This window comes from Fervidobacterium sp., from assembly GCF_059913585.1.
In genome coordinates, this window is the sequence record NZ_DBOLZL010000022.1 from 57,672 (window position 1) to 173,014 (window position 115,343).

Here is a 115,343-nt window from a genome sequence, read left to right on the forward strand (position 1 = left end):
CGCTATTGTCTATCTTGAGTAATGAGCAAAAGCTTCAAGGAAAAAGGGTAGGTATACTTATCACAAACGGTGGTGGAAGTATAAAAAGGTGTGTGAAACAGGTCAAAAAAGTTCTACCAAAAAATGAGTTCTTAGAACTTCTATACTTTGTTAATCCATCAAAAGAGAATAAAGATGAAATCCTTAAAAAGATACGCGGGTGGGTCCAGTCTGTAGACTTAGGGTAAAGTTTTTAGTTAACTATTTTACCTAATTGTATTCCCATTACAATCTATGGCTACAATTAATGGGAAATCTTTTACGGTGATTTCATAAATTGCTTCTGGTCCAAGTTCTTCAAATGCAACGATTTTCCAATCCAAAATTTTTTCCGATAAATATGCAGCACAACCACTCGGCGCAACTAAATATGGTGCTTTGTATTTTTTTATAGCCTCTATTGCTTCTTGCGTTCTTTCACCTTTACCGATAGTTGCAATTACACCCTTTGAAAGGGTGTACTCTAAAAATTTATCCATCCTTTTTGACGTCGTTGGACCTATTACCATCCTACCATTCGAAAATGTAGGACCTGCGTAGAAGATAATCCTTCCATGTAGAGATATTGGCAATCTGCCTGTTTCTTTTTCTTTTTCGATAATCCTTTTGTGTGCTGCATCACGCATTACTAAAAGAGTCCCAGAATAGTAAAATGATTCTCCTGCCTTCAAATTGCAAAGAGCAATTTTATCCATTTTATTCATTTATAACCACTCTCCCTGTGCGTGAGAGGTAACAGTCGACACTGATTGCGATGGGAAGTGTTGCTATGTGAGTAGGATAAGCATATATCTTAACACTTTGACAAGTGGGTCCAAAGCCCAGTGCCTGAACACCTATGTGGAGTTTGTTTATGAGCAAATATAGCTTTTTTGCTAAATCATCGTAGCTTTCAAGATAAGACAATTTGGGAAAATATTCATCCGTAAATAAGGCAAGCCTTGAGATAAGTATCGCCATATCAGCTGTCCCACCGATACCTATACCAACGTTGATTGGAGGACAAGCATTTGGTCCGTTCTTTAAAATATGCTGGACGACGATGTTGATTACATCGTCCTCAGTGGCTGATGGTGGCATCATGTAAAGTGCAGATAAGTTTTCGCTTCCTCCACCTTTGGCTATTATCCAAATCTCTAATCCATCAAAAGTTTCAATTTCAAATTCATGGATTATCGCCGGTAGATTGTCCATTTTATTAATTCTTGAATAAAGCGGGTCCAGAACGGTGCTTTTTCTATAGCCGTTCTTTTCGTAGGTATCTCTGACAGCTCTATACAAAGTCCTATGTATTGGTTCTTCGAGTGATAGGTCATAAGGTTTAAAGACAAAGAACTCAACAATTCCGGTGTCTTGACAGAGTGGTAATTTCTTTTCCTTTGCAATCTTTATATTTTCTCTGATTTCATTTGCAAAAGGTCCAGTGTAATTTTCAAAAAGCTTTTGGGTCTTTGAGTTGAGATTTGTGTTGATTTCTTCTAGTTTTTCCTGAACTTTTTCGTATATATTTTGACTTTTGATAATTTTCATATATTCCTTCCTCCTGAAACTGGATGTCATAGGTGTTCTTCATGAACCTCAGGAATCGTCAACTTAACGTTTTCTATTGTGACATTCTTTATCCACTTTTCACTTTTGATTCTGAAAAGAACAATAATGGCTTTAACAATTTCATCTGACAAAGTTAGGAAATAAACCCATGGAAGAGACAGTTTTAATACAAACGCACCGAATAAGGTAAGTGGTATGCCAATAGCCCACAGTGTAAGTGTTTCGAGAACGAATGCAAATTTCGCATCACCACCAGCTCGTAATATACCAACAACACCAGCACCGTTGAAGGATTTTATAGGTGCCCCGACAACCATAACCCACATGGTAGCCGTAAGCATTCTTTTTGTCACAGGGTCTATTTTAAAGGTTGGAAGTAGTAAATAGTATACCCCAATAATTACAAGTGCAGATGCGAAACCCATCACAGAATTAATAATTAGCATCTTTTTGCTGAACTTGTGAACCTTATCATATTCCATCCTTCCAATCATTTTTCCAACCATCACAGATGCTGCTATGACCAAACCAAATGTGATTGTCCAGACGTAGTTTTCAAAGGAAGAGAGAATGTTTCTTGCAGCATAGACACGAACTCCCATACGTCCAAAGATAATCCCATATGTGGTCATACCCAAAGACCAGGATATTTCGTTCAAGGTTGTAGGTGTTGCAAACTGAAAAAATTTCTTTACAAAGTTTCTGTCAATATGCGAAAATGAAAAGCTATAGGGAACTCTCAAAAGGGTTGCGCGTATCATCTGGTAGATTGGAATAAAAAACCTTGCAACGGTTGTTGCAACCGCTATGCCCAGTAATCCAAGTTTTGGAAAACCAAGCAAACCATTAATAAGCGTATAGGCAAGGAAAATTTGTAACGCTGTGCCAAAGACATAGGATTCCATAGGTATAAATGCGAGTTCGATTCCTCGAAGAAGCGTTCTGAATGCAGTCTCTAGAGCTAAACCAAAATACGACAGAGAAATAATTCTAAGAAACGCGACAGAGTTTTCTATGACAAACCTATCCTTTGTGAAGATAGCTGAAAAGAATTCAGGAAAGAAAAAGGTAAAAACGAAGAATGCGAGTGCTATTATTAGAGATGAGTAAATCATAAGTGTTGAAGCTCGTCTTATACCTTCTTTATCCTTTTTGCCCCAGTATTGTGAGACAAAAATCGCTCCTCCTGTGTTCAAGCCGAATAGAAAAAGTATGACAAGAAAAGAACCTTGATTTGCAATTCCGTTTATGGTAACTTGGTTCTCACCCATTTGGGATAAGAAGATAGTAAGGATAAAAGTGCCTGTGTTTGCAATAAGATTTTCCACAGATACCGGGACGGCTATTTTAAGAATGTCCTTAACGATGTTACTCATATACAGTTTTTTCACCTCTCGAACTATAAATCTTTCGTGGCTTGACTCTTCTCCCATTTTGTTCGAAAACCGAAGTTATCACTTCCTATTCTACCACATAGAGTGTATAATTCAATGTGAGGAGGTGAGCTTGGAATGACAAAAAGATACGACCTTGGAGTATATCGATGGGCACTTGTTACAGGCGCTTCCTCTGGAATAGGCAGAGAATTCGCTTTTCAACTTGCCAAAAGAGGACTTAACTTAATACTTATCGGAAGAAATTTGACAGCACTAACAGAAGTGGCAGATGAGATTCACAAAATCTCGGATTCGAGTGTTGTTATTTTACAAGCAGACCTTACGAAGGATTTGGATATGGTTATTGATAACACTTCACGATTCAACATTGATTTGCTTGTCAATAATGCTGGATTTGGACTTTACGGTGATTTTTTCAACAATAGTCTGGATGATTATGTCCAAATGATTGATTTAAACATCTCTGCGTTAACAAAATTAACTTATTACTACGGAAGTGAGATGGCGAAAAGAGAAAGCGGTGGGATAATAAACATCGCATCTGTTGCGGGTTTCTTCCCAATCCCTCATCTGGCAGTCTATGGTGCAACAAAGGCTTACGTCTACAACCTTTCAATGAGCTTGTGGGCTGAGTTGAAATCCAAAAATGTTCACGTTTTGTGTGTTGCTCCTGGACCCACCGAAACGAAGTTTTTTGAAAGGGCAAAGATGGAAACAAAGGGTAGGTTGATGACTCCTGAGCAGGTAGTTGCTGGCGCACTAAAAGCATTCGAAAGTGGTAAGCCCCTATACATCCCAGGCTTTGGTAACAAAACGACTTACTATTTTGTCAGGAAGTTTTTTGGTGATAAGTTTATAGCAGAGTTCTTGGCTAAGTATTTTTAACGTAAAAATACTTAAATCTCGAAGGTGTGAGAAATGGTAATCTCAAGCAAAGATGTGAAAACTATATATTTTTGCCCAAGAAAGGCAAAGTTTGAAATAAGATATAGGGAAAAAAACAAAAAGATTCTATTGTCTGTTGCTAATTATCAAACAGACGCTTTTGGTTGCACACTTGTCGCGCAAGTTGACGAAATCGTTTCTGAAAACCCACTTGTTGTGAAGATATTGAAAACTGGGAAAAAGCTTTCTGAATATCATATGCTGGAAAGTGCGTTCGTTGGATATGTCATTGAGAGCACTGGAAAAGAGTTGGACACAATAATAATTGAGAGCCCCTATTATAGTGTTTCTGTTAACTGGAAACCATACGTCAGCAAAATGCTTTCTATGATAGGAAGCTTCTGTGAAACAGATGAATTCAGGGTAATGAAGACTCACTTATGTCGGACGTGCCCATTTTCTTCAGAATGTTTCAAAGAAATTGTCAGTTCAGAAAGTCTAACATTTTTACACGGTGTAAAAGGAAAAACCTTAGAGAAGTTGAATTCGTATGGCATTAACACGCTAAAAGATGTAATAAATATGAGCCCAATAGTTGAGCAACTACTTGGGAAAGAAAAGGGAAAACGGCTTGTCGTCCAAGCACAAAGTATCTTAGAAAATAGACCTATACTTATCAGACCTCTTCCGAAGATTTCTGAAGGCTTATATCTTGATATTGAAAGCTATACTCCAATAAACTTTGATTATCTTTTCGGAATCCTGGATGACGGTGTGTATATTCCATTTTTGGCTTCAGCCCCAAGTTCAGAGTCAAATGTCTTTAAAGAAGTCGTTAACTACATCTCCAAAACAAACAAACCGGTTTATCATTTTCATAACTACGAGATAAACAGGTTTAAAAAACTGGCTCGGAGATACAATGTTGAACTATCAAAAAACTTTTTCAATCGATTTATCGATGTATACAAGCTGTATATTGACCACGTAGCCCTCCCAGTTCCCTCTTACTCACTCAAAAGTATAGCAAGGTACTTCGGTTTTAATTGGCGCACACAGCTAAACGGTCAGCTTGTGGTCCTCTCTTACGCTGAATATTTAGCAACTGGAGACGAGAGGATACTCCAAGATATACTTACCTACAACGAGGACGACGTAAGAGCTACGGAATTTATCTTGAAAAAACTGATAGAAATTACTGCATGATTACAAAAAGACGGTTTGCCTTTACCCAAGCCTTGGATAAACAGGCAAACCGTCTTTTATTAATTTTACGTAGATATCTTTGTTTTAAGAAGTACTAACAGTGTTCGAAATTCAGTTAAATGAGGTATCAGAAAGAAAGCCCAAGAGCGATGTAGAAATACTGAGGTGAGAAGTTGAATTGGAATTCCGGATCCCCGAATAGATAAAAGAGTCTTACTCCAGCTTCAGCCGTTAAGAACAAAATATTAAGACCTGCTCCCAATCTACCGAAGATACCGAGTGTTCCGTTTTCGGAAAAGTTCATCACGTTACCGACGGTCGTATAAGCAGCACCACGCAGATAGATAAGTCCAAGTGGCAGCTTCAGGTTCAAACCAAACATCAGTTCGTTTACATCGAATTCCGATACCATACTAAATTCCTGAGTCTCAAAATCATAGGAGCCAACAGGATACATCAGAGTGAGTATCCCTGCATCAAATCTTCCGTACAGAGCATAAACCTGGTCTTGTAGATTTTCAGCCTGAACACCTATGAACGAAAATCCTGCCGCTGCCATCACTAAAACAGCTACCATTAACAACTTTCTCATCTTGTTTCCCTCCCCTTGGTAATTTGGAAAAACACAACTGTTTGAAACCTATTATACGTGCCCAATAATTTTGACCTTTTCACTATCAAAATCGTTCACAAAATTTTTATGAAAATTATGTTACCGTATCTGTGAGGTGCTTTATAACCTCTTCCGGAGCCTCTATAACCGGACTATGACCAATATCTTTCAGCACTATCAACTTACCTTGTGGAAAGGCTTCCGCTGTTTTCTTCATGCTTTCATAATCAAGTATAACATCTTTATCACCGTAAATTACTACAACAGGCACTTCTACCAATACCGCTTTATCTGTGTAGTTATAATCTGCAAGGGCTTTTGCATTACCTATGAATGCTTTCTTTGCCATTCTTAGAGCATCTGATGTTATTTTTTCGAAGAACTTTTCATCATCGTAATTTGGAGCGTTCATCATTAAGGCACGTTTAATCATATCAGGGTTCTTCCTGTAGACATCTATGATTTTGTAAGCCGATTCATCGTAACGTGGCATGCCAAATACAGGCGCTGGGTCAACTAGTATCAATTTAGCTAAGTTTTTGGGATGCCTTACAGCGTATCCCATAGCGACAGCTCCACCTAAGGAATGACCAAGCAATATGAAGTTCTTTATTCCAAGGGTATCAACAAACTTTTCCAAAGCATCAACGTATTTTTCGATACTTACATCCCCAGGTAGTTCATCTGAGAAACCAAAGTTCGGCAGGTCCAGTGCGTAAACTGTGAATTGCTCTTCTGGAATCTTTTGTATGAACGGCTCAAAGAATCTGGAAGAAGCGAAATTGCCATGGACTAATACAACTGGGATATTTCCGTTTCCATGTTTAATATAGTGTATTCGTCCAACGGGGGTTTGAACAAACATTCCAAAAGGTTTTCTAGATTTTTTTAGATATGCTATAAAAGCGTTGAGGTAATTCATTCTGAACATCTTTACGTAGAAACTTATTCCTAAAGGCATGAACAGAACCACAAAAATCAGTAAAGCACCGAAAATAATAGTAAGTGAAAAGTTTGACCTGCTGAACAAAAATGGTATGGCAACATAAATAAGCGCCCCATAGAAAGGACCATCTACTGACGCCATACCACCTATAACAGATATAGCTAGTAAGTCGAGAGATTTTGCTATTCCAAAATCACTCGGTGCTATGTAACCAATGACATGTGCATAAAGTGCACCAGCTATACCAGCGAACATGGAACCAATTGCAAAAGCAAGGACTTTGTACCATGCAATGTTTACACCCATCACAGATGCCGCAATTTCGTTTTCTCTAAGCGACATCCAAGCACGTCCGGTTTTGGAGTTTATTAGCCTATCAGCAACGATGAAAGCAATGAACAAGAAAGCTAAAACCAACAAATACTTTTCTACATCGGAATTCCATAAGAAAGGAAAAGGTATGTTCCTTACCCCTGCGTGCCCACCTGTGATGTGTTCAAAGTAACTAAAAAGTTGTTCAATTGCCACAACGAACCCCATTGTTGCGATGGCAAGATAAAAGCCTGACAATCTGAGTGCGGGAAAGCCTATTAAGATTCCAAAAATGAAAGCTGTTATTCCACCCAATAGTATTCCAAAAACAATAGGAATGTCGTAGTGCATAACAAGTAAAGTGGAAGTGTAAGCTCCTATGCTCATAAAGGCTGCGTGACCTATCGATATTTGACCTGAATATCCCATAATCAAATTTAAACCTAATGTGGCGAGCGTGTAAATTCCTACAAGGCTAAGTATGGTAATTATAAAAGCACTTTTTAGTAGCAAAAATGGCAACAACGCTAGTATCAACCAGATCCAAAGCATCAAGCTCGCCTCCTTACTCTTCTTCCAAACAAGCCCTTCGGAAAAAAGACCAAAACTATTACTATGATAACTAACGAGATGGAAGCCTTAAAACCTTCAGAAATGTAATTACCCACGATTTTCTCTATGACACCCAACAACAAGCCACCGAAAACCGCCCCAGCAAATGTCTCAAATCCGCCCAACACGGCAGCTGTAAAACCTTGTATTTGATAGAATGTAAGCATTGTTGGTGAAACAAAGACTTTAGGTGCAGCAATCACTCCGACCAGTGCAGCCATAGCTGTTCCAAAAGCCCAAGAAAACGCTAGAACAGACCCCACATTTATACCCATATAGCCTGCAACTTCCTCATTTTCTGAAACTGCACGAACGGCAATACCAAACTTGGTAAACTTAGTAAACAAAGCGATGGCAATCGAAATCGCCGCAAGAATTGAAAAGACGAGTATATCTTGCCTACGAATAACCATTATTCCAAAATTTCCTCTTATCACATATGGAGCACCAGTTATAAGTTCAGGGAACGATTTGTATTCGGTTCCCCAGAGCTGGACAGCCAACCCCTCCAAAATCATGAGTATTCCAAATGTAACGATAAGCATTGAACCGTGAGAAAGATGTCTTATAGGTCTCAAGCCGTAGCGTTCTACCAAGATACCCATAAATGCAGCAAATATTATGCCTAATGCTATGGAGACAAATATATTGAGTCCTATAGAAGAACTCAACCACCAAATTACGTAAGTCATGAACATTCCCATATTTCCGTAAGCGAAATTCATAACACCGCTTACTTTATACATCATGACAAGTCCTATCGCAACTAATGAATACATAGCACCCGTTGAAAGGCCAAGCAGTATTTGGTTTATCACTTTTTAACACCCCCAAGATATTTCTCGCGAACAACCGGGTTATCTTTAAGCTCTTTTGCATTGCCAGAAAGTGCCACTCTTCCATTTTCTAAAACATAACCATAATGTGCAATGCTGAGGGCTACGGATGTGTTTTGTTCTACAAGGATAACTGTAATTTTCAAAGACTCGTTGACATGTTTTATTACTTCAACAATTTTCTCAATAATTATAGGAGCTAATCCAAGTGAAGGCTCATCGAGCAGCAAGTATTTAGGATTTGCCATCAAAGCTCTTGCAATTGCTAACATTTGTTGTTCTCCACCTGACAAAGTACCTGCTATTTGGTTGAGCCGTTCTTTTAAAAATGGAAAGATATCAAAAACGAAGTCGAAGTTTGGAGTCTTATTTGTATAAGCTCCTGCCAGTAGGTTTTCTTTTACGGTCATTTGGTAAAATATCCCTCTACCCTCCGGGCACAACACAATTCCCTTCTTTACTCTCTCATGAACTGCTAGAGCATCTATGGATTCATTTCCGAGAATTATTGTTCCACTGTATTTAACACTTCCAACAATAGCCTTTAGTGTTGAACTTTTCCCCGCTCCATTAGCACCAAGGATGGCAGTTACTCTACCAGATGGAATGTTTAGATCTATACCCTTTACTGCATGAACAGGTCCATACCAGACATTAAGTCCCTTTATTAGAATGTCCTTAGTGTCTGTTGGTTGAAAAAATTTCATCGTTTTCACCTCTCTAAAACATTATTGGGCGGTTGCCGTACTCGAACCAAGATATGCTTTTATAACCTCTTCGTTATTGATAACCTCATGGGCGGAACCTTCTGCAATCTTTTTTCCAAAATTAATTACGGTTATTCTATCCGATATATCAAGCACCATCCGCATATCGTGTTCAATGAGAAAAACAGTAATCCCTATATCTTTAATCTTAATGATTTTCTCTTTGAGAATATCTGATTCCTTCTCAGTCAATCCTGCGGCCGGTTCGTCGAGAAGGAGTATTTTTGGCTCAGTCATAAGTGCTCTTCCAACATCAATGAGTTTTTGGAAACCGTACGGAAGTGTTCCAGCGTAAACTCCCAATATGCTCTTTATACCAAGCAAATCGGCTACTTCAATAGCTCGTAACCTTGCCTTACGTTCCTCCAGTGAAAATCTACTCGTAAACATAACCTCGTCGAGATGATTGTAATTCAACCTCGAGTGATACCCAAGCATTAGGTTCTGTAGTACGGTCATATATTTGAAGATAATGATGTTCTGGAAACTTCTTCCAAGACCATGGTAAACTCTTTTATGTACTGGTAGATGAGTAATATCCTTGCCATGAAGAATAATCTTACCATCGTGTTTAACCAATCCAGATATGGCGTTAAAGACAGTGGTTTTCCCAGCACCGTTAGGTCCTATCAAGGAATGTATGGTCTTTCCCTTGACTTCCATCGAAAGGTTGTCAACTGCAACAAGTCCAGTGAACCTCACCGTTATATTCTCAAGCTTCAACATCACTTCTCAACTCCCGTTTTTATCGTTTCCGTTGTTTATCCTTCATTCTCGTTTTTACTTACAAAAGCCGCGGGCTTTTATTGGGAGAGTTTTTATTTCACCTTAACTGTCGCCCGCGGCACACGAGTTTTCAGCAATCAAAATACTTTGCGATTAACACCTGAAATATTCCTTTTCAAAAAACCGTTCAAATTTGTCATGGTCTAATTAGGTCGGTAAGAGGCACAAATTGACCGTTCTTAACAACCATGAAATACATCGAGGACTTACCACGTCTGAGGTTTGGACCCCATGTAATATCTTTCGCAAGTATACCGTTCCAGTTTTTGAAACTTTCAAGAGCTTTCACAAGACCTTCCCTTGTCAAGTTCTTTCCAGCCCTAATCAATCCTTCTGTGAACACCTCTGCTGCAATAAATCCAGCAACCGCATACGAGGACATTATTTCTTTCGGATATGTTTGTTGATAAATAGATATAGCTCTTTGATAATCTCTCACAAACTCTGGCCTATCAGGAGTTGCAAGTGGAACCCATCCTGTGAAAATAACACCCTCAGCATATTTACCCGCTAATTTTATGAAGGAGGGGTCGGCATTTGGATAGATGGTGATTATCTTACTGCCAAGCCCGTAGTCACGAATTGTTTTGATCCATCTTATGGTGTCCGTAATAAGTCCGTAGATAACAATAACGTCTGAGTTCTTTTCAATGAGCTTTATAACAAGTCCACTGTAATCTGTATCAGCCGGGTTGTAGGAAATCTCAACAACTGGTTTCATTTTGTAGTCTTCAAGCTTAGCTTTAAATGCAACGTAGCCTTCTAAACCGATATCGTTGTTCATGTAAACGATTGCCGGATTTTTGAATTTTGCAATCTCTCCTACGTATTTACCAATGAGTGTTCCCTCGAGAGTGTAGTCTGGTTGGACACCGAATATGTATTTCTTTGGAGGAATAACGAGTTTTGATGTTCCCGCACCTTGATACACAAATGGAACTTTGTTCTGTTCGAGGTAATCCATAACTGCCAAACAACCATAAGTTCCGAGTCCGCCGACAATTGCGAAGACCTTGTCTTGCTCAACTAACCTCTTGACCTCAACAACTGTCTTTGCTGGGTTGAGTTGGTCATCAGCGATTATTAGTTCTATTTTTCTTCCGTGGATACCGCCTCTGCTGTTAATCCAGTTGAAGTACGCTTTCATCCCTTTGCTCATCTCTTGCCCGATAATTGCATAAGGACCAGATAGCGCTTGGAATGTTCCAATAACGACTTTGTCGTTGTAGACACCAACTTCAGCAAACAAGCTCACCAAAAAAACAAGCACAAGAATAACACTTAACAACTTTTTCATACAACCCACCTCCTATGATGGAATAAAATGGAACCAAAAATAGCTCTACACACTTAGATTAATCCCAGTTTTTGAGCTTCTTTTGTTAAGTAATCACGAAAATCCGGATGCGCTATTGATATTAACGCAAGTGCACGTTTCCTTGTTGGTAATCCTCTAAGTCTTACCGCACCCCATTCAGTCACAACGAAATCCAATTCTTGCCGTGGAACAGTGATAGGTGACCCTTGTGGAAGTAGCGGAACTATCGTGGACACCTGACCATCTTTCGCAGTAGACCTCATTGCTATAATGCCCTTGCCTCCCTTGCTCTTTACCGCACCCCTATGAGTGTCCAGTTGACCACCCGTGCCACTGTAATGACTTGTTCCAATTGCTTCGGAGCAAACATTTCCTGTCAAATCAACCATGAGTGCAGTGTTTATACTGACCATTTTGTCGTTTTGGGCTATAATGTATGGGTCGTTCACATACTTGCCTCTCAAAAACAGCACAGAAGGATTGTCGTCAATGAACTTATACATTCTCTGGCTACCATAAGCAAACGTACATACAAACTTTCCGTTCCAAAGAGTTTTTTTCTTATTCGTGATAACTCCTGCCTCAAAGAGGTCTATCATGCTCTCTGTAAACATCTCTGTGTGTATGCCCAAATCCTTTTTCCCAACCAAGAACTTTGCAACAGCATTTGGGATTCCGCCAATGCCCAGCTGAATAGTTGAACCATCTTCTATAAGTTCTACAATATGTTCCGCTATCTTTTTCTCAACTTCAGCTGGTTCGAGAAGTTCCGCTTGCGGCAAAGGATAGTCAACCTCTATTACGTAATCAACTTCGGAAATGTGAACGTGAGTATCACCATGAGTTCTCGGAGCGTTTGGATTAACTTCGAGAACAACTATATCTGCATTCTCAAGCACATCTTTCTCATAAACAACACTTGCCGCCAATGTGAAGAAACCTTTTTCATCCATAGGTGAGGCTACTCCAACAAAAACGTTTATTTTTGTAGATTGGATAAGGTTCATACCAGCTTGGTGTAGGTTGTTTGGAACATAATATGTGTTTTTTGAAACCTTTCGGTTGTAAGGTCCAAAGAACCAAGAATAATTGTAAAATCTATCGAAATATTCTTCTTTTGAACAAAATTCATAAGGTTCAGTGTTTAAACAGGTGTAGATTTCAAGGCCACTGGCCTGCGTTCGATGTAAGTTTCTAAGGAAAACTTTCGGCTCCATGGGAGTCATTCCAACAACGATTGTCCAGTTATCTTGAAGGATTGATAGCACTTTGTCAATATCAGTGAGCTTTTTTTGGTATTCTTCTCTTAGATTCACATTGCCACCCCCAAGCCTTCGGAGAGGTAAATGTAGATATCTTCCAGAAAACGTTCCAAGCTTTCCATATCAGAAACTTTACCTGCGAGAATGTATCGTTCACCCAAATAATGACCAATTCCCATTAACAACATGGCAATGTATTGCAGAATGCTTTTTGTGCGTGTAGCCTCAAATATTTCCAAGTTTGGTTCAAGTTTCCCTTCTTTAACTGAGTTTTCTAAAGCTTTGCAGTAAGAAATCAGTATCGATGTGTAATACTCTTTCGCAATCTCTAAGTCTAGTGACTGGCTTTCTCTGACGATTTTGTACATATTCGCGTGACTTTTGAAAAACTGGACAAAGGCGTATAACCCAGCTATTTCCTGAACTAACCTTGGATAGTGTTTAACATTTTCCATGGCTTTTCTAACGTTGTATCTTAGCCCCTTATTTATCCATCGTACTAATTCCCGTAAAATTTCCTTTTTATTTTCAAAGTAAAGATACACTGTCCCAACTCCGATTCCCGATGCCCTTGCGATATCATATATTTGTGTTTTTTGGTAACCGTAAGTTCCAAACAAGGTTTCTGCATTTGCAAGTATTAACTCTCGTTTTTCATCTACTTCGAGAACATGTTTTTCGGGTGTAAATGCAAATATCTCTTTTGGAAGATTTTGAAAAGTCTTTTTTTCTTTCTGGATTCCGTTCATAATGAGCGAGAGAAAAACTTTGGGTTCTACTTCCACGCCCAACAGGTTCCCAAAGTTAATTGCAAACCTTATCGGTGACCAGAAGTAGAAGAATCCAACATCAGTTAATCCATGTTTTTCTGACATGGAATGTATTACATCTTCAAATTCGTTCCTCAACCATTCGAAATGATATTCATTGAGATGTATGGCTTGAATTAGCTTCTTATTTCTGTTGCAGTATTCAAAATACTTTAGTGCAACATCTGTTATGGACTTTCCTTCCAATGACTGTTTGAGGTCTCTTATGAAATCATCAACAATCTCTCGAAACAATTCATCCTTGTTAATGTAGTACTGATAAAAGGCAGCCGTGCTTAAGCCCGCATGCTTAGTAATTTGGGAAATGGACACATCGGCAAAATTGTTTTTGCTAAAGAGTTCTATAGCAGCCATTTTCAGTTTATTCTTGGATTCTATACCATCAGCACGTTGAGGTATCCTTTTTGCTTTTTTATTTCTCGTAACTGTTATGTCTTTCTGAAACATTTCTCTCTTCTTCACTCTCTATTACCTCCACACCTTCCCAGGGTGATTTGAAAAAAGCAAGAAATAATCACCAAAGTTTTACATTTCACATTCTAAAAGCAGTAGCAACTTGCTGATATCCAACACCTGATGTCAAGAAAATAACTACCTTGCCTTTTAGTTGCTCTATTTTTCCTTCGTCAAATGCGTCATCGTAGGCCATGTACACACATGCGGAACCAGTGTAACCGTACTTATGCATAATCATATGTGCTCTTTCTATGGGCAGCCCAAGTGTTTCCATAACCTTTTCGATTGTCTTTTTCCTCACTTGTGTAAAGAATATCATACCTATTTCTTCTTTCGTGATGTTGTATTTTTCCATAAGTTTATTAATCAACATGGGCCATCCCTCTTCGTTGACTGTAGATGGATAAGCTGCTCTGAGGTCTAGTTTGTGAAGCCCTCTTTCAAAACCTGCCAAATTCATGGTGCCTGCTCCCATGTATATTCCCCAGTTTTGCCACCAGCTACCATCTGCGCGTGCCACACTACCTATAAACCCAGGTTCGTCTGAAGCCGTAAGTATAAGTGCACCTGCACCATCACTGAAAAGAGCTTCCCATGAGTATTTCCAACTTAAGAACTTGGTCATCGCATATGTGCCTATAACGAGGACATTCTTGTAATCCCCCATGGCTATATACCTTGCTGCGATATCAAGCATCAGTGCCCCGTTTGCACATGATGCGTTTACGTTGAACGCGAGTGGTTCTGCTTTGTGGGCACCTATGAGATACTGAACCCTTGGAGCATCTGGTGGGGATACTGCTTCCGGGGTATCTGTACCAACGATAATCAAATCAATTTCTTCCGGTTTCATACCAATTCGCGCAAGTGCCTTCTTTGCAGCTTCTGCAGCCATGTAAGTAGGAGTTTCCCAATCTTCTGAGATATGTCTGTGATTAATACCAATCACATCTGAGAAATACGGGTCAATAGTAAACATCGTTAACTTCTCAAACTCAGCGTTAGTCATTACTTTCTTGGGAACATACATACCAGAGGAAATAATCTTTGCGTACTTCATCTTACTAAACCTCCCTTTATATTCAGAGTGAGTTTTAACTACGCTTAGTTGAAAGATGAATCATATATTATATTTTATATGAATCACCTTTCAGATTATAGCACTTACAACGTCATGAAAGATATATGAAAATTCTGAGATATCCCTACGATTGTCCTGGGAAATCAGTAATATTTGAAATATTTTCTCAATATTGCACATTTTCTTAAATATTTTGGCTTTTACAACTTGGAATAAAAATCCCACCCGTTGCCGGGTGGGATTTTGTAAACTTTGAATAGTTTTTAGTCATCGGATGTTAAGGTAGTTTTTTATATTACTATCTTTATCTAGAACGGGCACTATATTTCCTTCTTTTGATGTCATTATTATCACCATACCGGGACCGTGTCCTGTTTTGTAGCAGTTTGAATGAACGACAACACCTATCGAAACGGCACCTTCTTTGTAACCTCCAGCTCCGTAACCATTGTAATGGTCTGATATTGCAACCAAATCACCTATCCTTACTTTATCAAGTTTAAACTTTTTAATTTCTTCTTTATCCAAGGTATTCATATCATAATCAGTAGCTGCTGGATTACCCGCCCCAATTCCAGAGCCTGTTAGATGTGCAGGCACAATTGCAGTGACTGGGACATGTAATTTACCGTTCTTAATTCTTATTGGTATCTTTTCAAACAAATCAGGGTCAATATTCATGACCTTTATTTCAGGATAATTAACTATTTCAAGCCCTTGTCCCCAAGCTTTAATTTGTATCTTATCTCCAACTGTCAACTTTTCTTTTTCTGGGAACCAGATTAATATATGGTCTATTCCACCATGCTTTCCTATTACGTATCCTTTCATCCCTTTCGAATCTCCAGATATTACTGTTGCTTCGTTTCCAATACACGCAAGAGCCATACAAGTGGGATTTAAGTCCTTGTCTTTGTTTTTGGTGCTAACATCAGGCTCTATATGGTCACCGTGCATCTTGAATGCATTGTCACCAAGTCCGAAGTTGTATGTGATACCTCCAACTCCGGGAATGTAAAACGAAGTACCATTACCATCAACAACAGGCATACGGACAACCGGGTGTGCTACTTCTACCAATATCGAAAGTTGAACAACATGGTCTTTGTTCGTTTTGACAGGATTGTTTTCTTTCTTTTTGTTAACTTCTTTCATAGTTCTTTCCCCCTCATCACATTAGGATGCAATAAAAGAATCTACCATTTTTCGAGGTGAATTTTGTTATTATCAACTTCTTTTAAAGCATGCGCATCTTTTTCTTCGGCTGGATATCCAATTCCTATAACGCAAAGTATCCTGTAACCATCTGGAATACCAACAATCTCTTTAATCTTTCCTTCGACTGACACGCCATCTTGGAAGCGGTCATGTGCATGCCCCCAGCAACTTCCGAGACCGTAATCAACACACAGAAGCTGTATATACGTTGCCACAATAGAGGCATCAGAAATCCATGTTGAACTGGTTTCATCTGCAGTGACAACTATACATGCGGGTGCGGTTTTTAAGAATGAAAACGCACCTTCTCTTGCTTTCATTATGCGTTCGATTTTGTCTTTTTCGGTCAAAATAACCAAATCAACTGGTTTTGAGTTCCTCCCACTTGGAGCCAGTAAAGCATACTTTGCAATTTCTGAAAGAATTTCGGGTGAGACTTCTTTTTCTTTGAACTTTCTTATACTTCTCCGCTTTAGAATGACATCTTTCAACTCCATCTTCTCACCTCCGGCTCTTTAACATGCCAATTGTTATGCATTATTGTTCGTATTACAAACTTTCCTGATATAATTATACACCCACACGGGTTAGTTTCAAATACCGGTGCAACTTTTGTGGAGATAATACAAAATAAAAACCCGGAAGACAACGTCCCCCGGGCGTGTAAATCTGGGTTCAGTTAGATACTAACAAGTTGGTTTATCTTTTCGAAAAGTTCTGAAAGTTAGACCAATCCTTCCAGAGCTTTCAATGCGACAGTGTTCAAGAAGTTCCAAGGCTTGTTGAAATATGGCTGGAAGAAGAAATCAGCAAATGCCAGATCTTTGACTGTCATCTTATTTTGTATAACGATTGATAACGTGTTCGCACTTTCTGTAACATCCGCTTTCGACATAACTTGTCCACCTATTATTGTGTGGTCATCTTTTCTGTAAAGTAACTTAACATAAACAGGTTCATACTCTGGCATAAATTCTGGTCTGTTGTTTTCTACACCGTAAATCGTTCCATAGTTTATACCCTTTTCTTGTGCAAGCAATTCGTTTAAGCCGGAAGTGGCAACGTTGTAAGAAAACACCTTCACACCCGATGTCCCTTGAGTCCCAGAGTATTTAAGTCTGTCTTCAAATATATTGTATGCAGCTATAGTTCCCATTCTTACAGCATTTGTAGCGAGCGGGATATATTCGTAACTGTTAGTGGGAGTATACCAAACCGCCGCACTATCACCTGCAGCAAAAACATCAGGGTGAGACGTGTGCAGATAAGAGTCAACAATCAATGCACCGTTGGACAACATTTCCAATTTGCCTTTGAATAGGTCCGTATTTGGTCTGAAACCTGTAGCTAACACAACCATGTCAGTATCAAAGGTGTCCTTGTCTGTTATCACTTTCTTCACAAAACCATTTTCTCCTTCAAATTTCACAACTTTTTGCCCCAGCGCCAATCTGATTCCATTTATGGTAAGCTCATTCTCGAGTATATCGGTAAATTCCTTGTCCAGATACTTGGCTAATATTCTATCTGCTATATCTATCAAGACCACTTCTTTATTGTTACGTCTAAAAGCCTCTGCAAGTTCAACACCTATGTAACCAGCTCCGACTATAGTTATTTTATTGGCAGTTTTTGAATGTTTTACAATGTCCTGTGCATGGTAAAAATTCTTTGAAAGCATTATACCTTTCAACTCAACACCTGGAACATTTGGAATTATGGGCCAAGAACCAGTAGTTATCACAAGTTTGTCAAAGTTATCTTTGAAAGTTTCACCATTTTCGAGGTTTCTAACGAGAACAGATTTTTCTTCGATGTTAATATCAATTACTTCGTGCCTCATCATCATTTTTGCTCCCAAATCTGAGAGAAATTTAGGTGAGGCATAAAAGAGTTTCATAGGGTCTTTTACTACTCCACCGACATGTAGAGCAATCCCACAAGAGAGAAATGAAACCGTATCGTTTCTTTCATACGCCGTTATTTGGACCTTGTCACCATAGAGTCTTTTTGCTGTTGTAATGAAAGCCGTTCCTGCATGTGTGCAACCAATAACTACTACCTTCACAGCTTTTCCTCCTTTCATTTTGAAGAAATTCTTATTTTGTGGTTTAAACTGTCTTTTGTGATAAAGTTAACTTAAATACAATTAGATTATACTAAGTCTATGCTTATTTGTCAACTAACGTCTTACAATGTTTGGTCAATAAATCTTAGTTTTCCATGGAAATTAAGGATTTTTTCTAAATCTAATTATCAAAACGTTGTATTATTTTTTTCATTCTGTACTTGACGTGATTATATGGAAGTGATATATTGTATGTGAAAAAATTCAATAGCCCAGAGGGGAGCTCCATACTGCGGGGCTGAGAGGAAGGGGGCAACCCTTCGACCCTTTGAACCTGATCCGGGTAATACCGGCGGAGGGACATGGGCAATGCAAAGCTACAAATCTAATAAACTGCTTTTAACTAAAAAGTCCCTCCGAAAATTCGGAGGGACTTTGCTTTTTAAAAAAAGGTTGCATGGAGGTGTAAAACGATGAAGAAAGATTTGATTATCTCCAGGTTGATAGTTGAAAGTTTTTTTGAAAAGCTGAACAAAGCTTTGGAGGTAGACGTAGCTATTGCAGGTTGTGGTCCCAGTGCTCTTGCACTTTCTCTTGAGCTTTCGAAAAAAGGTTACAAGGTTGCAATTTTTGAAGCGAAGAACGAACCCGGCGGTGGTATTTGGGGTGGAGGAATGATGTTCAATGAGTTAGTGCTTGAAAGAGAATTGAAGGGCTATGTGGAAGAGCTTGGTATCAAATGCAAAGAATTTGGAGAATTTTTAGTTGTTGATTCTGTGCACTTTGCGTCTGCATTATTGTACCATACTACAAAAGCTGGAACGTTAGTATTTAACAATGTATTTGTCGAAGACCTTGTGATGTACGACAAGAGGGTTTCCGGAGTTGTAATAAATTGGATGCCAACAATTAGAGAAAGATTGCACGTTGACCCGATAAGTGTTATTGCAAAGTTTACAGTCGACGGGACAGGACATCCGGCTAATCTCGTAAGATTGCTTTCTAAGCGCGGAATTCTAGTTTCCGTTTCAGGTTCCACGGAAAATCTCTGTAGCTGCGGAACTGTTGAATATGAATTCCCAATGGATGCGGAAAATGGTGAGAAATTTGTTGTTGAAGGAACAAGAGAAATTTATCCTGGACTGTATGTGATGGGGATGGCCGCGGTAAGCGTTGGTGGAGGTCCAAGAATGGGACCTATCTTTGGTGGAATGATTTTGTCAGGTCTTAAAGCGGCGGAGCTAATAGAAGAGAGTTTGAGAAGAGAAGCAGTAAAAATTGATAAGGAGATGAAAATATGACGCAGCTTGAATCAGCACGTGCAGGGCTTATCACAAAGGAAATGAAGTATTGTGCTGAGTTCGAGGGTATCGAGTTCGAAAAACTCAGAGCACTGGTCGCCGAGGGAAAAGTCGTTATACCAAGGAATAAATTACACAATGTGAAAAGACCTATCGCGATAGGCGAACAAATGACAGTAAAGGTAAACGCCAATATAGGCACATCCGTAGGATATTCCTCACTAGAAGAAGAGTTAGAAAAATTAGAAGCAGCTTTAAATACAGGTGCCGATGCTGTAATGGTCTTATCTACCTGGGGTAATTTAACAGAAATGCGCAAGGAAATTGTTAAGAGAAGTCCTGTCCCGGTTGGTTCTGTTCCTATTTACGATTCAGCTGTGAAGGCTTATGCAGAAAAGAGGAACGTGGTGGATTTTTCTGAAAAGGATTTTATCAACATGGTTCTTCAGCATGCTGAAGACGGTATTGATTTTATGACAATTCATGTTGGGATAACAAAGCGAGTGTTGGAAAAACTGAAAAACTCAAAGAGAGTTTTGAAGATTGTCAGCCGTGGGGGTTCTATTATTGCTGGTTGGATGATTAAAAACAATAAGGAAAACCCATTTTACGAATACTTTGATGACATTTTACAAATTGCAAGGGAGTATGACATTACACTAAGCTTAGGTGATGGGATGAGACCAGGTGCTATTGTGGATTCTACGGATCCCCAGCAACTTGAAGAACTCTTTTTTATGCAAGAACTAGTTTTGAAAGCTTACGACGCTGGTGTACAAGTTATGTTGGAAGGTCCAGGACATGTTCCTTTGAATGAAATCGAACTGAATGTAAGGCTTATGAAAAAGATAGGATTGGGACGACCCATATTTCTTCTAGGACCACTCCCAACAGATAGAGGTGTTGGTTATGACCATATTGTTAGTGCAATTGGCGGGGCGTTAGCTGGTTATTATGGCTGTGATTTTCTATGCTATGTAACCCCTGCAGAACATGTAGGGTTACCGGATGCTGAGGAAGTAAAGGAAGGAGTGATTGCGGCAAAAATCGCAGCAGTTGTTGCAGATGTTGCACGCGGCAATAGAAAAGCAATGAAATTGGAAGAAGAAATGGCGAAAGCAAGAAGGGATTTTGACTGGAATAAGATGTTCAAACTTGCCATACATGCAGAAAGGGCTCAAAGAAAATTTGAGAAGATGAAATATACAGATGACGGTTGTTCTATGTGTGGACCTTTCTGTGCCATAAAAATAACTAAAGATTTTGCGGAGGAAAAATAGACAAATGAGGGGTTATCGCTGCAAAAAGAGGAAAGGGATTTCCACAAGCACTATTCGAGCAAATATACTAAAGATACACGAACTTCCTTTAATGGAATTGTATGAATTAACGTTTTTTCAAAAGCAAGACCTGGATATTTTGAAAGAATTTCTTGAGAAACGTGGTAAATCCTTCGGTATCCATTTACCTTTTGTTTTCAGATATGCATCAGTTCATCCAAATCCAACTTCATTAGATAAGAATTTGAGAAACGACACTTACGTAGTTAACATTGAGGGTGCAAGATTCGCCAAAAGTTTTGGTGCAGAATACGTTGTTGTTCACTTTCCAAATGCGAAACAAAAGGAAGCTTGGAAAGACGTTTACGGTATCGTTATGGAAAGCCTCGAACATTTCTATGAATTAAACAAAATTATTGAAACTCGGATAGAAAACGTTTATATGAACGATTATTTTCATTCAGCAGATGATTATTTATTTGTTCTTAAGGAGACTGGTTGCACAATGTGTTTAGACATCGGGCATTTATTAATTGACTCCGAAGTTTACAATTTTGACCCAGTTTCTTTTATTGAGAAATTGGCGGATTTAATAACTGAATTTCACATTTACTATGCTGATCCAAGAACCTATGAGGAATGCCACCATGCGCCGTGGGGGGATTCTTTCAACTTTAATAGAGTTTTAGATGTAATAAAGGAATTTGATGGTGTGGACTTTGTCGCAGAACCTTCTAACGACTGCCCTAAGTTGTTATTTAAACTTATGGAATTCTTGGAGGTGATGCTTTGATGAATGATATATCTGAAAAAAGAGTGATGGTAATTTCAGGGTTTGACCCATCGGCTGGTGCGGGGATTTTACAAGATATTAAGTCCTTAGCTCTATTGGGAATCAGTGCGCTTGGGGTTGTTAGTGCCTACACTATTCAAAATACCCACAAGGTTTTTCTTGCAAGATTCCGAAAATGGGAAGAAATAGATCAAGAATTATCTGTGCTCCCAGAACCGGATGTTGTAAAAGTAGGTTTGATATCTCCGGAGCTGCTTAGACTCATAAGAGAAAAATATCCATCAGCAGTCATCGTTTGGAACATAGTCTTACGTTCAAGTTCTGGCTATGATTTCGAACCACCTGAAATTGTCAAGGAGAACTTGGCTAACGCTGATTTCGTAATTCTGAACAATGAAGAGGCAGGTATATTAGGGTTAGAACCTTCAGATAGAGTTATCGTAACAGGAGGTCATGGAAAAGAACCTGGAAAAGTGATTGTAAAGTTTGATCGTCTTGCTTTTGAAACCACGCGATTACCAGGAAGATACCACGGAACGGGATGTGCATTTTCTAGCCTCTTTGCTGGTCATCTGTCTTTTGGTTATTCACCAGAAGAAGCGATAATGGCTTCCTTAGAACTGTTGCATAAAGTCTTAGAAAAAAGCAACGAGCAAGTGCAACCGGAAATGCTTGCAAGAGATTGGATGAAGTTTGACGTGTTGGATTCTTTAAATGGTGTAAAGGAAATGCTCTTGGCTGTTGGAGAAAAAACTGTTCCAGAGGTCGGACAAAACGTCTCGTATGCTTTGCCATGGTCGAAAGATGAATTTGAAGTTGCTAAATTTCCAGGAAGGATCCGACTAAAAGAAGGAAAACCTGTTTTCGTTTCAGACGCGTCATTTGCTGATCATTCACACACAGCAAGAATGGCACTTGTTGCAAAATCCTTTTCGCCCCATATAAGATGTGTCACAAATGTTAGGTATTGTCCTGAGTATATTGATAATGCTATCAAATCCGGCTTAACAGTTTTCAAATATGATAGAAATTCTGAACCGGAACATATCAAAAATGTTGATGGAAAATCAATGGAATGGATGATTCAACAAGCATTCAGAGCTTTTGGAAAGATACCTGATGTAATATATGATGAAGGATTCTGGGGAAAGGAAGCGATGATTAGGGTCTTTGGAAGAAACCCAAAGGAGGTAATGGAAAAGATAAAAAAGATTGTAGGAATTCTCTGAAACAACTTACTATATTTTATACAAAGTGCCCCGTTACGGGGCACTTTGCTTTTTAACTTTATTTACTTTATTCCTGGAATTCTATCAATCCGTATTTCCCGTTCTTTCTGTAAATCATATTTATCTCGCCGGTATCAACGTTCCTAAATACAAAGAACTGATGTCCCATAACATCCATCTGAGCAATTGCTTCTTCCAGTGTTGCTTGCATCAGGTAAACCCTCTTAACTGTATCTATTTTGTCTTCTTCTTCCTCGATTTCATATTTTGGAGCAAGTTCTTCAGCCATAGCTTCGGTTAGTCCCTTGACACTGGATTTATGATATGATTTGTGCAGTTCCCTTTCTCGCTTGATTGATTTTTCAAAAGCATCGCATGCAACGTCAATAACACCATAAATATCATTTGCTTTTTCCTGAACAACAATGTCTTTACCATTGAGGTGTGTCATCAACCTTAGGGTATAGTATGGTCCATCTTTGTCAAAACGCGCTTCGATGTTCACATCATCACGTGAAACAAAAGTTCCTAATGCTCTTTTGACTTTCTCTAACCTTTCGTTAAGATAAATTTCGATAGCTTCTGATAGTTCAAAGCCGCGAGCGAATGTCTTGATGTCCATAGAATCACCTCCGTATGATTTGTTCGTTCAGCTCAGTCACAAGCTCCATCGTGTAGAAAGACAAAGTGATAAGGAAATAAGAGACCAATTTACCAACAAACAATTGCTCTTCTCCAAGAATAAACTTCTTTGCAGTCATAATCAAAGCAATGATAAGTGCTGCAGTTACTAAGAAAAGAAACGGAACAAAGTAGGACATAAAAGCAAAGACTAATGTGAACGTAAGGTATAGATTTGCAAGAGCATAGAGCTTTTCATCGGTATTTTTGAACCATTTTGAAATAACCACACTAATACCCACAACACCAATAAAGAAAACCGTATTCGCAATCCCGATAAAGACTTTCACTACTGGATGGTTAATGAAAAAGAACGCATTAGAAATTATCGATAGGACGAAACCTAACGAAAAAATCACAGACGAAAAAACTATAAAGTCTTTTGAAGACTTTTCCTCGATAACGCTGTTTAAATAATCTTTAATCATCAACTAAAACCCCCTTCCAACTACTAGTCCAAATACCTCTGGCCCAACATGTGCAGCAATTGCTGGTCCTATTCGTGCTATCGAGTGAACATTGAACCCTTCCAAGAGTTTGTCGAGATGTTCTTTCACGTAGGAAACTCCGTATCCGCCAATTACAATAGGATTTTCAATTTTTGCCATAAATTCTTTAGTAAGTTCTCTCATCCGTCTTATAAGTCCATCATGTGTTCTTTCCATTCCTAACGAAGCAGTATAACCATCTTCTGTTGTTGTAAGAATAGGTTTAATCCTTAAAAGTTTCCCAAGAAGTGCCTTCGCGTGTCCTATCCTTCCCCCACGTTCGAGATATTCAAGTGATGAGACTGAAAAAACCAATAAACTATCTTTCACAAATGTATCGACAAGTTCCTGCGTAACTTTCAAACCATTTTCCGCAGCTTTAATAACCCGATACAAAACATAAGTCGTTTTTACACTTCCACTTTTGGAATCTAAAACTGTTACATTTTTCAGATTTTCTTCCTTAACGATAGATGAAACAGTATCATACGTTCCACTTAGTTTCTGAGATATTGTAACTACGTATACGTTTTCATACTCTTTTGAGTTTTTTGTCAGTTTTTCTCTCATCATTTCAGGTTTCGGTTGTGATGTTGAGACCTTTGCTCCGGAGAGACATAAGTTATAAAACTGCTCATCAGTTATCGTTACCTTATCGATGTATTCCGTATTATCTACATACACGCGCAGTGGAAACATATCAGTCGGAACTCCAAATTCGAGACCAGGTTGATAATCTACAGAACTGTCGAAAAGGTATATATTCTTCATAAGCTCCCCCTTCCTCAGGGCACAACAGTGATAGCATAAATCAGAAATCTAAGCCCAGGAGTATTCCGAAACCTTCTTTACCAACATGAGTTGTAACAGCGGGTCCAATGTCAACAAAGTAAGGTTTTACATCATATAGTTGTGCCACTTCATAGATAAAGTCTTTGTAATCTTCTTTACCAACTGCCGCGTAAATCCTAATTCCTTTTTCTATTTTTCGTGCTTTTTCAACGAATTCTTCTGCTTTTTCTTTGATTACCTCTTTTACTTTCTTGATGCCTATAGACTTTTGTACCAACTGGACCTCACCGTCTCGAGCTATAGTGAGAATAGGTTTTACATGGAGCATTTTACCCAATAGCGAAGTAATCTTCCCAATTCTCCCACTTTTTTGAAGCTGTGTTACATCGAAAACGGCTATTAAAAAGAGCGAGTCATCTCTATATGATATTATATCATCTTCCTCTATTTTTTTACCAAGCTCTATATCTTTTAACATCCTCTCTAAAACGTAAGTATTCTGTATACTAACACTTTTTGAATCAAAAACAAAAACATTCTCGTATTTGTTTGCTATTGTGTAGAAAAGATTGTATGTTCCGCTAAGGATTGATGAGATTGACAAAACGTAAACAACATCATATTTTTTGTGCAGTTCATGAAAAGTCTTTTCAACTACATCAACGCGCGGTAAGGAGGTTTCCACTTTTTCACCCTTCTCAATTGCCTCAAGTATCTTGTCTGTTATATCATCTGAATCGTCGAGTTCCTCGTCATTTATAAACACCCGAACAGGTATGGTGTATATCTCAATATCTGTGTGGAAATCTTTCCTCAATTTCGTTGTACTATCTATAACAACAGCACTTTTCAGACTTCTTCACCTCTTCGTTAAAGATATTAGAAATTGACCAAAATATTCACCTGAATTAGTTGAACTAACAATCTTAAGTTGACTTTATTCTTCCTTATTCTTCCTTTCGAAACCTGTGTGGATCAAATTCTTCAGGTTTTCCAACTTCTTCAGTAAGTATCACTACGTTACTATTACCATCGCAGTGGAGGAATCCATCAATTACCTTTAGCTTTTCTTCGCCTTCTTCGGTTTGAATACGAACATCTGAAATCGATAGCTTTGTAATAATGGGTGCTCTCTTATCGAGAACACCCATTTCACCTTCGACAGTTTTAAAAACTATCAATTTTGCATTATTAAACTCGACAATTTTGTATGGAGTAACTATCTTTATTTTCATCGAGCTCAACTCCTAATCAAGCTTTTTTCACAGGTAAATGTTCAATTTGACTTGGTGATTCTATGTCATATAACCGCTGATTTCATTAGTTTCTTAGCCTTTTCCACTGCTTCATCTATTGTCCCGACCATGTAGAAGGCAGCTTCTGGAAGGTCATCGTATCTACCTTCCAGTATTTCTTTGAAACCTCTAATTGTTTCTTTAATCGGAACGTAAACTCCTGGTATTCCAGAGAATCTCTCAGCAACGTGTGTTGGTTGAGTTAGAAACCTTTGGATTTTTCTTGCCCTTTGAACTATCAATTTATCTTCTTCAGAGAGTTCTTCCATACCAAGTATAGCAATTATATCTTGCAGGTCTTTATACCTTTGTAGCACTTCTTGGACACCACGGGCAACTTCGTAGTGTTCTTTACCAACGATGTTTGGATCAAGTATCTTTGATGTAGAATCAAGTGGGTCAACAGCTGGATAAAGACCAAGTGCTGCAAGTTGCCTTGAAAGAACTATTGTAGCATCCAAATGTGTGAAAGTTGTTGCTGGAGCAGGGTCTGTAATATCATCAGCAGGAACGTATATAGCCTGAACAGATGTGATTGAACCTTTCTTTGTTGATGTTATTCTTTCTTGCAATTCACCCATATCGGTTGATAGTGTCGGCTGATATCCAACGGCTGATGGCATCCTTCCAAGCAAAGCAGAAACTTCACTACCGGCCTGGACAAACCTGAAGATATTGTCAATGAAAAGCAACACATCTCTACCTTCAACATCCCTGAAGTATTCGGCTATCGTCAACGCTGTAAGAGCAACTCTAAACCTTGCTCCCGGTGGTTCGTTCATCTGACCGAAGACAAGAACAGTGTTGCTTAGAACTCCTGCTTCTGACATTTCAAGGTAGAGGTCATTTCCTTCCCTAGTTCGTTCACCAACACCAGCAAATATGGAAAAGCCATGGTGCTCAATCGCTATGTTTCGAATCATTTCCATAACAAGCACCGTTTTTCCAACACCTGCACCACCGAAGAAACCTATCTTACCACCTTTCGGGAATGGAGCAAGCAAATCAATGACCTTCAAACCCGTTTCGAGGATTTCTATCTCTGTCTTTTGCTCTGTTATACTTGGAGCAGGTCTGTGGATGGGCCAGAATTCTACATCTTTTAGTTCACCCTGCTCATCTATTGGTTCACCAATTACATTGACCATTCTTCCCAAAACTCCACGTCCAACGGGTGCTTTTATCGGCTCGCCGGTATTTTCTACTTCTAACCCTCGGACCAAACCATCAGTGCTGTCCATAGCAACAGTTCTAACAGTATTATCACCAATGAGCTGTTCTACTTCAAGAATAAGTTTTCTACCGGTTTGTGGATTTATTACTACAAGTGCATCGTATATGTCTGGTAGTTCACCTTCTTGGAACTTTACATCTACTACCGGTCCTATTACCCTTACAATTTTACCTACAGACTTTTTGGACACGCTTACCACGCTCCTTTTTTGTTAACACCTCGAGAGTTACTATTTGCTATTGTTTATTCTTCCTTCAACGCATCTGCACCAGTCACTATTTCTATGAGTTCTTGGGTTATAGATGCTTGGCGTGCTTTGTTGTATTCGATAGTTAACAGCCTAACAACCTCTTCTGCGTTTTCTGTGGCGTTTCTCATCGCATTCTGACGTGCGTAGAGTTCGCTTATTTTTGTTTCAAAAGCCAATGCGTATAAGACACTTGAGGCATAGAACTCTACTAGTGAGTTCTGGAAGTTTTCTTCCGCTGGTTCAAATTCGTATCTATCACCTTTTTCAGAAGGTTCCTCTTTGGAACTTTCTTCTACCTTTATTGGCGTTAAAACGTAAACATCTGGAATTTGTGCTAGCTTGTTTTTAAACTTTCCATATACGACCTTTACTGTCCCAACACCGTTTGACAGTAAATCATTAATCAAAGTCTTTGTGAAATCGAAAGTTGGAGTTTCGTAAACATGTTCGTATATTCGAACAACCTTTGGATTGCTTCTAAAGATAGGTGCAATCTTCGCTCCGACGATGTAAAGTTGGTCAAAGTTCTCTTTTTTATCAAGATATATCGCTTTCTTTGCGATTTCCGTTGGGAATGACCCGCATAAACCCATATCTGTCCCTATAACAACGAGTGCCTTTTTACCTTCCCCTGTCACAAACGGATGTTTTACTTCAAAATGAACACGGGCTGCTATCTTCTTTGTTTCATTCAAAAATTCCCGCGCCATTTGCAATCTCTTTTCAACCTTTTTAATACGCGCAGTTGAAACCATCTCCATTGCTTTTGTTATCTTCTTCAACGACTGGGTAGCGTTAATTTTTCTTTTAATCTGGAGTAATTTACCTCGACTCATTCAACATCACTTCCCATAAACTTTTACAAACTCTTCTTTGAACTCCTTGATTATCTTGTGTAGTCTTTCCTCAAGTTCTTTTGATGTTTGCTTGGTCGTTCTTATTTCATCAAGGACATCTTTGTACTTTTCTTTCACAAACTTTAAGAATCCATCTTCGAACGGTCGAACTGCTGAGACTGGTAAATCATCGAGGTAGCCATTAACTCCGGCAAAGAGTACAACTACCTGTTCTTCAACTTCCATAGGACTGTATTGAGGCTGTTTCATAAGTTCCATTAACCTCTGACCTCTTGTTATTTGTGCTTGAGTTGCTGGGTCGAGCTCTGTAGCAAACTGTGCAAATGTTTCAAGTTCACGATACTGTGCTAAATCAAGTTTAAGTGAGCCAGCGACTTGTTTCATAGCCTTTATTTGTGCCGCTCCACCAACACGTGAAACGGAAAGACCTATGTTAACAGCGGGTCTTTGTCCTGCATAGAAGAGGTTCGGTTCAAGGTATATTTGACCATCGGTAATCGAAATAACGTTTGTTGGGATATATGCAGAGATATCGTTTGCTTGCGTTTCAATTATCGGAAGAGCTGTAAGAGAACCTCCTCCGTATTTTTCATTAAGACGCGCTGCACGTTCTAATAACCTTGAATGCAGATAGAAAACATCTCCGGGATAAGCTTCCCTTCCTGGTGGCCTTCTAAGTAACAGCGAAATTTGCCTATAAGCAACAGCATGTTTGGATAAGTCGTCGTAAACTACGAGCGCGTCCTTGCCGTTAAACATGAAGTATTCTCCCATTGCACAACCAGCATATGGTGCAAGGTATTGTAGTGTTGCAGGATCTGAGGATGATGCAACAACAACAATTGTGTATTCCATTGCACCTGTTTGCCTGAGTTTTTCAACTATTCGGGCAACGGCTGACGCTTTCTGTCCTATCGCCACGTAAATGCAGTAAACACCTTTCCCTTTTTGGTTGATAATGGTGTCTATAGCTATTGCTGTCTTTCCAGTCTGTCTGTCTCCAATTATTAATTCCCTTTGCCCTCTTCCAATTGGTATCAAAGAGTCTATAACCTTAAGTCCTGTCTGGAGTGGCGTATCAACAGGTTTTCTGTAAATAACACCTGGTGCTTTAAATTCAACAGGACGTGTCTGACTGTATTCAATGGGTCCAAGCCCGTCAAGTGGTTCTCCAAGAGGATTTACAACGCGTCCCAGAAGCCCCTCGCCAACAGGAACTTCCATGATTCTATTTAGTCTTCTGACCGTATGACCTTCTTTTATCTCTTTGTAATCACCAAGGATTATGATACCAACGTTATCCTCTTCTAAGTTGAAAGCCAAACCTTTAGTTCCGGTTTCTACGAACTCGACCATTTCGTTTGCCATCACGTTATTCAATCCATAAACTCTTGCGATACCATCTCCAACTTGAATTACCTTTCCAACATCTTCAAGCTTTATTTCTTCTTGATACTCTGCTATTTTACTTTCCAAAACTCTTACAATCTCTCCAGGGTTTAATCTCAAGGTATCACCCCTCTCTTCTTAGCACGTTACGGGCTAAATTCTCAAGTCTGCCTTTGATACTTGCATCGAACCTTTTTCCGGCAAATTCCATAACGACACCTGCTATTAAATTCTCATCTACGGTAACATGGAACACAGGTTCTCTTCCTGTGTGTTTCTTAACAAATTCCGATAACAGTTTTTCTTCTTCAGTACTCAATTCCTTTGCTGTAGTTAAGTCAACAGGTATCAACCCTTTATCTTCAAGGACAGTGTAATCAAAGAACGTAAGTATTTGTTTGATGTACTTCAGTCTTTTGTTACTTATCAATAGATAAACAAAACGACTAAAAGGCTGGTCTGCAGGAAAACCTAATTCGCTCATTAATTGACAAACAACCTGAGCACGCTTTTCAGGCTTTATTGCCTGGTTGTTTAAAAAGACAGACATATAGTCGTATATCTGCACCAACACTTTGAGCCTGTCTTTGTATTCTTCTGTCTTGTTATTAACTTTTGATACATTGTACAAAGCCATTGCGTATTTACTAGCTATAGCTGAATACATCATTTTTCATACTCCCTTATGATTTTCATAAGGTATTCTCTTTTTGCTTTTTCATCCACAACATCCTTTAAAACCTTCATTGCAAGGCTAATTGCAAGTTCAGTTGCAATAGATTGAACTTGGGAAATGGCTTCCTGTCTTTGCCTTTCAATTTCTGATTGAGCATTGATAATTATTTTTTCAGCTTCTTTTTGAGCTCTTTGTTTTGCATCCTCGATTATTTTTTCAGCTTCTCTCTCTGCCGCAGCGATGACCTGCTCTGCTTTTTGACGAGCAGCCTTAAGTTCCTCTTCGGCTTGTTTTTTCATAGCATCCGCACTCTTACGAAGTTGCTCAGCTTCGGCTAAATCGCTTTCTATTTTCTCTCTTCTCTTATCCATCATCGAGAAGAAGGGTTTATAAAGAAGCTTGTTCAGCATCCATAGCAAAAATAAAAAGCTAAGGAGCTGAACAACAGCTGTCAAATTAATTTCAAAAAGATCCATAAGGATCGCCTCACAATGCGAAGAGTATCAAAAACGCGATAACAAGAGAATAAATACCAGTTGTTTCGGCAATAGCGTCGGCAAGAATCATACGTGTTGTTATTACGTTTGTTAACTCCGGTTGTCTTGCGATAGCATCCATAGCATGTGCACCAACGTTACCTTCACCGATACCAGGACCGATAGCACCAATACCCATAGCAAGTCCTGCACCTATAGCCTTCCCCGCAACTGCAATAGCTTTTGTAAGTTCACTGATAACTTCAGGTGTGAGTTGTTCCATAAATACTCCCTCCTCATAGTAAGTTTTTGAACTTAATCACCCTTCGATTTGTGAAGACATATAAGCAATTGCCAATGTTGAAAATACGAATGCTTGAATTAAACCTGAGAATATTCCGAAGTAAGCCCATAGGAAAGGTGGTAAGAACATGTACTTGACTAAATAACTAATGACCAAAACAAGTATACCACCACCTGTTACATTACCAAAAAGACGCATTGCATGTGACAAAGGTTTAGCAAGCTCTCCAACGATGTTCATTGGTAGCATAAATGCAACAGGCTCAAGAAATGCTTTTAACCATCCTTTCACGCCTTTTGTCTTTATCGCAAAATACTGGCTGATTACGAATACCATAACTGCATATGTAAGGTTCGTATTTAAATCACCTGTGGGTGGGAACCATGTATCGCTGAAAAGAACAAATTTAACAGTCCGTGCACCATTCTCAGCTATAGAAACATCTGCAGATATTCCTGGAATGAAACCACCAATAAGGTTCGAAACTGCAATGTATATGAACAAAGTCATAGAGATTTTGAAAACACTTCTTGCATATTTCTCATTTGGAACACTACTTTCAACAATCTCGTATAAGAAATCCATTAAAGATTCGGCAAAAGCTTGTTTTCTACTGGGTATGAGAGAAAATTCTTTATGAACTGACCTTGCAAAAGCGAGTATTACGATAATTACAACAAAAGACATAACTACCGTCATAGGGTTGATACGGTAATACCACGCGTTTGTTGGACCAAACTGCACAATCCAACGATTAGCTATGTTCTTAAGAGCCTCTGAAGGAGGAGCAGTCAAAAGCTTCGCATTTAAAAGTCCGACTGTTATGTAAATTATGAGAAAAACAGTTAGTTGTATTTTTGCTTTCGTACTCATTTTCTTTTTGCTCAAGGTTTCCACCTCCAGGCAAAGAGAAATACCACTATTTTCAAACTCATCAGTCCTGCAAAAACCCCCAGTATGCCTTCTGCCGGATTTTTCAAAATAAATGATGCTAACAAGAATAACGATGCATAAAGAGCATATCTTAAAAAGTATCCAGTCCTAAGGTATCCTTTCCCAAATTTGATAAATCGGTCCTTTGTTGTAACGCTTGATATTAATCCAATTATAACACCAACCTCGCCAATTAATACACCTAAAGCAAAGCTAAAACGCCTCAATAACACACCTAAAAGAAGAATTACGAAAGAAACCAGTAAAGAATAGATTATTATCCTTACCACAAATCGCAGAACATCATAACTTGGAGAGTTACTCATCTTTTTCATCTTCCCTGTGCTTATGCTCGCGGTTCTTCAAGTCAGTTGCTCTGTCGTTTCCACTATCAACATTATCTATTTTATCATATCTTTCCAGCTCTTTAACCAGGTACTTTATACCGTTATAAACCCCTGATAAAGTTCCAAGAACTATGAAGATTATTTTAAAAACTCTTGCTGTCGAGAACAAATTATCTAAAAACGCACCAAGAACAAAACCAACTAAGATATTTGCTATAATCGTGAATCCTAAACTGGATATAAGATTCAGTTTTGATAATTCTTTACCGATGCCTTTGCCTTGGTGTGGTTCTTTTACACCTTTGCTATGTTCGCCAAACACAATTTTCATTCCCTTAGATGATTATCAATTCTCTTGTTAGAGTTGTTAAGACCTCACAGCCATTCTCTCTCACAACGACATCTTCTTCAATTCTAATACCGAATTCACCTTCGAGGTATATACCAGGCTCGACAGTAACAACCTGCCCTGGTTGTAGAGGTTTATCCCATCTGAAACTGAGACTTGGATTTTCGTGGACTTCAAGTCCCAACCCGTGACCTAAGCCATGGCCAAAGTATTCCCCATATCCAGCTTCTTGAATATAGTTTCTCGCTATAGCATCTATCTCTCTTCCGGTAACGCCAGCTTTTATAGCTTCCAAAGCTTTTTGCTGGGCTTCAAAGACTATCCTGTGCACTTCTTTAACTTTTGAGTTTGGTTCACCGATACAAAACACACGCGTTAGGTCACTATTGTAACCCTTATATCTTGCACCCCAATCAACGACCACAGGTTCACCTTTCTCAATAGTTTTGTCAGAAGCACGCCCGTGTGGAAGCGCTCCCCTGTAACCGGAAGCAATAATAGTATCAAATGCTATATCATCTGCTCCCAACAGTTTCATCTGATACTCGAGATATGCCGCAAGTTCTCTTTCTTTTATTCCCGGTTTGACAATTTCCAGCATCTTTTTGAAAGCTTCTTGTGCGATTTCAACAGCAATTTTCATTGTTTCAATTTCATCCTCATCCTTAACAGACCTCACATCAACAACCAACGAAGATATATCCTCAAATTCACAATCTGGGAGCTTTTCTTTGAGTGTATCGTAAATACTTGAAGAGATGCGCTCTTTTTCTAAAGCCAACTTTCTCAAGTCGAGATTTCTAATCAGCTCAACAATGGTATCCAAAAAGCTTCTTGGTGGAACATACTTAACAAGTTCAAAAGTGCTTTCTTCTTTAACTTGTACCCAATACCTAGAATCTGTTATTATTATGTGCCTTCTTGGAGTAATCAAAAGTGCGGAAAAACTTCCCGTAAACCCAGATAAGTATCGCGTGGTAACACTGTTGGAATTTTCAATGTTTATGACAAGAATGGCATCTACATCCTTTTCGAAAACACGCGCTTTTACCTTCTCGAGTTTTGAATTTGTAGGTTTCATAAAGTTGCCTCCTTCTATCTTAAGCGTTATTTTGTATCGAAATTGTTGGCGTGCTCGGCGGGACTTGAACCCGCAATCTTCGGATCCGGAGTCCGACGCTCTATCCAATTGAGCTACGAGCACGCACTAACACAGCTTATTTTACCACAACTTTGAAAAAAAGGACTATTTCCTGCGAATTTTTAATATCTAATTCCGATATAACCTGTCTATTTTCTATGTTCATTATAACGTACTCTGGAGCTTTTTCAAGATTTACCACAGCTTCTCGAAAGTCTCGCCAAATCCTATAAACGAAAACTCCGTGTTTAAAAAGGGTATAAGCAATGTATGGGTCTTTTGAAAATCCAATACCTTCTTTTACAGAAAATGATTCATCGTAAGGGACCTCTACAAACACTGCAAAATTACAAGAAACTGGTTGCGCTTCTATCACTTTGTGTTCTTTCAATTCAATAGCTCTATCTGGATTTTGAATGTACTCAAAGAGCAGTTGTTCTGCACTGAATCTATCGTCGTCTCTTTTCTCGAAAGACTTTGCCATCTTTGTGGTTACTCTCTCGTCAAGCAACAAAACCTTTTTTCCTGAATTTTTGATTTTCAGAGCAAACTTGATTACTTCAAATGTTTGTGTCGAGTAGTTTCCGCTCATGGAAAGAGGTAAACCGAACAAAACTGTGTCAAATCTCTCGATTTTCTTTACCAAATCTGCGGTTTTTATCGTTCCACTCTCAGCTACAAAGACACTACCTATTGCATATCCACACTTACTCTTTCCGTAATCAATTGCTATCAATGCCATTTTTTCAACTGCTCCTATATTGAAGACTTAGACAATCAGTTCTGCATCGTAAAGATACCTTTCATCGATAAGCTTAAACATTTCTTTGACGTTGAGTGACTCTATTTGCAAGGTGTAGCGTTCAAAATATCCTAACTCTATGTCCCGTTCCTTAAGTCTTGTTATTTTTTCAGGCTCAAAGTCAACAGCACAAACAAGGTTTTCCTTGATACCAGCAAGGTCCTTGTAAACACTTTTGATAACACCCTTTGGCACATTGTAATTAGTAAGGAATTGTTCAAATTCCTCTAATTTCATTGGTAGGTATACGTTGAGTTCTTCCACAATTCTCTCCAATTCTTCTTTCGTTGGGAAAAGTTTCCTGAGCGAATCACGTTTCCTAGATACGTCTTGAGTCGAGTAGTTCAGTTGCAAGAGTATGTTTCCCTCGCCGCTCACAGTGTCTATTATCTCACTCAAAGTATACGGGAAGTCAAAAAGCCTTACTTCGACCTTTCCAAAAAGCGAAGGTAATGAATCATTGTTGGTAGAAGAAATAAGTTTTTTTACCTTTCTTTTCCTCACTAAATGCGAAATTATCAGTCTCTGGAATGGCTCGAGTTGAGACGAGTAAAAAACAGTATCTCTGCTCGATACACGCTTTATGTAATTATTGAAGAACACTTCTACTGAATTGTGTGTTGAAAATAGATAAACCAATGCAGAATTAGAATTGTTTAATGATTTCGGTTGATTTCTTTTATCTTCAATTGAAAAATCGCTCTTCCCGTTAACTTCATAACTTGGGAGATTAGTTTCAAATGTATATAGCGTTGTGAAAAACGCAGTTTTTCCAAACCTTCTTAAAACCTTTTCATAAAGATTCGGGTCAAAGTTCCTCAAAAAATGAATTTCGTTAAGCACAATGAAATCGAAATCATAAAGGTTATCTACAAATTTTTCTGCGTAAACAGCATTAGTTACCAAATGTCTGCCTATTATACGATTGATAGAATTTGCAAGGGTCAGTCCAGGAATGTTGTGTCTTTGCAGGCTTTCGTAGACATGCATCGCCTCCGTGCTTGAAGGATTAATAATGAGGGTTCTTCCCTTTCTCATCAAATGGAAGAAAAAGGCATTTCTATACGGTATATCGAAACGTATCAATGCAGGCCTCTTAATTTCAACAAGTTCAGCAATGCGCGGCAGTCTTTGGTATATGTCATCTTCTATCCGTTGATGGTCGTAATCTTCTTCTCTTTGCTGTCGCCAGTTCGATATAAACGAATGTATAAATGTCCTGTCTGCTAAGTCCTCATCGTTAACATGTGTCACTTTTAAGTCTATTAAATTCAGTTGCAAACCGCTTTCTCCCATTCTCAGATTGCCAACGACATCCATTCTAAGAAATTGTGGTTGCAATCCATACAATTCAGATGGTTGAATTTTCAACCCAAAACCGACACCTTCTATGCTTTTGTTATTACCCTTTAACGTTACTCGAACATTGTACCCAGTTTCCCCGAAGATTTTGAATCTTTCAACAGCACTGTTTTGAATTAGAAACACTGGTTCCGGGTTACCGTGCCCATATGGTTCGAGCAATTCAATAGCCCTTATTATACCATCATTAATCTCATCGATTGTTATCTTCTCGTCTATCATAACAACAGGCTCAACTTTTACATCGTCTTCCGTTATATGCGTTTTGATAGCCTCTATTAGTTCTGGTATTTTCTCTTCTTTCAGGCTAAATCCCAGTGCCATTGTATGACCACCAAAATCTTCAAAAATATCTCTAAACCTTTCGAGAAGTTCTATAATATTTACTCCCTGAACGCTCCTTGCAGAACCTCTTGCAACACCACCTTCTTCAATAGAAATAACCATAACAGGTTTATTATACAGATGAACAAGCCTTGTAGCAACTATTCCGATAACACCTAAGTGCCACCCGTGACCGTATGCAACAACTATTGGAAGCGAACTGAGACCATTTTCTTCAACCATTTGGACTGCTTCGTTGTATATCTTTGCTTCAATGCTTTGTCTTGTCACATTGTAACCTAATAAAAGCTCGGCAAGTTCGGTAGCACTTGCTTCGTCCTTTGTTATGATTAGCTTGAAGGCATCATCCGGGGAATCAAGCCTTCCAGCAGCGTTGAGTTTTGGGGCTATCCTATAGCCGATATCACGTGAACTTATCATAGATATTCCAAGTTTTTGTACCAAACGAACAATACCAAGCTTTGCAGTATTGTTTAGTCTTTTAAGACCTTCCTTAACTATATAACGGTTTTCGTCAAGCAACTCCACCATGTCAGCAACGGTTCCCAACGCCACCAGGTCAAGCAATTCATCAACAACTGCTGGATGAATGTTAAGCTTTTCAGCCAGCGCAGATACTAATTTATAAGCAACTCCAACGCCTGCGAACTCTTTGAATGGATATTCCTCGTCGTGACGTTTGGGGTTAACAATAGCATCCGCATTTGGGAAGGTTTCTTTGGGTTGGTGGTGGTCAGTAATCACAACTTTCATTCCCAATTCTTTCGCTTTATCAACAGCTTCAAATGCTGTAATTCCACAGTCTACAGTTAAGAGAACCCTTGCGCCATTTTTATAAGCATCTTCTACAAACTGCGACTGGATTCCATAACCATCATCCGCACGCTTAGGAATGAAATAATCTACATCCCAACCATTTTCCGAAAGGAAGGTGTATAATACGGCGGTTCCGGTTATACCGTCAACATCGTAATCTCCGTGAACAACAACTTTCTCATGGTTATCCCTTGCTTTTAGCAAAATCTCCGTAGCTTTGTCCATGTCTTTCATTAGGAACGGTGAACGCAATATCTTCCTTGTCGGATACAAGAAATTCTTAGCTTCTTCAGCTGTTTTTATACCTCGAAGCACCAACAATTTTGCCACCAAACGATCAATTTCCAGCTCCCTAGCGAGCTGGTCAACAAGTGCCTCATTAACTTCTCTTATTTCCCATCTCATCAGCCCCTCAACCTTTCTTTGTTAGATTATTTTAATTCTACTTTGAATTTTACCACAAAATCAGAAGTTTTGGACATGTAACAAGGTTAAATTTCAGAAAAATCTGGAATTCTTAGTTCGCTTTACGAATTATATGTGCTATAATCATTTTGAAGACCGCATATTACAAGATAGCTTGGAGGTGAAAGAGGTATGAAAAAACTGATAAAGGGAGGAACTCTTGTAACAATAACATCTGGAACTTTTGTTGGAGATATTCTTATAGAAAACGGAAAGATAACAAAGATAGCAAAATCCATAAATCTGAAAGAAAAGAACGTTGAAATCATTGATGCAGCAGGAAAATATGTCTTACCGGGCTTTATTGATGCTCACTCGCACATAGGGCTTTTCGAAGAAGGCATAGGTTTTGTGCAGGATGGTAATGAGATGACTGACCCTGTAACCCCGGACGTTCGAGCAATAGATGCGTTCAATCCGTACGATGTTGCAATTAAGCGGGCACTCAATGGCGGCTTCACAACTGTGATGATTGTCCCTGGAAGTGCGAATGTCATTGGTGGTCAAGGGGCAATCATAAAGTTCAAATCGCACATTGTCGATTACTGTATCGTAAAATCACCAGCTGGTTTGAAAATGGCAACAGGCGAAAATCCAAAGCGTGTTTACGGAGAAATGAAGAAGATGCCTTCCACCAGAATGGGGATAGCCGCAGTTATGAGGAATTACTTTATGAAAGTCCAAGATTACATGGAAAAGAAGAAAAGGGCATTAGAGAAAGACGGTGTCTTCCTTGATAGAGACCCAAAACTCGAAGTTGGAGAGCTCGTACTTAAGGGAGAAATCCCAGCAAGGGTGCACGCACACAGAGCACAGGATATAGTAACAGCGATGCGCATAGCTAAAGAATTCGGGTTTAAAATCGTAATAGAACACGCAACAGAAGCATATAAGGTTGTTGATTATCTCGTTGAGCACAATGTTCCTGTTGTAGTTGGTCCCCATGATTTTAGAAGCAAAATAGAGCTCAAGGACTTGACGTATGAAAATGTAAGAATTCTCAACGAAAAAGGAGTTTTGACAGCAATAATGGTTGACCATCCTGTGATACATCAGGAATTTGCAAATGTTCACGCTGCTCTTGCTATGAAGTATGGAGCAAAGAAAGAAGATTTATTAAAGATGCTGACTATAAATCCGGCTAAGATATTGGGAATAGAAGACAGAGTTGGTTCTCTCGAAGTCGGAAAAGATGCGGATATCGTTATTTGGGACAACGACCCATTTTTACCTCAGTCACGTGTTGAAAAAGTGTTCATAGAAGGACAAGAAATAAAATGGTGGGGTGAGTAAAGAACAATGAGTATGACCAAAGCAAAGGTATTCGTAACATACGCAATTCCGGATAAAGGTATAAACATGCTAAAAGAAAAATTCGATGTTGATGTATACGACGGGGAAGAGTTCTTAACAAAAGAGCAGATGTTAGAAAGAGCAAGAAATGCCGATGCCATAATTACACAACTTCGAGACCCTATAGACAAAGAGTTTATAGAGTCACTCGAGAGTGTAAAGATTATAGCCAACTATGCGGTTGGTTACAACAATATAGACGTAGAAACAGCAACACGAAAAGGCATTTACGTAACGCATACACCTGGTGTTCTGACAGAAGCAACTGCAGACATTGCTTTTGCACTTATCTTAGCTGTTGCAAGAAGAATAGTGGAGGCTGACAAATTTGTCAGAGAAGGAAAGTTCGTTGGTTGGAAACCCAAACTTTTCCTTGGATATGACTTGTATGGGAAAACATTGGGAATTATTGGTATGGGAAGGATAGGTCAAGCTGTTGCAAGAAGAGCTCTCGGATTTGGAATGAAGATTATCTATTACAACAGACGTAGACTACCCGAAGATATTGAAAAACAATATAACGCACAATATGTAGATTTAGACGCGCTCATAGAAACTGCTGATTATATATCAATCCACACACCACTTACAAAGGAAACCTACCATTTAATAAGTGCTGAAAGGATAGCAAGGATGAAACCAAACGCTATACTAATCAACACCGCCAGAGGACCTGTTGTTGATGAAAAAGCGTTGTACGAAGCTTTGAAAGAAAGGAAAATAGCCGGTGCTGGTTTTGATGTCTATGAAAACGAACCTCAACTCACTCCGGGGTTGGAAAAGTTAGATAACGTGGTCCTTTTACCACATATCGGCTCTGCAACATACGAAACAAGAGATAAGATGTCGGAAATGGTTGCAATCAACGTTATTCATGCTTTAGAAGGAAGGATTCCACCAAACTTAGTTCCAGAACAAAAGACTATATTTCAAGGAAAATAGTAATTTAATCAGTTCTTTGGACACTGGAACGTAAAAAAACCTCCGGTTTAACCGGAGGTTTTGTATTGCTTTATTTTTTGAGTTTTAACCTTCCTTAACAGCTTTTGCCATGTCAATGGCAAGTTTTCTCAAACGTTCGAAGTCTTCTTCTTTCGGAGAGAATTGAACCTCAACAGGTTCTCCGACGAGTTGCCATTTGTTCTTTTGGATGTATTCAACGATACCTTTTACTCCACCACCGCTCCAGCCATATGTTCCAAATACTCCGAAAACTCTGTTAGGAAGGCCTTTGTGTGAAAGGTTTATAATTAAGTTCTCCATAGGCGGGAAAATCCAGTTATTGTAGGTGCATGTTCCGAGAATCACACCCTTGAACCTCCAAATCTCGTTAATTATGAATGATTCGTGGGTTGTTGAAGTGTTCATAACCCTAATATTTTTAACGCCTTCTTCTGCTAACACTCTTGCAACGTAGTCTGCCATCTTTTCAGTATTTCCATACATTGTTCCATAAGCTATAACTACTCCTTCTTCGTACTCATACTTACTCCATCGGTCATATGCACTGACGATATGCATTGGATTTGTCCTCCACACTGGTCCATGCGTTGAACAAACAATTTTTATATCCAAACCAGAAAGTTTTTGCAAAGCTTTTTGAACCATAGGTCCGAATTTTCCAACGATATTGGAGTAATATCTTCTAATCTCGTTTTCAAAGTAACCGATGTCTACTTCATCATCGAAAATCCCACCATCAAGTGAACCAAACCCACCAAACGCATCACCAGAGAAAAGAATTTTGTCTTTCGTATCGTAAGTCATCATTGTCTCAGGCCAGTGGACCATCGGGGTCATGTAGAATTTAAGAGTCCTGCTTCCAAGGTTTATTTCGTCCCCGTCTTTTACTTCGTGGAAATTCCCCTCAAGATGGTACATCGCCTTTATAAATTCAAACGTCTTTTTGTTTCCCACTATCTTTACATTAGGAAACGCATGGACTATCGATGATATGGCACCAGAATGGTCGGGCTCCATGTGGTTGATAATAAGGTAATCTAGGGGTTTTCCATCTAGAATCTGTGTAATTTTTTCGATGTATTCTTTCATTTTGTTCACTTTTACGGTATCTATAAGTGCCGTCTTCTCGTCAACAATAAGGTAAGAATTGTATGAAACACCTTTTGTTAATGGCCAGATGTTTTCAAATAGGTGCGTATCTCTGTCGTTCACTCCAACGTAATATACACCATCGACAATTTTCGCAACAATTTCCATATTGATACCTCCCCATCTATTATGTTTTGTAATTAATCATACCTGTTTAGATTTTATCAGAAGGATTAAATTGAATCAAGTCTAAATTTTTCGTTTATTTAGTTAATAGAACTAACAAGGGGCTTTATTTTTCCTTCATTTTTTTCTTTCTTTCATACATAAGAAGATCAGCCTTACTGATCAATCTGTCTATGTCAATATTATCTTCAGTATTGACCTCTAAAATGCCATATGCTACCGAAATTATTCCAAACCTTTTTCGAAGTTTCTCGTTAATTCTTTCCATAACTTTCTCAGCCTCCTCCTTTCCAGAACCTACAAGAAGAAGTAAAAATTCATCCCCGCCAAACCTAAAGACATAATCAACATGTTCTCTAGTATTTTCCAGTATAATTTTTGAAAAATCAATTAATAACTTATCGCCATATTCGTGACCAAAAGTATCATTAAAAATTTTGAAGTTATTAATATCCATGAATACAATGGAGAGCCTTATCCCAAATCTTTTAGCTTTAGAGTATTCCCTAATCAAAATATCTTTAAAAGAACGCCTATTGAGCAACCCTGTTAGAGGGTCTGTGAGTGCTAACTCTTCGAGTTTTCTATTTGCTTCTTCAAGTTCCAAAGTCCTTTTGACAAGCTCTCTTTGAACATTTGCAAGCTCGTTGTTGAGCTTAGTTAATTCTTCCATAAGTGCTATGAAATTCTTTTCGTTCTCTTGAATGACTTTTTTATCTTTGGAGTATTTCTTTATTATTTCCCGAACATAATTTGTCTGTTCGTTGTTTATCTTCAAAAACTCGTCGTGCATTTCATGAAGCTCCACAAACGTTTGTGCGAATATTAGAAGATAGTTCTCTCCGCTTAATTCAATTCCGGTCAGGGTCAACTCTAAAATCTCACTATCAACAAGAAAATTAACCTCCCAATTCGCTTCGATCTTGTTTTTCTTTAAATCCGATAGGAATTTGATAAACCTCGTGAGAGAATTAGGTTCGACAATAGAAATTAATTTATTGTCTCTTACAAAACGTAATAGTCTTAGTTCATCGTAAATGACATCCAATATGTTTGTATCTATGTCTATGATAAAAGCGCTCTTAGATTTAGCATTCATAACATATCCTCCAAAAAAAGAATTAACATAATAAGAGATTTTTTAACTCCGAAACATCTGAAGCTGTTGCATCCGCGCCAACAGTTTTATAAAGTTCCTTGTCGATAGTAAAAGGTCTTCCGCCAACAATTATCTTAACATCTTTCATTCTCGGATCACTTCTGATTTCTTCAATCATTTCCTTAAGTTTTTCAAGGTGAAATGTAATTGTAGCTGAGAGCAAAATTGCTTTCGCGTTCTTTTCGTATGCATATTCAATAATCCCACTTGCTGGTGTATTTGCTCCCAAATAATGTGTGTCAAAACCTTCCAATTCGAGTAAATCACAGACCATTCTCAAACCTATTTCGTGAAGTTCTCCACTAACACATGCTCCGACAACAACAATTCCATTTCTTGGTACAGCTTTTGAAAAGATATAAGGATACAGCTGAGACATGATTAGTTGTGTGGAAGCTGTGAAAAAATGTTCATGAACGACTGTAATCTTACCAAATTGCCATAGAAGTCCGACTTTATAGAGAGCTTCACGAAAGATGAAGTTATATATATCTCTTATCTCAGTACCACTAGAGATAAGATTCAGTATCATTTTGAAAGCTTCATTGCGTTTGCCAGAAAAGATAAGGTTAATGTATTCTTCAAGGTAATTCTTTAAAGGATTGAAATAAGTTTCCTGCGATTCACTTGCTTTTTTTAATTCTTTGATACCAAGTTCTACGTACCTTTCAGCAACTTTTCCTACTTCTCCTCCAATGATTTCTTGTGTTGCTTTGACTATCAAATTAAAACTTTCCACAACGCTTTCTATAGGAATTCCTAAACTCAAAGACAACTCTCTAAACCATTTGCAATAATCAAGAAAAAGTGCCTCTGAATTAAGCGAAATTGAGCTTAGTAAAAAAAGTGTATGATACTCGAAATCCTCTTGGCATTTTCTAATGTCTTCTTGCGAGTAACGTTTAAGATAGTTCCCATAATTCTTTTGAAAATCATCAAATGCTTTAGTCGCAATTTTACTCGCATATATTGTAAGTTTTTGATTCATAATTACTCACTCCTCAAATAAAGAGTTCGTTACTATTATAACACTTTAGTATCAGTTATATGTAATTTGAAATAAAAAAGCAAGCCGTTTAAAAGGCTTGCTTGAATGAACGCATATATTTTTTCTTCATGAAGATGAAGAACACAGGAGTTTAGCTTGTAGTTTTTCTGCTTTTCACTTCAAGTACATAAAAATTTTTAAATCCTTTTTAAAAACGCTATTCTTTCCTTTCCATCAGTACAACAGTCTCAACATGATACGTTTGAGGGAACATGTCAAATGGTTGAACAGATAGTATGTTGTAGTGTTCTTTCAAAATAGCCAAATCTCTTGCAAGTGTCGACGGATCGCAGGAAATATATGCGATTTTCACAGGTTTGAGTCTTATTATATGTTCACATACGGACTTCCCAGCGCCTCCTCTTGGTGGGTCAAGCACAATTACGTCTGCTTTGTCATCGTAGGAACGGATGAATTCTTCAACATCCATTTCTTCATATTTCACATTTCTTAAATTGTTTATATTGGCATTTGCTCTTCCAGCTTTGACTGCAATATGCGAACTTTCAACAGCAACAACATACTTGGAAAGCATCGCTAACCTCATCGTAAACGTTCCTACTCCAGCGTATAAATCTAAAACCTTTTCATTTCCTTTTAGGTCAAGTTGCTTAGTGACGTACTCTATCATCTTAGACGCTGTATGGTAATTGTTTTGGAAGAAAGCGGTTGGTGGAATCTGGAATTTTTCATAATCCATCTCTACTTCCAAAACACCTGAACCATAAAGCGTTTTATACGGTCCTCTTAAAACAACTCTGTCGGAAGAGTTCATAACATGGATAATCGAGTTTACTTGTGGAACTCTTCGAAGCAATTCTGCACGTATAAACTTAGCTTCATCAAATCTTTCAGTTCGTGTCACAAATATTGCCATCGTTTGATTATTTGAATGGGAATACCTCATAACTAAATGCTTGAGCATACCAGAGCCAGTTCTTGGATTGTAAATCTTAGCTTTGCTCATTTCAACAATCTCAGGTGTGACTTCGAGCACCTTGTTAAACGAAGAAGGCGAAATGGGACATTCGTTGATATTTATTACCTTGTTGCTATTTCTTATTTTCAATCCCAGTATGACTCCTTCGGTATTGCTGTAAGAAAACGCAAATTCCATTTTGTTCCTGTATCCGAACTCTAAATCACTTGGAATAGTCGGATTTACATCCACATCAATCTTTCCTATCCGTTTCAGCTGTTCTTTTACAACCTGAGTCTTCAGCTCAAGCTGTTTTTCATACTTTACATCCATCATCTGACATCCACCGCAAACACCGTAATACTTACACTTAGGTGTTCTGCGAAATTCTGACTTTTCAAGTAAAGTTCTCAACACTCCAAAAGCAACATCAGATTTTTCTTGCACGATTTTTATTTCAGCCAAATCACCTGGATATGTCCCCTCAACAAAAACTAACTTACCACCGGGCAGTTTTCCAATACCATACCCTCCGTAAGCGTACTTTTCTATGTAAACTGTGTAAAATTGCTCAGTGGATTCGCTTTTCTTGTAAAAGTCCTTGTCAGTCATACCAATCTTCCTCCTGCTTTATCGTGTCTAAGTGCTTCTTAACTAATTTTATCACACAGATTATTTTGTATCAAATTTTTGGACGAGTCCGAAATATATTGAAGCTACAAAAGCCACCGGTATGGCGAGCCCAAGTGACAAAACCACATTGTTACCAAATACAGAATTGTAGCCAGTTGCTATGAAATCCCCCAGTGACCATGCAAAACCCATAGCAACAGACGATGCTAATGCTTTTCTGTTCGGCAATATTTTCTGCGCTTGGACAACGTTTGCAGACATAAGCAAGAATCCGAAAAAGTCAAAAAGAACAAATGAAACAAAGATTGGTATAACACTCTTACTGTATATTAGCCAAAATATCGCTAACCCCATACCCACGAATGCTACCAAATCTTGTTTCTTTGCACCTATTTTTTCCATTAAGACAACTCCTAAGTAATTTGCAAAGACACCTGCTATCATTCCACTTGTTATTAACAAACCTGAGAGGGAAATTGAATACGAGCGTATTTTTGTAACATATATCGGTGTGTAAGCGTGAACAACGGACATGAGGAAACTACGAACTGTAACAACTAAAAGTATAGGCAGTAGCTTTGAAACCTCTCTTAAATCAAATTTTACGTTGTGAACAGTCCTGTTTGGAATGTTGAGTCTGAGTATGAAACCAGCTAAAATAAATGCCGGCAGTGCAACTATCCAAAGTGATTGCATCGGAAAATACGATACGTAAAATGATATGAAAACAGGTCCGAGTGCAGCTCCGAGCGTTCCAGCAATAGAGAAAAATGCTACACTTCGACCACCGACCTCACCTGCCATAGAAGCACCTAAAGGATGAAAAGCAGAGTTTGCAATTCTAACAATAAAAACCGCGGATATAAACATCCAAAAGTTTGTGGAAATACCTATCAGTGAAATACCTATCGCTTCCAAAACGTACATTGTAAAAAGCAAGCTCTTGGTGTATTTGACTCTATCGAAAAAGAAACCAAAGAAAACTTGCAAAAGACTAGCTATCGCTGCTGATAATGCCAAGAAGGAAGTGAGTATACGAATTTCTATAGGAAATTTCTGAATTATGAAAGGTCCCAAGGGAGTGAAAAAAGAGACGTAAAAATCTAATAAGAAGTGGGAGAGTACTGAAAGCACTGACATTAAACTCAACGCCATACCCGTTTTGCTCTCCTTTCTTTCCAGTTCTTTGTTTATTACTTTTGGTTTTTTAAAAGTTTGTCATGCGAACAATTCGAATATCGCTATTTATTCTATCACACATGCTATATTCTCACAATATAAGATATGTGGTAAAATAATTTAAACAGGAAAGTGGGAGGAGTTCATATGATAGGTTTTCACAAGTTATTAACAGGTGAATGGGTAGACCCAATTACAAGACTTCCAAATCAGGAGTTCGTAAAAAGAGTAGTTGAAGAACTTGGACGAAGTAGTGAACAATTCTATGTTTTGCACATCAAACTAAAATTTCAAGTCAGCAGTGAAGATTTACGAAATTTTGTTCTTTCTAGAGTCTCCTCCGTTATAAAACACAGCGTGAGGTTACCCAAAGATTTCGTTTGCAAACTTGAGGGGAACGATTTTTGTATAATTCTTCATGGGGTGGGAGAAAATGAGGTCAATAAAATTGCCAATAGAATAAAGGACTCTTTGCATTACCTTCTGTTAACTTATGGTCCAGAGAGAATACAAATAGATTGTGACATAGAAATAAGTACTATCGGAGGTGTCAAAGATGGAGATAGGAACGCGATATGACCCAACAAATATTGAGATGAAGTGGTACAAAAAGTGGCTTGAAAGAGGTTATTTTACGCCAAAGGGAAGTGGACCGAAGTACTCTATTGTTATTCCACCGCCAAATATTACAGGCAGAATTCACATGGGACATGCTCTTAATATCACCATCCAAGATATTTTGAGTCGTTATAAGCGCATGCAAGGTTTCGATGTGCTGTGGCTTCCGGGCGAAGACCACGCAGGTATTGCAACGCAAACAGCGGTTGAAAAATACCTTGGTACTCAAGGCAAAAGCCGTAGAGACTTTACTCGAGAAGAGTTTTTAAAGATTGTATGGGATTGGGCAACTAAATACAGAGAAGAGATAAAAAAGCAAATAATGTCAATTGGTGCGTCCGTTGACTGGACGCGCGAACGCTTTACGTTAGATGAAGGTTTGTCCAAGGCAGTCAGAAAGGTTTTTGTAGAGCTGTATAAGAAGGGCTTAATTTACAAAGGCAAGTACATAGTTAATTGGTGTCACAGATGCGGAACAGTGCTTTCAGATGAGGAAGTAGAATACCACGAGGAAGAAGGAGCGCTTTACTACATCAGATATCCAATTAAGGATGAAGAGGATTACTTGGTGATAGCCACCACTAGGCCAGAAACTATGCTTGGTGATACTGCTGTTGCGGTTCATCCATCGGATGAGAGATACAGAAACTATATTGGAAAGACTGCGATATTGCCATTAGTTGGAAGAGAATTACCAATCATAGCCGACAATTACGTTGACCCATCGTTTGGAACAGGTGCACTGAAGGTAACGCCAGCGCATGACCCAAACGACTATCTCATAGGTCAAAGGCATAACTTACCGTTTGTTGATATATTCGACGAAAATATTGTTATAAACGAAAATGGTGGTAAATTCAAAGGATTAACCGCATCTGAAGCAAGGAAGGCAGTAGTTGCTGAGTTAGAAGCCCAGGGATACCTTGTAAAAATCGAGAAAATTAAACACTCTGTTGGACACTGTTACAGATGTGACACGGTTGTAGAACCAAGGTTGATGGACCAGTGGTTTGTCAGTATGAAACCTTTGGCAAAGAGAGCGATAGAAGCTGTTGAAAACAATGAGGTCAGGTTTATCCCTGAAAGATGGAGGAAGGTTTATCTAAATTGGATGTATGAAATCAGAGATTGGTGTATAAGCAGGCAACTTTGGTGGGGACACAGGATTCCTGTCTGGCAATGCCAAGATTGTGGACATTACAATGTTGCAGAAGATGAACCTAAGGTTTGTGAAAAATGTGGTAGCACAAACCTGAAACAGGACGAAGATGTGCTTGATACATGGTTCAGCTCGGCACTTTGGCCATTTAGTACAATGGGCTGGCCCGAGGAGACAGAAGATTTGAAACGATACTATCCAACCGATGTTTTAGTCACAGGCTTCGACATTATCTTCTTCTGGGTTGCAAGAATGATAATGATGGGCTATGAATTCATGAAGGAAAAACCGTTCAGTGAGGTGTATATCCACCAGCTTGTAAGAGATAAATACGGTCGAAAGATGAGCAAGTCTCTTGGAAACGGAATTGATCCTCTTGAGGTTATCGATGAATACGGTGCTGATCCAATGAGATTCACGCTTGCTATCCTTGCCGCACAAGGAAGAGACTTAAAACTCGATGTGCGCTTCTTCGATACATACAAGAAGTTCGCAAACAAGATATGGAACGCCTCTCGATTCGTCTTCATGAACCTTGATGACTTTGAGAAGATAGAAATTCAAAAAGAACATCTTAAGCTGTCAGATAAATGGATTCTTTCAAGGTTACAGAAGACGATTAAAAAGGTGACAGAGGCTCTTGATAACTATGATTTCAATATAGCAGCGGGAGAGATTTATAACTTCTTCTGGGACGAACTTTGCGACTGGTATATCGAGGCTGTAAAAAATAGGCTCAAGTCTGAAGACAGGAGAATTGTCCAAAACGTTCTTGTTTACGTACTCGATATGAGCTTAAGACTGTTGCACCCATTCATGCCGTTCTTGACAGAGGAATTATGGACAAAACTTCCAACTGCTGGTGAATCAATAGTTATTGCTCCCTGGCCAAAGGTAACAGAGGAATATGTCGATGAAACCGCCGAGAAGAGATTTGAAGAAATTATGGCTCTCATCAGAGGTGTCAGAAACGTCAGAGCCGAAGTAAACGTTCCGCAATCAACGAAAGTAGAACTCTTTATCAAAGGAGCGCTAAATGAAGAAGAACAAGAATATATAAGATTCCTTGGCAATGTTTCAAACATTCACTTTACAGAGTCAAGGCCAAAGCTGTGTGCAACAGCTTACGTGTCATTAAACTTAGAAGCTTACGTTTCTCTTGGCGAGCTCATCGATGTGAATGCAGAAGTTCAGAGGCTCAAGAAAAAGGTTGAAAAGCTAAGGGCAGATTTAGAAAAATTTGCAAAGAAACTAGAAGATGAAAACTTCCTTAAGAATGCTCCTGAGGATATCGTTGAAGAAACAAAAGAAAAGCAAAGAACATTCTTAGAACAGATAAACAGAATTGAACATATAATTTCCGACCTGGAGGCTCAGGGATGAGTTCCAAAACATTTTTAGACACTCTAAAATATCTATACTTCACACGTCCATACAACACAATGAAGCTTGGTTTGTTCAGAATAGAAAATCTTCTCTCCAGAATGGGTAACCCCCATTCTGGAGTTAAGTATTTCCATGTGACTGGGTCGAATGGAAAAGGAAGTGTTACAACTTTTCTTGAATACTTGACATATCACCATGGGCATAACGTAACAGGATTTTACTCGCCACATCTATCGACAATCCTCGAGCGGTTCCACTACAACACACAGAATATCACTCACCAAGAATTTGTGGAAGCAGCACTTGAGGTTAAAAAGCATGCGGAAGAGATGGATAAACTTGGTGAAGAATTTTCTCCGAGTTTCTTTGAGTATATGACGGCGATGTATTTTTACATAACAAAAAAGAGGAAAGCAGAATACGGAAGTGTTGAAGTTGGATTGGGTGGAAGGTTTGATTCAACGAACGTTATAACACCAGAAATTTCCGTAATTTGCACCGTCTCTTTAGAACATACAAACGTTCTTGGTAACACTGTTGAGCAAATTGCCTTTGAAAAAGCCGGAATCATAAAAGAACAAAAACCTGTCGTCGTTGGTTTAATGGCAGATTCGGCATTACAAGTAATAAGGCAGATTGCCACACAGAAAAATTCTAAGGTGTACGAATACGGAAAAGATTTCTATGTGGAACCAGTCCGATTCTCATTTAACGAAAATGTCTGTAATTATTACGGTGATACAACCATCAAAGGTATAAAAGTTCGGTTGAATGGAAAGCACCAGCTATACAACGTTGGACTGGCGTTAAAAGCTTTTGAAGTTACACACAGAATTGATGAAGAAGCTGTGAAGAAAGCTTTTGAAGAAGCATTTATACCCGGCAGATTTGAACTGGTCAACGGTGTAATATTAGATGGTTCTCATAATCCACAAGCGGCTGAAAAGTTCGCGGAAAATTTGGATTTATACTTTCATGATAAAAGGAAGGCCGCAGTTTTTGGTATAGTAGATGACAAAGATAAAGAGGGTGTGCTAAAAGTAATTGCTCCGAAATTCGATTTGTTAATAGTTACAAAGCCCCCTTCGAAAAGGGCCGAAAAAGTGGCCGAAACTTATGAAATTGCGAAGAGATACAACTCAAATGTCATTCTTGAACCTGATTATATTAGGGCCGTCGACTTGCTAAAAGGAACAGATGCAGATGTTAAATTTGTGACTGGTTCATTTTATTTGGTCGGATATGTTCGCGATTATCTAATGAATGGAAAGATAAGCGAAGAACTAACGATAGGAGGTGCGTAAGGGTTGGTGAGCAAAGAAAAAAGTGAAATCAGCTTAATCAAAGATCTACTTATATTACTTGAAAAGAAAGAAGCAATTGAACCTGTTGTGCTTAACATGAGCAAAACAAGACTCTTAACTGATTATTTTGTCATTTGCACGGCAAACAGTAATATACATATGAAAAGCCTTAGAGATGAGGTTGTTGACTTCTTCAATGAAAAAGGTAAAGAAATTATCTATTACGACCGAGGAGAAGGTTACGATTGGATTCTTATCGATGCTGGCGATATTGTGGTACACATATTCACCAAAAGTGCGCGAGAGTTCTACGATTTAGAGCACCTATGGATTGATGCAGAAAGGGTTGTTTTTTAATGCTTTTGAAGAACGGGAAAGCACTTATTGGATTAGAACTTAGAAAGTGTGATATCAGGATAGAAAACGGAATAATAAAAGAAATATCTGAAACCTTGGTCCCATTAGATAATGAAGATATTATAGACCTAACAGGGAAGATAGTTACACCTGGTTTTGTTAATACTCATACCCATGTAGCTATGTCCTTACTCAGAGGATATGCGGAAGACCTTCCGTTCAAGGAATGGCTCTTTGGTAAAATACTACCTGCTGAAGAAAAACTCACGCCTGAAGCCGTTTACTACGGTTCCCTTGTCTCTATGATGGAAATGGCGTCTCACGGTGTTGTTGCCTTTTGCGACATGTATTTCCATGAAGATATGGTGGCAAAAGCCGTGGCAGATTTTGGTTTGAAGGCATTACTGGCAAGAGGACTCGTTGACGTTGGCGGAGATGAGAATGGTAGACTTGAAGAGAATTTGAAGTTATTCAGAAAGTGGAATGGATATGAAGATAGAATCTACATAGGGCTTGGTCCACATGCTCCTTACAGCTGTTCTAAAAGTTATCTTTCAAAGATTGTAGATATCGCAAAAACTGAGGATATTCCAGTAACAATGCATTTTTTTGAAAATGCATGGGAATACGAAATGTATACTCCAAAGGAAATCATGGACATAGGGTTCAACGAAGTGCACTTCATTCCTGTTCATTGCACACAGTTAAAACGTGACGATATACCTTTGCTTGAGGGCTCATATCCGTCAATAAACACAGTAAGCAATATGAAACTTGGGAATGGAATACCACCTGTCACCGAGATGCTCAAAAATGGAATCAAAATTACAATTGGAACAGATGGACCTGCAAGTAATAACTCACAAAATTTGCTCCTTGATTTGCGCTTCTCTGTATTAGCTCAGAAGAGTTATTCACCTGAGAATTTCAAAGTCGAAGAGGCATTTAATGCTATAACAAAGAACGGTTATTCAGCGCTCCGTTTAACCGGTGGAACAATCGAAGTGGGAAACCCTGCCGATTTTGCGATTTTCGAAGCCTCACACATCCAGTTACAACCCATCGATAACTTTTTGAAGAACCTCATTCACGCTTACACGGATAGAGTTTTTGCAACGATGGTAAATGGTAGGTTCGTCTATATTAACGGCTCATATCCAACGGTTGACGTTGAGGAGGTGCTGAAAAAATTTTCGACTTTCTCGAAGATGGTTACAGGTATAGAAAGCTAAGTGTTGAATTGAAGAAGAAATTTGGAGAAAAGGTTCAAAGATTACCGCTTAATGCAGGTTTCACATGTCCAAATAGAGAAAATGGCAGACCAGGTTGTTTTTTCTGTGATGAAACAGGCAGTGGTTTCAGCACTTTTGCAGGATTAAGTGTTAAAGAGCAGTTAGAGAAAATGAAGGAGAAGTACCGAAAAAAAGGTATTAGAAAATTCATTGCGTATTTCCAAAACTATACAAACACTTATGCTCCCTTAGACGTCTTGAGGCGAACCTATACAGAGGCAATAGACGAAGATGTCGTTCAACTTGATATTGCAACAAGACCAGACTGCATAAACGAAGAGATATTAAAGATGGTTGATGAGATAAGGAAAGGCTACTGTATTCAGGTTTCTTTTGATGTAGGGTTACAAACGGCAAATTATCATACTCTGGTTAAGATAAATAGAGGTCATACACTGGGAGAATACATTTATGCTGTCAACCTTCTAAAAAGATATGGATTCGAAGTTGTATCGCACGTAATTTTGAATTTGCCGGGAGATAATACATTAGATGTTGTAGAAAGTGCAAAGATAATTTCCGCACTTGGAGTGGATGGGGTGAAACTTCATTCGTTGTATGTTGTTGAAGGCTCCATTTTTGGTGAGATGTTCAAAGCAGGAAAATTACAGTTAGGAACTCTTGAAGAATACGTGGAGCGAGCAGTTACTTTCCTTGAGAATCTATCACCGCGGATAGTTATTCATAGACTTGTCGCAGATCCACCCTTAACCGGTACGCTTTTTGGAAATTGGGGAAGGACTAAAACCGAGATTGTTAATTTGATAGAAAAGCGATTGATAGAAAGAGATACTTACCAAGGCAAAAGAGCTAAGATAATCTAAATAAAAACGAAAGGGTCGCCTTACAAGGCGACCCTTTCACACCATTTTAAGATGCTAATGTTTTACTTCTGCTTGTAAAGTATGTAGAAGTCGTTACCAGGTCTCATTGGGTTATCATACCAACCTTTTACCCATGTTCTTTGGACACGAACACCAACTGGTTGATAAACTGGAACACTTATACAGTTGTCAACAACGAACTTTTGAATCTGCAAGTAAAGTTTTGCCCTAACCGCTGGGTCGCTTTCAGCTGCAGCTTGTTCAATGAGCTCGTCAAGGCTCTTACCGCCAAGTTCTTTCCTTGGAGTGCTTACGAATTCCTGGAACTTCTTACCTTGCCTGGTCGAGTAGTCACCCTTGCTGTGGTAATAGGTGAATATGAAGTTGTCTGGGTCTGGGAAGTCAGCAAGCCAACCAAGTATAAACACTGGAAGTTCTCCGCGTTTCGTTGCATCAAGGAAAGTTGGCCACTGGAGTGGTTGAACGTCTATCTTAACTTTTCCAGGTGCTGCCATTTCCATGTACATCTTTATCATTTCTGCAATTCTTTGTCTTGCAACGTTACCCTGGTTGTATGCAACGCTGAACTTGATTCCCTTCTTCAACACTTCTCCTTTCCATGCTTTCTGGAGATTTGCACGGACTTCGTTCAAATTAAATTTGTAAAGTGGCAGAGAAGGATCAAATCCAAGTAATCCTTCTGGCAACGCTGTTGGAATTCTCTTACCGAAACCTTTTAGAACATCCCTGATGAGTGCGTCGTAGTTAATAGCAGCTGCAACTGCTTTTCTGGCATACACATCGCTGAAGAAGTCAAGAGGTATTCCGTTACCATCCAGTTTTCCACTTCCAACATACTTGCTTGACGGGTTGATGGACCAGTTGAAACCAACAACTGTCACAGAGAGCGTTGGAATATTTTCGATAATCTGAATATCCTTGTTACCTCTGAGTTGGTCGAGGTATTCAAGAACAACAGCTATAGAATCTGCGTCACCTTTCTCAAGCATTGCTTTTCTTGTTGACCATTCGTCAATACCCCAGATTATTACTTTCTTTAGTTTTGGAGGTTCTCTCCAGTAGTTTTCATTAGCAACGAGTGTGACTTTTTGTTGTTTTCTGTCCCACTCCACAAATTTGAAAGGTCCAGTACCCATTGCCCATGCATAGAGTGGAGATTTTTCTTTTTCCATGTCCTTGTATTTCCACCATGTATCTGGTTTTCCATCCCAAAGGCCAAGTTTGACACATGTTTCTTTGTCAAGGATTGCTGCCCAGTTTGCACTTTGTGCAATGATGTTGAGGAATGGACCGTATGGTCTCTTAAGCTTAATAACAACGTTATCTCCATCGACTTCTATTGCTGGGTCGACAACTTGTTTGTAGAAGTCTATCAGTTTTTGTTTGTATTCTGGTTTTGGCTCTCCGCTTTTATCGAATATTTCATCAACTGGTTTCCCAACAAATTCTTCAAGTGCTTCGTCTCTTGAGTGTGTTCCAAAGATTGCATACCAGAGCATCCACATTGGACCGCCTTCTGGGTCGTAGAGTAGACCGCGTTCAAATGAGTATTCAACATCTTCTGGTGTCAATGGGTTTCCGTTGTGGAATTTTACCCCTTTCCTTATTGGGAAGATGTATGTCTTACCACCATCTTTGATAAGACCGTTCTTAACCGTTGGAACTTCTGTTGCTAACCTTGGTTCGAATTCACTAACGCTTCTGCCTTTGTACTGAATAAGGTTTTCGTAGACGTTGTAAATAACCTCACCACTTGCTGTGTCATAAGCCAGATGTGGGTCAAGTGTGTCTGGTTCACCTATGGTTGCCGATACGTAGACCGTGGGATCAAATGCAAGGAGAACTGCCGTTAGAAGAACGCTTAAGAATGCTACCAGTACCTTTTTCACAAAAATCCCCCCTTCAAAAGGATGTGATGAGAGACTATTAACCCGCACAGTGGGTTCAGGTATATTATACCACACATTTCAAAAAAGTTGCAATTGTTACTTTGAAGTTTTCAGTGGCTTAAAGTGGGGAAAGAGAGATTATCGTAATTTTCTTTGGCAAACTCAATAATTCTTTTGATTTATAAACTGAATCTTGCCAACAATTTTGTTTTCAAAGTTGGTTGACCTACAAACTTATATTTGGTATAATATGTTAGGTAATACAAATTTTTATATTAGGAGGTTGAGTTTATGCTTCAAAAAGGTTCATCAGCTCCAGACTTTGAATTGTTTGATACTAATCTTCAGAAAGTAAAGCTTTCAGAGATTCAAGGTAAAGTAGTTTTAGTCTTTTATCCCGGTGCATTTACAAGTGTCTGCGAAAAAGAACTTTGTACTTTCCGAGACATGCTAGCAAAATTCAACAATTTAAACGCAACTGTGCTTGGAATCAGTGTTGACACCCCATTTGCTAACAAAGCATTTGCTGAGAAAAACAGACTCAACTTTAGATTGCTCTCAGATTTTGGAGGCATTGTTGCTCGGCAATACGGTGGGGTGCACGAGAACTTCGTTGGCATTCCAAATTACACAGTGGCTAAGAGGGCCGTTTTCATTGTTGAAAATGGTCAAGTAATTTATGCATGGGTTACAGAAGATCCAAGAATTGAACCACCGTACGATGAGATTGAAAAGGTACTTTAAAAATTATGAAAAGGAGGGATTTAGCATGAGCGAAAAGGTATTCAAAGCTTTAAATGAGCAGGTAGGTAAAGAGATATTCTCAGCATATTTATATCTTTCAATGGCAACATACTTTGATTCTATAGATTTGCCAGGCTTTGCAAAATGGATGAAAATACAGGCTAAGGAAGAATTGGGACACGCGATGAAAATTTATGATTTTCTTTATGAACGCGGGTCAAGGGTTGAACTTCCTGCTCTGGAAAAACCTAAGAGCACTTGGAAAAGCCCGTTAGAAGCATTTGAAGCGGCGTATGAACATGAAAAATCCATAACAAAGAGCATCAACAATATACTGGAAATCGCAAGGAAAGAGAAAGATTACGCTACCGAACAGTTCCTTGCATGGTTTATAGAAGAGCAGGTTGAAGAAGAGGCTCAAACGGACTTGATAGTAAGAAAAATTAAAAAGCTCCAAGACAGTCCAACCGGTTTATATATGCTTGATAGAGAACTAGGAAGTAGAGAATAATTTAAAATATAAAAACAAAACCATGAAAAAGCCAGGCATGAAGCCTGGCTTTTGTTTTTTCCATCATTAGAGCCTATGTTTGAAAAGTCTCGGCATGAATCTTTGCTTAAACATGTTAGAGCGTTGACTAAGATTCGTCAAAAATTCTTTAGCTGGTAATGTGTATGTCTTTCCATCAACGGTTATGCTTTCTTTGATTTCAAATGTTCTTTTGAAACCCGAGATGTTAACTTCATCGCCTTCTTTTAAATTCCTCCAGAACGGGACTAAACCAACCGGGAATTTGTACTCTTTGTTGTTCTTGTCGAGGATTACAATGTTTGCATAGTTTTTACCAATTTCGATTTTCTTGATTTTGGCTTCAAAATCTGTTAGTTGAGCATCTTTTGGAACTTTATTTCTGAAAACCAGTCGGTAACCTTTTACTTCCAGACTGGTAGGTATGAAAACTGTAATCTTTGACCCTTTGATAGTTACTTTTTCCTCAGGTTTTACCACTAATGAAAGTTTGCCGGCAACAGGCACTTTAACCTCTGTCGCCTCTGTTGTCAAAACCAAATATCCAAACCCTCCAGGTCTGTATACAACTTCCTTAACCGTTCCTGTAATTTCAAAAGGCTCTTTTTCTAAAATGAAGTTGTTTATAAAACCTTTCATCTGCGGTTGAGTAGCTGAGAATACTACAAGTGATAGAAGCAAAACGAAGAGCAACGGTAATACTCTTCTCATAACCACACCTCCCTTTTTAAGAGTTGATAGTAGTTCACTCACTCGGCACCAGTAATTTTATTATTGTAAGCTTAAAAAATCCTTAGAAACCTTCGTGGAACGTTTGATATGTTGTCATAGCTTAGAAAATCACGTTTTCAGTTTTTGTGAATAGTAGTGGGCTAGTCTTACAGGTTCGGGCAGTTTAAAACCGTTCAGGAGGGATTTAACAATGTGGAGGGAACTTTCTAAATTCGTTTTGTACCCTGGAGAAATGACTATTGGTTTTGTATTTTTCTTTGAAAGATAACAAAAGCCGATGACCTCTCCGCTTTTATCCCTTAACTCAGTAGCCTGTCCGACAACGGATGGTCTTTCGCACTTCCCATATAGTATCGTCTTTGCTACTCCGATTGTAGGGATATCCAAGAGTATACCAACATGTGACGCTATTCCAAGTCTGCGAGGGTGTGCAATTCCTTGACCATCGAACAAGACAACATCTGGAGTGTTTTTAAGCTTTTCAAAACATTTTAGAATAACAGGTGCCTCTCGAAAGGCAAGGAACCCCGGAATGTACGGAAAGGTAACTTTAACTCTTTCATGCACTACTTCGATAACTTCAAAGTTTTTACTTATCACAACGACGATTCCTAATGCCTGATCGTTAACATAGCTAACATCAACACCTGCAATTAAAGATGTCTTAGAAAAATCAAGAGGAAGCAAAACGAGTTTTTTTAATAACTCTTTTTGTATCTGTTCAGCTTCTTCTAAAGTCTTTGGTTCCAATAAACTTGAAAGACCAAGCATACCTTGCATACCTATACCCACACTCACCATATGTGTTTAAAGAATTTTGAGGAGTATTAATGAATAGACATTCGACACTACCAAACTTATGAAAACAACTACAAAAGAATATTTAACAAAACTACGAAATGTTATCTCTTTCCCTTTGTACTTTTTCATGAGCGTTAGTCCAACAACATTTGCCGATGCACCGACAGGTGTAAGATTACCACCTAAACAAGCTCCCAAAGCCAACGAGTACCAAAGCGGGGTTATGTTGGAAAATTGGGGACTAATTGTTGGTAAACCTTTTATCACAGGAATCATTGTTGCAGCAAATGGAATGTTGTCTACAATTCCGGAAAGAATTCCAGATGCCCACACTATAACGGAAGCCAGGGTGACCATAGAACCTGATGATATCTTAACAAGGAGGTCTGCTATATCTTTCATTATCCCGACTTTTTCCATGGCACCCGTTATTATGAAAAGGCCAAGGAAGAAGAATATAACTTCCCACTCCACCTTTTCCAAAAATGGGGTAATCTCTTGGGGTTCAAATATTAACAAACCGAAAAATCCGGCAATCAAACCTATAATGGAACTTTCAAGCTTTAATGGTTTCTGTAGCAAGAACAAAAAGATTATGAAAAGCATGAATCCAGAGGCTATTACGAATTGTTTTCTGCTTTTAACAACCTTTGATTCATCAAATCCATTTAGAAATTCCCTTGAAAATTGCTCATTGAATTCCTTTCTGAAAATAACGAGCAATGAAAGATCAGCTAAAAGCAATATAACTAAATTTACAGGAATCATATATTTTATGAACTCGGTGAATGGAATTTTTGCTGCGGAAGTAATTAATATGTTCGGTGGATCACCTATTGGAGTCATTGTCCCACCGATATTAGATGCAAATATCTCGCCAAGGACAAAAGGGGCCGGGTCTATGTTCAAAATATCACTGATTGCAAATGTAACAGGCACGAATATCAAAATCGTTGTTACGTTATCGATAAAAGCCGAGATAAAAGCAACAACAAATGTCATAGCGAAAAACAATTTTGGCAAGCTTGTACCTGCAATCTTAACAGTCTTAATAGCTATGTATTCAAATATTCCCGATGTTTCCATTACGCGTACAAATACCATCATGCCTATGAGGAAGAGTAAGGTGTTGATATCTATAGATTCCTTTAAACCTTCATACGGGTCAGGAAAAACTCTTATAGCTAATAATGTTAATCCCCCTACCATGGCAGCAACGGTTTTGTTGAGTTTACCAGTAATGACAAAGTATAGAACTAATGTAAATGTCAAGGCCACAATTAATTTCAATTGCTTCACCTCCATAAAAGTGCAACCTCAAAACCCTATGCGATAAAATATCAACAAGAATACGCTTGAGATTATACCGCTAAGCAAAACTGGTTTTGACATGTTCTTTGTAAACTCCAGAAAAGTTAATTGTTCGTTCTTTAAGTTTTTGAAAAGATTGTTACCAACAATATTACACATCGATGCTATTGGTGTCAAATTTCCACCGATACCGACCCCAATAGCAAGCGCCCAGTATAATGTAATTGGTGCACCTGTGAGGATTAGTTTTTTTATGATAATCAAATACACAAGGGTAACTGGCAAGGCACTTAAAAAGCCTGTCAATATGATTGAAGACCACAAAACAAACAGGATAAGCAAATATGGATTGTTTATTTTGGAAAGTACCGAAACAAAAGGTTCATAAAGACTAAGGTGTTCTATTGAAAAATTCAAAAAGTACAAACCTGTTATGAGTATTAAAGTATCCCAGTCAATTTCTTTTACAATTGATTGAAAATCTCTACCCTCAATAAACAAAATAATCATTGCTCCCATCATCGTTATTGTACCCAGTTCAATACCGAGTTCTTCATGGAAAACCATCAAAATAGCAACAAGAAGAAACGACAGCAGGTAATATCGCCATGTAAGGTTTTTTGAATTATCATCATCCACATTTGATTCAAATCTTATATTTACCCCTTCCGCACGGAGCTTTTTCCCTAAGAATACAAATTGTACAAGTAGCAGTGTCGCACCAACAGGCATTAGGTGGGTTATAAAAGAAATGAAACTCAAACGGGACACACTATAAATAATTATATTTGGAGGGTCACCTATGGCTGTTGTCATCCCACCAAGGTTGGAGAAAAGCACAGCATTTATAAGGAGCATTTTAGAATCTATTCGGAGCACATCGGAAATATAGAAAAGTATAGGAATAAAAATCAAAATGGTAGTGACATTATCCAAGAAACTCGACAGAAAGAATATAGCGATGTATATGAAGAATATAGTTACGTAAACCCTTCCCCTGCTGGCTTTCAGGATTATTTTAGAAATTTCAACAAAAACGCCATTCTCTTTCAAAATGGCAACCAATGTCATCATCCCAAGAAGGATAAACAGGGTATTAAAGTCAACAATCACCGAGAGCCGAGAAAAATCAAAATCACCAACAACTAAGACAGACGTTAAGCCAAATAAAAACGTTGTTACCGAAGAAACGTGTGGCAAAAAGATTATGTAAGCGTAAGCTAATGCATACAAAAGTAAAACTATTCCACTCAATTATTCTCACCTTGCCTAAGTTTAATGAGTTTTTCGACTAATATCTTTGTTTCTTCTTCTGTTATTTTTTCCAAAGTGTCGAATTCTGAGAATTCTTTTTGCATCTCCTCGTAGAATTCCGCGGAGGACTGGCTCTCTTCAACCCAGTTATCTCTTTGAGCCCTCAATCTACTTAAAAGTCCTGCTTCAATACTTTCCATCTCTATTTGTTCTACTTGGAACTTCTCTTCTTGCGGTTGTGTAACTATTTCTTTCCCTAGGTCTTCGATTAGTTCTTTAGTTTCGCCCAGTATTTCCTCCACGACTTTCTCTCTTTCAACTTCTTTCTCAGCAGCCCCAACAAGAGGTTCCTTTTCTAATTCTTTTACACCTTTAGCTTCTGCTGGTTTTTGCTCCGTTTTTTCTTTTTGAGGTATCTGTTCGAAGATATCTTTGAAAACATCAATTTCACTCTGCAACAGCTGTTCAAAATCAACAATCCTTGCTTCTTTTGGTATAAGCTCGAATTCCTCTGAAACCGATTTTTCAGAAGTCTCTACAAGAGTTTCAGAAACAGTTTGACCGCCGGTTGAAGATGACAAAGTAGCTTCGGCAGGTTTTTTAGGAAGTTCAATTACCATCCTTCTAGCTTTGTAAATTCTAAACTCTGCAACCAAAAGAACAGCAAATGTTATTACGAAAATAAGAAGGACAGGTAAAAGGTTGGTTTTAGATTCTTTCTGCACTTGTGAGACTAACTGTGTAGCTTCCTCTACTGTAGTTGGCTTGTATGTTGATATCCATTTTTTCCATTCATCCTGAGCTTTTCGCTGACTTATAGAATCAAGCAGTGCTGTGACAAAATCGTTGTCGTAACCAGCGAGGTAACTTCTAGCTTTATCATAATCGCCTATCATATAAGCAGATATTCCCATTTTAAACTTTATCTGTGGGTCGTATCCTTCTATTGTAGGGTCGGTTGAGAGTGCCAACTCGTAATTCTTCAAGGCAGTGGAATAGTCACCGGATTTGTAAGAGAGCTCCGCGGCAGAATAATATTCTATCGCCCTCTGTGAAACTGCTAATAGTAGGGTCACATGACTCAAAAATATCAAAAACATGACTAAAAAAAACAAAAACCTTCCATTAGTTTGCTTCCGCAGTAAGTTGGAGCGTTCAAAAAACATTAATGCACCTCTCACATCATTCAATACGTCTAAACACTTTTTTGAGCATCTATCAGTGCAAGGAATTCTGCATTTGTTTTCGTATCTTTGAGCTTATTAAGAAGTAATTTCAGACCTTCTTCTTCACTCATAGAATCAAGCATACGTCTCAGTAACCAGATTTTCTTAAGGTTGGACTGGTCAATGAGTAGTTCCTCTCTCCTTGTTCCAGAAAGTGTGATGTTAATTGCTGGGAATATTCTTTTGTTTGCGAGTTGCCTTGATAAAACCAGTTCCATATTACCAGTTCCCTTGAATTCTTCAAATATCACTTCGTCCATCTTTGAACCAGTTTCAACAAGTGCGGTTGCTATTATGGTCAAACTTCCGCCCTCGCGAGTGTTACGGGCAGCTCCGAAGAACTGCTTTGGTTTGTGAAGTGCGGCAGGGTCAACACCACCTGTTAGTAATTTTCCACTTGGTGGTACCGTTACGTTGTAGACTCTTGCAAGCCTTGTTAAACTATCCAAAAGCACAACAACATGATTACCGTACTCCACAAGACGCTTACACATTTCTAATGTTAATTCGGCTATTTTTATCTGCTTTTCAGATGGCATATCAAAGGGAGCGGCAATTACTTTTGCATCAACAGATTCTTTAATATCGGTTACCTCTTCTGGTCTTTCATCAATTAGCAAAACTATTCTGAACGTATCTGGATGATTTTCCGCAATCCCATTTGCAATCTCTTTAAGAATTGTTGTTTTTCCAGCTTTTGGTGGTGCAACGATCATACCTCGTTGTCCTTTTCCTATTGGAGCAAATAAATCTATAAGCCTTGTGGAAAATACATCAGGTTTGGTTTCAAGTATGTATCGTTCTTTTGGATAATCTGGAGTAAGGTTTTCAAAATTGACACGTTCGTTGGCAAATTCTGGTGGTTTATAATTTATTGCTTCAATCTTAATCATTGCGTTGAAACGTTCTCCCTCTTTTGGAGGGCGGATAACACCAGAAACAATGTCTCCAGTATTCAAATTGAATTTGCGAATTTGCGATTGTGAAACATATATGTCTTTTGGTCCTGAGAGCATCGTTTCCAAACTTCTCAAAAAGCCATAACCATCGGGAGCTATTTCAAGAACACCTTCCCCAAAAAAGTATCCTTCAGCCTTTGCTTTAGCCTCGAGAATTTCGAATATTAAATCTTGTTTCCTCATACTGGTATATCTTGGAATATCGTATTTTCTTGCTAATTCATACAACTCTTTCATTGTCATTTCTTCAAGTTGTTTCATGCTGATACCTTCGTTCAACTACTAGCCACCTCCTGCAAATCAAAAATAATTAAGTCTTGATAAAAATCGCTACTTTGTTCTGAAAAGTCTATCACCTGCGTCACCGAGTCCTGGGAGGATGTAACCGTGGTCATTCAATTCTCTATCCAAGGAAGCTGCGTAAATATCTACATCTGGATGTGCTTCTTCCAACGCTTTGACTCCTTCTGGTGAGGCTATAAGTGATATGAAGGTTATTCTCTTGCCACCAAGTTCTTTGACCTTTCCAATGGCATCGATTGCGGAAACTCCTGTTGCAAGCATCGGGTCCAGGATGAAGATTTCACTCTTATCATGTAATTTCGGGGTCTTAAAATAATAATCAACTGCTTTGAGTGTTACTGGATCTCTGTAGATACCAATGTGACCAACCGATGCATTCGGGAGCAATTCAAGAATTCCGTCAACCATTCCAAGTCCTGCCCTTAGTATGGGAATTATAACAATATCTTTGTCGTTTATGTAGTAACCCTTCGTCTTTTCTAAAGGCGTTTCTACCTCTATCTCGTAAACTTCAATGTGTCTGGTCGCTTCGTATGTTATCAAAAGAGTAATCTCTCTTAGCAATTCTCTAAATTCTTTGGGTCCAGTCTCCTTTTTGCGCATTATCGTGAGCTTGTGTTTTATTAACGGGTGTTCAACAACATGCAACATTTTTATCCCTCCACTGTTTGCAGAATTCCAAGTTCTTTGAGCTGTTGTTCAATGTCATACTGCATAAGTTTTGGTATTATTAAATCAAGGTTTCCGTCAAGAACTGCTTGAAGATTATATATTGTCAAGTTTATTCTGTGGTCTGTCACCCTGTTTTGCGGGAAATTGTAAGTTCGAATCTTTTCGCTCCTTTCACCACTACCTATTTGGTTTTTTCGTTGGGACGAGATCTTTTCTTCTTGTTCTCGACGTGCAAGTTCATACAACTTTGAGCGAAGAACCATCATTGCCTTTTCTTTGTTTTGATGTTGGGATCTCTCAGATTGACAGGTAACTACAATTCCTGTAGGTAAGTGCGTGATTCTAACTGCCGATTCTGTTTTGTTTACATATTGTCCCCCAGCACCTGATGCCCGATATGTATCAATTCTTAAGTCTTTGGGGTCAATGTATATGTCTATATCCTTGATTTCGGGCAAAACAGCTACAGTTGCAGTTGATGTATGTATCCGTCCTCCAGATTCTGTAACTGGAACCCTCTGGACTCGATGAACCCCTCTTTCATACTTCATATAGGTACCGCTATTTTTACCTTTTATCCTCACAACGACCTCCTTGTATCCACCCAGGTCAGACTTACTTTCATCAAGAATCTCTGTTTCCCAACCTTTCGATTCGGCATATCGTAAATACATTCTCAACAAATCTCCTGCGAAAAGTGCTGCTTCTTCGCCACCAGTACCAGCACGAATTTCTAAGAATACGTTTCTATCTCTGAATTCATCCTCTGGTAGAAGTTGGGCAAGTATCTCGTTAGCTAACTTTTCTAACTGGCGGTCTATTTTTTCGATTTCGGCTTCGCTACCAGGCTCTTCTTTCCAGAGTTCCTTTTCGTCTAGTAAATTAAAATACTCAGATATTTTTTCGTCTATTTCCTTAAAATTCGTGTAATCAGCTGATATTTTAATCATCTCTTTTAAATCCAAATTTTCTGTCATTTTTCTTTCAAGCTCATCCAACATCTGTTTAACCCAAGTCCTAATACTTTCCATTAAATTCCTGTCCATCCTATCTTCTTAGCCACCTCCTCTGGATTGCGAGCAAACCCCATTACCGTTTCTTTCGTTATTTCCCCAGCAAAATATGCTTTTAGTAAGGCGTCGTCAAAAAGCACGTTACCAAGCTTTTGAGCCGTTTGCATGATACTTTCTATCTGGTGTATCTTCCCCTCTCTTATGAGATTTTTTACAGCAGCGTTAGCCACAAGAATTTCGGCAATTGGCGTCATTCCTATTGTTTTCTTTGGCACAAGTCTTTGATAGATAACTCCGACAAGCGTATTAGCAAGTTGCAAAGAAACTTGTTTTTGCTGGTGTGCAGGAAAAACATCAACAATCCTCTCAGGAGCCGTTGCAGCAGAATTAGTGTGAAGAGTTCCAAGCACAAGATGCCCAGTTTCAGCGGCAGTTAAAGCTAACGATATCGTTTCTAAGTCGCGCATTTCTCCTACAAGAATTATATCTGGGTCCTGTCTGAGAGCGTATTTGAGACCATCTGCAAATGACTCAGTGTCCCTTCCAACTTCGCGTTGATGGATTAATGAATTCTTGTTTTCGAAAACGTATTCTATAGGATCTTCTATTGTAATTATGTGGTAGGCGTATTTAGAGTTAATGTAATCAACCATGGCCGCCAGGGTTGTTGATTTACCACTCCCCGTAGGACCAGTTATAATAATTAATCCTGTATCCCTATCACAAAAATCTCGAATTGTTGTTGGTAGTCCGAGTTCTTCGAATGTTCTTATACGTTTGGTAATAATTCTTAAGGCAAGAGCAGGATTACCACGTTCGTAATACAGATTTGCCCTTATTCGAACATCCTCAAATCCGAAAGAAAAATCTACCTCTTTATTATGACTCATGATATCATGTTCTTCCAAAAGGCGAGTTACAATTTCCTTTACCTCACCATAAGAAAGTGGTGAGTAACCCTGCATTTTTGTTAGATAACCATCCACACGAATTATCGGAGGATTTCCCACAGATATATGAACATCGGTAGCTCTTGCATTTTTTGCCTTACTTATAACCTCATAGATATCAACCATGCCATGCTCACATCCTTTCTCTTAGTCTAGTCCGTGAGCAGAATCTTTAATTTCTCCAAAACAGGATCATGCTCATCATCCGTGAGCTCTACAACAACTTCTCTATTCTTGCCTGATTTTTTCTGGTAAAGCAAAGCTATTTGATCTTTCTTTTCTTTCAGTACCTCATAACTGAATTGTTTTGATTTGTCAAAAACAATTCTTACAACGTCGTCAAGCTCGTAGACCGTAGCAAGTGACAAACCAACAAAGATGGATAAATCACCATTGAGTTTTAAGTCTTCTAATATTTCTTTTGTCACAAATGTTTGATTTAGTTGAGATTTGTTTTCTGAAGCAGAACGCTCTACATCTTTCTCATCTAGAGATGAAAATTTTGTAGCTTCAGGCGATTCTTTTGTATTTTCTTCTTGCTTGAGCTCACCAGATTGCTCAAATGACACTGCTGCCCTTGGTTGTCTGACTTCAGCTTTTTCAGAACCAACTGTTGATATTTCCTCTTTTTCTTGGTTAGTTACTTCGCCTTTTCTATCGTTCCCAGTTTGAGTTAATACTTGCTTCTCATTTGTAACTTGACCATGGTCGGTAATTTTTTCACCTTTTGCCAAAACCGTTGAGGTTATCTCGGAAGTCCCAGTTCCACTCGATTTATTGATTGTTAGCGCCAGATTAATTAACAACACTTTTGCTAACAGTAGTTTTTCTTCGGCAACTTTTAACTCTTTTTGTATTCTATAAATCTCAGAAGCCAACTTAATACCTTGAGCACTTTTCTGTTCCAATAGTTTCTCCATAACTTGTGTCAAGAATGTGTCAAAATCCCCTCTTTCGGCGTAGACTTCATCTATGATGCCTTCAATGCTTTCAAGATTTCCAGACAATATAGCCTCTATAAATTTATCTATTGTTTCCTCACTTACTAATCCCAAAGCTTCGTTCACAGTTTCTGCAGTAACTTCACCGCCTGAGTACCTCACTACTTGTTCGAGAATGGAAAGCGCATCTCTAAGTCCACCTGCAGCCTTTTTTACTATTTTCTCTAAGGCATCTTCTGTCACATCGTAACCTTCTTTAATACAAATCTCTCTGAGCCTGTTTCTAATTTCTTCGTTTGATATGTTCCGGAACTCCAAAACCTGGCATCGAGAAATGATAGTCGGGGGTATCTTTTCAGGGTTCGTCGTGGCTAGGATAAAAACAACATGTTCGGGAGGTTCTTCAAGGGTCTTCAAAAGAGCGTTGAATGCCTCTTTCGTAAGCATATGAACCTCGTCAATAATATAAACTTTATATTTTCCCATAACTGGTGTGAAATTGACACCTTCTCTTATTTTCCTTACTTCGTCAATTCCTCTATTTGATGCTGCATCAAGTTCTATGACATCTAGATGTGAACCACTGTCGATAGCTTTGCAAGAAACACATTCGTTGCATGGTTCTCCATACTGATTCTTCTCGCAATTTAATGATTTTGCAATAATTCTTGCAGTCGTTGTTTTTCCTGTTCCACGAGGACCAGCAAAAATGTATGCATGACTAATTCTTCGTTTTTCAAGGGCGTTTTTTAACAACCTCTTGATATGTTCTTGTCCCACTATTTCTGAGAACCTTGTTGGCCTATATTTTCTATACAGTGCTTCCATATGCTCCACCTCTGCTAAATACTGAAATACTGATGTAAATTTCACAAGATCGGTTGGACTTCCTTTTGTATGATTTTAAGCACTGTTTCCAAAGCCTGGTTACCAGGTTCAAGCCACACAGCATTTGGAAACCTTCTAAGGTAAATTATCTGTCTTCTTGCATAATGGCGAGTGTTTCTTTTCATTAAGTGTAAAGCCAATTCTAGACTGTAAATTCCATCCAAGTAGTCGATTATCTCCCTGTAACCTATAGTTTTGAAAGCATCAAGGTTCTTACCGTATTTTTCTACAAGCATCTTTACTTCATCGATAAGTCCATGTTCGATCATCTTTTCAGCGCGTTGATTTATTCTTTCGTAAAGTTCATCCCTTTTCGGGTTCAAAACAATAAGAATGAAATCATCGTAATTCACTTTTTGGGTCTGTAATTCAGAAATTCTTTTACCTGTTTTTAGGTAGACCTCTAATGCCCTTATCGTACGCTTCACATCTTGTGGATGTATTCTGGCCGCAGCTTCTGGGTCAAATTCCTCGAGCATCTTTCTTAGAATCCCCGGTTCTTGTTCATTTAGCTTACTGAGTTCTTTCCTAATGTTTTCATCACGAGAGACACCTTCAAAAAAGCCTTTTACTAACGCATCTATGTATAGACCTGTGCCGCCTACATATATTGGTATTTTACCAGCTTTTTTAATTTCTTCCTCCTTCTCCTTTGCCATTTTTTGATACAGAAAGGCGTTAAAATACTCGTTTGGTTCGATAATGTCAATCATGTGGTGCTTTACTAGGGACAACTGGTATGGATCCGGTTTTGCCGTTCCAATGTCCATGTACTTATATATCTGTCTGGAGTCCATAGAAATAACTTCTATGGGCAAGTATTCCGCAAGCTGGATTGCAAATTCGGTTTTACCTGAAGCGGTTGGCCCGGAAATTATTATTCTTTTCACTTTAATCCCCCATCTTAAGCTGTTAGAAACATCTCTAGACGTGATTGCCGAACAAAGGTTAGTCAACTTTCAGTTCAATACTAACGTTATTAGCTTTCATATCGTTTTTTTCAGTGTATATAACGGCGTCTGATGCAGTCATCTTTATACCTTTTTTCGGATCATTTATTACTACTGCTCCGTAAAGATGAAGTTCACCTTTCTTTTTGTCATATTCAAACCTGTCAGCCACAGCGGTTATATCACCTTTCGTAATACTTACTCCACCTTTTTTAGTTCCACTGTACTTGTCATTTTCAAGGTCGTAATTTAGGTTATCTGTAATTACAATTATTTTCTCATTACTTTTTGTATCAATAATAGTGACTGTCGAGTTGGTCAAAACACCTGTTTTGTTATCTAAGTCATAAGTCATCTTATCGGCAACGGCGTTACCACCGTCAAACGTGAATTCAACTTTCGTTGGAATTTCTACTATTTTCCACTTGTCTCCAACCTTTTTAACGTACATTTCCGTTGTTCTAAGACTTATCTTGTCCTCATCGATGTTTACAAAAACACGACCTTTGTAGTAAATAATGTCACTTTTTGGTTCCACGTAATCTGCTGAAACACGAACGGTTTTAGATTTTTTCTGAGTTGGAGCTGTCGTGGTTTGAGAAGTTAAAACTACTACCACGACAACCAGTAAAATAAAAACTCCAGCTATCCTAAGAAATCTTTTCATAAGTATCCCTCCGAAGTGTATTGATTTGTCTTTAGATTTTGATATTGCTGATCACAAAAACTTTTCTACGAGCTCTTTACCAGCTAAATAAAAACGATTACTGATATATCTAAAATCCCTAAAAGCGGAACCACTAAGTCTGATGGTCACTGTTGCTTTTGCTTTTTCAGTTGCAAGCTTGATAAAAGAAGTTGTTCTGGCAAAGGTAGCCATTAGAAGGAAGTCGGTGGCCCTACGAGGTTCAAAAGGATCATACCAATCAATGTATATTATACCATCACCTTCAGGAATTCCAAGGACCCAACTTGAAGAAATATACCCATCAACAGGAGCAAAATCAATAGGATAAGGAAGAACATGTATTAAAACTTCTCTTGCATTACCGTAAAGAATTTCGTCCCGTTTTTTCTCTAAATTAAAAGCATGTATTTTTATTTTGTCATGCTCTTCAATTTCCACATTCGGAATCCACTTTTCAACAAATTCACTGAGCTTTTGCCTTGATGATTCTAAATCTATCTTCTTCTGCATCTTATATAGAAGCATAAAGTTTTTCCCAATCTCCGGTAAAGAAGGTTTAGAGATACCTTTGAAAAACTTCAAAGATTCACCCCACATACTTGAAAGAATGCTGTATGCATTATTTCTTTGATATGTCCATAAAATCAGTGGTATGCAAGAAAAACCGCTGCAGTGTATTTCTAAATCGTCTCTTTCTGTAACCTGCTTTTCTGAAAGAGCATTTAAGAGACCGACAGCTCCCAGATAGTGTACAATATCACCGCCTAATGAAATTTTCAAACTCATCTTTCACTCTCCTTGCAACAATTAAAGCATTTTGATAAACTTCTGCGTATTTAGCAAAATCACTCCAGAAAACATTTACAGGATAAACAAATGAGAAATCTGCCACACTAAGCTCGTTTTGCACAATGTATGATTCTTTAACTGCGTCTACAGCAAGCATTAATTCCATATGTGTTGTGTATGGTGGTATGTACTCTTCAAAAACACTAGCTATTATGGTATCTGCTCCATACTCTTTCAATTCAAAAGTAGGAACTGGGGATAGAATTCCGCCATCAAGCATTCGAACACCTGCAATGTATGTAGGTTCAAACACTCCGGGAACAGTGCAACTTGCAAGTACTGCATCAACAAGGTAACCTTCATCTATAACAAAACTCTTCCAAGTTTCAATATCAAAAGCTACAACTAAAAGTTTTGTTTTTAAGTCTGAGAATTTCTTTTTACCAAATAACTCTTTGAAAAATTGATAGAACTCTTCTAAACTGTAAAGAGCTTCTTTTATAACCATCTCTAAATTCATTATCGGTTCAGGTTTCGTTCTTTGTCTTTTGAGAAATTTACGAACCGTCTCTGAAAAGACCTTGTAAACAATTTCTGAACTACCATACAATGAATACAAGGCTCCAACAATAGAACCAGCTGATGAACCTGAAATAATATCAGGTTTGACATTACATTCTTCAAAAACTTTCAATGTTGCGATATGCGAAAATCCCTTTACACCACCGGCTTGAAGAGCAAGTCCAACCATAATCAGTATCAAATCCTTTCCGGTTATTCTACATTCACTTGAGAAGTACGAGAATCCCTGCAACTATGGAAATTAGTAAACTAACGTAAGTTATTGTTCGCATAGTCATAACCTGACTATTTAAACTCTCCACTTGTGCTGAAAGCTTTTTCATATCCTCGTTATTAGCAGTATTAGAGGCTTCGAGTTGAGAAACTTTTTGTTCCAAAGAGTCGAACTTTTTCACAGAGTTCTGAGAAACGACAAGTTCGTTGAGTATATATCTTTGTTCCAAGACCACTTGTGAAAGATTGTCTTCGAGCTTTTTGAATCTTGCTTCGAGTTGGTCAAATCGGTTAGAAAGCACTTCCAAGTTAGAGAATGTATTGATTATTGTCAAAGCATCTAAGGCTTCTAAACGTTGTAAAAAATCTTGCCCTTTTCCTATAACTTCCTCAATAGTCGCAAGACGAGAGTTTAAATTCTCAATTTCTACTAATACTTGATTTCTCAAATCATTTATACTCCCTAGGGTGGAATTTTGCAGGTTCTGAATGCCCTCCGAAGAACTTGTTTCCAATTTGGAAATCTTTTCTGATAGCGAATTAGTCGTAATTATTGCATGATCAACCTTTTTTTCTAAATCTGTGGCCTTTGCTTTAAGTTTTTCAATTTCATCACCGTAATACTTCAGCTGAGTGAATTCATTTAGTCTCTCTTCTAAACTATTTATCTGAGCTGTCAATTGTGCTATGTCTTTATCGAAATCTTTCAGTTGGGAAAGTGTTGAAATTTTGTTTTCAACAGCAGTAACCCTTCTAGCTAATGCTGAAAGCTCATTCTGTACAGAGATAATTGTTTGCTGGTCCTTTGATAAATCGATGTTCTTAGTTTCAAGGTTCGCAACCTTACTTTCAACCGCTAAAAGTCTTTTCTTTAGTTCCATCAATTCGTTTTGTAAAGCTGAAACACTTTGAAATTGACCAGAAGGAATATTAGATATCTGTTTTTCCAACGTAGTAATCCTCGATTCAAGCTTTACCAAATCATCGTACTTGATACTTTGTAAGCTTGTTAACTTATATCTATCTATGATTGCATATAAATAGCGTGCAAGGTCAAGTTTCGTTACAAGCAAAGAAGGTTTAAAGTTTCCATTTGGATCTACGTCCATAATCTTTTGTTCTACAAGGTAAAGCACAGCTTTGTATTCAGCTGCGGATGGAGAAAGATCTTTTATTGTGGTAGAAAAACCAAAGACGCTAATGCAAATCAGGAAAAGAATGATGATACCTCGATATTTTAACAATTGATAGAAAACGTAAGTCATACTCTTCACCTCACACATCGTAGCCTGAAAATGGTATTTCAAAATGATTGGCGAAATTCGTTGAGTTGTCCTTGGACTGCATCAACAATTTGTTCGTTAACTTTTAAACCATTTCGTACAAAAGTTAACTTGTGCTTACCAGCTGATGTGACAAAGAAGTATATGGGGGTATTCCCTATGAATTCATCATCCCAGTAAACTTCATAGACATCTTTCGAATATACATTCACCAAAACCCTATCTTCAGTATCAATCACTGTGATTCCTTCCACTTGGATCATTTCTTCACTGTTCGCTCTTCTGTTGTCAGAAACAAGAATATTAGTGCCAAACGTTACCTGTAAAACTGTAGGTCCTTTGAATATCGTACTTCCTACCATGCAAATCATATCTTTACTTATCAAAACAGGAACAGTTTTGGGTAGGTTTTTGAGACTTCCATCGCTGAAACCATACCACACTATATTTCCTGCATTATCTTTTATTGTCGTAAACCATGGTTTGACGACCACTCTGTCCCTTACGTATCCATCATACTCAATAACAAAGTTGTTGTCGCCAGTTCTTTGAGTTACCTCCAGCTTGGGTTTCAGATTGTAGAAAATCTTTGTATCTTTCCTTAGTTCAACCTTTGTTTCGTAATCTTCATAGCTTTGGGAGAATATTCGAATATCGTAACTGTTCTCTGGTAATACTATCGTTGTTGGAAGTTTCCAAATCTGACCAGATATCCAAGCATATGCTCCAGCCGGACTTCCATCAATAGTCAACTTAAACATCTGTGTAGAGTCGACTTTATACACGTATTCATCAACAAACGGTACTTCAAATTCTTGAAGGCTGTTCAAAAAGACATTTGGTAGATAGAGTTTGTATTTACCAGGTTCTACCTCTATCGTTGCAGGTAACCGCAAGAGCATTCCGCCTAAAATCGCGTTATCAATGTTTTTTTCGGAGATTAATTTCAGTGTTACCGTTCTTTTTAGTGTTATTTCTAAATCTTTTTCTTCATACGGGTTGATTTCAACTCTAAGATTTTTTGTTGCATATCCCGGAGCTTCTGCTTTAATTTCGTGAATCCCAGAATTTATTTGAAGCCTTGCGGTACCACTGGAAGTATCAATCTCAACTAGTTGACCATCGACAAAAACCCGTGCATTTTGCGGCGTTACTTTTACATTCAAGAACGATGGCAATGAGAGTTCTACTGTCACAGTAGCCTCATCTGTGAGGATTTTTTCAAACGGAACAAAACCGGGTTTTACAACTTTGAGAATCCCTGGAGATTCTGCGTTGAAACTTATGGAGTCTTTTTGTACAATCCCCATAAGCTTGTCGTTGTAGTAAACCATACTCCCTTTTGGTGCGTAAACTGTTATCGAAAAAGTGATTTCTGAAAATAGCGCTATGATGAGAATAGCAAGCTTGAACAAACTTCTAAATTCCACGTTTTTCCTCAAAGAGATTCTCCCCTTATTAAAACATAGAATTTCAAAGTTTTAGATTATTTGGAACTTATAACCTCGTAAAGGAGGTCCAAGGCCTCATGGATTAATCTCGTCTTCTCGTCGGGTATTTGCCTAATAACCTCTTCAATGTATTTGACTCGCATCTCTATAACAGCTTTTATCACTTGTTCACCAAGAGGCGTTATTTCTACCTTAAAAACCCTTCTGTCCGATTCATCCCTTTTTCGATTTAAAAATCCGTCCCTCACAAGTCTCATAACGAGTCCACTGGTTGTACTCTTTGCAATACCTAACGACTGACTCAATTTCGTCATCGTCTGGGGACCATTGAAATAGACCCTTTGGAGTAAGTCAAATTGTGCTGCCGTAATGCTGTAGTTCTTCAAGGCTTCACGTCCATGTACACGTATTCTAAAGCATATGGTTCTTATCAATTGCTCTAAGTGTGCCGGCAAGCCGTTTTTCAAATCGCTCTCTGAATAAGTTACTTCTCCAAACATCGAACCACCTCAGTTTTCACAGCTCTTCCATAAGAACTTTGAATGCAAGATAAGTTTCGTAAAGGTCTGCTTTTGAGACAAGTTCGAAAGGTGCGTGCATACTCATTAACCCAGGTCCTATATCAATCGTATCAAATCCCTCTTTTGCAAGGAATTTTGCAACGGTTCCGCCGCCACCAACGTCAACTTTACCTAAAAGGCTAACCTGCCAAGAGATGCCATTTCGATTTAGTATAGCTCTTACTTTCCCAACCAGTTCAGCATGTGCTTCGCTTGCTCCGCTTTTTCCCCCTCTGCCGGTGTATTTTACTATAGCAACACCGTAACCTGCTTTAGCAACATTAAGTTTATCATGAACATCTGGGTAAGACGGGTCGAAGAGGGCAGTTACATCAGCTGAAAGAACCGTTGACTTACTAATAATCTCATCTAAAACTTGCTCGGTATCATTAAATCCCTTAACAGAAAGCATCCTTCTCAAAAATGCTCTGTAAAACCTTGCTTGAGCTCCTGCATCACCTTCGCTTCCTATTTCCTCTCTGTCAAACAAAATAACTCCAATAGCTTTATCTTTTGGTTGCGCGTTCAATAAAGCCATGACACCCTCGAAAGCGCATATTCTATCATCGTGGCCGTATGCACCTATAAAACTGCTATCTATACCTACATCTCGAGGTTTCAAAGCGGGAACAAGCTCTAAGTCAGCACTTATAAAGTCTTCTTCTTCAATGTTATACTTCTCTTTCAAAAGCTTTAGTATGTATTTCTTAACTGGTTCTTTTTCCTCACCTTCTAAAGGTATAGAGCCAAGTATGACATTCATTTTCTCTGCCTTGAACTGTTCACTTACTTTTTTGTCCTCTTTATCCAGATGAGGAAGTAAGTCAGGAAGAACCAATACTGGGTCTTTTTCTTCACATCCTATGCACACTTTAATTTTTTCGCCGTTTTCTTTTACAACAACGCCCACAAGTGCCAGGGGCAGACTCAACCATTGATATTTCTTAACTCCACCGTAATAATGGGTCTTCGCAAGTGCTATCCCTGAATCTTCATACAATGGATTTGGTCTCAAATCAATTCTCGGAGCATCTACATGTGCTGCAACAAAATTAATACCGTTCAGTATTTCTCCACTAACCGCAACCAAAGATTTTTCTCTGTTTATGTAAAAGACCTTATTCTCCTTTCCGGTATATTTTTCGAGTGCAACGTAACCATTTTCCAAAAGTATCTTTTCAAAATATTCAATAGCTAACCGCTCTGTTTTAGCGTAATCAATGAATTCTTTGTACCTATCAGAAAAATGTTCAATCTCTTCCCTTGTTCGTTTTTTCCATACTAATTCATTCAACCCCATTTCCAGCCACCTCCAGATTTTTTATGATTTATTATAATTTACCAGATTTCGACTTCTGTTTCTAATTCCACACCGTAGAATTCTTTAACTTTGCCTTTGACAAAATCAATCAGTTTCAAGACATCCGAAGCCGTTGCGTTTCCTTTATTAATTATAAACCCAGCATGTTTCTCGGAAACTTGTGCGCCACCTATCTGATAACCTTTCAAACCAAGTGATTCTATAGCCGTTCCAACGTAAAAATCAGGTCTTGGTCTTTTAAAGACGCTACCGGCACTGGGATATTCTAATGGTTGCTTCTCGTATCGTTTGCGCATAGTATCAATCATAAGTTCATGAATACTTTTCTTGTCGCCTTTTGTTAACTTTAAAACTGCTGAGAGTATTATCAGAGATTTTTCGTGTTTGAATATACTATCCCTGTAACTAAATTGTGCCTCAGAAGGGCTTATGTTTATAACACTTTTTCCATCAAATGCTTTGATACTAACAATATTCTGAGCCATTTCCCAACCATAGCATCCGGCGTTCATGTAAACAGCCCCACCAACACTACCAGGCAATCCAAAAGCCTTTTCCAGACCTGAAAGTGAATGTTCAAGCGCCAATAAACAAAGACTTTTAAACGACATTCCAGCTGATACGTTAATCAATTCATCGTGGATTTCTATGGAATCTATTCTTTCTGTTGAGATAACGGCAAAATCTTTTTCCTCATCCGTTGGGATTACATTTGTACCCTTACCAATTATTCTGAAATCGACCTCATATTCTTTTAGTATCTCTATCGTTTTTAAAAAAGCCTCCATTGAACTTGGAATTATAAAAAGTGGAACACTTCCACCGAGTCTAAAACTAACGTGATGTGAAAGTTGTTCATTAAAAAACAGGTCACAGCCTAAATCCCAAAGTTTCTCAATCAACTTCTTGTTAAAGCCCCTGACCTGTTCGTTAACTGCGTCATGCGTGTAATCCACCGCTCATTCCCTCCGTATACACAACAATTTTGTCTTTTCCCGTGTTCTTAGCATGGTAAAGTGCGATATCCGCTTTTTGTATCAGCTCTTCAGGGTCGTTGACCTTGCATAGAGGATAAACGGCTAACCCGTAGCTCAGGGTAATCTTAAATGGAAATTTATCCGAATCCCTAGTTAATCTTCTCAGCCTTTCAACAACAGTCTTTGCTTCTTCCTCGCCGGTCGATGGGAAGAGTAAAACGAATTCTTCGCCACCGAAACGTCCTACAACATCTGTTGAACGAACATTGTCTCGCAATATTCTTGCCACTTCCTTTAGGACTTCGTCACCTGTAAGGTGACCGTACGTATCGTTTATCTTTTTGAAATTATCGATATCGCACATAACAACACTTAATTCTCCTTGCTCGGACTTAGCCTTTTCGAAGTAATGGTGCAACAGTTCACTAAAATGGTACCTCGTGTAGAGTTTTGTGAGAGGGTCTATTAAGCTTCTTAACCATGTCAGTGTTCCTTTCATAACAGCTACAAAACTGTACTCAAGTAATTGTAAGATCGGTAGAAGCTCTTTCTTGTATTCTTCAGGAAATCGAACCTTTTGATTCGAAAGCCAAAGTTCATATACTGCGTTTTTGTCAATTTTATCGCTAACAAAAATCTCTAACGGAGCTACGCTTAAAGTCTCCCTAACGGGTTTTTCTCCATCTGGTGTTCCAAGACTCGTTTCGAAGGTTTTATCCAGAACCTTATCGTAAAGCCTAAACAAAAGGCTTTTGGCGGGTATCAGCAACAGAATCTTTGAGGCGAAGTAATTTAAAAGTTTTTCCGGCTCTGTTTTAGGGTCAATTGCTTTTAAACTAGAGAGCAAATCGTAAGAAAGCCAGCTCAGCTGCTTTGATTGCTTTTCTTTTTCGTCTTTTTCTATTTTGACTCCGTATAGTTCACATAGCGTTCTAACGGCGTTTTCGAGTCCAATGTCTTTGTAGATAGTTATTGCTTTAGAATAGTATGACCTTGATTTGTATTCATTACCGAGAGCTTTATAGTAATGACCAAATCCCTCGTACACCATTGCCAAGGATAACAAAGCTCCATCAAGCACGTAGTTCGTTTCAAGATATTCAAGTTCCTCTTTGAATAGTTCAGGAACAGTTCTTGCCAACTCGAGTCCCAAAACTGCTACTATTTCTTCTCTAAAATACCTAGAACCAGCGTCTCTATACTTTTTCCACTTTATTGGAAATTCTTCAGTCCCAGCGGCAGAGATAACCTCGACTATCTCCTTTGTACTTTCATCATATTCCTCGCTACTCAACACACTTTGTACATACTCCAGTGATTTATTAAGGTTTCGTGTTATAAAGTGAACGGCAAAGATATCAAATGAAGTATCCACACCGTAACGTGCCTTTACGCGTTCAATATGTTCAAGAGCTTCTTCGACTTCGAAATTATAGCTATGATAGTATGCCTCTAATGTTTGTGCGAAGATTATCTCATTTCTTAGATTTAACATTTCAAGTTTTGGTTCTAATTCAGCAATACCGGATACGAATTCTCCTATCTTACCTGCATAAAGCGCATGAGAAAGCATGTTTAACCTTGCTAAATAGCTTCGAGCAGGCAAACCAATGTTTTCAGCAGCCTCTACTGCTCGTTCAAGATACTGCATAGAGATAGTGGTGTTTGTAATCTCAACAGCGAGGTTGTTATAAATCGATGGGAGTTTATGTGCAACGTTGTAATCAAGTGCCAATTTTTCAGCTTTTCTTAAATACTCCAAAACTTTTGATGGATTCGAGCGGGCTATAATCGATATAAATATGTAAATGTCAATGAGAAGCCTCACGTGCAATGGATTGTTTTCGTCAAGTTGTTCCATTATTCGTTTTGCTCTTTCATAATAATCTTTTCTTCCAAGAGCTTGTCCCGCTTCGGACCTTAGCAATAAAAACTCACGCTTCAAATTACCAAACGGACCAAGGTCAACGTTCGAATTTTTCAGAAGTTCTACAGCGTTCTTGTAGTCGTAAAGTAAGTAGTATTTGAACGATTTAAAATAGGTGTATATCTTTTTATCAGGTATATCTAACTCGCTTATATAACTTTCGTCTTCTGTTCGCTCAGCGAGTTCTAATAGGAACTTATAATAAGCGTAAGATTCTCGATTTTTAACGATTCTTCTTGCTTTTTGCAACACACTGTATACAACAGATGGTGATGCGTAAAAATCAAGAAGCTCCCTTGCGTACTTTAGGTAAGCAACAGCCGCCGACACCTCGTTTCCTGATGCTTCCAAATGCCAAGCTTTTTTCTCATAGTCAGACAAAGAAGACGCCAATTTTTTGTGGAGTTCTAACCTTTCCTCTTCAGCAATAGATTCGTATAGTATTTCCCAATACTGCTTAAGTGTGAAACGGATTGTATTGTATTCTCTATAAAGTATTCCATCTTCTAAAAGCGTTGTCAAATCTATATCCTCACCCAATAACTTCTCCAAAATTTCTACTTCTACTTGTTTGAACTTTTGTCCGAGAACTGAAAGGTATTTCACATTCGAGTTCTTGTATTTCTCTACCCTCTCGACAAAAATAGATTCGACTTTAACTTCTTCAAGTTTTTCCACATCAAAAACAAACCCCTCATGTTCTTTTCTTAGCACATCTTGTTCGTAAAGGTATCTAAGGTATTCGACAATAAGCCCTGGTAACCCTCCACTGGCAGCATAAAGCCAGTCAACAAGGATTTCTTGATTTTGTATTTTTATGAAAGAAGAGTCTAGAAGCTTTTTTATTGTGCTTTTGTCAAATGTTTTTAATTCAATACGAAGTTGAAAGTCCTCCGAATCCTCTACAGAGAAAGCAAGAATTTTTATTTTCCCAGTATTGTCCAATCTTGCGATTCTTCTTAAGAATGATTTCAATCGCTCATCTGCTTCCTGATAATCATCAACGAATATAACCACGTTTTCAAGGTGTCTCAGAGCTTGAACTACATCTATGCTTACCGTATCAATAGTGCAAACGTTTTCCAAGCAATACGATAAATTGGAAACAAGTTTCTCTGATACTTTGTCTGAACAAACTTGCAATGTCTGTGCAATTAAATCAGACCCGATGCTAACATGGAGAAAAGGTATCCCTTTTTGCCTAAAGTGACTCTGTAAATTTTCAATCATAGTTGTTTTACCAATTCTTTGTGGACCAATAACACCTATGAAGCCTTGGCCTGGCATTGGTGAGAGAACAAGTTCAAATATTTCATTTTCCTCTTCTCTGTGAATTCTTCTTATAGTCAGAACCTTCTTGGAACTAAGCACATTTTGGAAAGGAATCTCCTCAACATAATCTCTTTGATTTGGCTCATCAACTATCATTTGTTGAGCGATTCTTTTGAGTTCTTCGTTGCTTGTTAAGTCATATATTATTTTTCCAAATACATAGATTGTTGACTTATCCGTTATTTCTCTTTTGAAGTACTCAGGCGCAGCGAATACTCTCCCAGTCTTCACCGATTTTTCAACATGTTCAGAAGATTGTATCAGTGGTAGAAATATCCTAATTTCATCGTTAACAATAACTATGTCATCTAACCCTATATAAGGAATAGTGAGACCAGGAATATGTAAAACTGTCTTCATTATAGAAAGCAACTGTGGAAGGAGTTTCTCAATATATTCGTATCCAAATCTACTGATAGAATCATAGGAAGGAATATCATATACAAGAATATCTCGTTCGCTCTCTTCAAAATAAAAGCTTTCAGGAACTAAAAGCCCATGAACATTGCGAGCTAGTTCTGAACGCAGAATAACATTTGCTTGAGTTTTAATCAAGCTTTTTTCTACGAATTTCGCTACCTTTTTGTAACCCTCAATTTCAACTATATAATCACTGCTCCAGTAAGTATCACCAATGTATTCAAGTATTTCCAACTTATACCACGCCTCCCACCAAATTTAAACTAAAGAACTTTCAAAAGACACTTAGGAAAAGCAGACTCTGTTCTTTCCAGTTTCTTTAGCAATGTACAATCTTTTATCTGCAAGCCCTATAAGTTCAGTTATGTTGTGTTTTTCGGAAGAAGATGCAACCCCAAAACTTATTGTTACTTGAAACCCGAAAATATCATAAGAAATCTTTTCTATTACTTTTCGAATGCTTTCACATATTTCAACACACCTTGCTTTGTCTACTTTCATCGCACCAACGAATTCTTCGCCTCCGTACCTTGCAACAATTCCTTTTTCTTCAATACTATCTTTAAGAATAGCTGCAATATTTTTAAGCACAATATCACCAGTCAAATGACCATAAGTATCGTTAATTTTTTTGAAATTGTCTATATCCGCTATGAAGACACTTATTTCTTTTTCATTTTGTGAAACGGCAGGTTCTTTCATATATTCTTGCAAGATTTCCAAAAACCTCCATCTGTTGTATAGTCCTGTCAAAACATCCCTCGTTGCCCTTTCTCTATATATTATGCCCCTTACTTGGCTTGCAAACAACTCATCCAAAAGTATTATCTTGTCCCATACATCTTTTTTATCTTTTTCCGATAACATAAAGTAGTTGCTTGAGAAGAATATTAAATACTCGCTATCCTTGTCTACATTATCCTTGATATACACCTCAAGAGGGTCAAATCTAACAGTGCTTTTCTTTTCATCAAATGGTGCAATACCTATAGATAAACTGAGATTTGTTTTTTTATCCCTTACTAACACAAAAACATGCTGAGGTTCGAAAAGGTTAATCAGTATATTCGAGAATATCCTTAGAAACTCATCTAATCCTATCTTTTGGTCAATTGATTTTAGTATCTCGAGTGTATCAATTATTTCGTTTTCCACTGTATCTCTACGGAAATCAATGAACAAACTGTCCTTCAAAGACTGGTTAAAGTCTTTTCCAATTCCCAAATCAAAAACAATCCTCGCGATTCTTAACTTTACTAAGTCACGTTTCATTTCGTTACGACTTAGCTCATAATATTTTTGCTTAGCCAAAAGTATGTAAAGCAATGAGAGTTTTGTCATTTCCGAAGTATAGAAACTGTCCCATCTGTCAAGTTCATCAGCCAATCTTTCTTTGTCAACTTTGAAAATTTGCTCTGTAAACAGGTATAAAATCTCTTCTCTTAGCAAAGTGTAGTTCGATGTAATATAATCATTCCATGCCCTAAAGAATTCTTTGTCATCCTTAGCCAGTATCATTGCGGTGAAATATTCAAAGGCCCTTGTATGAATTGCAGGATTATCCTGATATCTTTGGATCAACTCTTTTGCATTTTCTCTATTCCCGCAAAGCATTTCATGGAGGATCAGGCTCCGCAAAGAGTGATGAGGTAAATTCTTCTCAGATTCAATCTCAAAAGCTTTCTTGAAGTATTTTAAACCTTCTTCGTAACGTTGCAGATATGAATAAACCATACCATGGAGTCTGTACAAAAAGGATAAGTCAGAATAACTTAGGTAATCCTTAAGAGAGTTTTCTAACAAGGAAAATTCAGTAAATAGTTCTTTGAACTTTCCAAAGTAGAGTAACTCACGTGCCAGATTGAGCCTCGGAGTCAAACTGCGGCGTGTGTATCCAATTTCACCAGCTATTCTTAGGGCTTCTTTGAAATACATTATGGAGAGTAGATATCCATCGTACACCATACCAAAAGAGTTATATATACTTACTAAAAGATGTTTCAAATTGTACTGATTGGCAATCTCCAGCGCTTGGTTTAGATACACAGTAGCTTTTTTCCTATTTGTGTATACCAAAGCGTTGCCAATTAACCATAACCATTCCGCCTTTAACTCAGCCCATTTTTCATTCCAAATTTTCATACTTTGAATCTCTTCAAGGTCAGGACCAGCATTTGATAGTTTGTCGTAATATGAAAGGTATGCTCTTTCTCTGATAAAAGATAGTTGTAATGACTTGTATTTTGGCAATTCGAAAGACCTCAAAATATTGTCAGTATAAGAAATGCAGTCTAAGTATCTTTCCTCGATGAATAGTTCAAGGGCTTTTAGGTATGTAAAAATTCTTTTTTCTGGAAGCTGTATGTCTTTAAACTCAAAACCAATCCCTGCTCGATTTTGAAGCTCAAGTCTCAACTTGTGGAATGCATATGATTCATCTTTACTACTTTTCTTCAGGATTTCGTAAGCTCTGTATAAAACATCCGACAGAAAAGAAGGAGAAAATGTGTATTTTTCCAATCCTACCTTCACAAACTTAAGATAAGTGACCGCAGCGGAAAGTTCTCTACCAGCCAACATGTAGTGAGAAGCAGCTTTAAGCGCGTATTGATTATATGGGCTAATGTGTCTACTGTACTCTTTTGCCATCATTTCATGAATTAGTTTTAATTGTGCGTTATCTTCCATTTGAAATGTGAAATCGTAATCAACTATATACTCACCGTCATCTGACCTTACAATTTGTTCTTTTAACAAGTTTCTTAGCATACTTTCTCCATCTTTTCCTGTGACTGAACTGAATATCATCAGGTCTTGTCTATCGAATTCTTTGCCTAAGACTCTTACCAAAAACAAGTCTTCTGCCATACGTGAAAATTTCACTTCAAAATCCTTATCAGATAAATTCTTCTTTGGTACTTCAATACTGAAAGTTTTATCCGGTTGCTTCGATTTGTAAGTCAAAACAACCGTTTTAATTTCAGAATTCTTCAAAATTTCTAAGAATCGTCTTACAAGGTAATGCGGTTCGTCAACATCCTTGACAATCAATATTATCTTTCCGAATCTCTTGAAAATATTAATCAGTTCACCAACTACTGTGTCAAATTTGCAAACCGAATATAAACACTTCACCAAGCCCGAGAATTCTTCTTGTGATAATTCATCCCTTTTTTTCAAAAGCAACTGTCTTAGAACGTTTGTAAAATCATCGCCTATGTAAAATATCGCCTCGTTTTTTTCTGTAAAGCGGTAATCAATTCTTGCAATGTAATCCTTAAATAAACGATAATATCCGTTTGTATCAATTTGGACCACCGTGTAGTTTTTCTTAGCGCTCGTGATTTCTGAAATTATCTTGTAAAGTGTGCCATCGCTTAACATATCTTTTTCTAAATCATCAACGGTAACACTACAGCTCTTAAGTTTTGAAACTATACTTGCTTTCTCTCCGTTTTCATCAAAAAGTTCAATCATCTCGCCCAAAATGCGCATTGTTGAATTTTTATCGTAGGTGCCATTTTTAATATACTCTTCATCAACGAAAACACAGATAAAACCTTTTGATGATTTTATCATTTTGGAACTATCCATTAACTGCTTGTAAAATTCCGAAGTAAAGATTACTGGAGGTCTAAAGAAAAATTCTCCTGCATACATGAAGATATCGAACAAGCTTATAGCAGGAAACGGGGGGATATTACCAAGCAAGACAAATTTTGCGATTCTTAGAATTGACTCTACAAGTTTTTTTCGTTCTTCATAAGATAGCGAGACTAATTCACCTGAGGATTTTATGATATGTTTTTCACCTGAGTACTTGAAGAATACGACTATACTTTCATCTGTACGTTCTACCGTGACAGGGAGTATAAATCTCTTAGAAAATGTGTAACTGTTTAAATGGACTACAAAGTCGTGAAAGTCATTCACAAAATCTTTGCTGATGGTCCATTTTAAGATAGTTACTTCCTCTGTTTCAGTAATCTCTTCTTTGCAAAGTAAATCTCTAATGAGTGCTAAGTTACAGCTTAAACGCGTATTTATCCCCCCTGGGCTTTAGGAAAAACACCAACAAACACTTAAAACCTTTTTGTTTCACTGGTGATGTTGGTTGTTTAAATATTCTTAACAGCCTCTAATTGCGTGTTAAACATCAACTTAGCTTCCCTAATAACTTGTTCTACGATAACGGATAATTCTCCTTTCAACGTACATCCTGCAGCCCTTGGATGTCCACCGCCACCTAAAAGAACTGCAAGTTTACTGCAGTCAAACCAATCCTTGGAGCGGAAGCTTATGTGTACCTCGTTCTTTTCATATTCAGAAAAGAAAATAGCAAGTTCTACACCCTGTATTGAACGTAGTTCTCCTACAAAACCACCACTGTCGTCTTCTGTACAGTTGTTTGATTCATAGTCTTCTTTCGAAAGGTAAGAATAGACTATCTGTCCATCGTTTTCTGTTCGGATGTGTTCCACCATCGTTGAGAGTAGTTTGAATTGCTCAATTCTTTTATTTTCGAAAATCCTTGAAACCAGATATGCTTTTCCGCCCATAGATACAAGTTTTGTCGCATCTGCAAAGACAGTTTCGTCAGCATTGGAGTATCTGAAAAAGCCTGTATCCGTGGCTATTCCCATAAGGTTGATTGTGGCAAGTCTTTCATCGTACGGCACCCCAAGTTCCGTGTTAATCCTGAGAACCATTTGGGCTGTAGAACCAAACCTTGTGTCAACCCAATTCAGCGTTCCAAAAAGTGTATTTGTACCATGGTGGTCAACTACAGCCGTTCTGACTTTTCCAAGAGACTCCTGAAAACGCCCAATCCTATCAGGACTTGATGCATCAACAATTAGCATAAAATCTGGTTCAAAACCGCTGTTGATTACTTCATCGTAACCCTTAATAATATTTGTCTCATCAAACTCGTAGAAATACCAAGGAATTCTCCAATCAATACCCGCCAATACTTCCTTGCCTAGTTTTTGGAGCCCCAACGTAGCGCTCAGAACTGAGCTTATATCATCGCCATCAGGCATTATATGTCCAACAACCAAAACCTTTTTAGCAAGATTAAGTTCGCCTACTATTGAAAGGAAATCGCGATTCATTCAAGCACCTCCAAAGCTTTCTTAACTACTTGTGTAAATTTTTCCTTGACCTTGTTAGCGACCTCAACAACTTCCTCATGTGACAAAGGTTGGTCAAGTATACCGGCTGCCATATTTGTCGCACAAGAGAATACTAAAACTTTTATACCAGCGTGTGCACAAACGATTACTTCTGGAACTGTCGACATCCCTACTAAGTCAGCTCCAAGTTTTCTAAAAGCTCTTATTTCCGCCGGTGTCTCATAAGTAGGACCAGTTACAGCTAAATAGACTCCTTCGTTCATGTCTGGAAAAACGCTCTTTACTTTTTCCATCCATGTTCTGTCAAAAGCTCCAAGCATGTCTGGGAACCTTGGACCTATCTCTTCATCATTCGGACCTCTCAGAGGATTTCGGAACATAAGGTTTATAACATCCTTAACCAAGACTATGTCACCAGGCTTGTAACTTGTGTTAATTGCACCTGCAGCATTTGTGATAAGCATCCGCTCTATTCCGAGAAGTTTTAGCGTGTGTATAACGACCTTTATATCACTTGGATTCCAACCTTCGTATATATGAAATCTACCATTCAAAACAACGACCTCTTTACCGAAGAGTTCACCGAAAATTAATTTTCCCTCATGTCCAGGTGCAGTAGAATAAGGAAAATTTGGAATATCTTTGTAGTTTATATGTGTAGCGTTCTTTACCTCATTAGCCAAAAAACCTAATCCGGAACCAAGTATAAGTGCTATCTTGGGTTTTGAAGAAATTCTCAAAGCTATATACTCATATGCTTCTTTTACTCGCCTATCCACGAAAATCCCTCCTAGAAATCTCTTTGCATTATCTCATTCTTGTTTTAAAATTGAGTTGTAGCTTTCATTTTTCATCTTATTATACCACAACTTCTTTAAAACCAAAGCCAAAAAAACGTGAAAGATTGAAAGGAGGAGCAAGTTATGATAAAACCAGAAACACGATACCCGCGTATGATAATAAATCTTTCCGCAATAAGAGAGAACGCTTCAAAAGTTGCTCAGCTTTGCCATTCAAGGGGCATAGAACTTGTTGGAGTTACGAAACTTTCGCTTGGAAATCCAATAATTGCAAAGGTAATGCGCACTGCTGGCGTCGACAAAATTGGAGAATCTCGGCTGAAGAATATTCTAAATCTTTACCAAAATGGTGTTCCAGGTCCTTTCCAGTTGCTAAGGATTCCAATGCTCTCGGAAATTCCCCAAGCTGTTCGTTTGGTAGATGAATTCCTGGTTTCTATGCCTGAAACTGCTTTTGAGATTGATAAACAAGCAGGAGAATTAGATAAAAACGTGAGCATTATTTACATGATAGATGTTGGAGATTTAAGAGAAGGGGTGTGGTTTGAAAACGCACTTGATGAAATTCTCTCAGTTGCGGGAAAACTAAAGCACGCTATTTTAAGAGGAATAGGAACAAACGTTGGATGTTACGGTGGGGTTTTACCAACAAAAGAAAATATGACCGTGCTTGTAGAAATCGCGAAAGAACTAGAATCTAAACTTGGATATAAGTTGGTAATTAGTGGTGGAAGTACAGTTACGCTTAGTCTTTTAGAAAATGGTGTTTTACCAGAAGGAATTAATCAATTCAGGGTAGGGGAAGGCATAATACTTGGAACCGATGCTACGGGAGACAGGGATATTCCATATCTAAGACAAGATACAGTAATTCTGGAGGCTGAAGTTATAGAAGTAGATTACAAACCGTCTGTTCCTGTTGGAGAGTTGGGGAAAGATGCGTTTGGAAGAACACCACAATTTGAAGACAAAGGATACAGAAAAAGAATTATACTTGCCGTGGGTGAGCAGGATGTTAAACCCGATGGATTAATACCTCTTGTAGAGGGCTTGCATGTTCTCCACGCATCAAGTGATCATTTGATAGTCGACACAACAGAAAGCACTGAAACATTTAAATTAGGAGACATTGTTCGTTTCAGAATGAGCTATGGCTGTGCATTGAGAGCTTTCACAAGTCCATATGTAGAAAAAGTCTTCATCGAAGATTGATGATGTTTTCCTTTAGTGCATTTCTAACCTTGTCTCTTCTTTCGACGTAAATTTCTTCACCAGTGAATGGGTCAAAACCAGTGTAGTATATCGTTGTGCTGAGTGTGCCAGGAGTAGGCGTGAATATCTGCACTTGCTGAGGAACATAACCAAGGTGTTTCTTTATGAATTCCCTTAGGTAAATGTTTTCCTTTTCACTCTCCCCAGGGTGAGCAACTATGAAATAACCAATAACGTATTTCTTTTGTCCTTTTCTTTTTGCTGCTTCTTCGAACCTTTTTTTGAACTCTAAGAATAACTCAGCAGAAGGTTTTCTCATAATTTTTAGAACATACGGATGAGCGTGTTCAGGTGCTAACTTAAGTTGCCCTGATGTAAAATCAACCAAAGACGATATTATGTAGTCTGCGTTTTTTGAAGCAAGAATCAAATCATGTCTTATACCAGAGCCTACGAATACATGTTTTACCCCTGGGATACTTTTAACTTTCTTCAAAAGTTCAATGAATTCATCAGTTGCGTCATTTTTACTTTCCCCCGACAAGGATAACTTACAAACGTTAGGTGCTAGACAACTTCTAAGACATTGGCCTTTGGTATTTCTAACCGGACAAGACAAACCAAACATATTTGCGGTTGGTCCACCAATGTCAACAATAGTTCCACGAAACTCAGGCATTCTGGTGAGAATCTTAACTTCTTCAATTATTGAATCAACTGAGCGTGAAATAACATGTGTTGTTTGGTGATTTGTTATTGCACAGAATGAACAGTTTCCAAAGCAACCTCTCACAGCTGTAATGGAAAACTTTACAGTTTCTATAGCCTTTACCGGCCCTTTGGCAAGATAATAAGGATGAACTCTCCTGGTATATGGTAGCAAATAAAGCTCATCTAACTCATCTTGTGTTAAGGGCAAAGCTGGAGGATACTGGATAACGTATCGATTGTCGTGCTTTTGAACAAGCACTACCTTTTTCAAAGGTTCGGTATTTTCGACCATTATCCTATAAGCTTCTGCATACTTTCGTTTATCATTTACAACCTCTTCATATGATGGAAGATGAATGAGATTCAAATTTTCTTTTAAATCTAAACCTTCCAAAGAGCTCTTCCATATAACGGTTCCAGAAATACCATCAAGGCTCTTTCCCGCAGCTATCCTTTCAGCTATTTCCAAGATAGCGCGTTCACCCATTCCGTAAACTAAGATATCAGCCTTTGAATCCAGAAGTATCGACTTTCTAACCTTATCACTCCACCAATCGTAATGTGCAAACCTTCTGAGACTTGCCTCAATACCGCCAATAACTATTTTTATATCCTTGAATACTTGCTTAATCCAGTTCACGTACTGTATGACTGCCCTATCTGGACGCTTGTTATTAACACCACCTGGAGTGTAGTCATCACTTTTTCTTTTCTTACGTGACGCTGTGTAGTTTGCAACCATTGAGTCTACGTTTCCTGATGTAACCCCAAAGAACAAATTAGGTCTTCCAAGCCTTTTTATATCATCTGGACCTTCCGGTTGTGCTATTATTCCTACCTTGTAACCCCTCGCTTCCAACAGCCTACCTAATAAAGCAACTCCAAAGGACGGGTGATCCACGTAGGCATCACCCGTCACTAAGATAACATCTAAACTTTTTAAATTTCGCGCTTTTATTTCTTCCTCTGTCGTTGGTAAAAACATCTTTAAGTCAGAATTTTTCATATATTCTCGTATTTCCTTCTCTCCCATTCAGTGACAGTGGTTGAATATTCCCACCATTCTCGCTCTTTCAATTTTAAGAACTTTTCCCAAATATGTTCGCCAAGGACTTCTCTAACAAGCTTGCTATTTTCAGCCTCGTTTAGTGCTTCTTTTAAATTCGCAGGTAGTCTGTAAATACCACGTTTTTGCTTTTCACTCTCGGACATCTGATAAATGTTTTCCTCAACAGCCGCCGGAGGTTCTATCTTGTTCTCAATCCCGTCCAAACCAGCTGCAAGAATTACAGCAAATGCCAAGTACGGATTGCATGATGGATCCGGAGACCTGTACTCGATTCTCGTTGCTTTTCCTCTTGCTTTTGGTATCCTTATCAACGCTGTTCTGTTTCCCTTACTCCAAGCAATGTTCACGGGAGCCTCATAACCAGGAACAAGCCTTTTGTAACTGTTGACCGTTGGGTTTGTTATCGCCGTTATTTCTCGCGCATGTGCAATCAACCCACCTATGAAGTATTTCATAACTTGAGACATCCCATCAGGAGTACTTTCATCATAAAAGGCGTTTTTCCCATCAAGTGTAAATAAGCTCACATGAACATGCATTCCGCTACCATTTACACCAAAGAACGGTTTTGGCATAAACGTTGCATAGAGATTGTTCTTTATTGCAAGCGTTTTTATTACAAGCTTCACAGTCTGAACGTTATCAGCTGCAATAACAGGTTCTGCGTATCTAAAATCTACCTCGTGTTGTGAAGGTGCAACCTCATGATGAGTAGTCTCAACATCCAGTCCCATTTCCTCTAAGTGAACAGATACTTCCGTCCTGATATGCTCTGCAATATCAACTGGTAGAAGGTCAAAATAACTACCGCTGTCTAAGAACTCGAAAACGGGTCTGTTATTTTGTCTAGGAAGGATGAAAAATTCAACCTCTGGACCTGCGTAGGGAATGAACCCCATTTTTCGAGCCTTTTCTTCAACAAGCTTTAACCTATATCTTGGGTCACCATCAAAGGGATGTTCGGAATCGCTGTAAACATCACATATAATTCTCGCACTTCTGTGACCGTCAAATGTCCAGGGAAGCATAGCAACAGTTCTCAAATCTGGTTTGAGATACATATCAGATTCATGAAGCCTTGCAAACCCCTCAACTGAAGAACCATCAAACATGATACCCGATTCTAAAGCTGTTTCGAGTTCATCAACAGGGATTTCAACATTTTTCATCATCCCGTTTATATCCGTAAACTGCAATCTTACAAACCTGACCTGGTTTTCTTCCACAAACCCAAAAAGCTCCTCACGAGTCATCTCTTTGTTCGACGCCATAACTTTCCCCCCACCTTTCGTAATCTAAAAATAGTGAGTAAAAACGCGTAATAACAACTATAACTGTATTTTATCACTTTCACTATTGGCAGTCAATTATAACCACACATTTCGGGTAATTTCGTCCAACGCAAAGTTAACACAAAAAAGGAAGATGCGCTATGTATCAAAACATTTTTCGTTGACACTTTTTCCTTTCCCCTTTATAATATTATTGAGAATTATTCTCAATAAAACTCTGAAATCATCCTTCCTAATTCCAAAAAGCGAGGTGAGATATGTGAAACTGTCAGAAGTGCCTGTTGGTGCCAAAGTAGTGGTTGAAGATGTAGAAGAATCCGAAATTTCGCCAAAGCTCAGAGCCATTGGCATCTTGCCCGGGGTAACGATAACAGTAGTAAAGAATGCGCCAATGGGTGACCCGAGGATGTACAAGGTTTTCAACAAACTTATAAGTTTGAGGTACTCAGAAGCAAGTCTTGTTGAAGTCGAGATACTTAAAGATTCAGTTATACCTCTTTCAAGTGCCATCCCAGGATTATATAAAGTAAAACAAATTCTGGGAGGGTACGGTATACATCGTTGGTTATCGAAAATTGGAGTAACAGAAGGTTCAATTATCAGATTACTTGAGGATAGAAGGGTTGCTACGGCGCTGGGAACCTTTGATATCGGATTTGGGAAGCTTTCAAAGATACTGGTAATAAGCGCTGAAACTCAATCCGAGCAAAGGAGTTGAAAGCTATGGTGATAACTGTAGGCTTATTGGGCAATCCAAATGTTGGAAAGACTAGCCTTTTCAATAGATTAGTGGGAGCGAGGCAGTATGTTGCTAATTGGCCCGGGGTTACAGTTACAAGGATTGAGGGAGCTACAGCTTACAAGGACTACACTTTACATTTTGTCGATTTACCAGGTGTTTACAGCCTAACGGCTACATCTGTCGACGAAAAATTGACAAGAGATTATCTACTTTTTTCTCCACCAAATGTTACTGTCGTTGTGATAGATAGCATGAGCCCTGAGCAAGGGATGTTTTTACTCTTAGAAGCTTGCGAGTTAGGATTAAATGTAATCGCAGTCTTTAATGCCATTGACGAAGCGAAAAAATTAGGAATAAAGATTGATAAATATTCGCTTGAAAAATTTCTCAGAGTTCCAGTAGTGCTTACATCTGCCCACACAGGCGAAGGAATTGAAGAGCTTAAAGAAAAGATTGTGGAATCCTTCAGAAAAACAACGAGACCTATCGTAATAGATTATGGAAACGAAACTGAAAAAAAGATTAAAGAAATAGAGCAATGTGTAGAAGAAACTTTCAATAAGAGATTTACTGCAATCAAAATCATTGAAGGCGACAAATACGCAAGGGGTTTTTTGAAAAAAGATTGTCCGAACGATATATTAGACACGATTTCTCAGGAAATCAGAACATCAATACCTTTGACGAAATACGAATACATAACAAACGTTGTCCAGCTTTCGATTCAAAGAACAGACGAAACACTTACAGTTACAGAAGCACTCGACCACGTTTTGACACATAAGTATATAGGTATTCCCATATTCTTGGCTCTAATGTACTTGGCGTTCAATTTTACTTTCAAGGTATCGGAACCTTTGGTAGGGTTACTTGAGTACCTTTTTGAAAAAATCGCAGATTCTGTAGGAAGTGAAACTATAGTAAGTTCATTAATATCGCAAGGAATCATAAGTGGTGTAGGTAGTGTTTTGGCTTTTGTCCCAAGTATCTTTGCGCTCTTCTTTGCACTTGGAATCATGGAAGAGAGCGGTTATCTCCCACGAATAGCCTTTTTAGTCGACAAGTTGATGTATTCATTGAGATTAACCGGTAGGTCTTTCATGACATTGCTGTTAGGTTTTGGGTGTAACGTAAGCAGCGTCATGGCAGCCCGCGGGTTAGCGGACGAACGCGAAAGAGTTACAACTATCTTGGTTTCACCTTTCATTAGTTGTAGTGCAAGGATTCCCGTGTATTTGCTAATCGTAAGCATTGCATTTCCGAACCACAAAGCAGAAGCGTTTTTTGCAATATATGCTTTGAGTCTTCTTCTCACAGCTTTCTCATCGAGGATAGTAAACAAAGTTATCCTGAAAGGACAATCCGTACCTCTTGTTATGGAATTACCTAGGTATAGATTTCCTAAGCTCTCAAATGTTTTGACTTACGTCTGGAATAGAGGAAAGCATTTCCTTGAAAAAGCTGGAACGATTATTTTTGCTGCAAGTATTGTAATTTGGGCGTTAACTTATTTTCCAGGTAGAGGAAACGTAGATAACAGCTTTGTTTCTATGCTTGGAAAATTCCTTCAACCATTGTTTGCACCTTTAGGATTTTCATGGCAAATAGTGTCAGCTCTTATATTTGGCGGAGTTGCAAAGGAAGTCATAGTATCTTCACTTTCCCAATTTTACGGCAATGTGTCTAATATTCATTTCGACCCTCTCGTAGGTGCGACACTAATGACCTTTATACTTGGTTATATGCCATGTTTTGCTACACTTGCAGCAATAAAAAGCGAAACGAACAGTTCAAAATATACATTATTTGCAATCTTTTACAGTCTTGCTATTTCCTACCTGCTTTCGTTGGTAGTATACACAGTAGGAAGGTGGATATTATGAGAAGTATCAACAGAATGCTTGCAGTGATGTTAGTTCTTTCCGTGGTAACTTTCGTTTTATACGTTGCCGAAGGACAATACGTATTCTCCTTGGTGATACTGTCGTTTATGTCCGTTCTAATATCAGGTTTCCAAGAATTTGGAAGTAATGCGTACACTTTTAAAATCGCACACTTGTATGTTGCAAGCATACTTTTCTTGATTGCTGCAGGATATGTATTCTTCGCGTTCGCATTTTCTATAGTTAATATCCTTATAGACGAAGAAATCTATAAACCGAGTCCTGGGGACCTTATGCTCCTAATTACAGGTGCATACTCAATTATATACGTGATCCACTTACGAAAATCGGCGTTAAAATCTAATAGAACAGGTTCAATAAATACAGATGCCAATAAAACCTGTTGTCACTGATTAATGGTGGTAGTATAATAGTACCTGAAAACAAGTTAAAATAAACCTCCCTTCGTATGTTCAAGGGAAGTCCGGTGAAAATCCGGCACGGGGCCGCCACCGTGAGCGGGGACGAAACCTGCAAAATGCCACTGGCTTTAAAGCTGGGAAGGCGCAGGGAGTAGGATGATCCGCGAGTCGGGAGACCTAACATACGAAGGAAGGTAGCCATCCACCACGTAGCCTGGGGATGGCAACAAATTTTTGCAAAGAGGGAGGGTTTTTGTATGGTCAAGTCGTTTTCTCTTGATTCTCTGAAAAAGCTTTTCGTGATATTCATGCTTATTGTAGGAGTTCTTTCATTTGCTATTGCGGTCGTTGATGATGCCGGAAGGATTGTGAATATTCCAATGCCACCACGAAGAGTTGTCTCGGCTGCCCCAAGTGCGACAAGATATCTTCAAGCTCTTGGACTCGAAAACCGTATCGTTGCTGTTACTACTTGGGATAGCTACAAAAAGGCAGAGGATATAGGGAACATGGTGCCTTTAAACATCGAAAAAATTTATTCTCTCAAGCCGGATCTCGTTATCATGTTTGGTGGTTTCCAATTCCCAGAAGTGGAAAAGCTAGAAAAAGCTAATCTCACAGCTTATGTTTTAAACGCAAACACTTTAACAGATATAATTAAAGCTGTTGGTCAACTAGGGGCGATTTTCAATGTCAAAGCCAAGGCTGACAAAATTGTCTCTGAGCTCAGAGATAAGATGAAAGAAATGGGTCAAAAAACTTCAAAAATCCCATTGGAGAACAGACCGACCGTGTTTTTCACAATAACCACACCTGATGAAAATGCAAAACAACTATGGACAGCAGGAACTGGTTCGTACATGAACGAACTCATTGTCATCGCCGGTGGTAGAAATATAGCAGCTCCATACACGGGAAATAATGGATGGTTACCTGTAAGTTGGGAATGGCTTGTTAAAAACGACCCAGATATCATAATAATAGGTGCATACGGTGACCCAAAAGAAGTCGAAAAAGCCGTGAAAAACCATCCAATAATGAAGAATTTAAAAGCAGTAAAACAAGGTAAAGTTTTTGTAGTTGATGGTGATGAAGTTAGCCAAGCAGCGCCACACTTGTTTAATTATCTAGATGTTTTCTACAGTTTCTTCTACGGAGGTAAGTAATAATTGGCTAGGGACAAAAACTGGTTCCAAACGCTGGGGGGGTATTCCCTCCCCTTTATTTTCGTCATTGTATTTGTTTTCAACTTGTCCTTTGGAACAGTGTATGTAAGTCCTTTAAAAATATTTCAACTTCTCCAACAAGAAAGCGCTGAGAAATACATGGTATGGAACCTAAGATTTCCAAGGGTCTTAATGGCAACATTAACAGGGATAGCGTTATCGTTGGTAGGAAACATATTTCAAGCAATAATGAAAAATCCACTTGTCGACCCTTATCTTATTGGAACATCTGCCGGCGCTAGTTTTGGTGCTCTGTTAGCAATATACTTTATTGTAAACTCTATTGCATATGTGAGTGTTCCTACGATGAGTTTTATCTTTGCAGTGCTTGCCTCAAGTCTTTCCATATTACTAGCGAAAAAAGGTAGTGTCGTACCAACAGTTCATCTTGTTTTAAGCGGCGTACTGGTTAGCACCCTATTTTCTGCAGGTAGTATGTTGCTTTTAAACATTGCAAATAAATCCCTCGTAACGGGACACGTTTGGCTTTACGGTTCCTTCTCCGGGATGACTTTCCGAGATTTGATTGTCCCTGCATCTTCTTTGGGAGTGTTTGTTACTTTGGCTTTCACACTAAGCAAACAGCTGGATGTTATGACCCTGGGAGAAAAGGAGGCAAAAAGTTTAGGAATCAATGTGGAAGCCATAAAATGGACATTTTACTTGCTTGGTTCATTTGTTACTGCTACGTTTGTCTCCAAAACAGGTATCATAGGCTTTGTTGGGTTGGTAGTTCCACACATGGCACGGACAATTGCTGGTCCCAAACATAGTAAAAATCTCTTAGCAACGGTTTTAATAGGCGGTATGCTAATGTCGGTTTGTGATACAATGGCACGCACGTTGTTAAACCCTATTGAAATTCCAGTTGGAATTATCACGTCATTTATAGGTGCCCCGTTTATGTTTGTCTTGATGAAATGGAAAAATGGGGTTGCAAAGTGATTTATTTTCAGGCTTACAAATCTAAGAGTTGACTAAACTTTACTCTCAAAGTAAAATCGATACAAGAAAGTTAATCAAATCTTTTACGTACTCTCGGGGCAGGGTGAAATTCCCGACCGGCGGTGAAAGCCCGCGAGCCCTCTACAAATGTAGAGGGTTGATCCGGTGGAATTCCGGAGCCGACGGTGAAAGTCCGGATGGGAGAGAGTACGATAGATAAGTTACCAGCTTGCCATACTTATCTATCCTGGTAACAACAAAAATTTAAGCCCCGAGAGATTTTCTCGGGGCTTTTTATTTTAAACTAGGAGGGAATTTCATGGACAAGCATAGAGCGCCTAACGATGAGTTTTATATGAAAATAGCTCTAAGGTTGGCTAAAAAAGGACTTGGTTTTGTTAATCCAAATCCCCCTGTTGGAGCGGTAATTGTAAAGTATGGGAATATAATAGGGAGAGGGTATCACACACGTTTTGGTGCTCTTCATGCCGAAAGAGAAGCTTTGTTAGATGCCAAGAAAAGAGGGTTCGATGTATCTGGTGCAACAATGTATGTAACGTTGGAACCTTGTGACCACTACGGGAAAACACCGCCATGCACCGATGCAATTATTGAAAATGGAATAAAAAGGGTAGTTATCTCGGCAAAGGACCCTAATCCAATCAGTGGGGATGGGATTAAAAAACTGATGAAAAATGGTATCGAAGTTATGGTTGGGGTTTTGGAAAATGAAACAAAAGAAGTTGCAAAGTTCTTCTTCAAATACGTTACCACCGGTCTGCCATACGTCACAATTAAATATGCTTCCACCCTTGATGGAAAGATTGCTGATAAAATTGGAAATTCAAAGTGGATTACTCAAGAACTACGAAGAGAAGTACACAAATTGAGAGGTATTCATAAAGCTATCTTAGTCGGTGCTGAAACCGTGCTAAAAGATAACCCCATGCTCAACGTTAGACTTCCAAAGAGGAAATTCAAAAACCCAGATGTTATTGTTCTTGATGAGAATGGAAGAATCTTAAAAAAGGTTATTTCTGACATTGATAAATTTGAGCTTTTTAATCCTGACTACCATAGAAGAGTTATTATTTTTTCTTCAAACCAGTATCAAAACGTCGAGCTTCCAGGGAATGTAAAAGTAAAGACTCCAGCAAGTCCATCTGTCGAAAACATCCTAAAAGAGTTGGCAAAGGAAGGTATCGATTCTTTGTTAATTGAGGGTGGTGCTTCTGTATTTTCACAATTTTTGCCATACGCGGATGAGGTATACGGATTCTACTCAACCAAAATATTTGGCAAAGGGAAATCGATTTTTGAACATTTGGAAATTCCAGTCGAGGAAAGTGAAATACCCTTCGAAATTCAAAAGGTAAAAATAGCTAAGAATAGGAAAGAACTAATGGTGGTGATGAGGAGATGTTCACAGGAATTATTCAACACGTATGCAAAGGATACTTTGATGGTAAGAGGTTGATTATTGAAAACCCTTGGCGATGTCCCAAAGACAGTTCACAGTGCATTGTCATTGGTGAAAGTATATCCGTCAATGGTGCATGTTTAACTGTAGTTAAAGTTGACGAAAACCTACACTTCGATGTCGGAGTGGAAACTTTGAATAAGACAAACCTGCGTTTTGAAAAGTATTTCAACTTAGAACGGGCGTTACGAGTTGGAGATTCGTTGTCTGGTCATTATGTTACAGGACACGTTGATGGAACAACTATTTTCCTTTCAAAACAAACTGCGAAAAATTCCGTGCTTATGACTTTCAAAAAACCAAGAGAACACTGGGGAATTATACAAAAAGGTTCCATAGCCATCAATGGTGTGAGCTTAACAATAGCAGCTGTATCCGATGAAACATTCACAGTCCAAGTAATTCCACATACTCTCGAGAAAACCAATTTAAAGTTCTTAGTCCCAGGTTCACCTGTAAATTACGAAATCGATATTTTTGCCCGATACATGAAAGGGGTGTTAGATATATGGATGAGGAACTTATACAATCCATCAGAGATGACTTTTTAACTGGCAAACCTGTGATTGTCATTGACGAAGAACGTGAAATTGAAGCAGATTTCGTCTTTCCAGCAGAGTTAATGGATGAACGTATAACCGAATTTTTTGTACGTTATGGAAAAGGTCTTTTCTGTGTTGTTGGTCCAGAAGCAAACCTTCTTAAAAGAGGTTTTTTCAGGCTACCTTCCAATTATGGAGCTAATTATTTCGTTCCCATTGATTGGGGCACTGGGACTGGTATAAGTGCAGTTGAAAGAGCTACAACTTGCAACAAAATCTCCGACGAAAATACAACTCTACAAGACTTCAGATATCCAGGTCATGTAACGTTAATAGGTGCAAAAGAATTCACTGTTCGTCGTGGGCACAGCGAATCTTCGGTCGAACTTGTTAGATTGTTAGGGTTTAGACCTTTCAGTTGCATTGTAGAAATTCTCGATGAATATGGCAACTCTCACAATTTGGAATACGCAAAACTTCTGGCTAAGAAATTCGAATTAAAGGTTCTTACTATAAACCAGATATGGAAATTATACGTAAAGCATGAACAACTCATAAAAGTAAAATCCATGGCAAAGTTACCAACAGAGTACGGCGAATTTGAAATCTATGCTTTTGATAACAAACTTGATGGAAAAGAGCACGTAGCAATTGTAAAAAAATGGTCTGACCAGTCAATTCCAATTGTCCGGATCCATTCCGAGTGTTTTACAGGTGACACACTTTCTTCGCTAAGATGCGACTGTGGTAGTCAGCTTTCAAGCGCATTAAAAAGGATAGCCGAAAATGGCGGAATATTGATTTACCTAAGACAGGAAGGAAGAGGCATAGGTCTAACCAATAAAATTAAAGCCTACAACTTGCAAGACAAAGGAATGGACACCTACGAGGCAAATATTAAGCTTGGTTTCAAAGCGGACCAACGCGACTATGCTGCTGCCTACCAGATACTAAAATCTCTTGGTGTACAGAGGATAGTATTACTCACAAACAATCCAGAGAAGGTTAAACAGCTTGAGGACTTCGGCATCTACGTAGAAAGAACAGAGAGACTGTTTGGCAGAGTAACGGAACATAACAAATTTTACCTGAAAACAAAAATGGTAAGATTCAATCACTTATTGGAAGGCTTCGAGGACTTAGTTTAAGAATCAACATATGCTTTATTATGGAAAAAACGAAAAATTTAAAAGGAGGGTAAAGAGAGCCTATGGAGGGTAAAACTATGCAACCAAAACTTAAAATGCATGAAGGAGTGTATGACGGAAGTGGTTTGAAGTTTGCTATCATTGTTCCAAGGTTCAACAGCACAGTAACAGAAAGGCTTCTTGAGGGTGCGATAGATTGTTTGACAAGGCACAACGTCAGAGAAGAGGACATCTCGGTAATACATGTTCCAGGAAGCATGGAAGTCATATTTGTGCTTAACCATCTGGTTAACTTCCACTCTGACAACTTCGATGCTATCATCGTACTAGGAGCTGTCATACAGGGTGAGACATACCACTTCAACATAGTCGCTAACGAGATAGGAAAAGCTGTCGCACACTTTAATTCAATATCAAAAATCCCCATAACTTTTGGCGTTCTAACAACGGAAACTGTGGAACAGGCATTGAACAGAGCAGGAATCAAGAGCGGTAACAAAGGATTTGAAGCTGCCATGGCCGCACTGGAAATGGCTAATCTGAAAAGAGTATTAGACAGTTCAAAAGCTTCTGTGATAAAATAAAAATATGAGATGCTTGAACTTCTCTGAATTTACTGGTTGTTCAAAACGCTTGTGTAAATAAACGAGAGGAGATGCTCAGGCATGGAGAATATTACTATCAAAGCCTTAGGACTTACAAAGAAATTCGGCGATTTTGCAGCCGTGGATAACGTGAACTTAGAGGTTAAACGTGGTGAAATATTTGGATTTCTTGGACCAAACGGAGCAGGAAAGACAACTACCATAAGAATGCTAACAGGAGTTTTGAAACCGACAAGCGGGAAAGTAGAAATACTTGGGCTTGATATGAAAGACCACGAAATCGAGATAAAAAGAAGAATCGGCGTCGTTCCAGATGAACCTAAGATATATGAACATCTGAAAGGATACGAATTCTTGGATTTTGTTATCGCAATTTACAGATTGAACAAGCAAGAATTAAAACATCGCATAGAAGAATTATGTAATGCCTTTGGAGTGGATTATCTCTCCAAGTTCGTAGGTGAGATGTCTCACGGGATGAAACAAAAACTTATGCTCATCTCCGTACTCATGAGAAAACCCGAAGTTCTCTTCTTAGACGAACCAACCGTTGGACTTGATGCGAGAAGTGCAAAGATATTGAAAGAATTACTCCGAAAATATGCAGATGAAGGAACAACGATATTCATGACGACTCACATACTTGAGATAGCAGAAAAGATGTGCGACCGCGTTGCCATTATCAATAAAGGGCAGATTATTGCTGAAAGCTACGTCATCGAATTGAAAGAAAAACACGGAAAATCCCTTGAAGACATCTTCCTTTCACTTACAGCAACCGAAGACATTAGAGACATTGTGGAAAACCTGTAACTACATGTTGAAATCATACAACTCCAAGGAATGAGGGATAAAACTATGAGAGAACTTAGGATTCTATTCAAGTATCTTGGGCTTTCTTTAAATCCGCAAAACACGGCAAAAACGAAAAGAAAGAAGATTACAAGTCCAAAAGAACCAAATTACGCCTTACGATATATCTTGCTTATGTTTAGTTCAATCCTTCCTATGGCTGTATTTTTGACGATTTCCAACTACAACATCTACAAGCTTTTGGCAAACTATCCAGATGTTGCCAAGTCATTTTTTATTGCCTCGATGTCCATTTTCTCTCTCTTTTATGTTGTGGGGTTTGTTGGAACTGGTATGCATGCCTTCTCAAGAAGTGATGAAATGGAACTGCTTCTTACAATGCCAATAAGGCGGAGCGTGCTCACCGTATATAACTTAGTCGTAACACTCGCTAATCAATTTTTTACACTAGGTTTTTTTGTAGCTTCAGTCCTTGGATTTTTACTGGCGGTTAGAACCAACATTGTTGGTTTCATCCTTCAAACTTTACTCCATATTGCTTTCTTGACGTCACTCTCAGCACTTCTTTCAGTACTGAGTGGTGGAATCAGTTCAAAACGGTTTGTTAGAATGTTAAATGCTGTAATTGTTCTTCTACTCGTTGTTGTTTATCTATTCTTCGTTTACATTCAAGATGTGAATGTCGAACAACTTGGTGAAAATGCGCGATTTGCAAAATTTGTGGCTTTCACCACGTCGAAATATAACCCGTTCAACTGGTCTTATTCAGATGACCTTTTTTCTTTGATATCTGTAATTATCTTAACAGGTGCCTTTCTGTATTCATTTTGGCACCTTGCAGGGCGTGTTGTTTATGAAAACACGCAAACCAAGAAAGAGAACAACAAATCGAAAGAAGTTGTTGTCAGTCAAAGAACATACGCTTCAAAGTTTGGAGGGTTTGTGTGGAAAGATTTGAAATTTCTTTCACGTAGTGAACAGTTTGTATTCCTCATATTCTATCCTGCTATATTTTCCCTATTCATGCTTTTTGCTGGTAGCTCTTCAATGAATGCTGCTATTCCATTTTTGGCCATAGCTTCTCTTTACTGTGCTATTGAGGCTGGGTTATTGACAAAGAACGACTTTGAATACAGAGAAATACTACGTACGTTCCCAGTAACCGTACAGACGATAATAACTCCAAAACTGTCAATACCAGTCATCCTAAACGAAAGTTTGTTAGTCGTAGTGGCTGTTATTTCTTACATTTTCGGAAGGTTTGAAAAAAATAGCCTGTTCCTCTTCCCTTTGTCGCTTGCAATTTTCGCATTAAGCACATTGATAGGCTCATACTACAGTATTGCTGACCCAGGTAAGACAAAAAATAATCCGTTTTCTTTGAAAGCAACCTTTTTGATTGAGGGTGTGGTGTTGGGATTATCTTTTGGTTTGCTTGTAACGTTGACCATAATTTTAGCAAAACCTAATCTAGCAACTTGGAAATTCTACGCTGTTTGGCTAACGTTCATTGGCTCTCTAATTGTGTTGATTATTCTAACGACAATTTACTATCGGAAATTAAAACATGTGTTAACACAAAAAGATTAAAGAAATAAATAACCCCCGGCTCGTTAGAGTCGGGGGGTTGTTTGGTGTTTTTGATTTTCCTGCTAACTTACTCACTAGTTGAGTATCTCAAATGTAGCTCTGTATTTGGTTTTGTTTTCCCGTGTTCAAACGTTGTTTCAGTAGCCTTACGTCCTGTTACGGAATAATTTTCACCATCCCATTCCCATTTGATGTTATCCCATACGACAACTGTGTATGTTCCAGCTGGATGTTTTCCGAGCCAGAAGTAAGCGTCATCCCGTGGTTTTCTCATTTTTAGTACGGTTGGTGTAGCTGTTGTGTCCGTTCCTTCGAACAAACCGATAAGCAATGGAACCGTTGGGGTCGCATCGTTAATCAGTATGTTTCCGTAAATCGCCCACAACTTCTTCAATTCTCCACGCCAACGATACGCGACCCTTGGGACAAGCATGTAACTTTCTGAAGTTGTTTTAACAATGCTCCTTGTCCAATCGATGGAAAGCACTATCTGTGACTCATCGGTCTTTACTTGCCAGTTGAGATTTGGGATAACTACTCTGCCTTTTTCTGCCGGAATTGTCACAGCGTAGTTTGAACCGTTTATTGTTACTGTTGCTTGTGTTACCTCAAAAGCTAAGGCAACTATAACTGCCCCATTTGGAATATCAAATGTCAGCCAGGTTGCTTCATCAGTTAAGTTCACAAGATCCACTTCTTTTTCAACAATCGTTGGAGTAGCCCACTTCCCAGCACCAGGTCCTGTTGAATATCTGTACGAAAATTTGGTAATTTTGACGTATAAATGTTCAATATCTTTTATCCAAGGAGCTTCTGTTCTTTGATTTAAACCTTGCAAGTCAAGAGAGGAATATTCTTGTGGTTTCACAGAGTCTCCGCTACCGTCAACACCAGCCGACAGAACAACAGATACGGTTGATTTTCTTGGTTCAAACAAGTTTAATTGACTGCAGCTGAAAAGTACCAACACCAAAACGCTCAACCCAAATACCAAGAATACCTTTTTCATCTTTCCACCACCCTCCCAAAAAGTATTCGGTGAGTTTGATAACACTTTTACGCCAATAGCCAGGATTTGAGAATATTAGAAATTAATATGCCAGCTTACATGGTGAGGTCTAAAAAGAAACAAGCCTACCAGTTTCACCTACCAAATATAATATTATAGCTGTGAAACTTAAAAAAATCCTTAGAAATTGCTTTTGAAATTTCTAAGGATTTCTTAAGCATAGGTGTGTAAAATCTATTGGTCACAGTTAATATTTTACACGATTGGGACTTTTGAAAGTTGGAGGTGAATTTGCATGATGTTTCGTTGGTTTGGACCATGGTTAGGAACCGCTTGTGCCGGAGGTTACAATGGAGCTTGGTTTGTACCGACACTTTGGTGGCTAAGACCTATCTTATCTTTTGCACTATTCCTCATAGCCGTTTACGTTATTTATAGACTCTTCTTTGCTAAGTCGAATTTCTTTCGAAGGAAAGACCAAGCAATACAAATCCTCAATGAACGCTTTGCAAAAGGAGAGATAACAGAGGAAGAATACAAAAGGATGCGAAACATTCTCGAGGAACACAAATAAGTTAAGAAATCAAGTGGTAGTTATACCGAACCGTTTATACCCCAGTACCCCCTTCCCCTCCCATAGAAGAAAGAAACTTAGAAAGTTGGAAACAAAGACAAAACAAAGTACCAAAGTTACCCCAGCAATTTGACCAAGCTGGGGTATTTTTTTTAAAACTTTTCATGACGACATGGTGGACAAATGTGTTAAAATTGCTAAAATAATAGTTAGTAGAAGATGATAGAAAGGCAGAAAAATCCCAGATAGGGAATTTTAATATTTCGAGAGTAGGATATACGATTTGCACATATGTTACAAAATTCAATTCCATGAATAAAAATCAACTAAGCAAACGGAGGTAAATTTGTATGAGAAAGATAGTAGTTCATTACATGCCACTCATCTTTTTAGTCTCTTTATCCGCACTCACTTTGAATTTTCTCATTTGGGCTTACAATCCTCTAAATCCTGCCGCAGAAGTGAAAGAATATTTGCAATCATCAAACTATGTAGAAGTAATACAGGAAAAGAACGTATACTTCATACCAAGAAATGTTAAAAAGAACAATTTTGAAAATGTTGGCATTATTTTTTATCCTGGAGGGCATGTCGATTACACTGCTTATGCACCTTTTGCTTATCGACTTGCCGAAAAGGGAATAACAACAGTGATACTAAATGTTCCGTTGAGTTTTGCAATTTTTGATGTGGATTCAGCGAAAACAATAATAAATGATACGAAGTTTTCTGATAAGGAATGGTTCTTGGCAGGGCACTCACTTGGTGGTGTGGCAGCTTCTGAATTTTTGGTAAAACACCCAGAACTTGTTGGAACCAGGGTTAAAGGGATAATTTTCATTGCTTCATACCCGGCAAAAGATATTTCACACTTACCTATAAAATCACTGTGCATCTACGGTTCTGAAGATGGGGTTTTGCCTCCCGAAAAGATTAGGGAAAAGAAAGCTTTTTTCCCATCATCAACGGAATATGTTGAAATACTTGGAGGTAACCACTCACAATTCGGAAGCTACGGTCTTCAAAAAGGTGACAAGGAGGCTGAAATCACTGCATACGAACAAATAAGCATTGTGGTTAAAGCTATTGAAGAGTTCTTGGAGAGATATAAGTCTGAAAAAGAAAATCTAACTAGAGTTAAGTAACTCAAAGTTTGAAAAACTCATTCATACGATATAATTTTCGCGGAAACCCAAGATATTTTTTTTGGAAAGGAGTGGCGTGATGGCGAACATTTTTCAAAAACTGATACCTTACCGTTCTCCTCTTGAGTTGCTGAGTGAGCATTCAAAACTCTGCGTAAAGGCTGCAAATTTGATGTATACAGCCATTGAGAAATATTTAAACAACATTGAGGTAAGTGAGCTGTCCAAAGAAATAGATGGGTTAGAGGACAATGCTGACCAACTTAAGCTCCAACTTAGGAATATATACAGCAAACTCAAATGGACATACTTTAATAAGTCCGATTTTCTTGACATAATTCACAACACAGATTCCATTATCGATTTGACAGACGATGTGGTTAAGGTCTTAACAATAAACCAGATAAACCAAATACCTGAAGATATTAAAGCTCCTATTTTGGAACTTGCAGACGCTGTTAGAAAGAGCGTGGAGCACATGAATGTAACAATTCAAGAACTTAAGACCATTGTGGAATCTGGTTTTGCACCTAAGGAAATTGAGAAAGAAGACAAAGAGGTAGAAACTGTTGAAGCAGAGGAGCGCTCATCGGACAAACTTGGCTTGGAACTTGGTAAAAGGTTGTTCGCAAAGAAAAATGAGATGAACCCGGTTGATATAATGTTCTTAAACAATGTTGTTATCCTTCTGATGAGAATAGAAGATAGGGCAAAAAATGTTGTTGAGCGAATTAGGATGATAACACACAGTTAAAAAAGTTTGAGTGAGTTTTGAAATTAAGAACAATTGTTTATATATGCGCACATTAAAGAGGAGGGAAAGAGCGTGATTATACTCTTTACCATACTTGTTGGAATGTTCATGGCATTTACCATAGGTGCAAACGACGTGGCAAATGGTATGGCGACAGCCGTAGGTGCAAAGGCAATAACACCAAAACAAGCAGCATTCCTTGCTTCTTTTCTTGAATTTCTTGGTGCGGTTATGTTCGGTGCCACGGTTACAAAAACTATTGCAAATGGAATAGTTTCGATAGAACATATAACAAATCCAAACCACATTATATATGGTGCGTTGTCAGCACTTTTGGCTGCAGCTATCTGGGTAATGTTAGCAACCGTTTTTGGAATGCCTGTTTCTACAACGCACTCAATAATCGGTGGAATGATAGGATTCGGACTGGTGAGTGGTGGAGTTAAGGTAGTTTATTGGGCAAAGCTTGGAAAGATTGTGCTGTCTTGGATAATTTCTCCCGTAGTTGGCGGATTGTTAGCCTTTATAGTTTTTAAAATAATCGTCTTAACAATCTTGCACCGCCCAAGTCCACTGAAAGCAGCTAAGAAAGTCTCTCCTGTTTTGATTGGTTTCACTTTCTTCCTCATTTCTTTCCTCTTCTCTCTTAAGACCCTCAAAAAACCTTACAGTGTTTCTCTCTTGACTGGTTCAGTATTTTTTGTTGTTACGTTTATATTATCTTCCTTACTCCTAAGAAAAATAACTAACAACAAAGGCGACGAATACAATGCTGTTGAAGGTATATTTAGGCGTGTTCAGGTTATGACATCCGCTTATGTTTGTTTTTCACATGGTGCTAACGATGTTGCAAATGCGGTCGGACCAGTAGCATTGATATTTATGATACGGCAAGCAGGAACAACAAATGTGGGTGCTATAGAAATTCCAAAGTACATTCTATTCGTTGGAGGACTTGGAATTGCCCTAGGAGTTTTAGTCTACGGTTACAAAGTTATGGAAACCGTAGGACACAACATTACAGAACTAAATAATACGAGAGGCTTTTCCGTTGATTTTGGAACGGCAACAACGGTTCTATTATCATCGATTTTTGGATTCCCTGTCAGCACAACGCATACGGTTGTTGGTGCAGTTACTGGCGTAGGACTTGCACGTGGAATCGAAGTTATAAATATATGGATACTTAAGGATATACTTATCTCATGGTTTATAACAGTCCCATTCTCTGCAGGTGTCAGTGCTATATTTTACTTAATTTTCACGAGGTTATTTTGATATCAAATTTGCTATTTCAATATAAATACAGTCGATTATTTGGTCCCTCGGCGGGACCTTTTTATTTATTTGTCATGCGCCACGTGATATAATTAAATGGTATAAAGTGGAATAGGTTATTGAAGGAGGTATGCACATGAAAGTTCTCTTCCTTACTAAAATGATAGACTATTTTCTACAGCGCATAGAAGACCTAAAAAAGGAATTTCCAAACGATTTCTTCATTGTTCCAAAAGCTAGAGAAGAAGCGCATAAACACATTGAAGATGCGGATGTAATAGTGAGTGGGAGTTTGACAAAAGAGCAAGTGTTAAATGCAAAGAATTTGAAATTCGTTCTAGTTCCTTGGGCAGGAGTTAATGGATTACCTATTGACTTACTAGATAAAAGGAATATTATCGTAGCAAACAACCACGGTAATGGAAAAATTGTCGCCGAGAGAGCGTTGGGATTAGCATTAGCACTTTTGGGTAGGGTTGTAGAATACCACAACGACCTTGCAAAAGGTATTTGGCATGGTTACGAGGCAGGAGCAAAACCTGAAGACTTTTGGTATTCGCTCCAAGGAAAGCGAGTAACAATCCTTGGACTTGGTGCAATTGGAAAACACTTAGCTAAGTTGTTGAGTGGTTTTGAGTGTGAAATAATGGGGTTTAAGAAGAATATTGAACCAGTCGAAGGGGTGAATTATGTAACCAACAATCTTGAAGAAGCAATAAAATTTGGGAAAGTTATTTTCGTAGCTTTGCCTCTCACGAAGGAAACGTATCATCTTATAAACAAAGAAATCATATCACAAATGCAAGGAAAGTTTTTGGTAAACGTCGGTCGAGGACAGATTATTGAAGAAGAGGCGCTGTACTATGCTCTGAAGAATGGAATTCTTGCAGGTGCTGCAATTGATACGTGGTATCTGTACCCTGACTCCGACCACGCAGTTCAACTCCCATCTAGGTACCCAATCCATACTTTTAAAAACGTGGTTATCTCACCACACGTTGGAGGTTTTACGATAGAAGGGCAAGTTGGACGAATAGATGAAACTATTGAAAATCTCAGAAGAATTCTTGCTGGCGGAATGCCAAAGAACATTGTTGACTTGAAAAGTGAGTACTGATAAGAAATAAAGCATTGGAAAGGAGCATCTAAATGCCATTCGATGGTTTTGTAATGAAAACCGTTGTTGAAGAAATTAGAAACTCTGTTCTTGGACAAAACGTTAGAAATATATACCTTTACGATAAAGTGATATACCTTTCCTTCGACAAAGGTGATTTGAAAATATCCTTGAATCCGAATTATTCGCATATCTCATTTACGAACCATTTAGTTAAGGAACCCGACAAACACACGTTTGTTGAGTTACTGCGCAGTAGAATCCGTGGCGGAAAGGTTACAGAACTTACAACAAATGGCTACGAAAGAACGATGGTCATGAAACTGCGCAAATTTGATGAAATTGGTGAGAGACATGAATATGAAATCTACTTCGATATCATGGGAAAACATTCAAATGTTGTTTTAGTTGAAAATGGATTGATAGTCGATGCTTACAAAAGAATAGAGACACGAGTCAGAAAGATATTGCCAGGAGAACAGTTTATGTTGTTTCCGTCCGGGAAACTCCCGATAGACGAAGTAACATTAGAAAAACTAAAAGATGCATTTTATAGATTCCAAAACAAGCAACGGATGATTTCAGAATTCATTTATTCTACCATTCAAGGATTTTCAAAAACAACTGCCGAAGAAATCCTTTTTCGCTCGGAAGTAGAAGACAAACCACTATCTTTCGTCAGTGAAAGCGATTTGGAGAACATAGCTAAAAGTCTATTAAGTGTATTAGAAGAAATTAGGCAGAAAGTCCTCTACATATACTACGAAAACGAACAACCCACTGATATCTCGGCTTTTAGGCTTCACAAATACAAGGACCTGAAAAGATGCGAGAACGTCATTGGGTGTATTAATGAGTATTTTGATTTTGTCGAGAAGAAGGATAAATTAATTCAAAAACGCACTCAGTTGCTAAGCATTGTTAACAATCGCATCTCTTCACTGGAAGATGTTCTGACACAGATTGAAAAAGAAAGAGAAGAGTGCTTAGAATTTGACAAATACAGGAAATACGGGGAACTGATAAAAGCTTACAGTTACCAAATACCACACGGAGTAGATAGTATTGAACTCTTTGATTGGGAAACGAATGAGAACATAGTGGTCCCACTGGAACCACACCTATCCCCTATAGAGAACTGTGTGAAGTATTTCAAGCTCTACAATAAATTAAAGAAAAAGTTAGAAGGATTAAGCGAACGCGAAACTGTGATTAAAAGAGAATTAGAATACCTGAGACAGTTACAAGATACAATAGAAAACGCAGAAACACTGGAAGAATTAGAAGAGATTGAAGAAGAGATGATCGAAAACGACTTAATAAAGAAAACACACAAAAGGAAGAGTGGTAAATCGAAAAGTGAACAAGCAAGGTCAGAACCAAGAAAGTACATGTATAAAGGTTTTACGATTCTTGTGGGACGAAATAACAAGCAAAACGACGAACTGGTTAGAAAATCAAGTGAACACGATATCTGGCTTCATGTACAAGGTATGCCAGGTGCACATGTTGTAATAAAGACGAATGGTAAGCCTGTCGATGAAGATGTTCTTTTGTATGCAGCAAAACTTGCTGCACAATTCAGTAAAGGGAAGTATTCCACAAAAGTACCGGTGGATTATACATACATAAAGTACGTAAAAAAACCCAAGGGTTTTAAACCAGGACTTGTGCTTTACTCAAATTTTAAGACACTTTTTGTGACTCCAGATGAAAAGTATCAATGAAACGAGTTATCAAAATAACTACACTCACACCAGGGTGGATTACACCAAAGTTTGGTAAAATACGAAGGTGATATTATGCTTTACGAGCTTGTCAGTGATTACGAACCTGCGGGTGACCAACCTCAAGCTATTGAAAAGTTGGTGGAAGGGTTAAAGAAAGGTTACCGATTTCAAACGCTTATAGGTGTTACAGGCAGCGGGAAAACATTCACCATGGCAAATGTTATAAAGGAGATAGAAAGACCCGTTTTAGTAATTTCTCCGAACAAAACGCTTGCCGCACAGTTGTACACGGAGTTTAAATCTTTCTTTCCAAGGAATAAAGTGGAATTCTTTATAAGCTACTACGACTACTATCAGCCTGAAGCCTACGTACCTACTAAGGACCTATACATAGAGAAAAGTGCAGACATAAACGAAGTAATTGCAAGAATGAGGATGAGTGCTATCAAATCAATAATGACCAGAAGAGATGTTATCGTTGTAGCAAGTGTTTCGGCAATATACGCTTGCGGCGACCCTCGTGATTTCGATACCCTTAACATAAAACTCGCCGTTGGAGAACGTGTTAAACTCAACGATTTGCTCAAACACTTAGTACGAATAGGATATGAAAGAAAAGAAGATGTAGGATTAACCGGAAGCTTTCGCTTACGTGGTGACACTCTTGAAATCTTCCCAACTTACCAAGACGAAGGTATCCATATAGAGTTTTTTGGTGATGAAGTTGATAGAATCTACACATTCGACAGGTTAAACAGGGATATTATCGAGCACTTAGACAGGATAACGATATATCCGGCAAAAGAATACGTTACAACCGAAGAAAAGATTGCAATGGCTGTAAAAAGCATACGTCAAGAACTTGAAGAAAGACTCGCAGAACTTAGAAGGCAAGGCAAGGAGCTTGAAGCTCAAAGGCTGTATCAAAGAACGATGAACGACATCGAACTGTTGAGTACACTGGGTTACTGCACAGGCATTGAGAACTACTCACGGCACTTCGATGGGAGAAAACCCGGAGAACCACCTTATTCATTGCTTGATTACTACGATGAAGATTACATTGTATTCATAGACGAATCACACATCACAATCCCACAACTCAGGGCGATGTATCACGGGGAAATGTCCAGAAAGAAAAGTCTTGTCGAATATGGATTTAGACTGCCTTGTGCTTACGATAACAGACCACTTAAGTTTGAAGAATTCCTGTCGAAAGTAAATCAAGTGATATTTGTCTCCGCTACCCCTGGTCCTTTTGAATTGGAAGTTTCTGAACAAGTTGTTGAACAGATAATAAGACCAACCGGGTTAGTTGACCCCCTTGTAGAAGTCAGACCCACGAGATATCAAATCGACGACTTAGTAAAAGAAATTGTTGAAGTAAAAAAGAGAGGCGAACGCGCTCTTGTCACAGTTCTAACAAAGAAAACCGCAGAGATGTTAGCAGAATATCTGGTTGAATTCAACATCAGGGCTTTGTATCTGCACTCCGAACTCGATGCTATCAAACGATTCGAAGTGTTGAAAAAGCTCCGCTCTGGCGAAGTCGATGTTGTCGTTGGTGTAAACTTGCTAAGGGAAGGGTTGGACCTACCGGAAGTTTCGCTTGTCGCTATTCTCGACGCCGATACAGAAGGCTTCTTACGTAGCGAGACCACACTGATTCAGATTATAGGACGAACAGCAAGAAATGAAAACGGAAAAGTGATAATGTATGCAGATAAAATCACTCCGGCAATGCAAAGAGCGATTGATGAGACAAACAGGAGAAGGAAAATCCAAATAGAGTACAATGAAAAGCATGGAATCAAGCCTCAAACAATTGTTAAACCTATGATGGAGGATATCTTTGCACCGTTTAAAGAGGAAGAAGAAGAGCTATACAAAGTCTATGAGGATAGCATCTTTGCACTGAAAGAATCTCTTTCTTTGGAAGATTACGCTGCACTTCTTGAAGAAGAGATGTACAAAGCAGCTTCTGAACTTAGATACGAAGATGCAGCAAGAATTAGAGATGAGTTGTTTAGAGTTAAGGAAGAACTGAAAAACAATAAATTAAATAACTGAAAAAAAGAAGGGGCACCACCCCTTCTTTTCTTCACAGTTTTTCAAGCAACGTATTACAGATGTATCGGCAAACCTGTTATCCCTTCTAGTGCACCAAGAACGCTTTCACTTAGGGTTGGATGTGGATGTATGGATTCTTCAAGTTCGTGTGCCTTTAATTTATTTCTAACGGCGATAACGCCTTCCATAATAAGTTCGGTTGCAACTGGTGAAACAATTGACATACCTAAGACCGTTTCTGTTTCTTTATCGGCAATTATCTTTACGAATCCAATGTTTTCAAGCATAGTTCTTGCTCTTCCATTTGCTGATAGCGGGAATTTTGAAATCTTAACCTTGTCCTTATCAACATCTTTTTCTCTAAGTCCTGTTGAAGCAATCTCTGGATTTGTAAATATAATCGATGGAACTGCTGAATAGTCCATTTCAGCTTCGACTCCTGCTATATTTTTTGCAGCAACGATGCCTTCGTACATGGCAACGTGAGCGAGCATGATTTGACCTCTCACATCGCCAATGGCATAAACACCTTCAATATTGGTTCTCATTCTCTTATCAGTCTTAATTCCTCGCTCAATTTCTACTCCAAGATTTTTTACATCGTCAGGAATATTTGGCCTTCTTCCAATTGCGACAAGTACTCTATCCACTACAACGGTCTCGTCTTTCCCTTCTGAATCAATTAGTACTACTTCATATCCATCTGCCACTTTCTTAACATCTTCAACCTTCGTTTTTTCCTTTATTTCAACACCTTTTCTAGCAAATGACTTCTTAATCTCTTCAACTACGTCATCATCTTCATATGGAAGGATATGGTCGGCGAGTTCAACAATCTTCACTTTTACACCAAGAGAACTAAAGAATGTTGCAAACTCAACTCCGATTACTCCTCCACCAACAATCAACAAAGATGAAGGAAGTTCCTTCATGAGAAAAACATCGTTACTTGTCCATATACCTTCCACTTGACTGAAAGGTGGAAATATTGTTGGCACGGAACCATGTGCTAAGACTAGGTTTGAACCTTCGAGCTCTTCGCCCGTTTCCTTTATTCTTACTTTGTTCTTGCTAACAACTTCTGCAGTTCCCTTAATAACCGTTACATTGTTCTTTTTCATCAAATACTCGATACCTTTTCTTGACATCGTTATGCTTTTATTCGCATGAGCCATGATTTTTGAAAGCTCGAAACCTTCAACCGAAAGCTTGATACCGAGCTTATCAGCCTTTTCTTTTGCCTCATCAAGCAAATGTGTTGCGGTTAAAAGTGCCTTTGTTGGAATACAACCCCAGTTTGTGCACGTGCCACCGAGGTTTTCTTTTTCAACAAGCGCTACCTTTTTTCCATAATGTGCAAGCTTAATTGCACAAACATATCCACCTGGACCGCCACCGATAATGATTGCATCGTAGGACATACTTTCAGCTCCTTCCAAAAAATAATTCTTTAACACTTTAAAATTATATTATCTTGTGGATTTCCGTTCAAGTTCTAAAATTAATCGTAAATGCGATATAATAATTTTAAATGTACTCAAAATTAACAAGGAGGGATGCATTGTGAGTTCATCACAGTTTTCATTTCGAAAGCTCTTACTTCTCGGTTTTGGGTTCTTCGGGATAAGTTTGGTTTGGCCACTGTACAATTCCTATGTCCCGATATTCTTGAAAGATTTTGACCTATCATCAACTCTCATAGGTTTTGTTATGACTATTGATAACATCTTTGCTATCATCATGCTGCCGCTTATAGGAGTTCTAAGTGACCAAACGAGAACAAAACTCGGTCGTAGAATGCCTTACATACTTGTTGGGGCACCGCTTGCTGCTATCACGTTTTCGCTCATCCCCATAACAAGAACTTGGCACCTATTATGGCTAATGATGCTAAACATCATCTTCATGAATTTCTTCATGGCTCTCTTCAGGTCCCCTGTTATTGCCCTGATGCCTGATATAACACCATCTGAGTACAGAAGTCAAGCAAATGGTGTAATCAATTTCATGGGTGGAGTAGGTGCACTCCTTGCGTTCTTTGCAGGAAAACCGTTGTATGACAAAAATCCAGGTCTACCATTCTACGTTGGAGCTATCATAATGCTTGTTGCCCAGTTGCTCGTTGTTTTGTTCATCAGAGAAGATGAAAAATACAGAGTAAAGACAGGGGAGAAAGTGAAATTTGAGAATGTCTACAAGAAAACAATAGATGAATTAAAAGAGAACTTAAAAGATGTCTTTACTTCGAAAGAAAAGAGCCTTTTGATGATGCTTCTTTCCATACTCTTATGGTTCATTGGCTACAACGCACTCGAAACTTTCTTCACAAGTTATGCGAAATTCCAAATGGGAATTAAAGAAAGCACCGGTGCACTTGTGCTTGGCTTTTTCTCATTAACGTTTATGCTCTTTGCAATTCCTGCAGGGTTTATAGGCTCAAAAATAGGTAGGAAAAAGACAATGACGATAGGGTTGTCAATAGTTATTGCTATACTCATCGGCACGATACTATCAACAAGAATAATAGCAGACATAGGACTGCTAACAAAAGTATTCTTCGCGCTATTTGCAGTTGGGGGCTTTGGCTGGGCGATGGTTAATGTTAATTCTCTACCCACGATAGTTGATATGACTGTAGAGGAAAAGGTTGGTGGCTATACGGGATTGTATTACTTCTTTTCGATGGCGGCAAACATTATTGCACCACCACTTGCCGGGTTCTTTATCGACAAAATCGGGTACAATACTTTGATAATACTCACGTTGGTCTTTTTTGTATTAGCTGTTCTAACACTTCAGTTTGTCAAAAGAGGAGATGTCAAAGTGCATTAAGGAAAAAGGTATTGTCCTAAACAATAATCCCCCGTGGTTTAGAACCCACGGGGGACTTTTTTCTACTCTTTTTTCTTTAGTTTCACAGCCGTTCCGTAAGCCAATATCTCAGCAGCGCTCTGCATTACCGATGACGAACCAAATCTCACACCAACAACTGCGTCAGCTCCAAGCTTTTCAGCCTCGCTAATCATTCTCTTCAACGCTATGTTTCTGCTCTCTGCAAGTAGTTCTGTATAGCTTTTTATTTCTCCGCCTGCGAGTGTTTTGAATGCCGCTGCGATATCTTTTCCTAAGTGCTTTGAATTAACGATACTTCCCGTCACAATTCCGAGTGTCTCAACTATTTCGTATCCTGGCACAAAATCTGTCGTTACAACTATCATACTCACACCTCCATTTTGACAATACTTGTTTGTTAAACTTCTTTCCTTTCAAAAACTAAGTAACCAATCCAGGTAATGAATAAGCACACGACTATTATTCCCAGTGTATAACGAAAATCAACGCTGTTTTTCTCAAAAATACTCACTCCAAGCTGATATGGAAAAGTATTCAAAAATTTTGTAGCCTTTATCAAACCAGCTGTTGTAGTTAAAGCAAGTAAACCCAAACTGGCAAGAAGAGGCTTGACTTGGTCGTTGAAAAGCACTGAGAAAAACACCCCAACACAATACCACAAAAGTGCTCCGAAAATTGAGTGTACCATAAACTTAGGTACGACTGAGTAGTTATACTCCTTTCCAGCAACTGCTGAGTATATAGCCGGAAGTATCGAACCTACTAGTATAACAATAGATGTTGCAACTGCTCCAACGAACACTTTGTTGAAATATATCCACTTCCTTGACTTTCTAACGAGTAAAAACACTATCGTCTCATTTTCAAATTCTCTTGCAAAAAGAGGAAATGCCATTATTATACCAATGATACCAACCATCTGTCCAAAGTTCTTCCCATACCACTGCGAATTTATGTAGAAATTCCATTCCTTTAACTTGTTTAGCATCGCACCTGGTAGAAACTTTTCAAGCTGGGGATTTCCAGAATAACCTTCAAGCATGGAGATGGTAAACTTTTGGAATGGAGCCACAATGAAAAATAGTGCTATTGTAACTATTAAAACACCAAAAAACCTAACCTTCATATCGTAAAATTCTTTCTTCATACCCTGCACCACCTTTCAAAACCTTTCACATGTTTGTTGGATTGTTATTCCCCATTACAAGTGCTTCA

General features: G+C 38.5%; 105 protein-coding genes, 1 tRNA gene and 3 riboswitches (2 of these 109 cut by a window edge). Of the genes, 37 read left to right on the forward strand and 69 right to left on the reverse strand.

The annotated features are described in order from the left end of the window. On the forward strand, positions 1-227 hold the end of the coding sequence (locus tag AC3M61_RS07880; protein WP_500780322.1) for a flavodoxin family protein. It extends 271 nt beyond the left edge of the window; 227 of the gene's 498 nt are visible here — the last part of the coding sequence; the start codon falls outside the window, past its left edge; the stop codon is at positions 225-227. Between the two features lie 18 nt (positions 228-245). Here the strand turns inward: AC3M61_RS07880 and AC3M61_RS07885 are convergent, their stop codons facing one another. The 3 genes from AC3M61_RS07885 to AC3M61_RS07895 are packed head-to-tail and all read right to left on the reverse strand — an operon-like array spanning position 246 to position 2,966. Beyond that, positions 246-743 (reverse strand): FumA C-terminus/TtdB family hydratase beta subunit, encoded by a 498-nt coding sequence (locus AC3M61_RS07885; protein ID WP_500780323.1) that lies wholly within the window; start codon positions 741-743, stop codon positions 246-248. Then, a complete protein-coding gene (locus AC3M61_RS07890; protein ID WP_500780324.1) occupies positions 736-1,569 on the reverse strand; it encodes a fumarate hydratase in 834 nt (277 codons plus the stop codon). The genes AC3M61_RS07885 and AC3M61_RS07890 overlap by 8 nt, the downstream gene beginning before the upstream one ends. A 26-nt stretch (positions 1,570-1,595) precedes the next feature. Next, the gene (locus AC3M61_RS07895; protein ID WP_500780325.1) at positions 1,596-2,966 is read right to left on the reverse strand and encodes an MATE family efflux transporter; all 1,371 of its coding nucleotides are present in this window, start codon (positions 2,964-2,966) and stop codon (positions 1,596-1,598) included. 135 nt (positions 2,967-3,101) lie between these two features. Here AC3M61_RS07895 and AC3M61_RS07900 point away from each other — a divergent pair, with 135 nt between their 5' ends. Together AC3M61_RS07900 and AC3M61_RS07905 are read left to right on the forward strand one after the other, a co-directional pair. Continuing rightward, the gene (locus AC3M61_RS07900) at positions 3,102-3,872 is read left to right on the forward strand and encodes an SDR family NAD(P)-dependent oxidoreductase (RefSeq protein WP_500780326.1); all 771 of its coding nucleotides are present in this window, start codon (positions 3,102-3,104) and stop codon (positions 3,870-3,872) included. 33 nt (positions 3,873-3,905) lie between these two features. Next, positions 3,906-5,078, forward strand: a complete 1,173-nt coding sequence (locus AC3M61_RS07905; protein WP_500780327.1) for a TM0106 family RecB-like putative nuclease — start codon at positions 3,906-3,908, stop codon at positions 5,076-5,078. 127 nt (positions 5,079-5,205) lie between these two features. Here AC3M61_RS07905 and AC3M61_RS07910 read toward each other — a convergent pair whose 3' ends face one another. From AC3M61_RS07910 to AC3M61_RS07965, 12 genes are all read right to left on the reverse strand, one after another. Next, positions 5,206-5,670 (reverse strand): hypothetical protein, encoded by a 465-nt coding sequence (locus tag AC3M61_RS07910; protein ID WP_500780328.1) that lies wholly within the window; start codon positions 5,668-5,670, stop codon positions 5,206-5,208. A gap of 115 nt (positions 5,671-5,785) precedes the next feature. Beyond that, positions 5,786-7,501, reverse strand: a complete 1,716-nt coding sequence (locus AC3M61_RS07915; protein ID WP_500780329.1) for an alpha/beta fold hydrolase — start codon at positions 7,499-7,501, stop codon at positions 5,786-5,788. Next, positions 7,501-8,379, reverse strand: a complete 879-nt coding sequence (locus AC3M61_RS07920; protein ID WP_500780330.1) for a branched-chain amino acid ABC transporter permease — start codon at positions 8,377-8,379, stop codon at positions 7,501-7,503. Before AC3M61_RS07920 ends, AC3M61_RS07915 begins: the two co-directional genes overlap by 1 nt. Next, positions 8,376-9,104 (reverse strand): ABC transporter ATP-binding protein, encoded by a 729-nt coding sequence (locus AC3M61_RS07925; RefSeq protein ID WP_500780331.1) that lies wholly within the window; start codon positions 9,102-9,104, stop codon positions 8,376-8,378. The genes AC3M61_RS07920 and AC3M61_RS07925 overlap by 4 nt, the downstream gene beginning before the upstream one ends. A gap of 21 nt (positions 9,105-9,125) precedes the next feature. Next, positions 9,126-9,890, reverse strand: coding sequence for an ABC transporter ATP-binding protein (locus tag AC3M61_RS07930; RefSeq protein ID WP_500780332.1), 765 nt, complete (start codon positions 9,888-9,890; stop codon positions 9,126-9,128). Positions 9,891-10,086: 196 nt separating this feature from the next. After that, positions 10,087-11,247, reverse strand: coding sequence for an ABC transporter substrate-binding protein (locus AC3M61_RS07935; protein WP_500780333.1), 1,161 nt, complete (start codon positions 11,245-11,247; stop codon positions 10,087-10,089). Positions 11,248-11,300: 53 nt separating this feature from the next. Then, complete coding sequence (locus AC3M61_RS07940; protein WP_500780334.1) at positions 11,301-12,584, reverse strand: acetyl-CoA hydrolase/transferase family protein; 1,284 nt, start codon at positions 12,582-12,584, stop codon at positions 11,301-11,303. After that, positions 12,581-13,822 (reverse strand): TetR/AcrR family transcriptional regulator, encoded by a 1,242-nt coding sequence (locus tag AC3M61_RS07945; RefSeq protein ID WP_500780335.1) that lies wholly within the window; start codon positions 13,820-13,822, stop codon positions 12,581-12,583. The genes AC3M61_RS07940 and AC3M61_RS07945 overlap by 4 nt, the downstream gene beginning before the upstream one ends. Positions 13,823-13,892: 70 nt before the next feature. Continuing rightward, the gene (locus tag AC3M61_RS07950) at positions 13,893-14,876 is read right to left on the reverse strand and encodes a 3-oxoacyl-ACP synthase III family protein (RefSeq protein WP_500780336.1); all 984 of its coding nucleotides are present in this window, start codon (positions 14,874-14,876) and stop codon (positions 13,893-13,895) included. Between the two features lie 288 nt (positions 14,877-15,164). Continuing rightward, positions 15,165-16,052: a DUF4438 domain-containing protein gene (locus tag AC3M61_RS07955; protein ID WP_500780337.1), complete on the reverse strand. Its 888-nt coding sequence runs from the start codon at positions 16,050-16,052 to the stop codon at positions 15,165-15,167. A 41-nt stretch (positions 16,053-16,093) separates the two neighbouring features. Continuing rightward, entirely contained in the window at positions 16,094-16,612 is a 519-nt protein-coding gene (locus AC3M61_RS07960; RefSeq protein ID WP_500780338.1) for a nitroreductase family protein, read from the reverse strand. A 227-nt stretch (positions 16,613-16,839) separates the two neighbouring features. Next, entirely contained in the window at positions 16,840-18,183 is a 1,344-nt protein-coding gene (locus AC3M61_RS07965) for an FAD-dependent oxidoreductase (RefSeq protein WP_500780339.1), read from the reverse strand. Between the two features lie 266 nt (positions 18,184-18,449). Further along, positions 18,450-18,562, forward strand: a riboswitch (TPP riboswitch). A 94-nt stretch (positions 18,563-18,656) separates the two neighbouring features. On the opposite strand from AC3M61_RS07965, the gene AC3M61_RS07970 reads away from it, so the two are divergent. From AC3M61_RS07970 to AC3M61_RS07985, 4 genes are read left to right on the forward strand one after another with little or no spacing between them, the layout of a single operon-like run. Continuing rightward, complete coding sequence (locus AC3M61_RS07970; RefSeq protein ID WP_500780340.1) at positions 18,657-19,484, forward strand: sulfide-dependent adenosine diphosphate thiazole synthase; 828 nt, start codon at positions 18,657-18,659, stop codon at positions 19,482-19,484. Next, entirely contained in the window at positions 19,481-20,764 is a 1,284-nt protein-coding gene (thiC, locus tag AC3M61_RS07975) for a phosphomethylpyrimidine synthase ThiC (RefSeq protein WP_500780341.1), read from the forward strand. Before AC3M61_RS07970 ends, thiC begins: the two co-directional genes overlap by 4 nt. A 4-nt stretch (positions 20,765-20,768) precedes the next feature. After that, positions 20,769-21,557 (forward strand): sugar phosphate isomerase/epimerase family protein, encoded by a 789-nt coding sequence (locus AC3M61_RS07980; RefSeq protein WP_500780342.1) that lies wholly within the window; start codon positions 20,769-20,771, stop codon positions 21,555-21,557. Beyond that, on the forward strand, positions 21,557-22,786 hold the full coding sequence (locus AC3M61_RS07985) for a thiamine-phosphate synthase family protein (protein ID WP_500780444.1): 1,230 nt from the start codon (positions 21,557-21,559) through the stop codon (positions 22,784-22,786). The genes AC3M61_RS07980 and AC3M61_RS07985 overlap by 1 nt, the downstream gene beginning before the upstream one ends. Positions 22,787-22,853: 67 nt before the next feature. On the opposite strand, the gene AC3M61_RS07990 is transcribed toward AC3M61_RS07985, so the two are convergent. The 18 genes from AC3M61_RS07990 to recJ form a co-directional block, all read right to left on the reverse strand. Beyond that, the gene (locus tag AC3M61_RS07990; protein ID WP_500780343.1) at positions 22,854-23,408 is read right to left on the reverse strand and encodes a ribosome hibernation promotion factor; all 555 of its coding nucleotides are present in this window, start codon (positions 23,406-23,408) and stop codon (positions 22,854-22,856) included. A gap of 4 nt (positions 23,409-23,412) precedes the next feature. Beyond that, positions 23,413-23,895, reverse strand: a complete 483-nt coding sequence (locus AC3M61_RS07995) for a hypothetical protein (protein WP_500780344.1) — start codon at positions 23,893-23,895, stop codon at positions 23,413-23,415. 3 nt (positions 23,896-23,898) lie between these two features. After that, positions 23,899-24,726, reverse strand: a complete 828-nt coding sequence (locus AC3M61_RS08000; RefSeq protein WP_500780345.1) for a DegV family protein — start codon at positions 24,724-24,726, stop codon at positions 23,899-23,901. 40 nt (positions 24,727-24,766) lie between these two features. After that, positions 24,767-25,600, reverse strand: coding sequence for a DegV family protein (locus AC3M61_RS08005; protein WP_500780445.1), 834 nt, complete (start codon positions 25,598-25,600; stop codon positions 24,767-24,769). 94 nt (positions 25,601-25,694) lie between these two features. Next, positions 25,695-25,982 (reverse strand): F0F1 ATP synthase subunit epsilon, encoded by a 288-nt coding sequence (locus AC3M61_RS08010; RefSeq protein ID WP_500780346.1) that lies wholly within the window; start codon positions 25,980-25,982, stop codon positions 25,695-25,697. Between the two features lie 65 nt (positions 25,983-26,047). Next, positions 26,048-27,466, reverse strand: a complete 1,419-nt coding sequence (atpD, locus tag AC3M61_RS08015; RefSeq protein WP_500780347.1) for a F0F1 ATP synthase subunit beta — start codon at positions 27,464-27,466, stop codon at positions 26,048-26,050. 53 nt (positions 27,467-27,519) lie between these two features. Beyond that, positions 27,520-28,362: an ATP synthase F1 subunit gamma gene (atpG, locus tag AC3M61_RS08020; protein WP_500780348.1), complete on the reverse strand. Its 843-nt coding sequence runs from the start codon at positions 28,360-28,362 to the stop codon at positions 27,520-27,522. A gap of 6 nt (positions 28,363-28,368) precedes the next feature. Then, a complete protein-coding gene (gene atpA / locus AC3M61_RS08025; RefSeq protein WP_500780349.1) occupies positions 28,369-29,892 on the reverse strand; it encodes a F0F1 ATP synthase subunit alpha in 1,524 nt (507 codons plus the stop codon). A 4-nt stretch (positions 29,893-29,896) separates the two neighbouring features. Next, positions 29,897-30,442 carry a F0F1 ATP synthase subunit delta gene (locus AC3M61_RS08030; RefSeq protein ID WP_500780350.1) on the reverse strand — a complete coding sequence of 182 codons (546 nt, stop codon included), beginning with the start codon at positions 30,440-30,442 and terminating at the stop codon, positions 29,897-29,899. Further along, the gene (atpF, locus tag AC3M61_RS08035) at positions 30,439-30,924 is read right to left on the reverse strand and encodes a F0F1 ATP synthase subunit B (protein WP_500780351.1); all 486 of its coding nucleotides are present in this window, start codon (positions 30,922-30,924) and stop codon (positions 30,439-30,441) included. The genes AC3M61_RS08030 and atpF overlap by 4 nt, the downstream gene beginning before the upstream one ends. A 10-nt stretch (positions 30,925-30,934) precedes the next feature. After that, complete coding sequence (locus tag AC3M61_RS08040) at positions 30,935-31,207, reverse strand: F0F1 ATP synthase subunit C (protein WP_500780352.1); 273 nt, start codon at positions 31,205-31,207, stop codon at positions 30,935-30,937. A 36-nt stretch (positions 31,208-31,243) separates the two neighbouring features. Further along, a complete protein-coding gene (gene atpB, locus AC3M61_RS08045; protein WP_500780353.1) occupies positions 31,244-32,116 on the reverse strand; it encodes a F0F1 ATP synthase subunit A in 873 nt (290 codons plus the stop codon). Then, positions 32,113-32,487: a hypothetical protein gene (locus AC3M61_RS08050; protein WP_500780354.1), complete on the reverse strand. Its 375-nt coding sequence runs from the start codon at positions 32,485-32,487 to the stop codon at positions 32,113-32,115. The genes atpB and AC3M61_RS08050 overlap by 4 nt, the downstream gene beginning before the upstream one ends. Then, complete coding sequence (locus tag AC3M61_RS08055; protein WP_500780355.1) at positions 32,480-32,830, reverse strand: AtpZ/AtpI family protein; 351 nt, start codon at positions 32,828-32,830, stop codon at positions 32,480-32,482. Before AC3M61_RS08055 ends, AC3M61_RS08050 begins: the two co-directional genes overlap by 8 nt. A gap of 13 nt (positions 32,831-32,843) precedes the next feature. Further along, positions 32,844-33,938: a M24 family metallopeptidase gene (locus tag AC3M61_RS08060; protein ID WP_500780356.1), complete on the reverse strand. Its 1,095-nt coding sequence runs from the start codon at positions 33,936-33,938 to the stop codon at positions 32,844-32,846. 46 nt (positions 33,939-33,984) lie between these two features. After that, positions 33,985-34,061: transfer RNA gene (locus tag AC3M61_RS08065), tRNA-Arg, on the reverse strand. A gap of 13 nt (positions 34,062-34,074) precedes the next feature. Further along, positions 34,075-34,740: a Holliday junction resolvase RuvX gene (gene ruvX, locus AC3M61_RS08070; RefSeq protein ID WP_500780357.1), complete on the reverse strand. Its 666-nt coding sequence runs from the start codon at positions 34,738-34,740 to the stop codon at positions 34,075-34,077. A gap of 27 nt (positions 34,741-34,767) precedes the next feature. Beyond that, complete coding sequence (gene recJ, locus AC3M61_RS08075) at positions 34,768-37,728, reverse strand: single-stranded-DNA-specific exonuclease RecJ (protein ID WP_500780358.1); 2,961 nt, start codon at positions 37,726-37,728, stop codon at positions 34,768-34,770. A 192-nt stretch (positions 37,729-37,920) separates the two neighbouring features. On the opposite strand from recJ, the gene AC3M61_RS08080 reads away from it, so the two are divergent. Continuing rightward, entirely contained in the window at positions 37,921-39,081 is a 1,161-nt protein-coding gene (locus AC3M61_RS08080; RefSeq protein WP_500780359.1) for an amidohydrolase, read from the forward strand. Between the two features lie 6 nt (positions 39,082-39,087). Continuing rightward, a complete protein-coding gene (locus AC3M61_RS08085; protein WP_500780360.1) occupies positions 39,088-40,083 on the forward strand; it encodes a 2-hydroxyacid dehydrogenase in 996 nt (331 codons plus the stop codon). A gap of 84 nt (positions 40,084-40,167) precedes the next feature. Here the strand turns inward: AC3M61_RS08085 and AC3M61_RS08090 are convergent, their stop codons facing one another. The 5 genes from AC3M61_RS08090 to AC3M61_RS08110 form a co-directional block, all read right to left on the reverse strand. Beyond that, positions 40,168-41,361, reverse strand: a complete 1,194-nt coding sequence (locus tag AC3M61_RS08090) for an FprA family A-type flavoprotein (RefSeq protein WP_500780361.1) — start codon at positions 41,359-41,361, stop codon at positions 40,168-40,170. Between the two features lie 124 nt (positions 41,362-41,485). Beyond that, positions 41,486-42,478 carry a GGDEF domain-containing protein gene (locus AC3M61_RS08095; RefSeq protein ID WP_500780362.1) on the reverse strand — a complete coding sequence of 331 codons (993 nt, stop codon included), beginning with the start codon at positions 42,476-42,478 and terminating at the stop codon, positions 41,486-41,488. A gap of 22 nt (positions 42,479-42,500) precedes the next feature. Next, positions 42,501-43,526, reverse strand: coding sequence for a cobalamin-dependent protein (locus AC3M61_RS08100; RefSeq protein ID WP_500780363.1), 1,026 nt, complete (start codon positions 43,524-43,526; stop codon positions 42,501-42,503). Between the two features lie 217 nt (positions 43,527-43,743). Then, complete coding sequence (rlmD, locus tag AC3M61_RS08105) at positions 43,744-45,117, reverse strand: 23S rRNA (uracil(1939)-C(5))-methyltransferase RlmD (RefSeq protein WP_500780364.1); 1,374 nt, start codon at positions 45,115-45,117, stop codon at positions 43,744-43,746. 60 nt (positions 45,118-45,177) lie between these two features. After that, complete coding sequence (locus AC3M61_RS08110; RefSeq protein ID WP_500780365.1) at positions 45,178-46,293, reverse strand: MFS transporter; 1,116 nt, start codon at positions 46,291-46,293, stop codon at positions 45,178-45,180. Positions 46,294-46,464: 171 nt separating this feature from the next. On the opposite strand from AC3M61_RS08110, the gene AC3M61_RS08115 reads away from it, so the two are divergent. Genes AC3M61_RS08115 through mnmL form a run of 6 tightly spaced genes read left to right on the forward strand, consistent with a single transcriptional unit; the run spans position 46,465 to position 53,257 of the window. After that, positions 46,465-46,896 (forward strand): diguanylate cyclase domain-containing protein, encoded by a 432-nt coding sequence (locus tag AC3M61_RS08115; protein WP_500780366.1) that lies wholly within the window; start codon positions 46,465-46,467, stop codon positions 46,894-46,896. Next, positions 46,874-49,477, forward strand: a complete 2,604-nt coding sequence (locus AC3M61_RS08120) for a valine--tRNA ligase (protein ID WP_500780367.1) — start codon at positions 46,874-46,876, stop codon at positions 49,475-49,477. The genes AC3M61_RS08115 and AC3M61_RS08120 overlap by 23 nt, the downstream gene beginning before the upstream one ends. Next, positions 49,474-50,784: a bifunctional folylpolyglutamate synthase/dihydrofolate synthase gene (locus AC3M61_RS08125; protein WP_500780368.1), complete on the forward strand. Its 1,311-nt coding sequence runs from the start codon at positions 49,474-49,476 to the stop codon at positions 50,782-50,784. The genes AC3M61_RS08120 and AC3M61_RS08125 overlap by 4 nt, the downstream gene beginning before the upstream one ends. 27 nt (positions 50,785-50,811) lie before the next feature. After that, complete coding sequence (gene rsfS, locus AC3M61_RS08130) at positions 50,812-51,141, forward strand: ribosome silencing factor (RefSeq protein WP_500780446.1); 330 nt, start codon at positions 50,812-50,814, stop codon at positions 51,139-51,141. Then, positions 51,141-52,373, forward strand: coding sequence for an amidohydrolase (locus tag AC3M61_RS08135; RefSeq protein WP_500780369.1), 1,233 nt, complete (start codon positions 51,141-51,143; stop codon positions 52,371-52,373). The genes rsfS and AC3M61_RS08135 overlap by 1 nt, the downstream gene beginning before the upstream one ends. Positions 52,374-52,381: 8 nt before the next feature. Further along, positions 52,382-53,257, forward strand: coding sequence for a tRNA modification radical SAM protein MnmL/YtqA (mnmL, locus tag AC3M61_RS08140; RefSeq protein WP_500780370.1), 876 nt, complete (start codon positions 52,382-52,384; stop codon positions 53,255-53,257). A 62-nt stretch (positions 53,258-53,319) separates the two neighbouring features. Here mnmL and AC3M61_RS08145 read toward each other — a convergent pair whose 3' ends face one another. Further along, positions 53,320-55,167, reverse strand: a complete 1,848-nt coding sequence (locus tag AC3M61_RS08145; RefSeq protein ID WP_500780371.1) for an ABC transporter substrate-binding protein — start codon at positions 55,165-55,167, stop codon at positions 53,320-53,322. Between the two features lie 291 nt (positions 55,168-55,458). Between AC3M61_RS08145 and AC3M61_RS08150 the strand changes: the two genes are divergently transcribed. Both AC3M61_RS08150 and AC3M61_RS08155 read left to right on the forward strand, forming a co-directional pair. Beyond that, entirely contained in the window at positions 55,459-55,911 is a 453-nt protein-coding gene (locus AC3M61_RS08150) for a peroxiredoxin (protein ID WP_500780372.1), read from the forward strand. 25 nt (positions 55,912-55,936) lie between these two features. Continuing rightward, on the forward strand, positions 55,937-56,422 hold the full coding sequence (locus AC3M61_RS08155; protein ID WP_500780373.1) for a ferritin: 486 nt from the start codon (positions 55,937-55,939) through the stop codon (positions 56,420-56,422). Positions 56,423-56,488: 66 nt separating this feature from the next. Here AC3M61_RS08155 and AC3M61_RS08160 read toward each other — a convergent pair whose 3' ends face one another. The 23 genes from AC3M61_RS08160 to AC3M61_RS08270 all read right to left on the reverse strand — a co-directional run bounded on the left by AC3M61_RS08160 (position 56,489) and on the right by AC3M61_RS08270 (position 85,897). Next, complete coding sequence (locus AC3M61_RS08160) at positions 56,489-57,151, reverse strand: hypothetical protein (RefSeq protein ID WP_500780374.1); 663 nt, start codon at positions 57,149-57,151, stop codon at positions 56,489-56,491. A 129-nt stretch (positions 57,152-57,280) separates the two neighbouring features. Beyond that, positions 57,281-57,952 carry an endonuclease V gene (locus tag AC3M61_RS08165; RefSeq protein ID WP_500780375.1) on the reverse strand — a complete coding sequence of 224 codons (672 nt, stop codon included), beginning with the start codon at positions 57,950-57,952 and terminating at the stop codon, positions 57,281-57,283. A 27-nt stretch (positions 57,953-57,979) separates the two neighbouring features. After that, a complete protein-coding gene (locus tag AC3M61_RS08170) occupies positions 57,980-59,263 on the reverse strand; it encodes an ArsB/NhaD family transporter (RefSeq protein WP_500780376.1) in 1,284 nt (427 codons plus the stop codon). Positions 59,264-59,290: 27 nt separating this feature from the next. Then, complete coding sequence (locus tag AC3M61_RS08175) at positions 59,291-60,538, reverse strand: ArsB/NhaD family transporter (protein WP_500780377.1); 1,248 nt, start codon at positions 60,536-60,538, stop codon at positions 59,291-59,293. Further along, on the reverse strand, positions 60,535-61,704 hold the full coding sequence (locus AC3M61_RS08180) for a tetratricopeptide repeat protein (RefSeq protein WP_500780378.1): 1,170 nt from the start codon (positions 61,702-61,704) through the stop codon (positions 60,535-60,537). Before AC3M61_RS08180 ends, AC3M61_RS08175 begins: the two co-directional genes overlap by 4 nt. A 29-nt stretch (positions 61,705-61,733) precedes the next feature. Further along, positions 61,734-62,984, reverse strand: a complete 1,251-nt coding sequence (rho, locus tag AC3M61_RS08185) for a transcription termination factor Rho (protein WP_500780447.1) — start codon at positions 62,982-62,984, stop codon at positions 61,734-61,736. Between the two features lie 69 nt (positions 62,985-63,053). After that, positions 63,054-63,683, reverse strand: a complete 630-nt coding sequence (gene upp, locus AC3M61_RS08190; protein WP_500780448.1) for a uracil phosphoribosyltransferase — start codon at positions 63,681-63,683, stop codon at positions 63,054-63,056. Then, the gene (gene prfA / locus AC3M61_RS08195) at positions 63,680-64,729 is read right to left on the reverse strand and encodes a peptide chain release factor 1 (RefSeq protein ID WP_500780379.1); all 1,050 of its coding nucleotides are present in this window, start codon (positions 64,727-64,729) and stop codon (positions 63,680-63,682) included. The genes upp and prfA overlap by 4 nt, the downstream gene beginning before the upstream one ends. Further along, positions 64,729-65,787 carry a type IV pilus twitching motility protein PilT gene (locus AC3M61_RS08200; RefSeq protein ID WP_500780380.1) on the reverse strand — a complete coding sequence of 353 codons (1,059 nt, stop codon included), beginning with the start codon at positions 65,785-65,787 and terminating at the stop codon, positions 64,729-64,731. The genes prfA and AC3M61_RS08200 overlap by 1 nt, the downstream gene beginning before the upstream one ends. Positions 65,788-65,813: 26 nt before the next feature. Further along, complete coding sequence (gene dnaX / locus AC3M61_RS08205) at positions 65,814-67,430, reverse strand: DNA polymerase III subunit gamma/tau (RefSeq protein ID WP_500780381.1); 1,617 nt, start codon at positions 67,428-67,430, stop codon at positions 65,814-65,816. 41 nt (positions 67,431-67,471) lie between these two features. Then, complete coding sequence (gene miaA, locus AC3M61_RS08210) at positions 67,472-68,380, reverse strand: tRNA (adenosine(37)-N6)-dimethylallyltransferase MiaA (protein WP_500780382.1); 909 nt, start codon at positions 68,378-68,380, stop codon at positions 67,472-67,474. A gap of 58 nt (positions 68,381-68,438) precedes the next feature. Further along, the gene (locus AC3M61_RS08215) at positions 68,439-69,107 is read right to left on the reverse strand and encodes an organic solvent tolerance protein OstA (protein ID WP_500780383.1); all 669 of its coding nucleotides are present in this window, start codon (positions 69,105-69,107) and stop codon (positions 68,439-68,441) included. Between the two features lie 51 nt (positions 69,108-69,158). Beyond that, positions 69,159-69,914 (reverse strand): hypothetical protein, encoded by a 756-nt coding sequence (locus AC3M61_RS08220; protein ID WP_500780384.1) that lies wholly within the window; start codon positions 69,912-69,914, stop codon positions 69,159-69,161. Further along, positions 69,886-70,668 (reverse strand): patatin-like phospholipase family protein, encoded by a 783-nt coding sequence (locus AC3M61_RS08225; protein ID WP_500780385.1) that lies wholly within the window; start codon positions 70,666-70,668, stop codon positions 69,886-69,888. Before AC3M61_RS08225 ends, AC3M61_RS08220 begins: the two co-directional genes overlap by 29 nt. A gap of 34 nt (positions 70,669-70,702) precedes the next feature. After that, entirely contained in the window at positions 70,703-71,977 is a 1,275-nt protein-coding gene (locus AC3M61_RS08230; protein WP_500780386.1) for an S-layer homology domain-containing protein, read from the reverse strand. 38 nt (positions 71,978-72,015) lie between these two features. After that, positions 72,016-73,437 carry a PEGA domain-containing protein gene (locus AC3M61_RS08235; protein ID WP_500780387.1) on the reverse strand — a complete coding sequence of 474 codons (1,422 nt, stop codon included), beginning with the start codon at positions 73,435-73,437 and terminating at the stop codon, positions 72,016-72,018. Positions 73,438-73,481: 44 nt separating this feature from the next. Next, positions 73,482-73,946: a MarR family winged helix-turn-helix transcriptional regulator gene (locus AC3M61_RS08240; protein WP_500780388.1), complete on the reverse strand. Its 465-nt coding sequence runs from the start codon at positions 73,944-73,946 to the stop codon at positions 73,482-73,484. Positions 73,947-73,962: 16 nt separating this feature from the next. Further along, entirely contained in the window at positions 73,963-75,306 is a 1,344-nt protein-coding gene (locus AC3M61_RS08245; RefSeq protein WP_500780389.1) for an aminopeptidase, read from the reverse strand. A 38-nt stretch (positions 75,307-75,344) separates the two neighbouring features. Further along, positions 75,345-76,283, reverse strand: a complete 939-nt coding sequence (gene murB / locus AC3M61_RS08250) for a UDP-N-acetylmuramate dehydrogenase (protein ID WP_500780390.1) — start codon at positions 76,281-76,283, stop codon at positions 75,345-75,347. After that, entirely contained in the window at positions 76,267-80,217 is a 3,951-nt protein-coding gene (locus AC3M61_RS08255) for a GGDEF domain-containing protein (protein ID WP_500780391.1), read from the reverse strand. Before AC3M61_RS08255 ends, murB begins: the two co-directional genes overlap by 17 nt. Before the next feature lie 51 nt (positions 80,218-80,268). After that, positions 80,269-83,916 carry a tetratricopeptide repeat-containing diguanylate cyclase gene (locus AC3M61_RS08260; protein WP_500780392.1) on the reverse strand — a complete coding sequence of 1,216 codons (3,648 nt, stop codon included), beginning with the start codon at positions 83,914-83,916 and terminating at the stop codon, positions 80,269-80,271. Between the two features lie 185 nt (positions 83,917-84,101). Next, positions 84,102-85,097: a DHH family phosphoesterase gene (locus tag AC3M61_RS08265; protein WP_500780393.1), complete on the reverse strand. Its 996-nt coding sequence runs from the start codon at positions 85,095-85,097 to the stop codon at positions 84,102-84,104. Beyond that, positions 85,094-85,897: a purine-nucleoside phosphorylase gene (locus AC3M61_RS08270; protein ID WP_500780394.1), complete on the reverse strand. Its 804-nt coding sequence runs from the start codon at positions 85,895-85,897 to the stop codon at positions 85,094-85,096. The genes AC3M61_RS08265 and AC3M61_RS08270 overlap by 4 nt, the downstream gene beginning before the upstream one ends. A 144-nt stretch (positions 85,898-86,041) precedes the next feature. On the opposite strand from AC3M61_RS08270, the gene AC3M61_RS08275 reads away from it, so the two are divergent. Continuing rightward, on the forward strand, positions 86,042-87,130 hold the full coding sequence (locus AC3M61_RS08275; protein WP_500780395.1) for an alanine/ornithine racemase family PLP-dependent enzyme: 1,089 nt from the start codon (positions 86,042-86,044) through the stop codon (positions 87,128-87,130). Here AC3M61_RS08275 and AC3M61_RS08280 read toward each other — a convergent pair. Beyond that, positions 87,117-88,826 (reverse strand): YgiQ family radical SAM protein, encoded by a 1,710-nt coding sequence (locus AC3M61_RS08280; RefSeq protein WP_500780449.1) that lies wholly within the window; start codon positions 88,824-88,826, stop codon positions 87,117-87,119. The genes AC3M61_RS08275 and AC3M61_RS08280 overlap by 14 nt on opposite strands. 17 nt (positions 88,827-88,843) lie before the next feature. Beyond that, entirely contained in the window at positions 88,844-90,163 is a 1,320-nt protein-coding gene (glnA, locus tag AC3M61_RS08285) for a type I glutamate--ammonia ligase (protein WP_500780450.1), read from the reverse strand. 298 nt (positions 90,164-90,461) lie between these two features. Here glnA and AC3M61_RS08290 point away from each other — a divergent pair, with 298 nt between their 5' ends. The 11 genes from AC3M61_RS08290 to AC3M61_RS08340 all read left to right on the forward strand — a co-directional run bounded on the left by AC3M61_RS08290 (position 90,462) and on the right by AC3M61_RS08340 (position 101,598). Next, entirely contained in the window at positions 90,462-90,920 is a 459-nt protein-coding gene (locus tag AC3M61_RS08290; protein ID WP_500780396.1) for a FeoA family protein, read from the forward strand. A 5-nt stretch (positions 90,921-90,925) separates the two neighbouring features. Continuing rightward, complete coding sequence (feoB, locus tag AC3M61_RS08295; protein WP_500780397.1) at positions 90,926-92,827, forward strand: ferrous iron transport protein B; 1,902 nt, start codon at positions 90,926-90,928, stop codon at positions 92,825-92,827. Beyond that, a complete protein-coding gene (locus AC3M61_RS08300) occupies positions 92,824-93,240 on the forward strand; it encodes a hypothetical protein (RefSeq protein ID WP_500780398.1) in 417 nt (138 codons plus the stop codon). The genes feoB and AC3M61_RS08300 overlap by 4 nt, the downstream gene beginning before the upstream one ends. A 40-nt stretch (positions 93,241-93,280) precedes the next feature. After that, positions 93,281-93,448, forward strand: a riboswitch (cobalamin riboswitch). 58 nt (positions 93,449-93,506) lie between these two features. Further along, the gene (locus tag AC3M61_RS08305; RefSeq protein ID WP_500780399.1) at positions 93,507-94,415 is read left to right on the forward strand and encodes an ABC transporter substrate-binding protein; all 909 of its coding nucleotides are present in this window, start codon (positions 93,507-93,509) and stop codon (positions 94,413-94,415) included. A gap of 3 nt (positions 94,416-94,418) precedes the next feature. Beyond that, entirely contained in the window at positions 94,419-95,420 is a 1,002-nt protein-coding gene (locus AC3M61_RS08310) for a FecCD family ABC transporter permease (protein ID WP_500780400.1), read from the forward strand. A gap of 85 nt (positions 95,421-95,505) precedes the next feature. Further along, a riboswitch (FMN riboswitch) is annotated at positions 95,506-95,633 on the forward strand. Positions 95,634-95,739: 106 nt separating this feature from the next. Then, a complete protein-coding gene (ribD, locus tag AC3M61_RS08315) occupies positions 95,740-96,897 on the forward strand; it encodes a bifunctional diaminohydroxyphosphoribosylaminopyrimidine deaminase/5-amino-6-(5-phosphoribosylamino)uracil reductase RibD (RefSeq protein WP_500780401.1) in 1,158 nt (385 codons plus the stop codon). Beyond that, the gene (locus AC3M61_RS08320; RefSeq protein WP_500780402.1) at positions 96,840-97,451 is read left to right on the forward strand and encodes a riboflavin synthase; all 612 of its coding nucleotides are present in this window, start codon (positions 96,840-96,842) and stop codon (positions 97,449-97,451) included. Before ribD ends, AC3M61_RS08320 begins: the two co-directional genes overlap by 58 nt. Then, on the forward strand, positions 97,409-98,590 hold the full coding sequence (locus tag AC3M61_RS08325) for a bifunctional 3,4-dihydroxy-2-butanone-4-phosphate synthase/GTP cyclohydrolase II (protein ID WP_500780403.1): 1,182 nt from the start codon (positions 97,409-97,411) through the stop codon (positions 98,588-98,590). Before AC3M61_RS08320 ends, AC3M61_RS08325 begins: the two co-directional genes overlap by 43 nt. A 77-nt stretch (positions 98,591-98,667) precedes the next feature. After that, positions 98,668-99,174, forward strand: a complete 507-nt coding sequence (ribH, locus tag AC3M61_RS08330) for a 6,7-dimethyl-8-ribityllumazine synthase (protein WP_500780404.1) — start codon at positions 98,668-98,670, stop codon at positions 99,172-99,174. Between the two features lie 81 nt (positions 99,175-99,255). Beyond that, complete coding sequence (locus AC3M61_RS08335) at positions 99,256-100,008, forward strand: ABC transporter ATP-binding protein (protein WP_500780405.1); 753 nt, start codon at positions 99,256-99,258, stop codon at positions 100,006-100,008. 45 nt (positions 100,009-100,053) lie between these two features. Beyond that, a complete protein-coding gene (locus AC3M61_RS08340) occupies positions 100,054-101,598 on the forward strand; it encodes a permease-like membrane multi-spanning protein (RefSeq protein WP_500780406.1) in 1,545 nt (514 codons plus the stop codon). 67 nt (positions 101,599-101,665) lie between these two features. Here AC3M61_RS08340 and AC3M61_RS08345 read toward each other — a convergent pair whose 3' ends face one another. Further along, positions 101,666-102,607, reverse strand: a complete 942-nt coding sequence (locus tag AC3M61_RS08345; protein WP_500780407.1) for a DUF4382 domain-containing protein — start codon at positions 102,605-102,607, stop codon at positions 101,666-101,668. A 295-nt stretch (positions 102,608-102,902) separates the two neighbouring features. Here AC3M61_RS08345 and AC3M61_RS08350 point away from each other — a divergent pair, with 295 nt between their 5' ends. From AC3M61_RS08350 to uvrB, 7 genes are all read left to right on the forward strand, one after another. Next, the gene (locus AC3M61_RS08350) at positions 102,903-103,181 is read left to right on the forward strand and encodes an SHOCT domain-containing protein (protein ID WP_500780408.1); all 279 of its coding nucleotides are present in this window, start codon (positions 102,903-102,905) and stop codon (positions 103,179-103,181) included. A gap of 350 nt (positions 103,182-103,531) precedes the next feature. After that, positions 103,532-104,326, forward strand: coding sequence for an alpha/beta hydrolase (locus tag AC3M61_RS08355; RefSeq protein ID WP_500780409.1), 795 nt, complete (start codon positions 103,532-103,534; stop codon positions 104,324-104,326). A gap of 79 nt (positions 104,327-104,405) precedes the next feature. Next, positions 104,406-105,080 (forward strand): DUF47 domain-containing protein, encoded by a 675-nt coding sequence (locus AC3M61_RS08360; RefSeq protein WP_500780410.1) that lies wholly within the window; start codon positions 104,406-104,408, stop codon positions 105,078-105,080. 72 nt (positions 105,081-105,152) lie between these two features. Continuing rightward, positions 105,153-106,358, forward strand: a complete 1,206-nt coding sequence (locus tag AC3M61_RS08365) for an inorganic phosphate transporter (protein ID WP_500780411.1) — start codon at positions 105,153-105,155, stop codon at positions 106,356-106,358. A 136-nt stretch (positions 106,359-106,494) separates the two neighbouring features. Beyond that, positions 106,495-107,475, forward strand: coding sequence for a 2-hydroxyacid dehydrogenase (locus tag AC3M61_RS08370; protein ID WP_500780412.1), 981 nt, complete (start codon positions 106,495-106,497; stop codon positions 107,473-107,475). Positions 107,476-107,507: 32 nt separating this feature from the next. Further along, the gene (locus tag AC3M61_RS08375; protein ID WP_500780413.1) at positions 107,508-109,202 is read left to right on the forward strand and encodes an Rqc2 family fibronectin-binding protein; all 1,695 of its coding nucleotides are present in this window, start codon (positions 107,508-107,510) and stop codon (positions 109,200-109,202) included. A 75-nt stretch (positions 109,203-109,277) separates the two neighbouring features. Beyond that, the gene (gene uvrB, locus AC3M61_RS08380; RefSeq protein ID WP_500780414.1) at positions 109,278-111,275 is read left to right on the forward strand and encodes an excinuclease ABC subunit UvrB; all 1,998 of its coding nucleotides are present in this window, start codon (positions 109,278-109,280) and stop codon (positions 111,273-111,275) included. 53 nt (positions 111,276-111,328) lie between these two features. On the opposite strand, the gene lpdA is transcribed toward uvrB, so the two are convergent. Beyond that, the gene (lpdA, locus tag AC3M61_RS08385; protein WP_500780415.1) at positions 111,329-112,696 is read right to left on the reverse strand and encodes a dihydrolipoyl dehydrogenase; all 1,368 of its coding nucleotides are present in this window, start codon (positions 112,694-112,696) and stop codon (positions 111,329-111,331) included. Positions 112,697-112,838: 142 nt separating this feature from the next. Here lpdA and AC3M61_RS08390 point away from each other — a divergent pair, with 142 nt between their 5' ends. Beyond that, positions 112,839-114,107 (forward strand): SLC45 family MFS transporter, encoded by a 1,269-nt coding sequence (locus AC3M61_RS08390; RefSeq protein ID WP_500780416.1) that lies wholly within the window; start codon positions 112,839-112,841, stop codon positions 114,105-114,107. Positions 114,108-114,169: 62 nt separating this feature from the next. Here AC3M61_RS08390 and AC3M61_RS08395 read toward each other — a convergent pair whose 3' ends face one another. The 3 genes in view from AC3M61_RS08395 to AC3M61_RS08405 are tightly spaced (at most 32 nt apart) and all read right to left on the reverse strand, a layout consistent with a single transcriptional unit that may run on beyond the window. Continuing rightward, positions 114,170-114,493 carry a YbjQ family protein gene (locus AC3M61_RS08395; protein WP_500780417.1) on the reverse strand — a complete coding sequence of 108 codons (324 nt, stop codon included), beginning with the start codon at positions 114,491-114,493 and terminating at the stop codon, positions 114,170-114,172. 32 nt (positions 114,494-114,525) lie between these two features. Beyond that, positions 114,526-115,275, reverse strand: a complete 750-nt coding sequence (locus AC3M61_RS08400) for an ABC transporter permease subunit (protein WP_500780418.1) — start codon at positions 115,273-115,275, stop codon at positions 114,526-114,528. Between the two features lie 25 nt (positions 115,276-115,300). Then, positions 115,301-115,343: the final stretch of an ABC transporter ATP-binding protein gene (locus AC3M61_RS08405; protein WP_500780419.1), read on the reverse strand. The gene runs 782 nt beyond the window's last position; only the last 43 of its 825 coding nucleotides appear in the window; its start codon lies beyond the right edge, outside the window; its stop codon occupies positions 115,301-115,303.

Excerpts from the sequence above, each read along its gene's own strand:
- AC3M61_RS07885 (WP_500780323.1), bottom strand. The coding sequence starts at position 743 with ATGAATAAAATGGATAAAATTGCTCTTTGCAATTTGAAGGCAGGAGAA.
- AC3M61_RS07890 (WP_500780324.1), bottom strand. The coding sequence starts at position 1,569 with ATGAAAATTATCAAAAGTCAAAATATATACGAAAAAGTTCAGGAAAAA.
- AC3M61_RS07895 (WP_500780325.1), bottom strand. The coding sequence starts at position 2,966 with ATGAGTAACATCGTTAAGGACATTCTTAAAATAGCCGTCCCGGTATCT.
- AC3M61_RS07900 (WP_500780326.1), top strand. The coding sequence starts at position 3,102 with ATGACAAAAAGATACGACCTTGGAGTATATCGATGGGCACTTGTTACA.
- AC3M61_RS07905 (WP_500780327.1), top strand. The coding sequence starts at position 3,906 with ATGGTAATCTCAAGCAAAGATGTGAAAACTATATATTTTTGCCCAAGA.
- AC3M61_RS07910 (WP_500780328.1), bottom strand. The coding sequence starts at position 5,670 with ATGAGAAAGTTGTTAATGGTAGCTGTTTTAGTGATGGCAGCGGCAGGA.
- AC3M61_RS07915 (WP_500780329.1), bottom strand. The coding sequence starts at position 7,501 with ATGCTTTGGATCTGGTTGATACTAGCGTTGTTGCCATTTTTGCTACTA.
- AC3M61_RS07925 (WP_500780331.1), bottom strand. The coding sequence starts at position 9,104 with ATGAAATTTTTTCAACCAACAGACACTAAGGACATTCTAATAAAGGGA.
- AC3M61_RS07930 (WP_500780332.1), bottom strand. The coding sequence starts at position 9,890 with ATGTTGAAGCTTGAGAATATAACGGTGAGGTTCACTGGACTTGTTGCA.
- AC3M61_RS07935 (WP_500780333.1), bottom strand. The coding sequence starts at position 11,247 with ATGAAAAAGTTGTTAAGTGTTATTCTTGTGCTTGTTTTTTTGGTGAGC.
- AC3M61_RS07950 (WP_500780336.1), bottom strand. The coding sequence starts at position 14,876 with ATGAAGTACGCAAAGATTATTTCCTCTGGTATGTATGTTCCCAAGAAA.
- AC3M61_RS07955 (WP_500780337.1), bottom strand. The coding sequence starts at position 16,052 with ATGAAAGAAGTTAACAAAAAGAAAGAAAACAATCCTGTCAAAACGAAC.
- AC3M61_RS07960 (WP_500780338.1), bottom strand. The coding sequence starts at position 16,612 with ATGGAGTTGAAAGATGTCATTCTAAAGCGGAGAAGTATAAGAAAGTTC.
- AC3M61_RS07970 (WP_500780340.1), top strand. The coding sequence starts at position 18,657 with ATGAAGAAAGATTTGATTATCTCCAGGTTGATAGTTGAAAGTTTTTTT.
- thiC (WP_500780341.1), top strand. The coding sequence starts at position 19,481 with ATGACGCAGCTTGAATCAGCACGTGCAGGGCTTATCACAAAGGAAATG.
- AC3M61_RS07980 (WP_500780342.1), top strand. The coding sequence starts at position 20,769 with ATGAGGGGTTATCGCTGCAAAAAGAGGAAAGGGATTTCCACAAGCACT.
- AC3M61_RS07985 (WP_500780444.1), top strand. The coding sequence starts at position 21,557 with ATGAATGATATATCTGAAAAAAGAGTGATGGTAATTTCAGGGTTTGAC.
- AC3M61_RS07990 (WP_500780343.1), bottom strand. The coding sequence starts at position 23,408 with ATGGACATCAAGACATTCGCTCGCGGCTTTGAACTATCAGAAGCTATC.
- AC3M61_RS07995 (WP_500780344.1), bottom strand. The coding sequence starts at position 23,895 with ATGATTAAAGATTATTTAAACAGCGTTATCGAGGAAAAGTCTTCAAAA.
- AC3M61_RS08000 (WP_500780345.1), bottom strand. The coding sequence starts at position 24,726 with ATGAAGAATATATACCTTTTCGACAGTTCTGTAGATTATCAACCTGGT.
- AC3M61_RS08010 (WP_500780346.1), bottom strand. The coding sequence starts at position 25,982 with ATGAAAATAAAGATAGTTACTCCATACAAAATTGTCGAGTTTAATAAT.
- atpG (WP_500780348.1), bottom strand. The coding sequence starts at position 28,362 with ATGAGTCGAGGTAAATTACTCCAGATTAAAAGAAAAATTAACGCTACC.
- AC3M61_RS08030 (WP_500780350.1), bottom strand. The coding sequence starts at position 30,442 with ATGATGTATTCAGCTATAGCTAGTAAATACGCAATGGCTTTGTACAAT.
- atpF (WP_500780351.1), bottom strand. The coding sequence starts at position 30,924 with ATGGATCTTTTTGAAATTAATTTGACAGCTGTTGTTCAGCTCCTTAGC.
- AC3M61_RS08040 (WP_500780352.1), bottom strand. The coding sequence starts at position 31,207 with ATGGAACAACTCACACCTGAAGTTATCAGTGAACTTACAAAAGCTATT.
- AC3M61_RS08050 (WP_500780354.1), bottom strand. The coding sequence starts at position 32,487 with ATGAGTAACTCTCCAAGTTATGATGTTCTGCGATTTGTGGTAAGGATA.
- AC3M61_RS08060 (WP_500780356.1), bottom strand. The coding sequence starts at position 33,938 with ATGAAACCTACAAATTCAAAACTCGAGAAGGTAAAAGCGCGTGTTTTC.
- ruvX (WP_500780357.1), bottom strand. The coding sequence starts at position 34,740 with ATGGCATTGATAGCAATTGATTACGGAAAGAGTAAGTGTGGATATGCA.
- recJ (WP_500780358.1), bottom strand. The coding sequence starts at position 37,728 with ATGAGATGGGAAATAAGAGAAGTTAATGAGGCACTTGTTGACCAGCTC.
- AC3M61_RS08080 (WP_500780359.1), top strand. The coding sequence starts at position 37,921 with ATGAAAAAACTGATAAAGGGAGGAACTCTTGTAACAATAACATCTGGA.
- AC3M61_RS08085 (WP_500780360.1), top strand. The coding sequence starts at position 39,088 with ATGAGTATGACCAAAGCAAAGGTATTCGTAACATACGCAATTCCGGAT.
- AC3M61_RS08090 (WP_500780361.1), bottom strand. The coding sequence starts at position 41,361 with ATGGAAATTGTTGCGAAAATTGTCGATGGTGTATATTACGTTGGAGTG.
- AC3M61_RS08095 (WP_500780362.1), bottom strand. The coding sequence starts at position 42,478 with ATGAATGCTAAATCTAAGAGCGCTTTTATCATAGACATAGATACAAAC.
- AC3M61_RS08100 (WP_500780363.1), bottom strand. The coding sequence starts at position 43,526 with ATGAATCAAAAACTTACAATATATGCGAGTAAAATTGCGACTAAAGCA.
- rlmD (WP_500780364.1), bottom strand. The coding sequence starts at position 45,117 with ATGACTGACAAGGACTTTTACAAGAAAAGCGAATCCACTGAGCAATTT.
- AC3M61_RS08110 (WP_500780365.1), bottom strand. The coding sequence starts at position 46,293 with ATGGCGTTGAGTTTAATGTCAGTGCTTTCAGTACTCTCCCACTTCTTA.
- AC3M61_RS08115 (WP_500780366.1), top strand. The coding sequence starts at position 46,465 with ATGATAGGTTTTCACAAGTTATTAACAGGTGAATGGGTAGACCCAATT.
- AC3M61_RS08120 (WP_500780367.1), top strand. The coding sequence starts at position 46,874 with ATGGAGATAGGAACGCGATATGACCCAACAAATATTGAGATGAAGTGG.
- AC3M61_RS08125 (WP_500780368.1), top strand. The coding sequence starts at position 49,474 with ATGAGTTCCAAAACATTTTTAGACACTCTAAAATATCTATACTTCACA.
- AC3M61_RS08135 (WP_500780369.1), top strand. The coding sequence starts at position 51,141 with ATGCTTTTGAAGAACGGGAAAGCACTTATTGGATTAGAACTTAGAAAG.
- AC3M61_RS08150 (WP_500780372.1), top strand. The coding sequence starts at position 55,459 with ATGCTTCAAAAAGGTTCATCAGCTCCAGACTTTGAATTGTTTGATACT.
- AC3M61_RS08155 (WP_500780373.1), top strand. The coding sequence starts at position 55,937 with ATGAGCGAAAAGGTATTCAAAGCTTTAAATGAGCAGGTAGGTAAAGAG.
- AC3M61_RS08160 (WP_500780374.1), bottom strand. The coding sequence starts at position 57,151 with ATGAGAAGAGTATTACCGTTGCTCTTCGTTTTGCTTCTATCACTTGTA.
- AC3M61_RS08165 (WP_500780375.1), bottom strand. The coding sequence starts at position 57,952 with ATGCAAGGTATGCTTGGTCTTTCAAGTTTATTGGAACCAAAGACTTTA.
- AC3M61_RS08180 (WP_500780378.1), bottom strand. The coding sequence starts at position 61,704 with ATGTTTTTTGAACGCTCCAACTTACTGCGGAAGCAAACTAATGGAAGG.
- rho (WP_500780447.1), bottom strand. The coding sequence starts at position 62,984 with ATGAAACAACTTGAAGAAATGACAATGAAAGAGTTGTATGAATTAGCA.
- prfA (WP_500780379.1), bottom strand. The coding sequence starts at position 64,729 with ATGGAAAGTATTAGGACTTGGGTTAAACAGATGTTGGATGAGCTTGAA.
- AC3M61_RS08200 (WP_500780380.1), bottom strand. The coding sequence starts at position 65,787 with ATGGTTGATATCTATGAGGTTATAAGTAAGGCAAAAAATGCAAGAGCT.
- dnaX (WP_500780381.1), bottom strand. The coding sequence starts at position 67,430 with ATGGAAGCACTGTATAGAAAATATAGGCCAACAAGGTTCTCAGAAATA.
- AC3M61_RS08215 (WP_500780383.1), bottom strand. The coding sequence starts at position 69,107 with ATGAAAAGATTTCTTAGGATAGCTGGAGTTTTTATTTTACTGGTTGTC.
- AC3M61_RS08220 (WP_500780384.1), bottom strand. The coding sequence starts at position 69,914 with ATGAGTTTGAAAATTTCATTAGGCGGTGATATTGTACACTATCTGGGA.
- AC3M61_RS08225 (WP_500780385.1), bottom strand. The coding sequence starts at position 70,668 with ATGGTTGGACTTGCTCTTCAAGCCGGTGGTGTAAAGGGATTTTCGCAT.
- AC3M61_RS08230 (WP_500780386.1), bottom strand. The coding sequence starts at position 71,977 with ATGACTTACGTTTTCTATCAATTGTTAAAATATCGAGGTATCATCATT.
- AC3M61_RS08240 (WP_500780388.1), bottom strand. The coding sequence starts at position 73,946 with ATGTTTGGAGAAGTAACTTATTCAGAGAGCGATTTGAAAAACGGCTTG.
- AC3M61_RS08245 (WP_500780389.1), bottom strand. The coding sequence starts at position 75,306 with ATGGGGTTGAATGAATTAGTATGGAAAAAACGAACAAGGGAAGAGATT.
- AC3M61_RS08265 (WP_500780393.1), bottom strand. The coding sequence starts at position 85,097 with ATGAATCGCGATTTCCTTTCAATAGTAGGCGAACTTAATCTTGCTAAA.
- AC3M61_RS08275 (WP_500780395.1), top strand. The coding sequence starts at position 86,042 with ATGATAAAACCAGAAACACGATACCCGCGTATGATAATAAATCTTTCC.
- AC3M61_RS08280 (WP_500780449.1), bottom strand. The coding sequence starts at position 88,826 with ATGTTTTTACCAACGACAGAGGAAGAAATAAAAGCGCGAAATTTAAAA.
- glnA (WP_500780450.1), bottom strand. The coding sequence starts at position 90,163 with ATGACTCGTGAGGAGCTTTTTGGGTTTGTGGAAGAAAACCAGGTCAGG.
- feoB (WP_500780397.1), top strand. The coding sequence starts at position 90,926 with ATGGTGATAACTGTAGGCTTATTGGGCAATCCAAATGTTGGAAAGACT.
- AC3M61_RS08300 (WP_500780398.1), top strand. The coding sequence starts at position 92,824 with ATGAGAAGTATCAACAGAATGCTTGCAGTGATGTTAGTTCTTTCCGTG.
- AC3M61_RS08305 (WP_500780399.1), top strand. The coding sequence starts at position 93,507 with ATGGTCAAGTCGTTTTCTCTTGATTCTCTGAAAAAGCTTTTCGTGATA.
- ribD (WP_500780401.1), top strand. The coding sequence starts at position 95,740 with ATGGACAAGCATAGAGCGCCTAACGATGAGTTTTATATGAAAATAGCT.
- AC3M61_RS08320 (WP_500780402.1), top strand. The coding sequence starts at position 96,840 with ATGTTCACAGGAATTATTCAACACGTATGCAAAGGATACTTTGATGGT.
- AC3M61_RS08325 (WP_500780403.1), top strand. The coding sequence starts at position 97,409 with ATGGATGAGGAACTTATACAATCCATCAGAGATGACTTTTTAACTGGC.
- ribH (WP_500780404.1), top strand. The coding sequence starts at position 98,668 with ATGCAACCAAAACTTAAAATGCATGAAGGAGTGTATGACGGAAGTGGT.
- AC3M61_RS08335 (WP_500780405.1), top strand. The coding sequence starts at position 99,256 with ATGGAGAATATTACTATCAAAGCCTTAGGACTTACAAAGAAATTCGGC.
- AC3M61_RS08340 (WP_500780406.1), top strand. The coding sequence starts at position 100,054 with ATGAGAGAACTTAGGATTCTATTCAAGTATCTTGGGCTTTCTTTAAAT.
- AC3M61_RS08345 (WP_500780407.1), bottom strand. The coding sequence starts at position 102,607 with ATGAAAAAGGTATTCTTGGTATTTGGGTTGAGCGTTTTGGTGTTGGTA.
- AC3M61_RS08350 (WP_500780408.1), top strand. The coding sequence starts at position 102,903 with ATGATGTTTCGTTGGTTTGGACCATGGTTAGGAACCGCTTGTGCCGGA.
- AC3M61_RS08355 (WP_500780409.1), top strand. The coding sequence starts at position 103,532 with ATGAGAAAGATAGTAGTTCATTACATGCCACTCATCTTTTTAGTCTCT.
- AC3M61_RS08360 (WP_500780410.1), top strand. The coding sequence starts at position 104,406 with ATGGCGAACATTTTTCAAAAACTGATACCTTACCGTTCTCCTCTTGAG.
- AC3M61_RS08370 (WP_500780412.1), top strand. The coding sequence starts at position 106,495 with ATGAAAGTTCTCTTCCTTACTAAAATGATAGACTATTTTCTACAGCGC.
- AC3M61_RS08375 (WP_500780413.1), top strand. The coding sequence starts at position 107,508 with ATGCCATTCGATGGTTTTGTAATGAAAACCGTTGTTGAAGAAATTAGA.
- uvrB (WP_500780414.1), top strand. The coding sequence starts at position 109,278 with ATGCTTTACGAGCTTGTCAGTGATTACGAACCTGCGGGTGACCAACCT.
- lpdA (WP_500780415.1), bottom strand. The coding sequence starts at position 112,696 with ATGTCCTACGATGCAATCATTATCGGTGGCGGTCCAGGTGGATATGTT.
- AC3M61_RS08395 (WP_500780417.1), bottom strand. The coding sequence starts at position 114,493 with ATGATAGTTGTAACGACAGATTTTGTGCCAGGATACGAAATAGTTGAG.
- AC3M61_RS08400 (WP_500780418.1), bottom strand. The coding sequence starts at position 115,275 with ATGAAGAAAGAATTTTACGATATGAAGGTTAGGTTTTTTGGTGTTTTA.